Here is an 84,207-nt window from a genome sequence, read left to right as displayed (position 1 = left end):
CGGTCGGGAACCGGGCTGGGACCCGGAATCTGCAGGAAATGGCGACCAGCGGGATGGAAATCAAGCTTTACCATGATGCGTCCTTTGAATTTTGCATGCAAAATACTTTAACGCACCGTGACGGTGATCGAAAGCGATAAATGCTTGTTTTTCTTAGGTGAAAACCCGCCCCTCCAAATTTACCGGCGCCGTACGGTAAAATCGCGTCAACAGAATGGGTCGAGGTATTGAATGCAAAATGATCATCTGCAGGATTCACAGATCGCGCAGATTTCGCAAATCGCTGCCACGCTTCCAAAAGTTGAGCGGCAGCGGTTGCACGACACGGTGGTGGAACACCTGCGCAATTTCATTGTCGAGGGCTTGCTCGCGCCGGGCGTGAAGCTCAACGAACGTACGTTGTGCGAGATGCTGGGGATTTCGCGCACGCCGTTGCGTGAGGCGCTGAAAGTGCTGGCGTCTGAGGGACTGATCGACATCCTGCCGAACCGGGGCGCGTCGGTGTCGCAGATGAGCGAGGCGGAGATTCGCGATACCTTCGAACTGATGAGCGGGCTGGAAGCGTTCTCGGGCGAACTCGCGTGCGAGCGCATGACGCCTGCCGAGCTGAGCGAAATCAAGGCGCTGCATTACGCCATGCTGGCGTGCCGGGAGCAGAACGACCTGTCGGGGTACTACAGCCGCAATCACGCCATTCACGACAAGATCAACGACGCCGCGCGTAATTCGGCTTTGCGGCAGACGTATATAGCGGTGAACCGGCGGCTGCAGGCGCTACGGTTCCGGTCCAACTTCCAGACGGTGAAGTGGGACAGCGCGATTCGCGATCACGAAGCCATGATCGAGGCGCTGGAAGCGCGCGACGGCAAGCGCATGGCGTCGATCCTGCGCGGCCATTTGTTAGCCAAGCGCGATGCGGTGCTGGCCGAAAGAACCATGACGACGCTGCGCACGCGCTCAGAGGGCGGCACGCTGCCTGACGCGCCGCCGGGTTGAATTGCCGCGCACAACCTTGAACAGATGCGCTCGTTTTATCAAGCCTGGCCTGTCGGCAAGATTCCGCAGACAGCGTCTGCGAAATTGAAGCGCCCTCGAAAATCGCCAGGGCACGAGAGTGCTCACGCCTGAACCGCCGAGCCTCCCGTCGCTGTTTAAAGAAGACTATCTACTGCGCCGGGGTTCGAAACCACAAACCGTCGGGCCATTACTCAAACACCGTCAATATCTTTGCGCGTTTTCGGTCAGCAAGGGCAAGACCGCTGTCCGCTGACCGTCGACAGTCGCGCCTGCAAACGCAAAGCTCGGCGAAAGATCGCGGTTGAGATCGGCGGGGAAGTTGAGAACGGGCTTCGATACCTCGTTGAGGGTCGCAACCTGCGCGTCAGTCAACTTGAGGTCGAGCGCGGCAAGATTCGCCCGAAGCTGGTCAATCCGGCGTGCGCCCAGGATTGTCGATGTCACCCCCGGACGGCTTTGTAGCCACGCAAGCGCAACCGCCGCGGGAGTGGCGTTCGCTTCCTTGGCAACGGCTGTCAGCGTATCGATAACCTGAAAATCCTTCTCGCCCGGCAAGCCGACCAGAGATCCGCGATCCGACGCAACGGTACCCGCATTCTCACGACTGTATTTGCCCGACAGCCAGCCGTTCTTGAGAGGACTCCACGGCATCACGCCGATGCCAAGCTCTTGCGCCATTGGCGTCAGTTCACCCTCCACGGTCCGCTGCAGAAGGGAGTATTCAATCTGCATCGCGATCAACGGCGTCCAGCCGCGGAACTGCGCAATGATCTGCGCCTGCGCGACCTTCCAGGCGGGCGCATCGGAGAATCCCAGATAACGCACCTTGCCGGCGCTCACGAGATCGTCCATTGCGCGCATCGTTTCTTCAATGGGCGCCGTGCGGTCCCAGTTGTGCATCCAGTACAGGTCGATATAGTCCGTCTGCAACCGGCGCAGCGATTCCTCGCATTGCTCGACCATCGCCTTGCGTCCGGCCCCGCCCCCGTTCGGATCTCCGCGATGCAGGTTGCCGAAGAACTTCGTGGCAATGACCGTCCGATCCCGGCGGCCCTTTTGCCGCGCAAAGAAGTCGCCGATGATCTTTTCGGAATGACCGACGGTGTAGATGTTGGCGGTATCGATGAAATTGCCGCCCCGGTCGAGATACTCGGCAAGGATGGTTTCTGCCTCAGCGGGGCTCGAGCCCCAGCCCCAGTCTTCGCCGAAGGTCATGGTGCCGAGGCAAAACGGGCTGACGCGAAGACCGGAGCGGCCGAGCGTGACATAGGAATCCAGCGACATGATGTTTCTCCTCAAAATTGACGGGTTGGCCTGACGTCAATAAAACCACCGCGCGCCTTCCCGGCGATAGACCAATTCTCGCAAGCTCTTGCACAATCCTGCCAAGCTTGGGCGAATCATGCGTACGGTGCTTGCATCCCGAACGTTCGCCCCTTACCGTGGAAGGATGGAACATCTCGCCGAACTTCGCACCTTGATCAAACGCCACGCCCGCGCCGACATGATGGTCGAAGCGCTGCCGGGCGTCGCAGTCATGGCTTCCAATACAACCACCGAGCCGATCCACCATGTGTACGAACCCACGCTTGCCGTCATCGCCCAAGGCACCAAACGCACGGTGCTCAACGACAAGGTGTTCGAGTACCGCGCGGGGCAGTACGTGGTCGTGTCCGTCGATCTGCCGATCACCGGGCACGTAGTCGAGGCCAGCGAGCGCGAACCCTTTCTCGCGATGGGGCTGGTGCTGAAGCCGGCGAACATTGCCACGCTGCTGCTGGAGACCGCGGGCGGCGACAGGACCGTCGCCGAGTCCCTGGGTTTTGCTGTCAGCCAGGCATCGCCGGAATTGCTTGATCCGGTCGTGCGCCTGCTTCGACTGCTGGATCACCCGGAAGACACCTGCGTGCTCGCGCCCATGTTCGAGCGCGAAATCCTGTGGCGGCTGCTCGCAGGCGAACAAGGCGGGATGGTGCGGCAGATCGGTCTCGCCGATAGCCGCTTATCGCAAATCAGCCATGCGATCCGCTGGATCCGCAGCCACTACGCCGAGACGCTCGCGACTGAAGATCTGGCCGGGTTGGTGGGCATGAGCGTTTCGTCGTTTCACCGCCACTTCCGCGCGGTTACTTCAATGAGCCCGCTTCAATACCAGAAGCGCATACGCCTGCAGGAAGCGCGTGCGCGGCTCCTGACGGAATCGGGAGACGTCGCCGCGGTGGGATTCGAGGTGGGCTACGACAGCCCGTCGCAGTTCAGCCGCGAATACAGCCGCCTGTTCGGCGCGCCGCCGGGCCGCGACGTGGCGCGCTTACGCAGCATGCCGATGCTGGAGCAAGGCATCGCCTGAACGTACGCCTGGAGCCGGTGGTCCTGGGGGGCTGCCGGTTGCAGACCGGGTTCAAGCGCGAGAGTTCCGGTTGCCTTATTATTCGCCGGGCACTGCGGAAGCAATGCCCTTAGCAGAAAGATGCAATCTCCCATACCGCGCCCATGCACCCCGCAGCAGATCACCTGACCCACCCTCCGACAGCCAAACCAGCACGTATTGTCCTGGCTACCATCATCGGCAACGCGTTTGTTGCCTACGACTTCACGGTCTACAGTTTCTCCGCCGTCATCATCGGCAAACTTTTCTTCCCGTCGCACAACCCGCTGTCCTCGCTGCTGCTGTCGCTGGCCACCTTTGGCGCGGGCTTCGTCATGCGTCCGCTCGGAGCCATGATCATCGGGCAGATCGCCAACAGCCGGGGCCGGAAAGCCGGCATGGCGTGGTCGCTTGCGCTCATGACACTCGGCACGTGGCTGCTCGCATGCCTGCCGACGGTTGCCACCATTGGCCCGGCTGCCACGGTATTGATCGTTCTCGCGCGGCTCATGCAAGGACTCGCGGCAGGCGGCGAGATCGGGCCGGCGTCGGCCGTGCTGATGGAATCTGTGCCCCGCAACCGCCGCTGTTATCTCACCAGTTGGCGCGGCGCCAGCCAGGGCGCAGCCGCGTTTGCCGCCGCGATGGTCGGCGCGATCACAACCGCGTGGCTCTCGCATGCCGACATGCGGGAATGGGGATGGCGGATTCCGTTCATGCTCGGTGGACTGATCGGCCCCGTCGGCTGGTACTTGCGCCGGCGGATGCCTTCGGTCGTCGTCGATCTCCCCAAAAGCCCCCGGCTCGCCGCCCTGTTCGCCGAACACGCCCGCCCGCTCTTCTACGGAACCTTGATGATGGCCGCGCCGTCGATCGGCATCTACATCACGGTGTTCTACATGCCGAGCTATCTGGTGCGGACACTGCATCGCCCGCCCGTCATCAGCCTGCTGACCGCCAGCCTCTCCGGTCTCGTGATCCTGGTGGTCAACCCGCTGCTGGCCAAAATTGCCGATCGTCAGCCAAGGCGCAAACCAATCCAGTACCTGGCGCTCGTGATCTGTCTGGTGATGACGTACCCGGCCTTCCTCGGCCTGAGGATGGGCGTAGGCAATGTCACCGCGCTATTAATCATCCTGGGCTATGTGGCGGTCGCGCTCAGCAACGCCGGCGCGAGCACGGTGATGATGCTGGAGGCCTTTGCGCCGCAGCATCGCGCCGCCGCGCTGTCCATCATGTACAGCTTCGGCGTGGCGATTTTCGGCGGCTTCTCGCCGCTCATCGTCACGTGGCTGATCGCCGTGACCGGCAACCCGATGATGCCCGCGTGGTATCTGATCGCCGCCACGTGTGTCACGCTGTTTGCGCTGCAGCGCTTCCCCGAACGGACGCTCGACTGAGCGGAAAGCGTGTTATCGGGTCAACGTGCTATTTGCCGCCGGGCCCATACGACGACAGCAGATCCAGCCTGCTCGCGCGCTGCAACTCCAGCGCGCGAGCACGCGTGTCTTGCGGACTCATGCCGTAAGCGCGGCGAAACGCCCGCGTGAAATCCGACGCGCTTTTAAAACCGAGCCCGAAGGCAATATCGAGGATCTGAAGGCGCGGGAATCGGACCAGCTCGTCGGCGGCCGCGCGCAAACGACGATTGCGGATATACGCCCCTAGTCCGCCCTCATGCTCGAACCAGCGGTAAATCGTGGCGCGCTTCAATTGCAGCGCGTCCACCACGCTCGAAGGCGAAAGATCCGGCTCGTTGAGATTCGCTTCAACATACCGCCGCACCTGGCTCATCACGGCCGCCTGCACGGCTGCACGGGCGTCGCCTGTCAAACTCGCCTGCTTCCGGAACGCCGCGAGCAGCAACTGCGCGCCGGCATCCAGTTCATGCGCCGCCTGCGCCGCGCCCATTTTTGGCAGGTCGCGGCTCAGCGCGAGCGCGTGATTCACCACCAGCTGGGTCAGCGGCGCTCCGTGCTCGACCACGCGGCCATGAATGGAATCCGCGCCGGGGAACGCGGCCTCGACGACGTCTCTTGGTATAAACATCGTCAACAGGTGGCACCCGGAGCGCTCGACGCGAAACGGCTGGTCCAGGTCGAAAACGATTAATCCCTCCGTCGAATCCGCAGTGCTGCGCTTCTTCTGCATGCCCATTTCCGTGGCGATCTTCCCCTGCGCGAAGATGTGGAAAGCGTAGCTGCGCCGCTCGTCGGTGGACACTCTCGCGACCGAGCGTTCAAGCGTCATGGCGTCGGTAACGGTGTCCGTGAAGGCGAAATCGCCGACCGAATACCGGTCGATACGGCCGCGAAAGCCGCCGGCGATCTGCTCCTTCGAGGGCAGGACATCCACGATATGCCCGACGCGATCCCGCCAGGCGAGCATCTGCTGGTTCAACTCCGACGCGTACGTGCTGAAGCTGCTGCGGACGATGGGATTGTCCGCAGCAGCTTCAGCGAGTCCGTCCCGATCGGTATTCGAAGACATGTTGAGTACCTGATGGCGCCCCAAAAAAGCCATTCCATCCTGCGTGGGACGCGGTGAACAATTTATTTTGAGAACTGAGACACACGGTCAAGCCCGGTTAAACCCGTGGTATATCTTCACATCAATAGCATCGCTGTCCATTCTGTAATGTGGAGAGGGCATGGTTGGTTTACGGCATTGCGAGCTGGAATTGCAGGCTTTTTCCATCAAAGGACCGTAGTACCGGAAACGGGACCGCCACCCTCGTTCACCGCCGTTTTCACTGGCGAGGCGAGCGGCCTGGCCGGCGATGTCCGGACAAATTGATCGCAGCACCCTTCCTGAGAAGCTCAGCGAAACACGACGAGATATCAGCAAATGAGCACGTCAAAGAAAGTACCGTGGCCTAACCTGGGAGTCCCCGGCAACTTGCTGCCCGCAAGTTTAGCTGATCGCCAACTTGATCATCTTGAGCGCATGGTCCGGACCATCGTGCGTGCCAATCCGGCCAGACCGGTCCACGGCATGGATCAGGGCTACTGGGAAAGCCGGCTTCATGCCCTGGTGAATGAGAACAACCTTGTGGCCGTGCAGCAACACCGCGTGCAGCGGTTATTACAAGACCTGGCCCAGCGAGCCCGTCCGAACGCGTTCAACCGAACCGCGGCGTAAATCCAGAGAGACGGCGGATGAACAACGGGCATTGGCCTCAATGCCTTCTCTCCTGCACGCCGCGCTCTGTAGATCCTGTCGCCGCCTAGCGTGGCTCCTGCCACGGCGGATCGGCGAACACACCCAGCACCCAATCCACGACCGCGCGGGTCTTCGCCGGCTCATGTTGAACCGAAGGCCGGACCACGCCGCCCCCCCGACGCCCCACTCACGGTCCAGTCCGTCAGCACCGGCACCAGCCGGCCATCGGCCAGTTCCCGTGCCACCAGCCAGTCAGCCGCCATGATGATGCCCGTGCCCGCGAGCGCCGCCTGGAGAGCGGCCTCGGCATCGTCCGTCTCCAGCCGTCCCGTGATCCTGACCGTGCGGTTCTTGCCGTCGCGATGCGGATGCCACACCGGATGAGTCGTCAGCCGCCTGAAGCAGATGCAATCGTGACGCAGCTGGTCGTCTGGCTCCCTGGGCGCGGGCCGCCGATCCAGATACGAGGGTGCTGCGCCGCAACACATCGTCCCGGTGATAAAGGCTGCGGCGCGGGTCTGTCTTGTCGGGCTTCCTGCGGATTTTTCCACGACTCACGTTCGCATAGAGCGTCTGCGCACGGACGTTCATCGCGCTCAAGGCCTCGGCCGCCGTCATCCATGCCATGGAAGTCTCACATTGATGAATTGAAATCGATATTAATATCCGTACGGTACGAACGTCATGCAGCCGCAAGGGGGACGACATGCAGGGCTTGTTCAAACAGCACTTCGACACATTCGCGCGCTACAACGCATGGGCAAATACCCGGCTCTTCGAAGCAGCCGCTCTCCTGGGCGACGCCGACTATCGCGCGGATCGCGGCGCGTTTTTCAAGTCGGTTCATGGCACGCTCAATCACTTGCTCGTGACCGACCGCGTATGGATGTTTCGCTTTACCGGCGAGGGTGATCCACCCGAGCGGCTCGATGCAATCCTCTTCGAGCAGCTTGAGCCGCTGCGCCATGCGCGTGAAGCGGAGGACGCGCGGATCGTGCGATATATAACCGGGCTTGACGAGACTTCGATGGAAGGCGCGATCACATACCGGCGCGTCTCCACGCCGGAAGCAATCACTCAACCTCTCGCGCCTGCACTGGCGCACTGGTTCAATCACCAGACGCATCACCGGGGTCAGGTGCATGCGCTGCTGACCGGTCTCACCGGACGCGCGCCGGAGCTCGATCTGCTCTTCTACCAACGCCTCGCGGAGAGAGGGCTAGCCTAAACAACCCGATGGGGCGAGCCTGCAGGCCATATCGTCTGAAAATGCTTGCGATACACCACGGACCCTTGCTTTTCGGCGACCTTGTCGTAGAGTTGCATCGCCGTGGTGTTGGTCTCCCGCGTGTGCCAATACACGCGTTCCACGCCTGAGTTCTGCGCGTGTTGATAAACCCCGTTGATCAGCTTGCGGCCCACGCCCTTTCCTCGTGCAGCCTCCGCTGTAAACAGGTCCTGCAGAAAACAACTCGGCCCCAGTTGAATCGTGCTTCGATGAAACAGAAAATGCGTGAGCCCGATCAACTCTCCGGCGCTTTCCGCGACCAGCGCATGCATGGGCTCATAGGCATCAAAGAAACGTGACCACGTCATCCGGGTAATCTCATGCGGTAAAGCCGTTTCGCCATGGCGGCCATAGAAGGCGTTGTAGCCATCCCAGAGCGGTTTCCAAGCGGCGAAATCGGATAACTCAACGGGGCGCACGTGGATGGCTTCGGTCATATCGGGTGTCTGCTCCAGTTGACGGTTGATGGTGCATGCTTCGGCGGGCGGAAGCTGCACGCAGAATAAATTGGTGCAGGCACCATTCATAGATCCAAAAAGGTCATTAAAACTAGAGCCACGGCCGGACTTCCGCACGGACCACGAGGCCGTAGGCAGGCTGGCCGAAACCGTGCACACCATGCTCGGCTCAACGCGCAAACTGTCAAAAACTCCGTCTAAAGTCTGAACGCCATCTGCCGATAACGGGTAAACACCTATCCCACGAACAAACCATTCATATAAACATATATATGTTTTAACGATTGGTTGATCAGTCGTCAATCTCGGCACGCCTCATTTATTCAAGCAGACAAAGACGCACGGAGACTCGATGTTTTCCTGGTACCGGCAGGTTTCTAAAGGTGAGCGATACACGTTCTGGGCGTGTTTCGGCGGTTGGGCGCTGGACGCCCTCGATGTCCAGATGTTCAGTCTTGTCATCCCGGCGATCATTGCGGAATGGGGCATCAGCAAGACCCAGGCAGGTCTGGTGAGCGGCGTCACGCTGGTGGCATCCGCGCTGGGCGGCTGGATCTGCGGTGCGGCAGCGGACCGTTACGGCCGTGTGAAAACCTTGCAGGTCACCGTCGTCTTTTTCTCCGTCTTCACGTTGCTGTCAGCGTTTGCGCAGAATTATCCGCAGTTCATCGTGTTGAAAGCACTGCAGGGTTTTGGCTTCGGCGGCGAATGGGCAGCGGGCGCGGTGCTGATGGCCGAGACCATCCGCAACGAGCATCGCGGCAAGGCGATGGGCGCCGTGCAAAGTGCGTGGGCCGTCGGCTGGGCCGCGGCGGTGCTGCTCTACGCGACCGTGTTTTCGTTCATGTCGCCTGATATAGGGTGGCGAGTGATGTTCGGCATCGGCATCTTGCCCGCGCTCCTGATCATCTACATCCGCCGCAATGTGAAGGAACCCGTGGCGCCCGCGCGCACGGAGGCGGCACTGACGGACGCGAAAGCGCGCACGCCGCTTCTGTCGATCTTCGCGCCAGACGTCATACGCATGACGCTCATCGGCGGCCTGCTGGGCGTGGGCGCGCATGGCGGGTATTCAGCCCTGACCACGTGGCTGCCCACCTACCTGAAGACCGAGCGTCATCTTTCGGTGCTCAGTACCGGCGGTTATCTGGCGGTGATCATTGCGGCGTTTTTCTTCGGCTGCCTGGCCGCGTCGCAGTTGCTCGACCGGATCGGGCGCCGCCAGACCATCCTGCTGTTCTCCGTATGCTGCGTGGGGACAGTCGTCGTCTACCTGTTCGTGCCGCTCTCCAATCACGCGATGCTCGCGCTCGGCTTCCCGCTCGGTTTTTTCGCCGCCGGCATTCCAGCCAGCATGGGCGCGCTGTTCAACGAACTCTATCCACGCGGCACGCGTGGTACCGGGGTGGGGTTTTGCTATAACTTCGGCCGGGTCGTGTCGGCGGGATTCCCCGTCATGGTGGGACATCTGGCCGCGCAGTATTCACTCGGATTCGCGATCGGCGTGGACGCGGCTTTCGCGTACGCAATCGTCGCCGTCAGCGTGATGATGCTGCCCGAAACGCGCGGGCGCACGCTCAGTGAAGACGCTCCGGCATAGACCGTGATGAACGACAGTCTCGTCACCGGTATTGATTCGCACGCCCACGTCTTCACGCGGAACCTGCCGCTCGCTCCCGGCCGGCGTTATGCGCCGGCCTACGACGCCACGCTCGATCGCTACCGCGCCATGCTTGCGAGCATCGGGATGTCGCATGGCGTGCTGATCCAGCCCAGCTTCCTCGGCTTCGACAACAGCTATCTGCTCGCGTGCCTCGACACGCATCCGCAGCAGTTGCGCGGCGTCGTCATGGCCGATCCGGCCAACGCGCTCGGGTTTATCGACGATTGGCATGCGCGGGGGGTGGCGGGTATCCGCGCCAACCTGATCGGCACCCAACTGCCCGATTTCACCGATCAACACTGGACCGCACTGCTGTCGCGCATGGTCGCGCTCGACTGGCACCTCGAAATGCAGATCGACGCAGGCCGCTTGCACCATGTGATCCCCGCGTTGCTGGCAAGCGGCGTGCGGATCGTGATCGATCATTTCGGGCGTTTCGATCCCGTGCTCGGCGTCAGCGACCCCGGCTTCGCATACCTGATCTTGCTGGGCCAGACGCGGCGCGTGTGGGTCAAGGTATCGGCGGGGTATCGGGTGAGTGCGAAACCAGCGAATCCCGAAGCCACCTTCGCCACGAGCGCGAACGCATGGTCCGAATTGCTGCCCGCCTTCGGCGTCGACCGCCTGCTCTGGGGCACCGACTGGCCGCATACCCAGTTCGAACACGTGTGCAATCCACGACACGCGCTGCACGACCTGTATCGCCTTGTCGCTGACGAGTCCCATCGGCAGGCCGTGTTGATCGACACGCCCGCGGAACTGTTCCACTTTAGCTAGTCATTGGAAGCAAGAAAAAAACCCTCAAGTCTCGCGCTTTCGGTCCGTTAAACATCTATATGTTCATATCAATGAGGTCGACGGACAGTGCTTAGGAATCTTTCAATCAAGACAGGCTTGACCCTTGCGACAAGCGTGTTTGTCTTGCTCGTACTCGTTGTCGGAACGTGTGCATTTGTTTCGCTGGGCCGCGCCAACCACGCGCTTAGCGGCATGTACGAGCACGATCTGGCGGGCAGCACCGCGCTGACCCGCAGTTCCGAATTGCTGTTGCGCTGCCGCTCCGCGAAGAACCGGTATGAATCGCTGATTGCTGACAACAAGGCCGACGACGCCGCAAAACAACTGGCCACGGCCCACGAATACTGCAGTGAATCGCAAAAGCAGTGGGATGCATTCGCCGCGTTGCCGGTACCGGGCGACGCGCAGGGGCTCATTACCGACGCTGCCGCCAAGCATGCCGCGATGATGCAAAAGGGCATCATGCCGGAGTTCGACGCGCTCGAAGCGAAGGACTTTGATGCGTACAAGCGCATCCAGATGCAGTTCAGCAGTCCGCTCTACAACCAGTTCGACCAGCTTTCGCAGCCCTTGCTCGGCTATGTATCGTCGCGTGCCCAGCAGCGTTTCGAAGGGGCGCAAACCACCGCCGACATCGTGAATACGGTACTGGTCGCCTGCGCGCTGCTGGCGCTGGTGATCGGTATCACCGTCAGGGTTGCGTTGACGCGTCTGGTCGTAAAACCGATCACGGCGATGGCCGCCGACTTCGAGCGCATTGCCGGCGGTGATCTGCATACCCCGATCATTGTGGAAAGCGATAACGAAATGGGCCAGTTGCAAGGCGCGTTGCGCCGCATGCAGACCGAACTCGCGACGACCGTGCGACACATCCGGCATTCAGCGGAATCGATTACTGTTGCGGCCGGCGAGATTGCGTCGGGCAACATCGACCTGTCGGCACGCACCGAGCAGCAAGCGGCGTCCTTGCAGGAAACGGCGGCGAGCATGGAGCAGATCAGCGGCACCGTTCAACGCAACGCGGACAACGCCAGCCAGGCGACCACGCTTGCCGCGAACGCATCGACCATTGCAAGCCACGGGAGCGCGGTAGTCAACAACGTGATCTCGACCATGGCCGATATCTCGCAGAGTTCGGCGAAGATCGCGGACATCATTACGATCATCGAAGGGATTGCATTCCAGACCAACATCCTGGCGCTCAACGCGGCCGTGGAAGCTGCGCGTGCCGGTGAGGAAGGCCGCGGATTCGCGGTCGTGGCCGGCGAAGTGCGCAGCCTCGCGCAACGTTCGTCGAGCGCGGCAAAAGAGATCAAGGGTTTGATCGATACATCGGTGGAGCGGGTGAATGCAGGCTCGGGGCTGGTGGGAGAAGCAGGCACGACAATGACGCAGATCACGCAGGCCGTTCAGCGCGTGACCAGCATCATGGGCGAGATCTCGGCGGCGTCCGGCGAGCAAAGCCGCGGTATCAGCCAGGTCGCTACCGCCGTCACGCAAATGGACGGCGTCACGCAACGGAACGCTGCGCTGGTGGAAGAAGCCGCGGCGGCTGCGCAATCGCTGGAAGATCAGGCGAAGTCGCTGAAAGACGCGCTCGCGATTTTCAGCGTGAGCGCATAAGCGCGGAAGGCCTGAGCGCGCTTCTTCGCGCGTGCCTCAGCGGATCTCCGATTGATACAGGAACTGGCTCGCGGGTCCGCGCGAACGACGCCATTCGAGCGGATGGCGGTCATACCCATAGGCCAGCCGCTCGATCACCACGATTGGCGTTCCCTTCTCGATGCCAAGCAATTTCGCGTGCTTCACGCTCGCGGCTTCGACCGTCAGGGTTTCCGTCGCCGACGCTACCACCTGATTGCATTTTGCTTCGTACACCGGATAAAGCAGGTCGCCGATAGTGTCGAGCGGCAGGTCGGCGAACGCCGCGAACCGGTCGAGCGGCAGCCAGATGTCTTCGGTCAGCACAGGCGCGTCCTCGATGAGTCGCAGCCGCGCCATCTGGATCACGTTGGCGCCGGGCGCAATCTGCAGCGTGGCCGCGACGGCGGCCGGCGCCTCCACCACGCTGCGCTTTAGAATCTGGCTTTTGGGAATTCGCCTCTCGCCGGACTTGCTCTGGAAGCGGAAGAACCGGAACAGCGAACCGTCGAAGCTCGCGCGCCGGACGAACGTGCCGCGACCCTGGTAGCGTTCGAGCAGCCCTTCGGCAACCAGCAGGTCGATCGCCTTGCGCACAGTCCCTACCGCGAGATCGAAGCTCTGGGCAAGTTCCTGTTCCGTGGGAATGGCGTCGCCGGGTTGCCAGCGGCGCTCTGCTATTTTCGACGCGAGCTCGTCGCGCAGGCGTTGATATCGAGGAAGTCGGTTGTCGGCTTGCATGCGTGATCTTCTGTGTAATACATGCACAGGATTGTATGACTTCCCCTCGGGCTTTGTAGCGTCAAATTGTTTGCCCGACTATTTGCCCGGCAAAGACCGGGTGAATTCAAGCGCGGCGTCCATCAGCTTGCGGCGTAGCACGTCGTTACCATAGGCTTCCGAAGCGGCCCATACCCAGCCGTTCATGCGCCGGCCACGCGAGATCATCGGAACAATGCCGGGTATTTTCAGTGCCCAGGCATCCCGGTCCTTGCCGAGGCGCACCAGCATGCCGTCGTCGCGGGCGCCGCACAGGAGGTTGCCGTTCTTCAGCCATGCCCATCCGCCGAACATCGCCTTTTCCGTGATTCCCGGCTCGCTCCTCAGTTCGTCGGCTAATACTTCTTCCAGGCCTTTGTCGCGTGCCACGCTGTTTTCCTGTGTGGATGAAGCGGTCGTTCAGGTCTGCCCAAGCGGGCAACAGTATCGCAGTTCGGTCAACCACTTGCCGCCGAGTTGAACACCCCTGCTCGAGTTATCGCAGACAAAACCACTGCGTTTGTAAAAGGCCCGTGCGCGACGGTTGTCCAGCAGGACCCAAAGCGCGACGTCCGTATACCCGGCGGACCGCAACGCGTGGCGCGCGGCGTCGATCAATATCCTGCCAATGCCCTTGCGCCAACACCACGGGGCGATGTAAAGCGTCTCCACTTCCCCCCAGCGATGATCCTTGTCGCCGTCCCGCGAGTCGCCGAATGCGACCCAGCCGAGAATCGTTTCGGTGGCATCGGAAGGGGTAGCGGAATGAATATCGGTATGAGCGACCAGGACCCGGGGCCTTCCCGCGATGATCGACTTGCGCCATGCCTCGCTACGCTGCGCCACGGTCAGATTCGCCAGGTAGGCGTCGGGCAGCATTCCCCGATACGCCGCCTGCCATGAGTCCACGTGGATCGTGGCGATGGCTTGCGCGTCTCCGACCGTTGCCTCGCGTATTCCAACAAGCATGCAGAGTTCCTTGTCGAGGGGGTTGCCCGATAGCGAAAGCGCCGTTCAGGCTGCGACGCGTTTCTTTCTACCTGTACATCGTACTGGGAGCGGTCTCAGTGAGCGGTCTCCGTGAGCGGCTTCGCGTGCGTGGCCGAGTCATCGTCTATTTGGGAAAAACTCCGCCATTCGGCAAGTAACCGTGTCATGAAGTTGAAGCCTTCGGACGCGGCCAAAGCCTCAAGCGCTTCCAACTCGGGCGGTAGCGCGGCAATCCGCGTAATGGTCGTGTCAGGTGTCATCGTAGTCCCGTGCCTGCGGCGCGATTCCTACGGCAGTGGTGGCTGCGGTTGGGCGAACCCTGGGCGCAGCGCATCACCGGAGGCGGATTCAAGTTTATCCAAATTTCCTGTTCCGCCGGGTTTCACCGGCATAGACTCCATGGAGAGCTAACTCCATACTTGCTTAATGCGTTCGGCCGCCGGGTTTCGGGGTCGATGACGCTATGACGGGGACGGTCGCCAATAAGGACCGGGCGCTGCGCTCTCACGATAAGAGGCCATATGCGAAAACAATTGCTTCAATGGGGTTGTATTGGATTTGCGGGGTTGCTGGCGTTGCCGGGCGTGACGTTCGCGCAGCAGCAGGCGTACACGAATAGCCCGGTCAACATGCGCGCTGGGCCCGCGGGCGACTACCCGATCGTGACTCAATTGCCGGGCGGCGTACCGGTCACCGTCATGGGTTGCATCAGTGGCTATTCATGGTGCGACGTGGTGGTGCCCAACTTGCGCGGCTGGGTTTACGCGGGGCGTCTCAGCTATCCGTATCAGGGTGGCAATGTACCCATCCTGACTTACGGACCGACGATCGGCTTGCCTATCGTGACGTTTTCAATCGGTGCGTACTGGGGTAGTTATTACCGTGGCCGCCCTTGGTACAACCAGCAATCGCATTGGGCGAATCGTCCGCCGCCCGGACCCGGCCGTCCGCCCGGTCATGGCGGACGTCCCCCGCCGGGACCGCAGCCTGTTCACGGCGGCGGCGGGCGTCCTCCCGGACCACCACCGGGTCATGGCGCGGGCGGTCGACCGGGAGGACCGCCACCGGGGCAAGGGGCGGGTGGTCGTCCTCCGGGCCAATCCGGCGGCGGTGGGCGCCCTCCGGGACCACCGCCCAATCGTGGCGGCGGAGGTGGCAATGGCGGTGGCGGTGGCCACGGTGGGGGTGGCCAAGGCGGCCATGGCGGTGGGGGCAACCAAGGCGGCCATGGCGGTGGGAACAACCAGCAGCCGCACGGCTAGCTGCGGTCTCTCGCCTGCGGCGCCGCTGCAGGCGACGGCGGAAACATGACGGGTTTCGCGCCGCATGCGCTCGCATCATCCGTTTTGAAAAGTCATCTTTCCGATCAGGCGCCTGCTTCCACGGGCGCCTGAAGCATCGATAAAAAAGCTGCCCGTGCAACGCGGGATCGCAGAACACTTGAGCCAGGAACAATGCTGCAAGCCAATGCTTCAACGCAACATGCGAGCCTTAAGACTTTCGCTGCCAAGATGGCTTTTGTGCTGCTGTGGTCCGGGGGTTTTTCGGTAGCGAAGATCGCTGTCGGATACGCGCCGCCGCTGACCCTGTTGGCGTTGCGTTACGGATGTTCGATTTGCCTGCTTATCCCGCTCTTCCTCATTACCCGGCCTGCCCTGCCGAAAAGCCGTGCTGACTGGATGCATGCGTGCGTGGTGGGGTTCCTTGTGCAGGTTATCTACTTCGGCATGAGTTACCTTGCGTTCAAGGCGGGGGCTTCGGCGGGTGTGGTGGCGGTGATTGTGTCGCTGCAGCCGGTGCTGGTGGCCGCGTTGGCGCCTCGGCTCGTGGGTGCGCGCGTGGGTGCGCGGCAATGGCTCGGGTTGGGGCTTGGGTTAATCGGGGCAACGGGTGTCATTGTTGCCCGATCGAGTTTATCGGTGCATTCGATGTCGGGACTGCTGTTCTCGATTGTCGCGTTGATTGGAATGACGGCTGCGTTGCTTTATGAAAAACGGTTCGGCGTTGGGCAGCATCCGGTGACGGCGAACCTGATCCAGTACTCGGTTGGCCTGGTGTTCTGTGCGCCGCTGGCGTTGTTATTGGAAGACGTTCATGTGCAATGGACCGGGACGTTTATCGCTGCGCTGGGTTACCTCGTGATTGGCAACTCGCTGATTGCGATTACGTTGTTGCTTGCGTTGGTTCGTGCGGGGCAGGCGTCGAAGATTGCGTCGTTGTTCTTCTTTATCCCGCCGGTTGCGGCGGTGCTTTCGTGCATGTTGTTGAATGAAGTCATGCCGCCGCTGGCATGGGGTGCGATGGTGTTTGCGGTGGCAGGAGTGGCGCTTGCCACGTGGTCGACGTCAAGCGTGAAACCGAGGAAGGCTTGACGATAAAGCGAACGTGGCCGGCGGGCCCAAAGGGCTTGTTACGTTCAGATGTTCGTTCATGAAGGGTGGTTTTCCGCGGATAGCGCGGGGTGTCCCTTGGAAAGGTTCAATCACTGGTGGCGAAGCGTGTGGGTATCCGTGTTCGGAGAAGGAGGGTTTCACACATCCTTCGCTCTGGCGAGCACCGTGCTTTTGGGGTACCCATGTATAAAAACTGCACGCTGTGGACACTTACGAGCCCGCGTTTTGAAAGCGTTTTCTTTGCTTCGTTTCTTTGTCGCTAAGGACCAAGAAATGACGCGCTGCCACGCGCAGTGGCTAATAGTGATAAAGAGAAAATCCGACTCACGCAGACCGCTAAGGCCGAAAGCAGCAACCCGGCATTGACCCCGACCGCTAACGCTAGAACCTGGCAACCCGGCACTGACTCAAACCGCTAACCCCGGAACCTGGCAACCAGGCCTCAACCCCAACCACCAACCCCAGCCCGCCAAAAGCCCCAACTCCGTCCACCGGCGCGAGCGAAAAACCACCGCCCTAGGTGTTTCACCCGAGCAAACTCCCCCGCAGTAATAACCCGCTATTACCCTCTTTTCTGTCAACGTTGCATACTGAAGCGACGCTATGACACGAGTCCCGGCATGATCAAATTCCTCCACCTGATGATCCGCGTTCAGGCGCTGGATCCGTCTATCGCGTTCTATCGCGACGTGTTCGGCATGCGCGAGTCGCATCGCCTTGACTTCGATACGTTCACGCTCGTTTATCTCCGCGATCCCGAGAGCGGCGCCGAGATCGAACTCACGTTGAACAAAGGCACGACCACCCCCTACACGCATGGCACGGGCTACGGCCACGTGGCATTCGCCGTCGATGGCATCGAAGCATTCCGCGACCGTCTCCTCAACCAGGGCATGCAACCCGGCGACCTGAAATCGCTAACCCACGACGGCGCCATCGCCGCGCGTTTTTTCTTCATCACTGATCCCGATGGCTACAAGATCGAGGTGCTGTCCAGGGAGGGCCACTACATATGAACTGACGTTGGCGCTGTGCACAATATAAAAGGAGACAAATCATGCCCAAGGCAATCCCCATTGCCGTAGTCGCCGCCGAGACCTTCACTGAATCGACGGGCGATGCGATTCCCGCTGTATCGTCTGCGCGCGTGAGCCGCAGGCGCTTCCTCCAAGGTTCCGTGGTGCTGTCAGGTTTGCTGGTGGCCGGCACCCCGATCGCCCTGCTTGCGCCAAGCCGCGCCTGGGCGGTTGAACTCAGCCATATCGATCAGAACCAGGCCGACGCCATCATGGTGCTCGCGCGCACGCTCTATCCGCACAAGACACTGCCGGACGCGGTCTACGCACTCGCGGCCAAGGACGTGGATGCAAAAGCCACGGATCCGAAGACCGTCGACGTCATCAAGACCGGCGTGGCCAAGCTGAACGACGCGGCGTCCGGCAAATGGAACGACACAGCAAGCCTCTCGGACGCGCAGCGAACCGCCATTGTCGAAGCGAACCAGAACGATCCGTTCGTCCAGCTCGTGCGCGGCCAGTGCATCACCTCGCTCTACAACAACGAGTTGGCGTTTGCCCATTTCGGCTACGAAGGTGAAGCGTTCAGCAAGGGCGGCTACGTGTATCGCGGCTTCAACGACCTGACCTGGTTGCCCAATCCGCCCGCCGACGCAAGTCCGCCGGTTGCCTGATAGCCGGGATATAGGCACACATCTGATACTGCCGAGGAGGCAAGCATGGCTAAATTCGACTACAACGATGACTCCGTTGTCGTGATCGTCGGTTCGGGCGCGGGCGGCGGGACGCTGGCGAACGAGTTATGTCAGAAAGGCGTGAAAGTGGTCGTGCTGGAGGCGGGCAAGCGCCAGTCGTCAGCCACCTTCATCAACGACGAATGGAAGTCCTTCGGGCAACTCGCCTGGACCGACAAACGCACCACGTCCGGAAACTGGCGCGTCGCCAAGGACTTCCCGGAACTGCCGGCGTGGATCTGCAAGACTGTGGGCGGGACGACCACGCACTGGGCCGGCGCGTCGCTGCGGTTTCGTGAGCATGAGTTCAAGGCGCGCACGACCTACGGTTCCATCGACCAGGCGAACCTGCTCGACTGGCCGATCACGCTCACCGATCTCGAACCCTACTACGCACGCGCCGAAGACAAGATGGGCGTCACGCGCACGAACAGCATTCCCGGTCTGCCGGGCAACAACAACTTCAAGATCCTGTACGACGGCGCGACAAAGGTCGGCTACAAGAACTGCAGCACCGGCCACATGGCGATCAACAGCCGCCCGCGCGCCGGACGCGGCCGCTGCATGCAGCTCGGCTTCTGCTTCCAGGGCTGCAAGTCGGGCGCGAAATGGTCCACGCTCTATACCGAGATTCCCGCGGCCGAAGCCACGGGCAAGCTCGATTTACGGCCGGAATCGCATGTGATGCGCATCGAGACGAACGCGGCCGGCAAAGCGAGCAGCGTGGTCTACATGGATGCCGACGGCAAGCAGCAGCGTCAGCGTGCACGCGTGGTTTGCGTCGCGGGAAACTCGATAGAAACGCCGCGGCTTTTACTGCTCTCCGAATCCTCGAAACACCCGGATGGCCTTGCGAACAGCTCAGGCCAGGTGGGCCGCAATTACATGCGGCATACCACGGGCTCGGTGTTCGGCGTGTTCAAGGAACCGGTGCATTTTTATCGTGGCACGGTGATGGCCGGGATTGTCACGGACGAAGCTGAATTCAATCCGAAACGCGGTTTTGCGGGCGGCTATGAAATGGAAACCATCTCGCTCGGCTTGCCATTCGCCGCCGCGTTCTTCAATCCGGGCGCATGGGGATCGGATTTTACCTACTATATGGATAACTACACAAATACCGCCGGCATGTGGATCGTCGGCGAGGACATGCCGCGCGCGACCAATCGCGTCACGCTGAATCACGACGTGAAGGATCAGGTCGGATTGCCGGTAGCGAACGTTCACTACGACGATCATCCAAATGACACCGCCATGCGCGATCATGCGTTCAAGCAAGGCGAGGCCATCTATGTGGCAGCCGGGGCGGTAAAGACGCTGCGCACGCCGCCCTACCCGTCCACGCACAACCTCGGCACTTGCCGGATGAGCGCGAAATCCAGTGACGGTGTCTGCAACAAGCACGGCCAGACCTTCGACGTGCCGAACCTGTTCATCTCGGACGGCAGTCAGTTCACGACCAGCGCCGCGGAGAATCCGACGCTGACGATCGTGACGCTGGCGATCCGGCAATCGGATTACATTGCGGATCAGATGAAACGCCGTAGCATATAGGGGCTTGCGAAAGGAGCCTCAGGAACCGCCGCCCGGCGGTTCCTTCTTCATTGTGAGGAGCTGTCCATGTGCAGGATCTACGCTCAAACCGATCCAATTCTCTATGAATGCCGCGCGCGCTCGGTGCGTATCAGCGGCGTGACGACAACCATCCGGCTGGAAAACCTCTTCTGGCAGACGTTATCCGAACTCGCCGCGGACAACGACATGACGACCAACCAGCTCATCGCCAAGTTGCATGAGGAGGTCACGCAGCATCTGGGCGAAACGACGAATTTTGCGTCGTTCCTGCGCGTCACCTGTCTTCGATATCAAGGGCTGAGGGCGAATGCATCGATGGATTTTCGCAACCACGTGGCAGCGACGGCGACTGACAAGGTGGCGGGCTGACCCATGATAAAACCGATGACCGGACGTAGATGGGCGGCATGGTCTTGCGGCGCACTGTTAGCGGCGTGCGTGCTGCCGGCGGCGGTGGCACAGAAGGCGCCGGACGCGGCGGCCGCCTTGTCGATCGTGCAGAAGAACAATTGCCTCTCCTGTCATGCCGTGGACTCGCAGGTTGTCGGGCCGGCGTATCGCGAGATTGCGAAGAAGTACCACGGGGACGCCAGCGCGCCGGACAAGCTCTTCACCAAAGTCCGCAATGGCGGAGCCTTCGTCTGGGGTGAAGTCCCCATGCCACCTAACCCTAATATCAGCGACGCCGACCTGCATACCGTCATCGCGTGGATTCTCGCCGGCGCGCCCGACAAGTAGCCGGCTCATCAAGCCGGAATCCGAGCCCGAGCGCGCTGCCCTCCCAATGCAGCGCGCGGTAGTCCTCCCCCGTCTAGGTAAAACCCCTTATTTCCCACGATCTCCTCCCGCACTACTCTCGCGTCACCGTTAAACAGAACGTCGTTCTATCTGACAGAACTATACATGACGAGATGCCCATAGGAGGGTTCAATGGCAAGCCTGCCAATCGATGCGACGCCCGGGTCGCCCAATTCAAGCACCGGCGTGGGCGATACAACGTTCGGTGTCAATGCGCGCATCGACCGGCTGCCGGCAACGCGTTCCGTCTGGATGCTGGTGTTCCTGCTGTCCATAGGCGGCTGGTTCGAGTTCTATGACCTGTTTTTCACCGCGTATGTAGGCCCCGGCCTCGTTAAAAGCGGTCTCTATTCCACAACCACAGCCTCCTTCTTCGGTGTCTCGGGACTCGGCGCGTTCGTGGCGGCGTCGTTTGCGGGTTTGTTCATCGGCACGTTCTTCCTCGCAGGTCTCGCCGACAAATACGGCCGCCGCACCGTCTTCACTGTCTCCTTGCTGTGGTATTCGGCGGCAACGCTGATCATGGCGCTGCAAACCACCGCGCCCGCGATCAACCTGTGGCGGCTGATTGCTGGCATTGGCGTAGGCGTGGAACTCGTGACTATCGATACCTACGTCAGCGAGCTCGTCCCCAAACATCTGCGCGGTCGCGCGTTCGCGTTCGTGCACCTGGTTCAATATTCTGCGGTCCCCTCCGTCGCGTTTCTCGCGTGGTGGCTCGTGCCGCAAAGGCCGTTCGGCCTGGACGGGTGGCGCTGGGTAGTGATCATCGGCGCGTTGGGTGCGATCGTGGTCTGGGCGATCCGCCGGCGCGTGCCGGAAAGTCCCCGCTGGCTGGCGCAGCAAGGCCGTGCGGCGGAAGCGGAGAAGGTGCTGCAAGCGCTCGAGGCAAAAGTGGCCGCGCAATACGGACGCGCGTTGCCCACACCCGTTGCAACGGTCGAACCGGCGACCACGAAAGCCGCGTTCCGCGAGATCTGGCAGCCGCCGTATCGCAAGCGCGCGATCACCATGCTCGTCTTCAACTTCTTCCAGGCGATCGGGTTCTACGGCTTCGCGTCCTGGGTGCCTACGCTGCTCGTCTCCAAAGGCGTCACAATCACGCACAGCTTGCTGTACTCGTTTGTCATCGCGATCTCGAATCCGTTTGGACCGCTGATCGGGATGGCAATTGCGGACCGGATTGAACGGAAGACACTGATCGTTCTGTCGGCGTTCGGGATCGTGGTGTTCGGCAGCTTGTTCGCCACCCAGACATCGCCGGCCATGCTGATGATCCTCGGCGTGCTGATCACGCTCTGCGGCACCTTGCTCTCGGTGGGCTACCACGCGTATCAGACCGAGCTGTTCCCCACGCGCCTGCGGGCTCGCGCCGTGGGTTTCGTTTATTCCATCTCGCGTCTTTCCGCCATGTTTTCCGGCTTCATGATCGCGTTCGCGCTGCGCCACTTCGAAGTGACCGGCGTGTTCGCCTTGATCAGCGTCTCGATGGTGATGGTGATGGGCGCGATCGGCATCTTCGGGCCGCGTACCAACAACCGCAATCTCGATGAAATTTCGCAATGAACCTGGGGTGCTGACATGACGCTTCCATTAGCTGGCGTGCGGGTGCTGGATTTATCGAATGTATTGGCCGGGCCGTTCTGCGCGTATCAACTCGCGCTGCTCGGCGCGGAAGTGATCAAGGTCGAGCACCCGGAAGGCGGCGATCTGGCTAGGCGCCTGGGTGCCGATAAAGACGCGTCGGCGCGCGACATGGGGACGTCCTTCGTGGCCGTCAATGCAGGCAAGCAGTCGATCACGCTGAACCTGAAAGATGCGCGCGGCAAGGAGATCCTGCGCTCGCTCGTGAAGACGGCGGATGTGCTCGTGGAGAACTTCCGGCCCGGCGTGATGACTCGGTTGGATCTTGGCTACGAGGCTTTGAGCCAGATCAATCCCAGGCTCATCTATTGCGCGATCTCAGGCTTTGGTAAGGATGGCGAATTTTCGAAGCGCCCGGCGTACGACCAGATCATCCAGGGCATTTCCGGCGTAATGAGCGTGACGGGCGATGCGGAAAGCGCGCCGCTACGCGTAGGTTATCCGGTCTCGGACACGGTCGGCGGCCTGACTGCGGCATTCGGCATTTGCGCGGCGCTGGTCGATGCCCGCGCGAACGGTCGCGGCCGGATGCTCGATGTATCCATGCTCGAAGCCACGCTCTCGACCATGGGCTGGGTCGTGTCGAACTATCTGAACGCGGGCGTCACCCCCGCGCCGATGGGCAACGAAAACTTCACCGCAGCTCCCTCGGGCACGTTCAGGACGGGCGATGGTTTGCTCAACATCGCGGCGAACGAAACGAAGCAGTTCGTGAGTTTGTGCCGGTTGATCGGGCGGCCGGATCTCCCCGATGATCCGCGCTTTTCCGAGCGCAATACGCGCAAGGTGAATCGCGCGGCATTGAAGGCCGAGATTGAAGCGGCGTTGGCCACCGACAGCGCAATGAATTGGGATGCGAAGCTTACCGAGGCCGGTGTGCCCGCAGGACGTGTGATGTCGGTGCCGGAGATCCTCGCGCATCCGCATTTGGTATCGCGTGAGTTCGTGCACGAGTTCAACGGCGACGACGCCGCCACGCGGCAGCGTGTCACCCGCGCGGGTTTCCGTTTCTCCGATGTCGACACCGCGCCCTCCACCCCCGCGCCGACGTTGTCCGCCAACACGCGCGAACATCTTGCAACGCTCGGTTTCGACGACACACAGATCAACGAACTACGCGCCGAAGGAGTGATCTGACCATGACGCAAACATTTGACGCCGCTACGCTCGCCGCCGATTACTGGAGCACATCGATCATCGATATCCATCCGGGATCGATCAACGTCCGTGGCTTTCCGATTCAGGAGCTGATCGGCGCGGTCAGTTTCCCGCAGATGATCTGGCTGATGTTGCGTGGCGAATTGCCGGATAAGGCACAGGCGAGCTTGTTTGAAGCGGCGCTCGTGGCATCGGTGGATCATGGTCCGCATGCACCGTCCATCGCCATCTCGCGCATGGCGACGAGTTGCGGTTTGCCGTTGAACGGCGCGATGGCGTCGGCGATCAATGCGCTCGACGATGTCCACGGCGGCGCGGGCCAGCAAGCGGTCGAGCTATATGATTCCATCGTCGCACTGGAAGATGCGGGCGCCACGTTGAGCGATGCCGTCGCGCAAGGCGTGGACACGTTTATTGAAACGAAGGGCAAGTACCTGCCGGGCTTGGGACATCGTTTTCATCCTGTCGATCCGCGTGCGGTCAAGCTGCTTGCCTTAGTCGATGCCAGCGTCGAACAAGGCGCGATCAGCGGACGATACGCCGCGGTTGCGCGTGGTATTGAAGCCTTGCTGAAGCAGCGGAAAAACAAGCCGGTGCCAATGAACATCGACGGCGCAACGGCCGTGATCTATGCGGAACTCGGCTTCGCGCCGGAGTTGGCGCGCGGGGTGTTTTGCTTATCGCGTGCGGTCGGGATCTTGTCACACGCGTGGGAACAGCGCGGGCGCAACGAGCGCAATAAAGGCCCGATGCCGCGTCAGATGGACTACAAATATACCGGCAAACCTGAGCGTCATTTGCCCTGAACCATGGCCGTGTGGCGTTGCGCGTTGCGCAACGCGCGCGCATCGCCGCCGAGCGCGTCGGTTGCACGCGCAGCGCAATCGAACAACGCGCCGATGTTTCGCTCGACGAACGCCTGATCTATTCGTGAACTCGGACCGGCCAGCGTGAGCACGCCGCGCACAGTCTGGCGCACGCCGAATATGGGCATCGAAATACCGGCTGTCTCGCGGTCACGTTCGCCCATGGAGACGCAGTAAAAGTCGTCGCGAATGCGCTGGAACACTTCGCCTTCAGCCCCGCCGAACGCCAGCAACGCCAAACCGCCCGAACCGCTTTCCAACGGCAGCACATCGCCCTCGCGAACGTGATAACGCACCGCATGCGTCGAGTCCACACGATGCAAGCACACGCGCACCGCTTCGTCGCGAACATAGAACGACACGCTTTCGCCGCTGATTTCGGCAAGCTCGCGCATGAGCGGGACGACGATATCGCCGAGATTCAAGCTGCGTTGATACAGCGCGCCGAGCATGAAGGTGGCCGGGCCAAGCTGATAGCGGCCGTCGTCGAGACGCAGCAGCAAGCGGTGCTGGATCAGCGCGCCCGCCAACCGGAGCAGCGTGCTTTTGTAGAGCCCGGTACGCGCCGCGAGCTCGGCGAGCGTCAACGACCCATCGTCCGGTTTGAACGCGAACAGGATCGCGCAAGCACGGTCGATGACGGCAACGCCTTCGCTCTCTTTCGGGCCAGGTCGGATCTCGGGCGTTTGCATGGTTAAGCGACGTTGACGACGCGTCTCGTCTTGTGTTGGTATCGAAGAGGAAATTTTACGCGATGCCGAGCGCGTCTCATACGGTTCATATGGAGGCTGAAAACCCCCAGGCCTGCGGAACGTGTCTTGATGGATCTCGAAAGCGCTTTGATCGGGCAAAAAGCAAACGACAAACTCAAGGGTGAGTGGCGGCCAGATCGTTAGTTGCTTTTTTATGTCACGCGCCCTCATGCGGGGCTCTGGAATACGTGGCAGCATTTATGCGTCGAACGTAACTGGCCACTCTCCTGGAGAACGCACATGGACGATCGGAACCTGCTGGCACGCACACCTAAACTCGAGATTGCATACACCGCGTCAGGACCCGCCGACGGGCCGCCGGTCATGCTGATGCACGGCTGGCCCGACGCGGCGCGAGCCTGGACGCCCGTGGTGGAACGCCTGGCCACAGCCGGTTTTCGAGCGATTGTTCCGGACTTGCGCGGCGCCGGCAACACGCGCTTTCTATCGGCGGACGCGGTGCGCGATGGTTCCGGCGTGGCGCTCGCGCAAGACGTGATCGATCTGGCCGATGTCCTGGGAATCAATCGTTTCGATGTCGTCGGCCATGACTGGGGCGGACGCACGGCCTACACGCTGGCGGCGCTGTTTCCCGGGCGCATTGGACGCATCGCTGCACTCGCGCTGGCGTTCCAGCCGAAAGGAGCGTTCGAATTGCCGCACTTTTCGCAAGCGCGAAAGCATTGGTATCAATGGTTCATGACGCTCGATGCCGCTCCCGCAGCGGTCGCCGCCGATCCCAAAGGTTTCGCCCGTCTGCAATGGGACACGTGGTCGCCGCCCGGCTGGTTCGACGACGCAGAATTCGCCCGCACCGCCGCCGCCTTCGATAACCCCGACTGGGTGCCTATCACGCTCAACGGTTATCGGCGGCGCTGGCGTGGCGGCGAGGCGTCGGATCCGGCGTATGCCGTGCTGCGGGAAAAGCTGGCGACCATCGAACAGCTTTCCACGCCCACGCTGATGATCCAGGGCGGCGCCGATTTCTGCGACGAACCGGTTTCATCGGAAGGGCTGGAAGGGCATTTCACCGGCGGGTACAGGCGGGTGGTGCTGGACGGCGTGGGGCATTTTCCGCCTCGCGAAGCACCCGGCGCAGTGGCGGATCTGGTTATCGCGCATCTGCGCGGCGAGTGACTGCCGGATCGCTTGCGGGTGAGCGAGACGGATTTTCAACCTGAACTAAGCGTTGATGTATTCGTCCGTGGACAACATGGTTGCATAGGCGAAACCAAGCGCTGCCATGAAGGCCGCATGCACGTGAGCGGCTGGAACTTTAACGCCGCCGAATTCCATGTCGAGCGTAGCAACGGCGTCGTGTATGACCGTCGCCTTGTAGCCAAAGTCGACAGACGCCCGCGTGATTGCGTCCACGCACATGTGGCTCATTGCTCCGGCAATAACCACTTCTTCTATACCGTTGGTGTCCAGGATATTCTTGAGATCGGTGTCACGAAAGGCATTGATTTGATGCTTCAAGACAACGTGTTCTCCTTCCTTGTTGATCACTTGCGGAGCGATCGCGGCACCTTTGGAACCTGCAACGAAAAACGCCGCGTCGCTCTTCGGCGACTCGTGGCGAACGTGCACGACGAGATGCCCGGCAGCACGTGCCGATTGAAGAAGTTGCGCCGCGTTCGCGGCAGCGGCCTCGATGCCCGTCAACGTCCATTTCCCTCCTGGGAAATAATCGTTCTGCAGGTCTACGATGATGAGTGCACGCTTGGTCATGTCCATCTCCTGGTATTGATGACGGGTATTGATTAGAAACGCGATCGTTCTCCGAGACTCAAGAGTAAGCTTGCGCGGTGGATTAGCGAATTGGCAGGACTGACAAAAAACGAGGTAAAACTGACAATGGCAAAGAAAATAGCTCCCGTCGAAATAGCATTGCTGATATATCCGGGGAGCCAGCTTGCCGCCGTTCACGGGCTAACGGACCTGTTCCAGATTGCTGAGCGCTTATTTCAGCGATCAAAAAATATTGAACACCCGGTGCTCAGGGTAAGCCACATTCAGTTTGATGCCGGCAGCTCTTCCCCGCCGTGGGCGGATAGCGCACCTGATTTCGTGATTGTTCCGCCCTCGCTCGGGGGGCTGCCCATTGGCGATGCTTTCGCTCCGATCGTGCAATGGCTGAACGATTGTCATGCGAGAGGCGCTGTGCTGGCGTCCGTTTGTGTCGGGACATTCCTTCTTGCCCAGACCGGCCTGCTCGCGAGGCGCTCGGCGACAACCCATTGGTCGCAGGCACAGCTCCTCGCTGAGCGCTTTCCAGAAATCCACGTCGATGCTGACAAACTCCTGATTGACGATGGCGACATTCTTACCGCCGGCGGCTTGATGGCATGGCCCGACCTGGGGCTCAGGATAGTCGACCGTCTGCTCGGTTCTGCAGCCATGGTGGAGACTGCTCGTTTTCTTTTGGTCGATCCCCCGGGACGAGAGCAACGCTACTACAGTGCCTTCTCTCCAAAGCTCAATCACGGCGACAAAACGATTCTTGAAGTGCAGCACTGGTTACAAGAGGACAGTGCCCACCATCCCACGATCGCTTTGATGGCTCAGCGCGCCGGGTTGGAGGAGAGGACATTTCTTCGTCGCTTCCAGAAGGCGACCGGTCTTCGCCCGACTGAGTATTGCCAGCATCTTCGGGTCGGCAAAGCGCGTGAGATGCTCGAAACGAGCCAACAGTCGTTCGACCAGGTCGCCTGGAAAGTCGGTTACGAGGATGTCGGGTCATTCCGAAAAGTCTTCATCAAGCTCACCGGGCTGTCTCCAGGGGACTACAGAAGACGCTTTCGAGTGCAAAGCCAAGGCCAGGGTGCTTCGTCAACTCTGCAGGCAAAGCAGGCGTGACCTACTTCGCTCGCTTTGCCTTTGTCTTGGCCTTCGCAGCGGATGTATTCAGGGCGATCGCCGCACGGATAAGCGCTTTGAACTTGCCCGAGTCGACCTCCTCCCCCTCATGGATGTCGATCGCGCGTCTTGTGTTCCCGTTGAGGCTCGAGTTGAAAAGCTTGGCCGGGTCATCCAACGAAGCCCCCTTGGCAAAGGTCAGCTTCACGACCGACTTGTAGGACTCGCCGGTGCAAATGATCCCGTCGTGCGACCAGACCGGAGTGCCCATCCACTTCCACTCCTCCACAACGTCCGGGTCAGCCTCCTTGATGAGCTCGCGCATCCTGCTCAACGTCTCCCCGCGCCAGTCCCCGAGATCCGTGATTCTTTTGTCAATCAACCCGGATGCGGACTCGTCCTCGCTAAAACCCGGCTTTTTCATGTTCTCCTCCTGAAACTTCAAGACCCTTCCAGATTTCGGGGCAAGCCTTTCACTGCGCCCGGAAAGCTGAACGCCTTCGGCTGCGTCGCGCTCCGGGGCTCAGATATCAAACTGCTTCGCATACTCGGTGTTCAAGCGCGGCCAACCGAATTTCATTGCTTCGCCACCGACAATACGCCCGATGGGGTTCCCGGCCACGAACCGATCGAGCACATCCAGGCAGATGTGCCAGCCGGCTGCACCCATAGATATGAAACCGCGATCGATGTTGTGCCAGAGCGTGAGACGCGTGCCTTCGCCGAGCGGCTCAAGTTGCCATCGCATGTCGTTGTCGCCCCAGCGATACTCGAGCAGGGTCGGCGCGTCGGCGTGCGTGACCTGCGTCTCCGAAATTTGCGGCGTCGGCGTTCCGACTGTCGAAAGCTTGACCGGGCCGACAGCAGCGAGGCTCCGGTCGGCATCGAACGGCGCCCATTCACGCAGACTGGCCGGGTCGGTCAACGCTTTCCACACTTTCTCGGGCGGATGGCGCAACTCGCGGACCAGAATGAGTGTCCACTTGTCCCCATCCTTTCGGACTTCTGCGCCGGCGGCAGGACCCGGCAGGTATTCGTCGCGGTTGCTCATCGTTTTTTCCCCTTTCGGCGCGGTACAGGATTCGTCTGGTCAAGGTGGCGTTCGAGAGCGTCGACGTGAACCGACCAGAACTGGCGGAACGGAGCGAGCCAGGCGTCTATCTCCATCAGCGGTTCCGGTTTGATCCGGTATAGACGCCGCTGTGCGTCAACGCGCGACTCCACGAATCCGGCCTCGCGAAGGACTCGCAGATGTTTTGAAACCGAGGGCTGCGGGAGGTTCAGCTTCTCCTCTATATCACCTACGGACTGCTCGGAGGATGCAAGCAGACTCAGGATGGCGCGGCGGCTCGGCTCGGCGATGACTGCAAATGTTGATTCCATTTCACGTATATACTTGATAAAGTATATACGTGTCAAGCCACGCGCACGCAAGGGGTGCCATTGAGCGACGGACGGGGCCGCCCATCAAGGCCCATTCACACGTTCAGCTCAAGTGTCCTTTAGCGGAACCTTGCCGACCCTTATGGTGTTGGACCCTCGACGGAAAACAGCTCGCCGCGGCCGAACGCGAGCTTAGCGAACCGTTCGCCAATGCGACGGTGCGCGGGCCCATCCGGCTGGAACAATCATTATTTGCGACTAACCGAACGACTCTTTTCGCACATGGGCGTCCTGCCATTCGCAACGTGGCATTGCGTGTCACATGCTCACGCTTTCCTCGATAGCTTGCTCGATGATCGATAACCCCCTGTCGACCTCAGCCTCCGCAATGGTAAGCGGCGGAGCGAGGCGGAAGACGTCTCCAAGTCCGGGCAACTGAACAATATTCATGTGCAAGCCAAGTTCGAGGCAGCGACGTGTGATGGCAGCGGAAAGAGCCGGGGCTGCGGCCTTTGTTGATCTGTTGCCGACAATTTCGATCCCGAGCATCAACCCGCGTCCGCGCACATCGCCTATGCATTCGAAGCGGCTTTGAAGGCTCTCCAGACCGTCGCGCAAACGGGTACCCATTTCACCAGCGCGTTCAACCAGCCCATCCCTCTCTATGATCTCGATGACCTTGAGGCCGACGGCTGCCGGCATCGGATCCGACACGTGCGTCGTATAGAAAAGGAACCCGCGTTCGTGTGCCTGATTCTCGATTTCCTGAGTCGTCAGCACGGCAGCCAGCGGAAGGCCCGCGCCAAGCGTTTTGGACAAGGTCAGGATGTCGGGCACCACACCGTCGTGCTCACACGCGAACATGGTTCCGGTTCTGCCCATGCCCGTCTGGGCTTCGTCCACGATCAACAGCATTCCACGCTCGGCACACTTCGCTTTTAGCGCGCGCATATACCCTTGCGGCAGTTCAATCAGGCCGCCCGAGCTCAGGATTGGCTCAGCAATAAATGCTGCGAGGCTACCGCAAGACTGCCTGTCGATCAGGTCGAATGCATAGTCGAGTTCAGCCGCCCAATCATAGGCACCGTTGCGTTCGAATCGTGGCCGGTACGGATTGGGTGCCGGAATGGCAAAGGACCCCACGGCGGCCGGACCGTAACCCTTGCGGCCGGCGCTGTAAGTGGCCGAAGCTGCGCCACCCGTCATGCCGTGCCACGACTGAGCGAAGCTGATGATCTCGTGTCGGCCGGTGACGAGCTTTGCTATCTTGATCGCTGCTTCGTTGGCTTCTCCACCGGTGCTGAGCAGCAAAGAGCGTTCAAGTCCTTTCGGTGCGATACCGGCGAGGCGGGTTGCCAGGTCCACTACCGGGCGCGAGAGCATCCCGCTGAAAAGATGGGTGAGACTACGTGCGCTCTCGGCGATGACGTCAGCTATTTCCGGATGAGAGTGGCCGAGTATGGCGCTCATCTGTCCAGAGGTGAAGTCGAGTATCGCGCGGCCCGTGGAATCATAGACATGGCTGCCGCTGGCGCGCTCGATTATGACGGGCGAGAATGTACCGCCGTAGCGGATCAGGTGCCGCTGAGCGTTTGACCAAAAGTCCCGATCGGTTTGTGCTGACATGACTGTGTCCAGAGTGGAAGGCGGGCGTGCCGAAGATCAATGTAAGCGAACCACGCCGGCGGGTGGAAATGAAAAGTTGTGATGCGTGCCATTCGAGGAGCTGATGCCATCATGTTGCAGCTGGATTTCGATTTGCTCAGGACCTTCGTGGCAATAGCGGATGCCGGATCGCTCACGCGCGCGGCGGCCGAAGTTGGCCGCACGCAGTCCGCGATCAGCATGCAGCTCAAGCGGATCGAAGAGATCGTCGATGGCGCGGTGCTGGTGCGCACCGCACGCGGCGTGGAACTGACGGCACGCGGAGACCGGCTCTTGTCGCACGCCCGCAGGCTGGTCCGGGCGCACGACGAGGCGCTGGTCGACGTGACCGGCCGTGGGCTCACCGGTTCCATCCGGCTCGGATGTCCCGAGGACTATTGCACCGAGTTCCTTCCGGTCGTGCTACGCGCGATAGCGGCACAGCATCCGCGGGTTGCACTGGAAGTCGTATGCGCGCCTACGCCCTTGCTCGAAAAAATGCTCGATGCACGCCGTCTCGATGTGGCGTTGGTATCGCTCGCCCCGGAGGGCAACCTCGAACGGGTGATCCGCTGGGAGGACCTGGTGTGGATCGCATCGCAAGACTTCTTCGCCCCAAGCGACGGCCCCCTTCAAATAGCCTTGTCGGTTCCCGAAACGCTGGACCATCAGGCGGCGCGGCGTGCGCTCGAAGCTGCCAATGTCAACTACCGCGTAGCGTATGAGAGCGTCAGCAAGGACGGGCTGCTGGCCATCGTGAGAGCGGGCATTGCTGTCGCTGTGCTGACGAGAGGAGCGGTTCCTGCGGATTTGCGGATCATGCCCGTTGGGGAGATGCTCCCGCCGCTTCCGCATGTTGGGATCGCCGTTGTTTCGTACTCGGGTACGGTCGATTCACTTCTTGTGGAGAATGTGAAGGATCTTATGACCCGCACCTTGAGAACGATGTCGCCGCTTGCGCCCTGACGCATTCCGAACATCCGGAGAGGCGGAATCATGCCGAAATCCGGTGTGCCCGGACGCATGAAAGGAAATGAGGCACCCCGGATAACAGCGAGCGTCACCCATTGAATCGGGTTTATCTGTAGCCCCTTTCCCTTCCTGACCGCATTCGTTCCTGCGCCGCCTTGTGACCCGCTTCAGTGGTCAGAAACGGACTGACCGTTGCGATGGCGCGGTTCACGTATTCGTCTTGCTGACCCACCGGGGCGGCATTCCGAATCACTTTGGCAGCCTGTTCGATCCCCAGCCCGCGCCCGATGATCCACGCCGCGATATATTGCGAAGCCAGGCAACCACCCGCCGTTGCCACGTTCCCCAGGGCATGGAAAGCCTGGTCCGAGACGCATAGCCCTTGCCGGGTGAGCAGGGGTTCAGTCATCCGATCGGTGCAAATCGGCTCACCCGAGAACAGGCCGAGAGCCGACATGATCAGCACGCCAGAGCACTGGCCAACAAGGAGTTGGCGAGCGGGATCGACGTTCATGCGGGCCAGCATGGCGTGGTTCCCGGCAATCTCGTCAGTCTTCATCCCGCTGCCGAAGATGACCACATCCGCTTCGCTGGCAAACTCCAACGACTTCTGGGCCTCAACTACAACCCCGTTCTTCGATGTCACCCGGTCCGTCGCGCCGGTGATGTAAGCACGCCATCCTCGCCCACTCAGGCGATTGAGCAGAGCGGCGGACACGAATGAGTCAATTTCGTTAAAGGCATCGAACGTCAGGACAGCGATCTGCATGGGGCGCTCCGTTCAGGGTGGGTTGGCACGACCCTCAGTTCCCTTTTAATTCAGTGATCCTTTCTTGTATCGCCTCCGGAAAGGATTCGAGATCGGGGAGTCGTGTCGGGCTGCGCCCTCAGAGAGGTCGGAGGTTGGCTGCAAATCCGTCGCGCGGGCTCAGGATTCACGCGCGGCCTGGAGTGAAGCGGCCGGCGGGGAATGTCACCCGGTCGCCCGCTCACGACACGTCCTGACGCCGCGATCCACCGCCGACACTTTGACCGGCGTCGTGCGCCATTTGCCAGTAGCCCCACATCGACACCAGTGTGACCAGCCCGGCGCAGAGAAAGGCGATGCGGAAGTCGTCCAGCGTGAAGACGTGGCCGGACAACTCGCCATTGAACACCGCCGCGCCACGCAGGGCCACCGCGCCGAAGGCAATGCCCAAGCCGATCGTCATTTGCGCCGCCGCGCTCCAGAGCGTGCTGGCCGCGCTCATCTGCGACTGGGCAACGTCCGCGTAGGCGAGGGTAGCGAGCGTCGCGAACTGCATCGAGCGCGCCACGCCGTAGACGAACACCACGATCAGCACCCACGCGAGCGGCAACTCCGGCGTCAGCAAGCCGCACGCGATAGCGAAGACGCCGGCCGCCGCGACATCGATTATCGACACCATCCGGAAGCCGTAGCGCTGCAAGATGCGGGTGGTCAACGCCTTCATGCCCAGGTTGCCGACTGCGCTCGCCAGCAACAACAGCCCCGACTTGAACGCGGACAGGCCGAAGCCGATCTGGAACAGCAGCGGCATCAGGTACGGCACTGCGTTAATGCCGATGCGGGTGAACGAGCCGGTCCCGATTGTCACCGAGAAGGTGGGAATCTTCAGCGTCGACACGTCGATCAGCGGATGCGGATGATGCTGCGCGTGCCGGTACGCGACAAAGCCGAGCACGAGACCGGCCGCCACAAACGCACCCGCTATCCATGGATTTTCGCCGGGCTGGCTGGCGAGTTCGGCGCCGTACAGGATCGAGGTGAGGGTGACGGCGCTCAACAGCAGACCGGTGAGATCGAGCGGCCGGCGTTCGTTGCCTTTCAGGTTCGGCACCAGTGCGACGACCACAGCCATCACCGCGATACCGAACGGCACGTTCAGCAGAAAGATCCAGCGCCAGTTTGCGTAGGTCGTGATGAAGCCGCCCACTGGCGGGCCGACTACGGGTGCGACAGTTGCGGGCCACGTGATGGTTGAAATGGCCTGCATCAGGCGGCTTTTCCCCGTGCTGCGCACGACGATCAACCGGCCCACCGGCACCATCATGGCGCCGCCAATACCTTGCAGCAGACGCGCTGCGATGAACTCCGTCACGTTCTGCGACATCCCGCAAAACACGGAGGCCAGCGTGAACACGGCGATCGCGCTAAAAAACACCGTGCGCGATCCGCACCGGTCGGCGACCCAGCCGCTTACCGGAATGAAAATCGCGAGTGCGAGCATATACGCCGTCATGCCGAGACTCAGGCTGTTCGGACCCACGCCGAACGAGCGCGCCATCTGCGGCAGGCCCGTGGCGATCACCGTGGTGTCGAGGTACTCCATGAAGAAGGTCGCCGCGACGATGTAAGGCAACCAGCCGATAGAGGATCTACGTGCCTGAACGTCGGTCATCGCGTTCCCTCGGGCGAGCGGTCTGGCGAGGTTGGCGAGCAGGCCCGGGCAAACGGCTCGCGCGGGTCATGATGTTGGCGTTGATTCATGCTGTTGCTGCGTCCTCTCAAAGATGTTTCCCCATTCCGGCGATGGCTTCAAAGTTACTGAATCAGTACATCTAATTGATCACTCAAGAGGTGCGCGGGAACCTCTTTCCCGAAGTTATGCCCGCTCGAATCCGCCTGCGTTCTTACCGCCGGATCAGGACACATCCCCCGACCAGGAGCGCGGCCCCAATGAGGCGAGGAAGATCAACCGGGTGTTCGGGGAGCCCCAACCATCCAAAATGGTCGATCATCACCGACGTGAGCATCTGACCGGTAACAAGCAGGACGATAAAGGTCGCAGTGCCGAGCTTCGGGATCAGGAAAATGGCAAGCGCGATGAAGATTGCGCCAAACAGTCCCCCGCTAAATGCCCACCACGGGACGCGCCCCGCTAGGGCCACGGAAGGGATGGGATCGCGCAGGGCAAGCGCGAGCAGTGCCATGCAGGCAACGCCAACGAAGTAGCTCACAAAGCCCGACCAGGCGGCCGAGTTCAGCGCCACGCGCAGGCTTGTGTTCAGCACTTGCTGAACGGCGACGCTGGCCCCGGCCACAATGGTGAGGATCGAAAAGAAGAGCACGTCAGGCATCGGCGGTTACCCGGGTCCCATGCGGAATCGTTATTGCAATTTGACGGCACAGCGGTCCATGCTGTCAAATGGCGTAAATTACCTTTTCCATGCAAATAAGGCATGATGAACCCGGCCCATATCGACCTGTTTCGTGCCGTGATGCGTCACGGCGGAATAACGAGAGCAGCGGAAGCACTTGGCATCGGCCAGCCTCATGTCAGTCGCGCGATTGCGCAGCTCGAAGCGGATCTTGGCTTTGCGTTGTTTGTACGAGGGCATGGAAGCGCATCGCCGACAAAGGAGGGAGAAGCTTTCTCGCGCGAAGTCGAGAGGACCTATGCGGGGCTCGATCAGCTTCGGCAGGCGGGGCGCCAGATACGGGAAATAGGAACCGGATTGTTGCGTGTGGCGTGCCAGCCATCGCTAGCCTCGCGGCTCGTGCCACGCGCCGTCCGGCAGCTGGATTCCACGAGTCCCGGAGTGCGCGTCTCGCTTCACGTGCCTGGCCCCGACACGATCTGGTCATGGGCTTCAAGCGGACAGTGCGACCTTGGCCTGGTGCGGCCGCGCTCCGGCTACACAGGAGTCGAGTGCGAGCCCTTCCTCACGGTCGATGCGGTCTGCGCGCTGCCGCGGCGGCACGCGTTGGCTCGCAAACGGACGATCGCCGTGTCCGATCTTGCAGGCATCCCTTTGATCGCGGGCGCCCCTGGTGTTTTTCAGCAGGCGATCGAGGAGTCATTTGCACTCGCTGGCATTGAGCCACGTTTTGCACTCATGGCGCAGTACACGGCGGCGCGGTGCGGCTTGGTGGCTGAAGGACTGGGGCTCGCCATTGTCGATCCGCTACCGGCCCGCGAACTGACTGGGTTGCCCATCGTGCTGCGGCCGTTTCAGCCCCGTTTGCCCATTGAGACCATGCTTATCCGTCCGGGCGGCATGCCGCCTGATACCCTCACAGCGCGCTTCATCGAACTTCTGAAGGCCGAACGCGATGCTGTGATGTCAAGATCTATTGACTATCGCTGAAGCGCGCTGCCCGCGCATCCAATCTGCAGCGCGCGCCTGATCCACGGGCGCGTACCGCAACGCATCCGTGATTTTGTTCACATGCGAAAGTACAGTGCCGCCACAGCGAAGGTGAGATACGCAGCGGGTGTACAGTCGCAAACAAGGCTCGCAGTTTACTCATGCCCGGGCCATCACCTCGGAGCCGCTTGACCCATGCAAAATCCAGCCGTGTCCGTGACCGCCGTCGCATTGCCGGCAAGCTCGCATGTAACGCAGATGTACGCGCACCCGAACCTTGCCGACGCCTACACCATCCGCTTGCCGGACAACGCAACCACCGACCCCGAACTACTCTCCCGGTTCATGTTTTCCCACCAGGCCGCATGGATTGGAAAACTCTTGCGAGTACGCGACTCGCTCGTTGCCGGGTTTGGCCTCAAGACATCGAAGCGACTGGAGGAGTCCGCGCGCTTCGAGCGTGACAAGCATGTTTCCTTTTTCAGGATCTACGAGCGCACGGCCGACGAGATCGTCCTCGGCGAGGACGACAAGCATCTCGACTTCAGGTTGTCGGTGTTCCAGGGAGCCAGGGAAGAAGCCGCGGGCGGCGGCCGCTATCTGACGGTATCGACTGTCGTGCGATGCCACAATCTTCTGGGACGCACCTACATCCTGCTTATCACGCCGTTCCACGAAATGGTGGTTCGATCAAGCCTGCGCCGCGCTGCGCGCATTGGCTGGCCCACTGCCTCCTGAACCAGCTTTAGCTTGCCGCTTCACAGCACGCTGCCGCTCGTGTCACAAGATCCGCTTTCGGACGTCCGAGCGCAAAAAAAAGCCCAACTTATAGCTGGGCAAAGTCCATCGGGATCGGAGCAACCCCGCTGGAGGAGGTGCTGTTCCTTGATTCGAAATGGATGAACGCACAGGATCACTGCGCGCTCATCAATCAGTTTCGAACCTTGTTCAATGCCGCCAGGGTTTCTGTGCGGCTTGGCAACACAACTGATTAGTGGCCGAAGTAGATCGACTTTGCGTTGTCGTTCAACGCGGGGCTCACGACAGCGCGGGCACCCGATGCCGACGTACCGTCGGTCACGCCGCCGAAGCTGCTAGCAGCACCGTTTTGCGCAGCGACGCGTGCCTCTGCAGCCTGGATGTCAGCCGGGTAATTCGGGTCGTCGCGGCCGGGTTGATAGCCTGCCTTTTCAACCTGGATCAGTTGAGCTCTCACTTCAGCGCGGGTAACAGGCGCATTCGATTGAGCGAAAGACGAGACAGCCGGGATAGCGAGCACTGCGGCAACAATAAGCGATTGAACGACTTTCATGACCTACCTCCGAATCTTGATTTTCGTCGCGAACAGCCCTGTTCGCGCTTCAGTGATTCAAGTGTAGGTAAATGCGCGCTTAAGATTAATAGCAGACTGCGCAAGGGATTATTGTCGAATTAGGTGTAAACCCTAAGTCTCTGAAAGGGCGGTGATGACGCCGCCATACAAACGGCTGACAGTTATCGAACGGCGCTTTTGCCCGCAGCACCGCGTATCGGGCCGGCGCGTTGTTCAATCGCGCGGCGAACCGGGTTGCGCAGGCCGAGGAAGAACGCCACCTCCGCCACAATGAACAGCGGCCCGACCGCGAGCCCGATTACATCGTCCACGAAAGCGGGTTTGCTGCCTTCGAAGTAATGGCCGATGAACTGTATGACCCAGCCGACGAAAAACAGGCCCAGGCCCCATGCGAGCCACAGTGCGGTTGTCTGCATTGCAAGCAGCTTCCCGGTCCACACGCTCAACGCGAGCAAGATCATCATCAGGATACCGAATCGTAGGTCCAGCCGAAGGTAGAACACGGCGACCGCTGCGGCGAGCAGCATTGCTGGGGACAGGGCCAGCGTAGCCGTCACACCGACCGACGGCCGCGACAGCAAAGTGGCGACCGCGACCACGATCAAAGGAATACCGATAAGGTGCGAAGCAATGTTGCGCGAGTCGCGGTGATACACCGCGTACTGCCCGAGCTGGTCAACCAGGGATTTCATGGCACTGCCCTCCGGAGTGGCTAACGGCATTGTGCACGGCCAAGCCGTGGACGGCGCTCAAACTATTCGGCCCCCCTGGCTAGCGTACGCGATGACGGCCTAACGCGCATTCGCATTGCCCCGGATAGTTCGCCGAGCGTCGAACAAGTTAAAAGCGAGCATGCCGGCAAGCATCGCTGCGAGGAAGATCACAGCGCCGAATTTTCCCGCGCCCACCGCGACCATGACCGGTCCGGGACAGAATCCCGCTACCCCCCAGCCGACGCCGAAAATCGCGCTTCCCACGATCAATTGCACGTCGATTTTTTTCTTCGTGGGCAGATGCGTTGTTTCGTCGAGGAGTGGCTTTCCAATGCGCTTGCTGGCGAAAAATCCGATTGATGCAAGCGCAATTGCACCAATCATGACAAAGACTAACGAAGGATCCCAGTTCCCCGCGAGGTCCAGGAAACCCAGCACTTTCGAAGGGTTCGCCATGCCGGACACAATCAGGCCGCCACCGAAAAGCAGCCCGACCAGAAACGAACTCACGTTTCGCATGCTAGCCGCCCCACAGATGTCTGATAGCGAAGACCGTCACGAAGCCCGCCGCCATGAATGTCAACGTCGCTGCAACCGAGCGGATCGACCCTCGCGATATTCCGCACACGCCATGGCCACTCGTACAGCCGCTTGCCGCGCGTGCGCCAAAGCCGACCAGCAAGCCGCCAAGGATAAGAAACGGCACGCTGGCCTGGATAACGATCGGGGGTAGCGGTCTCGTCAAAACATAAAGCACCGGCGCGGCAACCAGTCCTGCAACGAAGGAAATTCTCCATCTATCGCGCCATCCGCCAGCGGTCAGAAGGCCACCAAGAACCCCGCTTATCCCGGCAATACGTCCGTTGAGGAGAATAAGAAGCGCCGCGGACAAACCGATCATCGCGCCTCCCAGCAGGGACTTGATCGGTGTGAAATTCACCCAGTCAACCATCATCGTTCGTCGTCCCTTCTTCGTTTTCAGTTGCAGGTTTCACCAACGCCGGCTCGCGTCATCTTCCATCCTGATAGCCGCATTCCCGGCCCATGACGCCTTCCACCCGTTGACTTTCCGGCCGCCCGATACTATATTCTCTATTAATATAAGCTTATATGAAAAAGTAATATAGCGATTTTTTCAAGGTTATAAAGCAATGCTTTTCCGGCAATTCTTCGACACTCAATCGAGCACATACACCTATGTGCTGGCCTCTCGGGCAGGCGGGGAGGCAGTGATCATCGACCCCGTCAAGGAACAGCTTGAGCAATATCTCAAGGTGATCGAGCAGTTGGATCTGCACCTGGTTCACGCCATTGACACCCACACCCACGCCGATCACATCACAGCGCTTGGTGACCTGCGAGACGCCACGCATTGCACAACGATTATGGGCGAATTGTCGAAGGCGCATTGCGTATCGCAGCATGTGCGTGACGACGAAATCCTGCGTATCGACGGCATCGCGCTACGCGCGCTCTATACGCCTGGACACACCGACGAGTCCTTTAGCTTCGTGCTGAACCCTTTAGCACCGCAAGCCGTTTTCAGCGGCGATGTCCTGCTCATTCGCGGCAGCGGGCGCACGGACTTTCAGGGTGGCGACGCGCATCGGTCATGGGATTCCATCGTCAACAAGCTGTTCAAGCTGCCCGACGCAACCACACTCTATCCCGCTCACGATTACAAGGGATGGACAGCGTCGAGCATTGGCGAGGAGAAGCACTTTAATCCGAGGCTGGCGGGGAAAACCGAAAGCGAATACGTGGAAATCATGAAGAGCCTGAATCTTCCGAACCCCAAGATGATGGATGTAGCCATACCGGCGAACCTGGACTGCGGTCAGCTATCCACCCCTGCCAGACAGCAGGGCTGATCCATGGTCCTTGCCTCCACTCCCATGACACAAGGTATTGCCGCCGCGCTATGCGGCGGTTTCGTGAGCTTCTCGCTGGGCCTCGTCGGCGGAGGCGGTTCAATCCTCGCCGTGCCGCTTATCCTCTACGTAGTCGGGGTTCACAATCCGCACATCGCGATCGGGACCGCGGCGTTAGCGGTTGCGGCCAGCGCCTACATCAACATGATCCCGCACGCGCGAGCCGGGCATGTCCGGTGGGGACCGGCCTTCGCGTTCGCGGCGAGCGGCGTGCTTGGCGCAACGTTGGGCTCGTCCGTCGGCAAGCTGATCGATGGTCAGAAGCTTCTGACCTATTTTGCGTTTCTAATGTGCTTTGTCGCTTTCCTCATGCTCCGGCCACGCCCATTGGCATCGGCCACTGCCGGCGCTTACCCGACGCCCTATTCGCGTTTGTGCGGAACGGGATTGGGCGCAGGAAGCTTGTCGGGATTTTTTGGAATCGGCGGGGGCTTTCTGGTGGTCCCGGGCCTGATGTTCGCCGGTCGAATGCAGATCGTCGATGCAATCGGCACGTCGTTGTTTGCAGTAGGTTCGTTCGGATTGACGACAGCGATCAACTACTCGCTGTCAGGCCAGGTCGACTGGCTGGTGGCGGCGGAATTCGTTGGCGGCGGCGTAGTTGGCGGCCTGCTGGGCACCCAGGCGGCAAGCCGCCTTGCACGCAAGCGCGGCGCGCTGAACCGCGTTTTCTCCGCGATGATCATCTCGGTCGCGGCCTACATGCTTTATCACTCATGGCAGACGCGATGACTCTCGATCAACTCGACACCTCAGTCGATGCAGGCAAGTCATGACGCAAGATCACTCCACTGCCCGAAGTCCCGTCATAGAGCAATTCGGTAAAGCGCATTGGACCGAGGGCGCGGTCCATGTTCCGGACGCGCACGCGACATACAAGATTGTCTTCTCGCTCAGCGCGCCGGGCAAAAAGCCCGAGGCTCCCAATACAGGACTCGAGCGCGTCGCGCGAGCCGTTAACTTGTACAGCCTGTCCGGCGTGACACCCGATCGACTTCGATGTGTCGTTGTTATCCACGGCGAGGCAACATCGATTGTGTTGAACGACGCGCAACACCAGACCCACGACCGACGGCCCAACGCCAATGCAAGTCTCATTGCTGCGCTGCAAGTCGCGGGCGTTGAAGTATCGGTTTGCGCGCAAGCGCTGATCGTCAATGGTTTTTCCCAGGACGGACTTCTTCCAGGCGTGACGCGCTCGCTCTCTGCGCTCACGACCATTACTGTCTTGCAACACGACGGATACAGCTTGATGCCGCTATAGACGGCAAGAAGCAAGGGGTTGAAATTGAACATAGGCCCGATTGCGTTACCCCAGCACCCGCTGATTTTCTTGTTCAGCGTTGCAGTGGCGTTGGCTGTTGCGCAATTCTCGAGTCATGGCGAGCAGAAGCTTCAACGAGTACTCGTCACCAGCGTCTGGGTCGGGTTGCTCGTTGCGCGCTTGTCGTTTGTCATTCGCTTTTTCCCCGACTTCCTGGACCACTTCCTCAAGATGTTCGATATTCGCGACCTCGGTTCTGGAGCGGCCGGACCAATGGGATCACGAGGCCTTGTCGGAAGTGATCGCCCGCCGCGTTTCAGATTTTCAAGCAATACGGCTTCGGCAAATACGAGGCGGGAAAAGAAAACTCGCCCAATAGCTGAAGCACGCTCGTCCCAAGATTTCCGATCCACGGAAACGGAACATCACGCTCGACAGGAGACTCCATGAGCGCTGCAGTCGGAAATATGTCATCACGATCCGTGCTTGCCGCGTGTGTTGCCGCGGTTGCCTTGGGGATGACAGCAAGCGCCCGGGCTGACGACATGATGGTCGGGAAAACGATCGCCACGCAGGGAACGGCGAAGGGTGTCGCCGCGTGCATCAGCTGTCACGGAGCGAAAGGCGAAGGCAACGCAGCGGCGGGCTTTCCCCGGCTTGCCGGGGTCAACGCTGCCTACCTTTCCGAACAGTTATCGAGGTTCGCCAATGGAGAACGCCAGAGCACCATCATGCAACCGTTCGCGAAGCTGTTGTCGTCGAATGGACGCAGCGCGGTCGCACTTTACTTCAGTTCCCTGCCACCGCCCGCGGGCATAAAAGCCGATGACAGCAACTCGATCAGACCGTCGGACGCCGGTGCGTGGATCGCCACCCGCGGACGATGGAGTCAGGGCCTTCCCGCGTGCGCCCAATGCCACGGCCCTGGCGGCATTGGGGTAGGCGCGACATTTCCACCGCTGGCGGGCCAGCCGGCAGCGTACATAGAAAGCCAACTGCACGGATGGAAGAAGGGCACCCGGCCGCCCGGTCCAATGGCGCTGATGCCGGTTATCGTGAGCAAGCTCTCCGATACGGATATCTCGGCGGTAGCCGCCTACTACGCGGGCAATGCCGGATCCTCTGGCAACGCGGCGCCTGCCGGGAGCAAACAATGATCGGTCAATCCAGGATCTCTCGGGGAATGCTCGCCGGGTTGTTCGTCGTGGCAGCCGGTGTAACCGGTACAACAGACGGCATCACGTACGCGGCCGAAGGATCGGCGCCAAACTCCACGCCATCGGATGTGAAGGTGTTCGCGCCTCCCGCGGAAGCATCGATGCCAACAGACGACTTTGGTAAATCGATCAAGTTAGGCGAGCAGATTTTTACTCACACGCAGGAGTTTGCGGGGAAGTACGTCGGCAACTCGTTGAACTGCGCAAGCTGCCATCTGGATGCGGGTCGCAAGCCTAACTCAAGCCCGCTCTGGGCAGCGTATCTGTTGTACCCGGCGTATAGAAGCAAGAACGGGCACGTCAATTCATTTGCCGAACGAATGCAGGGATGCTTCCGCTACAGCATGAACGGCAAGGCGCCGCCGCTTGGCGACCCCGTGCTCGTCGCACTCGAGACTTACGCCTTCTGGCTGGCAAAAGGCGCTCCGGTAGGGGAAAAGCTTCCTGGGCAGGGATACCCCAAGCTTCCGCCGCCGGCGCTGAAAGCGGACTACACGCGCGGCAGCCAGGTCTACACGCAACACTGCGCGTTGTGCCACGCAGCGGATGGCCAGGGACAGTCGAGTGGAGGCAAGGCCGTCTTTCCGGCTCTTTGGGGTGCGCACTCTTTCAACTGGGGCGCCGGCATGGGCGATATTCAAAACGCCGCAGGGTTCATCAAGGCGAACATGCCGCTGGGTTTGGGCAATACGCTCACCGACCAGCAAGCGTGGGACGTCGCAACGTTCATGGATAGTCAGGAGCGCCCGCAGGATCCCCGCTTCACCGGTTCTGTCGAAGCGACCCGGGCGAAGTACCACGGCGCACCCAATTCGATGTACGGGGAAAAGGTCAACGGCCGGGTACTGGGAGCGCCTTGAGGCGAGCGCCTTGAGGATGTCCTGAAGCGCTGCGAGCACCTTCAGCTGCTGCAACGTACGCTTCTGCGCCGCGCGAAGTCGCCAATCAGGCCCTCTCCCCTACGCGTCCACCGTCCGCGCACTCAGGATGCGCGATAGATTCGTCTCGATCCAGTCCGCCAGCGACGTCACTTGGCGCGCAACCTCTTCTCCCAGCGGTGTCAGCCGATAGTCCACATGCGGCGGCACTTCGTCATACACGGTGCGTGTCACGAAGCCATCGGCTGCAAGCCATTGCAGCGTCTGCGCGAGCATCTTTTCGCTCACGCCGTCCACCCTGCGGCGCAGATCGCTGAAACGGCAGGTCTGATCCAGCAACACCATCAAAACAAGAACACCCCACCGGCTGGTCACGTGCTTGAGCACTTCCCGCGACGGACAGTCCGCCGACAGCAATTCACCGCGACGCAACAGATCCGACAACGGCACGCCGTCGCGGGGCAAATCAACATTTGAGTCCATGGATACTTACCTCGGCGTACGTACTTACGAAAAGTTAGTTTATCCGATACGGTACGGCTTCAGTCGCATTTACCCCAGGAGTTTGATCATGATCGTCGTTACCGGAGCCACCGGCCAACTTGGCCGGCTTGTTATCAAAGCGTTGTTGAAGACTCAATCGGCAAGTGAGATTGTTGCCGCGGTACGCAGTCCGGAGAAGGCAGCGGACCTCGCCGCACTGGGCGTGCAAGTCCGGCGCGCGGACTACAACGAACCCGCCACGCTCGAGACCGCATTCAAGGGCGCTGATAAGTTGCTGCTGATTTCATCGAGTGAGATGGGCCGGCGCGGGGTTCAGCATCGCGCCGCAATCGACGCCGCGAAGCGTAATGGCGTTCAACTGATCGGCTATACCAGCGTGCTGCGCGCCGATACGTCGCCGCTCGGACTAGCCGATGAACATCGCGAGACGGAAGACGCACTGCGTGTATCGGGCGTGCCGTTCGTTTTGCTACGTAACGGCTGGTACACCGAGAACTACCTCCGCAGCCTCGCCCCTGCGCTTGAACACGGCGCGATCCGCGGCAGTGCGGGCGACGGCAGGATTTCATCGGCTGCGCGGGCGGACTACGCGGAAGCCGCGGCACGGGTAATGACAGGCAACGCCCAAGCGGGCCGCATTTATGAACTGGCGGGCGATACCGCTTACACCCTCGCCGACCTCGCTGCCGAAGTGACGCGGCAGTCGGGCAAGGAGGTCGAGTATCAAAATCTCTCCGAGGCGGACTATAAGGCCGCGCTGATCAGCGTGGGGTTACCGGAATTCCTGGCTGCGCTCCTATCGGACTCGGATACGGCTACATCGAAAGGCGCACTCTTCGACGACGGTCATCAGTTGAGCCAACTCCTCGGCCGGCCGACCACGCCATTGGCTACCGTGGTTGCCGAAGCGCTCGCTGCGTAAAACGCGGATGTTCTTTTCTTGTAGCGATGAGGCGTGCCGGTCCGTGACTGGAACCGGTACGTCTGGTTAGCTCGGCATTCCAGGCCCTATCAACGCGAATGTTTTCCTCGGTGCGGGTTCAAGGAGCATTGCCCTCTCCCGTCAAACCGGACACCCATCATCAGTCAGCATCGTCACTCGATGCTGTTTCATCTAGTGTGCGAACGTCGGCGCTTCGAATTTCATCTCCTCCCTGTTTGCATCGCTATTGGCATTGGCGAGTGTTCGGCGTGTTCGTATACTTATCAGATGTAGCGTTTTTTGTTGTCAAACCGCCTACACGCTGGTAGCCTTCCTCCAAGCTATTGAAACCAAAGCATAAATAACTCATGCCGGCTGCTTCACCAACGTCATCCGTTCGCAACCCCGAGAACCGCGCGTCCATCAAGCGGCTCACTCGTGAACATTTCGCGCTATATCGCGGATACCTGGACGGCGTTTCGGTCGAGCAATTGCACGCGACCTACGGCGACGCCACCACCGACGTGCGCGCTACCCGGCGTCTGATCGGGCTGTTGCGCGACACCCTCTCGGGCGCTGCACGCCGCACGCGTGATGTTGAAGCCACACATCTTTTACGCCTGAGACCGGGGAGCATTCCTGAAGCACAGCGGCTGGCAGCCAGCGAGATGCCTACGCTGGAGGCGTATCGAGAATCAGTCGATCCAGACGGTTTCCATAGCGAAGCCGAACTTCTGGAGCTTTATAGGGCGGAATTTCCCCAGGAAAACACCTCGAGCGTTGACCGGCGTACAACTCGAAATGCGCGCCTGCGCCGGCGTCAGGTCGACGCCCTCGCGCGCATGGAAGCCAGTCTGGTCCAGGCGCCCCGGCCGGATCACCCCGTTGCAAGCTGGCTCGAACCCTCAATTGCCCGCCGTCTTCAGAACACCGGCATCCATACGCTTGGTGACCTTCTGGGTTTCATCGAGCGGCGCGGCCACCGCTGGTATGCGAGCGTGACACGCGTCGGCCCGAAGGCGGCGCGCCGCATAGTTGAATGGCTTGCCCTGCACGCCGATTCACTGCTTCATATGCTGTCAAAACGCGCGCTCACCCCGCGCCGGCGCTTGTCCGGCAACGATCCTGCGCTCGTGCGGCCGCGCCAGAGCGGCATCGTCCCTATCGAATCACTAGATGTACCCACGGAAATAGACGGATCGACCGGTACCAACCGGCTCCAAAACCCTGCTTTACCGTGCTCGATGCACACGGATTTGCAGGCAATCGATGCGTGGCTTGCCGCGCGGCAACACAGTGCGCATACCGTCCGGGCCTATCGGCGGGAAGCCGAACGGCTGCTTTTGTGGGCCATCAATGAAAGGAAAAGGGCACTGTCGTCGCTGGATAGTGCGGACTGCGCGGAGTACATCGGGACGTTTCTTGCCGATCCCCAGCCTGCGGCCCGCTGGGTCGGACGCGCGAAAATCGAGCGAAATCACCCGGATTGGAGGCCGTTTGTTGGCGCTCTCTCCAACCGCAGCAGGGAAACCGCGCGGGCGATTCTTCACGCAATGGGCCAGTGGCTGGTCGAGCAGAACTACTGGGTGCGCAACCCGTTTTCGAATGCCCCGGCGGTGGCAATTGGCCCGCGCATCGATGTTTCAGGGCGCTCGCTCGACCACGGGCAATGGCAAAACGTGGTCCAGGCGGCCTGTCGCGTCCAGTATTCCCAAAGGGAGTTGCGCGACTATCTGGCGCTGAACCTGGCCTATTCGACCGGACTCCGGCGTGAGGAATTAGCGCGTGCAACAACCAGCTGGCTTATCCAGTCCAGACTTGGAGGCGCACCGGCTAATGGCTGGCACCTGGCTATTCCCGGAAAAGGCGGCGCGACGCGGACTATTCCAGTTCCGCAAGCCGTCATGGAGTTGGTTGAGGAGAGCCTGCGCGCCCGCGGTTTGCCCGGGGATCCTGGCGTTTGTCCCGCCGACACCCCACTCCTTACGCATTTCCGCACCGGCAATTCATTGACGCCCGACGGTATGGGGCAGGTATTTCGCCGGCTCTTTTCGTGGGCGGCACTGCTTTCAACCCCGCAAAATCCGGTCGGCGGCCGCGCTCGTTCCAATGCGAGCACCCATTGGGTCCGTCACACCCACTCGCATCACGCACTCGAAAGCGGCGCGGATTACCGCGAGATCCAGCTTCGTCTCGGCCACGCCAACCTCTCCACCACGCTTCTTTACGTGAAGGCCCGGCGTCACGGTCCGTTCGCGAACGGTAGAAGCGGCGTTTTGCCGACGCGCTAACAGCAAGAAATTCCACGCCGGAGCTTGAATCTACAGACGTAAAGCTCCGCAAAACCCCCGATTTGCCTCAAGTCTTTTCTCACCTTTTTCCTCGAAGTCCAACAACCACGTGGCTTTGCGGCTACCCCGGGTCGGCAAAGTTTACTTGCGTTTACTCCGTATACCTCTTAGTCTTCGGTTACCGTCGGTTCTACCTTTTAAGGGAGAATCCACGTTTTTGGTAGAACCAGAGCCACCGGGAAGAACGCATGGATATTAACCTTTCGACGCCACCCATCGAGGTGACGCCGGACGACCTCGTCAATTTGGCGGCTCGTTCCGCGAAAATGCTCGAGCGAATTCGCACTCAAATGCTCCAGCCGTTCCCACGGAAGGTTGCCCCGGTGTTCCCGAGCGGCAAACTCCAGGAACTGTGCGGCATCGACAAAGCTCGCTTCTCCTATCTGATCAAGAAAGGGGAACTGCCTCAAGGCACACAGGAAAAGCCTGGGGCCGCGCGGCAGTTTACGCTAGCCGAAACCATCGAATGGGTCAGGGCTGAACGCAAGCCAAGACAGCGTCCGGCGGGGAAAGACGGGAAAGTCATCGCTATCGGCAACTTCAAGGGCGGCGTGACCAAGACCACGACGTCCATGGTGCTGGCGCAAGGCTTGTCACTGCGCCACGGCCGGCGCGTCCTTCATATAGATATGGACCCGCAGGGCAGCGCGACCACGCTATACGGGATCAACCCGCACGCGGAAATCAGCGGCGACCAGACTATTCTGCCCTTGATCGAGGCTTACGTCAGCGGCGAAAGCTTCGACATGAAGCATTTGCCGATGCAGACGTATTGGGAAAACCTCGACCTGATCCCGTCATCCACGGATCTGTTCAACGCCGAATTCATGCTCCCGGCCCGCGTTCACGCGTCGCCGAGCGCAAAGTTCTGGAACGTGCTGAGCGACGGACTCAAGGATCTCAAGCACGAGTACGACTACATCATCATTGATACCGCACCCACGTTGAGTTACCTGACCATCAACGCGCTTTTCGCGGCAGATGGAGTCATTGTGCCGGTGATGCCGGACACGCTCTCGTTTGCATCGATGGTCCAGTTCTGGTCGCTTTTCTCCGACATGGTGTCCGGCATGAAGCAGTTCGGGGAGTCGGCCGACGAAGCCAAGGTGTTCGATTTCATCGACATCCTGGTGACGCGCATGCCGAACAAGGCGAACGCATCCATTGTTCGCGACTGGGTCATCACGACCTATGGCGAGCGCGTCTTGCCGGTTGAAATCCCTGAAACCGACCTTGCTCGCACGACCACCAACGATTTTTCTACGGTGTACGACTTCCCGAACTACGACGGCAATGCCGCGACGCTTCGGCGAATCCGCGTGCCCTATGACCAGGTTGTGGATTTGATCGACAGCAAGGTCTGTTACCTCTGGGACAAGGAGTAAGCATGTCTACAGCAGCGAAACAAAAGGCAAAGGCGGCGGGTATTCGACTGGATGACGATGGTCTTGATACCCCCTCTGAACCGGTCGCACCTCGCACCGCGCCTGGACAGTTGATCGGTCTTCAAGGGCGGGTGCACAGCCAGCAGGCTGAAATCGACAAGCTGAAACGGGCACTGGAACAACGCGCGCCCGGCAAGCTCCCGCTGGACAAGCTTCACGAGATCCCGGGACGGCGGCGGCGACTCACTCCTTTAGAGTACGCCGAGCTTAAAGCGAACCTGACGGCATACCCTCTCGCCCAACCTATTACGGTACGCGAACGGCCGGACGGCGAGTACGACATCGTTGCCGGCCATAACCGGGCTTCGATCTATCGCGAACTGGGCCGCACTGAGATTGACGGCATCGTACTGGACATCGATGCGTCGATGGTCGAGTACGCCGCTTTCTTCTCAAACCTCTTGTCACCGACTCTTTCGGACTTCGAGAAATTTTGGGGCTTCAAATCGCTTCAGGATTCAACCGGAATTACGAAGGAAGATTTAGCAAAGGCTGCAGGCATTAGCGACTCGCATGTGGGGCGGATCATGAAGTTCGATCTGCTACCTGACGAGTGCAAGGAATTGTTGGCCACTCGTCCCGAGAAGCTGGGAAGCAATGCAGCGGAGCAAATGGCCAAGGCAGTCGCGGAAGGTCGGGGAGACAAGGTTAAAGCAGCGATCGAGCGGCTTTTGACTGACGACACCTACACCCAGGCGCAGGCAGTGGCGGCAACAAAGCCAGACCGAGCACCTCGTGAGAAGCACGAACCCCTGGTCATCAAACGCGGCGCCAAGAAGATTTGCCAGATCTCGGCGCGCAATGGGGTGGTCGGCGTTTCGTTCTCCGGCAAAGCCGCCGACGAAGCGGAACAGTGGGCAGAAAGAATTCACGCATTCATTGAGTCGGAACTCGAAAAGCAGTGATCCCTAGTAGGGAACTGCTTTAAATCAATGACTTAGCGCGCAGCACATCGGCACCCTGAAGTTCTGAACCGAAGCTCAAAGCTTCCTCAGGACTTCCCTAGTAGGGAATCGTTAAAAATCATGGACTTAACCAAACGACCGAGAACGATCATGAACTGATTTCAATGCAGGAAAAACAAAAGCCTTCGGCGGGAACCGAAGGCTTTTGAGTAACCGGGCTTCGCTGTCGCTTGCCCACCGCTGCATTTCTCCGACGGGAATCGGATAAAGGCCCAACACCTCGAAGTGTAGCGGATAGCGATCGGCAGTCAAGCGTTTCTCTTCCATTTTGAAGAAATGGACGTGTGACATGCTTATCGCGCAACTTTCCGTTGCTGGCGAGGGGGATCTGTACCCTCCTCCACCCTCTGACCATTCCGTCGACATCGATCAAACCGCGCTGGACGAGTTTCTGGCCGGTCAATCAAATCTCCCTTGGGTTGTATTTCGGGCCGCACATCGCGCTGCGAACTTCCCTGCCCTCCCCGCTCGCGCTCGAGCCGTGTTGGCTGCGCTTGCTCGCACGGTGGACGCCAACCGCCCGTACGCCGCCATATTCGCCCGTCGTGAGCTTCTGACCGGCCGAGCCATGCAGTCAATGCGGACGTTCTATCGGAGCCTGGACGATCTCGAAGTGGCAGGACTAGTCGAACGCGTTCCGCAAAAACGCTTTGGGACCGCTGGCCTGTTCGGTCGTGCCTACCTGCACCTCACCGAAAAATCCGCCATTGTCCTCGGATACGTGTCCCATGCATCCGGAACACAGACGACCGGTTCGGAGTCTTTTGCTCCGCAAGCTTCAGCCGGTCAACCTGATGACCTCGTTTCAGCGAGCGTCGAGACACTCAGCCCGCCCGCTCCTTCATTTAACCCACCGTGTGTCACGGTGGCAGACGGAGCTATATATAAGGATCTATTCCCTAAGAATCAAAAGAGACAACCAGGAGAGCTCCCCGCGGATCTCCAGCGCCTGCTGAGCTTGGGTTTTCGTCAATTTTTGATTTTTAAACTCATGCGAGAAGCGAAGGCACAGGCAAAGCTGCTTTCCGATGTAGTCGAGGCGACCTGGGAACACCTCCGAAACGCGAAGCGCCCGATAAGCTATCTTCGCGCCCTGCTCCGTTCCCCGGTCGATTTTGGACACCAGATCCGCGCTAAACGACTCGCCGCGGAACGCCTTGCCGAAGAGAATGCACGCACTGCGAGCGTCGATGCCACCGTGCTTCAGTGCGCTGGCCAGATGTTCGTCGACAGTGCCAACACACGACTCATCACGGTCTCCAGCACAGCGGATTCGATCAGTGTCCACAACTACCGCGAAGCAAGACCACGTGTCGCGACTGGACAGTGGACAACCGCATTCGTCGCCGCGCTAAACGCGACGGAAATCGTTCGCGCAACGTCCGATCAGGTCGCGGCATTCCGATTGAAGTGCGACGGAAACCACGAGAAACAGACGAAAGCCGTATCGACTGCTGAGCACGCAACGTCGCGGACAAGAACGTCTACGATCAACGACCGCCTCAGTGAGATGAAGAGGATGCTCCGCGCTGCGTGTGCCGGCGTCTCGTTGGACACTCGCAACGTACAGACAGTTGAGACTGCCGGGCACAATTTGGCGGCTAGCCGGTGATGGTGAGCTTCGGTGCGTTTTCACAGAGGTGACGGGAAGAGGTGTTCTCTGGTGTTTCTGAACGAGAAATCCCAATCGATCTGCACGATCAAGCTGTTGCGAAGTGTGGGATGCGAGTCGGCATAAATGCGTAAGCGAGACACGCTTTCCCCTGACCCGTCGCCCGCAGATTTAGCCGACTGAGGGGATCCGGTGATAGAGGTGAAATGGGAATCCAGGAAAGACCTGCATAGTGCAACGACGTTGGGGGAATCAGCCTTCCGCGGCAAATTTCAGTCCCCATTCCTGGCATACAGATGCTTCAAATCGGGCCGTAGAAAACACCTGAAACATCGTTAGTCGCAACTAACGGTCAGACCGTTTACCCTCTGTATTTCATGATGCGCTGCGTCGTTTGGCGACTCTATGACGACCTCGTTCCCAGATCGAAATCGCCGCGCCAGCCCAAAACCAGATCACGAACCGGGCAAGCTGTCATGGCGAATATCAACAGCGAGGCTTACGCCGGTTCACAAAGCGAGTCGGAGTTTTGTACCCTGAATTTGGATCACCGGATTGCAAGTGTCGTTCAAAGAAGCATGGACGACGACCGAGTCTGGCGGCGGTAACGGCATGATCAAATGTCGATCAACTTATACGACAATCATTCAATAGGACAAATTGAGCAGAAGGACACAACACTTCCCAGAACGGCCCAAAGCCGAGCTCACGGTCATTCTTTTCGACCTGCCGCATCAAGTATCATGCAGGGTGATCTTTGTCAGACGGGAATACAATAATGACAGCCGAAATGGGTTTGGTGCGGCCGGAAACGCTGCGCCATCAGGTGGAGAATGTGCTTCGACAGGCGATCACGTCAGGACGCTTCGCGCCTGGCGCACGGCTTATCGAACGTGAGTTGTGCGAGACGCTGGGTGTCAGCCGAACCTCGGTTCGCGAAGCCTTGCGCAGGCTGGAAGCTGAGAAGCTGGTACGCAGCGTGCCGCACAAGGGACCTGTGGTCGCGATCATGTCGAAGCAGGAGGCGGCTGAGCTGTATGCAATCCGCGGTTTGCTTGAAGGCTTTGCGGCTAGTGAATTCGCCCGCCTTGCGGACGACCAGGCCATCGTGCAGTTCGGTGAAAAAGCGAAGGCACTGCGCGCGCAGGCATTGGCCAATGATCAAGCGGGCGTGCTCAAGGCCAAGACTGAACTCTACGATGTCCTGCTCGATAACTGCGGCAATGCATTGGTGAAAGAGATCCTGAACAGCCTGTATTCGCGAGTCAACCTGCTGCGCGCGACCTCGCTAATGCATCCAGACCGGTTGCCGGTCAGCCTTCGTGAAATCGACAAACTGTTCAAGGCATTGAAAGCGCGGGATGCGGAGGGAGCCGGTGCGGCCGCGCGGCTGCATGTGGCCAACGCCGAGAAGGCGGCTATGCGAATGCTGGATGAAACATCGGAAGAGCAAGCGTAGTTCGCGTGGGTTGGAACGCGAGCGAAGACCGGCGCGCTCACTTTGCCGGGTAAGCGTCCGACTCAGCAAACGACGAAAATTGACGCATAAACGAAAGAGGCCGTTTCCAACGTCAGTTGGAAACGGCCTCTTTCGTTCGATGCTGCGTCTTTGCTACCTTGATCCGTCGAGTTGTGAGAACCCTTGCCATTACGCGTCGGCAACGATCACGTTTCTCCACGTCAGTCACCCGGCCTGCTGCAACCCAACCCAGCTTGTCAATGGCCGAAATAGATTGAATGTGTCCCGTCCGCCGCAGTGATCGGTGAGCGCATGCCTGAAGCCAACGTGCCCGCCATCGAGGGGCCGTATGAAGTCGCGGCCACTCCGCGCTCGGATTCCACGCGCTGTTCAGCGGCTTGGGCCTGGTCGGGATAAGTCGTATGCTCGGCCGCAGGGTTGTAGCCCGACTGTTCCATTTGCTGCAAATCCGTCCTGACCGCCGAACGGGTCACTTGCGTGTTGTCCTGAGCAAATGCGAGCGCCGGTGCAGCGAGGGTCGAAGCGATAACTACCGCAGGAAAAAGAGCCTTGAACATGACCAAATCTCCCATGAAGTTTGCCAAGCACATATACGCAAACTGCAGGCCAGATGAGCGGCTGCTGAAATGTTGCCAATTCCCCCCATCTTCAGCAACAGTTCCGACTTTCGCAGGATCAAAAACACTACTTAATTGCGGATGAAGTAATAAAAGCCATGCTAAGGATTGCCGACAATAGTCAGCATTTACTCCTGATTGGAAAACCGAAAATTTGAGCGCTAATGAGGGCGCGAGACCTCGATGCCGCACAAGTCCTGAGCATCCCACGATATCTCCGTGCCTAAGGTACATATTTAAATAACTTGTTTTCGAAAAGCCGTATAAACGCTTACGATAGTTTCTTGAACATATCAATTCGATGTCGTGAGCAGCTCACAACCTAACGGCCATGACCTACGACGAATCCGCAGCGCCATCTCCTGAATTGCTTGTGCCGGCTATCCCCGCAGTCTTACGCGGCGATGACGCCTACGAACGTATCCGCCGCGATCTGCTTTCATGCAAGCTGATGCCCGGGTCGACCGTGACCGAAAGCCAGTTGATGTCGGAGTACGGCATCGGTAAAACCAGCTGCCGTATTGCACTCGTGCGACTCGTGCACGAAGGGTTCGTCCGTTCTCTGCCGCGACAGGGTTACCGAATTGCAGCGATCACTTTGAAAGACGTGGAAGAGGTGTTCGCGCTGCGCGTGCAACTCGAACCGCTGGCTGCGCGGCTGGCATGCGGCCGCGTTGATGTCGAGTTGCTGCGGCGCCTCGAAGCGGCGTGCCGCGTGCCGCACCCGGAGCGGGCGTTATCGGCGCAAATAGATGTGTTCCTCGATGCAAATCGCGAATTTCATCTGGCAATAGCTGCGGCAAGCGGCAACGAGCGGCTGCATCGAACGCTCGCGAGCCTGCTTGATGAAATGTCGCGTCTCGTCGCGCTCGGCTTTGGCGTGCAGGGCACCAAACCCGAAATCAAGCACGATCACAACGCGATGATCGACGCGTTCATTGCGGGCGATGAACGCCGGGCGGAGACCATCGCCCGCCGTCATATAGAAACATTCCAGAGCATGACGATGGAGAAGGTATACGCGAGTCTTTCGAGCGCCGGCGCGTCGTTGCCGCTATACACGGTGGCGGAGCTTCGCCGATGAGCGCTGTCATTTCGTTGCGCGGAATAGGAAAGGATTTCGGATCACTAAAGGTTCTCGATCACGTCTCCTTCGATGTCGCCCAGGGCGAAATAGTCGCGCTGCTCGGCACGTCGGGATGCGGCAAGAGCACGCTGCTCAACATGGTGGCCGGCCTGCTTGAGCCGGGTGAGGGCGAACTCCGGATCGACGGCAAGCGCGCCGAAGGGACGAAGGACCGTAACGCGCTCTCGTATATGTTCCAGGAAGACCGCTTGTTACCCTGGCGCACCGCGCGCTCGAATGCCGAGTTCGGCCTTGAAGCGGCGAGCCCCGCGATTCCCTCTCGCGAGCGCCATGCCCGCGCCAACGCGGTCCTTGATCTGGTCGGGCTGCAAGGTTTCGCCGATGCCCATCCGCACCAGTTATCGGGCGGCATGCGCAGCCGGGTCGCTCTCGCACGGAGCCTTGTCACCGGTCCTCGTATCCTGCTGATGGACGAACCGTTTTCGAAGCTCGATCCGCAGATGCGCACGCAGATGCATGAGGAACTGTTGCGCATTCATGCGATGCAGCGCATGACGGTGCTGTTCGTGACCCACGACGTGGAGGAAGCGATCGTGCTTGCGGATCGGGTCGTGGTGCTCGCGCCGCGCCCTGGCCGTGTGCGCGAAATTGTCGATGTCGAGTTGCCGCGCCCGCGTACTGCCACCGATCCGATCGTCGCCGAAGCGATCCGCCAACTGCGTCTCCTCATCTGACCTATGTCCACTGTCCCGCGTAGTTCGTTCGCTTCAACCGTTGTGCAACGCGTGGTGCTCGTTGTCTTGCTGCTCGCGGCATGGTGGCTCGCGTCGCTGCGCATGCCGCAGTTCGTATTGCCCGGACCGTTGCGAGTGGCGCACGCGTTTGTCGGACTCGTACAAAGCGGCACGTTCTTCGATGACCTCGGCATCACCTTGTATCGCGTCGTGGCCGGATTTCTGCTGGCGGCCGCGGTTGGTGCGCCGCTTGGTATTGCGCTCGGTTCGAATCCGCGCGTGGCGCATTTTTTCGAGCCGCTGCTGTCGATCGTGAATACGGTGTCGTCGGCGATCTGGGCGGTGTTCGCCATCATCTGGTTTGGCATCTCGAACGCAACGACCATCTTCGTTGTGTTCATGACGGCAATGCCGCTGATCCTGACGAACGTATGGCAAGGCGCGCTGACCGTCGACAGTAACCATGTCGAACTCGCGCGCAGTTTTCGCATGTCGCAGACGCAGATCATGCGCAAGATCTTCGTGCCGACCATCCTGCCGCATTTCTTCGCCGGCGCGCGGCTCGCGTTCGGTTTCGGCTGGCGCGTCTCGCTGGTGGCGGAGACGATCGGGTCGTCGAACGGCATTGGTTATCGCTTGCGGCAGGCGGCCGATCTCGTGCAGACCGACCAGGTTTTCGCGTGGACCGTCACGCTCGTTGTCCTGATGCTCCTGCTCGAAGCGGGTGTGTTGAAGCCACTCGAGCGCCATCTGTTTCGCTGGAAAAAGACCGACTGATCTAACGGGGAACAAGGAACCATGAAAGGCATTTCACTCTTCAGGCGAGCGGCGGTTGCGACCGCTGTCGCGACCACCGCGATACTCGGTGTCGCGCAAACGGCGCACGCTGAACCCATGCGCATTGGCTATTGGACGAGCGGTGTGAGCCTGGGTTTCGGCGCGGTGCTCGATGCACAAAAATTCTTGCAGCAGCGCGGCCTCGACGTCACCTTCATTCGATTCTCCGATGTCAACGCACCCAATCGCGCGTTGGCCGCCAACGCGATCGACTTCGCATTCGCCGCACCTGCCGCTGCTGTCTTCAGCACGGCGGCCGAGGGCGTGCCGTTGAAGATCGTGCTTGCGACACAACCGGCCGATGTCGAATTCGTTGCGGCTGAGGATTCGCCCATCAAGTCGCTTGCCGACCTGCGTGGCAAGAAGGTCGGCATGTCGCCGCCGGGCAGTTCGGTCGCGGCGATTGCCACCGCGGTGCTGCAGGGTAATGACGGCATCAAGGCGAACGACTTTTCCATCGTTCCCGGGAACGAAGCGCGGCTTGCGCAATTCCTCGTACAAAAGCAGGTCGATGCCGCTGCATTGCGCTCGGTGACCATCGCACAACTAAAGGAATTGAAGGTCAAGCGGCTCGGCAGTTTCGGCGATGAGTGGAAGAAGCTGACGAAGTCGGATGCAACGCCCTACATAGGCGTGAGCGCGATCCGTGCCGACTACCTCGCGCAGCATCCGCAAGACGTGGCGAAGCTGATCGCAGGCATGCGCACGGCGCTGCAATGGGGCGCGACGCATCAGAACGACGTCGCGGCAATCCTGCAGAAGAGCGCGAATCTGCCTGCTGAGGACGCGCAGGCGTACGCCGCGCGCTGGTCGGACATCAATCGCGTGACGTTTGAACCAATCGATCTGGAGACGCTCAAGCGCGAGCACCAGATCTTCGTGGATGGCGGTGTGATCAAAGGCACGCTGCCCGCTGATCTCTTCGATACCGGCCCGTATGCCGCGTCGAAAACAATCCAATAACCTGAAATCAAATGGAGCAGACACCGTGACAACAGCCATTCCATCGACCATGAAGGCGCTCGTGCTCAATGAACACGGCGACCTCGATCAACTGCATGTGGTCACCGACAAGCCTGTGCCCAAGGCAACGCCCGGACACGTGGTGATCCGCGTGCGCGCGTCGTCGTTCAACTACCATGATGTGTTCACCGTGAAGGGCATGCCGGGAATCAAGGTGCCGTTTCCGGTCGTGATCGGGCTAGACATGGCGGGCGACATCGCGGAGCTGGGCGAAGGTGTGGAAGGGTGGAAGACGGGTGACCGTGCGCTCGTGAATCCGCTGTATCCCGAGAAAGGTTTGATGGGCGAAATGCTCGACGGTGGCATGGCGCAATACTGCCTGGTCTCGGTCGACCAGTTGATTCCGTTACCCGATGCCGTGAGCTATGACGCTGCCTCCGCGTTGCCGGTGGCGTACGGCACTGCGCACCGCATGCTGGTCACGCACAAGACCGTGAAAGCAGGCGACCGCGTGCTGATTCTCGGCGCGAGCGGCGGGGTGGGTACGGCGTGCATTCTTATCGCGAAGCAACTGGGCGCCGAGGTGATCGCGTGCGCAGGCAGCGACGAGAAGTGCGAGCAACTGAAGGCGCTGGGGGCTGATCATACGGTGAACTACAAAACGACGGACTTCTCGAAGTGGGCGATCGGAGAGTACGGCAAGCCGCAGCGCCGGACCTATGAGGGCGGGGTGGACGTCGTGGTGAATTTCACCGGCGGAGACACCTGGGTGCCGTCGCTGAAATGCCTGAAGCGCGGCGGCACGTTGCTCGTATGTGGCGCGACGGCCGGGCACGCGCCCGCCGAAGACCTCCGCTACATCTGGAGCTTCGAGCTGAAGATCATCGGCTCGAACAGTTTCTACGATGAAAATCTGCGCGCGCTGCTCGATCAGATTGCGGCCGGTGACCTGACGCCGTCCATTGACAGAACGCTGCCGCTGGAACAAGCGGCCGAAGGACTGCGTCTGATTCGCGATCGCGAAGTGCTGGGCAAGGTCGTGGTCAATCCCTGAATCCATCGATGAGATAAGTTGAGGAAAACATCATGAGCGAAGCAACATTGCCGAACGCGCAGGATATCGAGGCGCGTTTGCGGCGCGGTCCGTTTCACGAATGGCTGGGGTTGAAAGTGGTATCGGTGAGTGAGGGCGAGATCGAACTGCTCGCCACGTGGCGCGAAGAATGGGTCGTGAATCCGGACAAGGGCTACACGCACGGCGGCATTCTCGCGGCGCTCGTGGACCTGGCGGCGGATTGGGCGCTGGTGTCGAAGACGGGGCGGGGCGTGCCCACCATCGACCTGCGCGTGGACTATCACCGCGCCGCGTTCCAGGGCGACCTGACCGTGAAGGGCAAGGTGATCAAGTTCGGCTCGCAGGTCTCCGTGTCCGAAGCCCAGGTCTTCGACAAGGACGGCAAGCTCGTTGCCAGCGGACGCGGCGCTTATTCAACGGCACCCGCAACGCCGACCGCAACCTCAACGCCTGCGCCGGCCAGACCCTGATGCTTAAGCTTGACCATCTCGTCATCAACACGCGTTTCGATACCGACGCCGCTCAGCAGACCTTTGAGCAGCTCGGCTTCACGGTGGCTCCCCGTGGGTATCACACGCTCGGCTCGATCAATCACGCGATCGTGTTCGATGACCACTACCTTGAACTCATCGGCTTGCCTGCCGATGGCAAGACCGTGCGCGAGGAGATTGTGTCGAGTCCGCTGGGTCCCGATGGCCTCGTGTTCCGCATCGATGATCCGGCTGAGACCTTCGACACCCTGCGTCAGGCCGGTTTCCATGCCACGCCGCCGCAGACCTTCTCACGTCCGGTCGAGCTTGATGGCGAACCCCTTGGCGACGCGCGTTTCACCACCGTGCGCCTGAAGCCGGACCAGCTTGGCGGAGGCCGCGTCTACTTCTGCCGGCACCTGACGCCCGAGCTCGTTTTCCGCAGCGAGTGGCAGAGCCATCCGAATGGCGCGGTGGGCTTGAGTGCGCTGCATCTGATCGACGTTGCGCCGGAGCCGTATGTGCAACTCGGCGAGATCGAGCCGGGCTTCGACCTGGTGTACTGGACTCGTGCGGATTTCTACACGCGTTTTGGCACGACTGCGCAGTACATTGCTGCGCGTGGGCCGCGTTATGCCGCGATCACGGTGCGCACACCGGCCTGGCGTTCGGTGGGTGAGCGCGCGGACGTGGCCGGTTTTCCCGCGTCGGTCGAGACCCAGCGCGCGCTTATCGCTCTGCCTCGCTTCGATACCTTGCTGGAATTCATACCATGACTTTTCCGACGAATCTCGGCGCGCTGATTGCACGCGGCGAGAATGGCGATCGAGGCGCCGATGCACTCGCGATCATCGGCCTTGATGATGGTTTCAACGAGCGTCAATACACCTTCGCCCAGCTCGATGCGCTCGCCGACGCGGTGGCCTATACGCTCGCCGGCCGGTACGCGCGAGGCGAGCGCATTGCGCTGCTCGCAGCGAATTCAGCGGACTATGTCGCGACCATGCTCGGCATCATGCGCGCGGGACTGGTCGCCGTGCCGGTCAACTATAAATTTCCGCGGGCGCTGATAGCGGATGTGATCGCGGATAGCGGCGCGCGTCTCGTCTTCACTGATTCCAGGCGTTTCGCCGACGCTCCCGTCACGCTGCCGCGTGTGGTGTTCGATGGTCAGCAGGAAGCTGCCGGCGCACAGGGATTTGCATCGTTTATCGCGGAATCAAAAGCACAGGGGCGGACCTTCGAGCCGGTTATTCCGCACGAAAAAGAAGCCGCGTTGTTCCTTTATACGTCGGGTTCCACCGGGCGGCCCAAGGGCGTCGTTCTTTCACACGCGAGTCATCTCTGGGTGGTCGAAACGCGCTTGAAAGCGCAGCCGCTGGACGGTGAGCGCGTGCTGATTGCCGCGCCGCTTTATCACATGAACGCGCTCGCGCTGGTGTTTCTTGCGTTGGCCGCTCGTGCCACGACCGTGTTGATGCCGGCCTTCAACGCGCGCAATTACATCCGCGCTATCGATACGTATCGCTGCACGTGGCTGACTTCCGTGCCGCCGATGATCGCCATGATGATGCAGGAGCGTGAACTGCTCGCGCACACGGATTTGTCGTCGGTGCGTTATGTGCGCATGGGCTCGGCGCCGGTCAGCGGCGCGTTGCTCGAGCGGACTCACGCGCTGCTGCCGAACGCAAAGGTCATCAACGCGTACGGCACGACCGAGGGTGGGCCGGTCGTGTTCGGACCGCATCCCGCTGGTTTGCTCACGCCTGCGCACGCGATCGGCGCGGCGCACGGCGAAGTCGAACTTCGTCTTGTCGATACGAACGGCGAACTCGCGAGCGAAGGCGAGCTGGAGCTGCGCAGCCCGGGCCTGATGAACGGATATCACAATCGCCCGGACCTGGCGACGCCGATCACGCCCGATGGTTTTTATCGCACCGGCGATGTATTCCGTCGCGACGAAAACGGCTTCTATGCGTTCATCGGACGACGCGACGACATGTTCGTTTCCGGTGGCGAGAACATCTTCCCGGGTGATGTGGAAAAGATGCTCGAGCGGCATCCGTCAATCCAGCAAGCGAGCGTGATCCCCGTCGACGATGCGATCAAGGGGGCAAAACCCGTGGCCTTTGTCGTGCTGAAACCGGGGGCGCAATTGAGCGCGGAGGAGGTGAAAGCTTTCGCGCTGGAACATGCGCCGGCCTACCAGCATCCGCGGCAAGTCTGGTTCGTCGATGCGTTTCCGCTCGCGTCGACCAACAAGATCGACCGGACGGCTTTAAAGCGCGAAGCGGCGAGGCGGCTGGCTGATGAAGAACATCCTGAAAAGACCTGACGGACGCTGACTATCAAGTTATATCATCAGTTTTGATATATTTAAAACGCGATGATATAGTTTGAAACATGAAACCCGATCAATGGCATTTTTCTCGTCCGGAACTCGCGGCAGGCTATCTCGACCTGTTCGGGCTGGGCCTTTCTTCCGCACGCACGTTATTCGCACGGCGGCGGATGGGCAAGACCGAATTCCTGCTCAAAGACCTGATTCCGGCAGCCACGGCACGCGGGTACTTGAGCGCGTACGTGAACCTGTGGGACGACGACAAGGAACCCGCCGGCGTGCTGGTGGGCGCCCTCTATGGTGCTATTGAGCCAAACTGGTGGGCCAGGCTCGCACGTCGAGCCAAAAGTCCGGTCAGGAAGCTCAAGGCCTCGGGCAAGATTCCGGCATTCGGTGAAGCGTCGGTCGAGGCGGAATTATCGGAGGAGGATAAGAAGTACGTCGGCACGTTGTTATCCGACGCGCTCAAGGCCTTCGATTCCCAGCCGAAACCACTCCTTCTGATCATAGATGAAGCGCAGGTTCTGGCTGCCGCGGCCCACTCGAATTTCGCGCATGCGCTGCGTGCGGAGCTTGACGTTCGCAAGGACCGGCTGAAAGTGATCTTTGCCGGCAGTTCGGAGTCGACCTTGAGGACCATGTTCGGGCGTTCGTCCGAGCCGTTTTTCAACTGGGCGCCCCTTGAACCGTTTCCGTTGCTCGGCCGCGATTTCCTCGAATTCATGGTGAAGAAAGTCAACACCATCGCCAAGCATCAGCTCTCAATGAAGCATGCGGTCGCGGCTTTCGATCAGCTCAACAGCACGCCGGAGTTTTTCCGGCGTTTTCTGGAGCGGCATCTTACGTACCCGTTCGACGGCCCCGAAGCCGCGCTGCAATTCACGAAAGAACACGTATTCAATAACGAGCAATTCAAGCGGCAATGGACCGGATTGCTGCCGGCCGACCGCGCGCTGCTCGGCATGATGGCCGAAGGCATGGTCTCCGACTTCCATGGCCAGGCAGCGCGAGAGCAATTGGGAACGTTGCTGGGCCTGCCCAAGGCGCCGCCGATGAACACACCTGCGCATTCATTGCGCCGGCTTCAGGCGGACAACATCGTGACTAAACTCGCGCATGGCGAATATCGCTTCGAGGATGAAGCGTTTGCGCAGTGGATTCGAGAACAGGGCGCACTGGGTGACAATGCGCCGATCTGACAGGGACGTTCTTTAAAGCCTTCGCTTCTGAAACGAACGATCAATACGCGTCGTGCCCGGAACCGGAAATGGTCCAGGCTGCGACGCGCCTCAAATCCCCTTTAGTGCTTGTTCACCGGCACAAACAGCTTGTCGTACGCCGCCAGCAGCTTGCCGTGGATCGCACTGCCTTCCATGTCGGCGCCCAGCGTGGGCAGCCCGAAGAAACGCTCTTTACCGTCGATCAGCGCTTCTGCTTGCCGCAACGTTTCCGCGCCGTAGAGCAGCGTGAGCGAATGCTTGAAGTCGTCCGGCTCGTCGAGATTCAACAGCGCTTCCACACAGCGGTAAACCAGCCAGCGCCCGTGGTTCATCTGGCGGTAATGATGAATCCAGTCGCAGCCTTCACGCGCTGCTTCCGTGTCGCCTATGGCAAGCGCCAGCAAGGTCTTCAACTCACCAATACGCAGCTCCTTCCATGTTGTTCCCACCGGCACGGCGAGGCCCAGGATCTCCCATAGCGGCCGTTCGTCGCCGAGGTTCATGGTCTGCAGGTCGTCGAGCAGCGTGCGGCATTCGTCGTCGTCGAGATCGTTCAGGCGGATCAGCGCCGGACGGATCTCGTTGCCCACGCTGTTGTTCTCCCATTGCAGATCTTCGACCGGATAAATCTCCGACATGCCCGGCACGAGAATGCGGCACGCGTAGACATCCAGCTCTTCGAAATCGGAGACATAGACGTCCTTGCCCTCAGCCGCAATGCACGCACACAGCCAGTCGTAATCTTCCTGCGTCGTCGTGCTGAAATTCCAGTCGGCGAACGCGTGGTCGGGTTCTTCGCCAAGGAAATCCCAACTGACCACGCCGCTCGAATCCACGAAGTGGATCTCGAGATTCGCGACGGCGGTGATCTCGTCCATATCGAAACCGGGTTCCGGAAAGTTCTCCAGCGAGTCGAGCGACCGGCCTTGCAACAGTTCCGTCAGCGCGCGTTCCAACGCAATTTCAAAGCGCGGATGAGCGCCAAAGCTCGGGAATACGCCCTGGTCTTTCGGATGCAACAAGGTCACGTTCATGACCGGATACTGGCCACCCAGCGAAGCGTCCTTCACGAGAATGCCGAAGCCCGCGTCGCGCAATGCCTTCACACCGGCCGCAATGCCGGGATACCGTGCGATGACTTCTTCGGGGACATCGGGCAGGCACAGGCCTTCGCTGATGATGCGGTACTTCACATGGCGCTCGAAAATCTCGGAGAGCGCTTGCGTGCGCGCTTCGAGTTTCGTGTTTCCCGCCGACATGCCGTTGCTCACATACAGGTTGCCGATAAGATTCACCGGGAACCACGTAACCGCGCCGTCGCGAAGACGCGTGTAGGGCAGGGCGCAGATACCGCGCTCCACGTTGCCCGAGTTCAGGTCAACCATCACCGAGCTGTCGATATCGCTGTCCGGGTTGTAGAACGCCTGCAACTCGGGGTTCAGCAATTCAGCGGGCCACGCGCCGTCTTCGGTGGGAGCAAACCAGCGTTCCTGCGGGTAATGAACGAACGGGCCTTCAGCGCGGGTCTGGCCGAGATAGAAGTGGGTCCAGAAATAGTGGCAGCCCAGGCGCTCGAAGAATTCGCCGAGCGCGCTCGCGCGTGCGGCGAGTTCGGACGCGCCCTTGCCGTTGGTGAACAGCAGTGGACAATCCTTGTCGCGCATGTGCACCGACCAGATGTTCTCCGCCGGGTTGAGCCACGAGCTTTCCTCGAGGAAAAAGCCGCGCGCCGCGAGCTTCTGCTGCATGGTGGCAATGGAGGATTCCAGCGATGCGTCCTTGCCGGGAATGAAGCTTTCGGTTTGCATGATGTGTGCCTTTATCTAGGTCGAGGAGGAGTCTGGTATGTGTGTGAGGCATGGCGATGACGCGCCGCGCATAACTCAGATGAGCCACATGAGCCAAATGAGTTAGGCGCGCCGTCTGAACCAGCCCGTGAGCGATAGACGGTCGCGCGTCGCGGGCAATACTTCGTGCAGCATGTCGGCGGATAAAAATACGGCAATCCGGCTGCCGACCGGCGCGATGTCCCGCGTACTCAAACCTTCCGGATGCAGCCTTAAAGCGCCGCCGTGCTCGGGCAGCCAGTCCGCATTCAGATAGACGATCACGGACACGGTCCTGCTGTCGTCGTGGCGAAAACGATCGCGGTGCTGCATGTATGAAGCGCCCGGTGCGTAGAACGCAAAGTGGCTTTCGTATTCATCGAGACCCAGGAACAGGCCCCGATTCAACGCCACGCGCAGTGTTTCCATGATCGCGAGATAACGATCGCATGCGTCCGACTGACCTGCCGCAAGCCACTGGATCCGGTCGCCGCGCACACCGGGCTGGAGCGAGCGCGCCGCGCCCTGGCTGACACGCGCCAGGGTAAGCGTGCCGGCCGCCGCGAGCGCTGCGCATTCCAGCGCCAGCGCGAGGGTCAGGTCTGGCGGCAAGAAAATGTCCTGCTCCGACCAGCCATGCTCATGAACGGCATCGACAATATGACGATGCAGGCCATCTCCGGACGCATCGGAATGCGCCGGCGGGTGCGATCGGGTCACTGCGGGTTCCTTCGAACGAAGGTGCTGGGTGGAAATTCGGGCGGCTGTCCGAAGCGAAGCTACGGATAAGCGGGAAAACGGATATCGGGGGTAGGGCTTTAATCTGAGCGGCAGATATTAACACTGGCTCCTGACTGTTCCCGTGCGTTCCCAGGTGCCGCGCCCGCTGTGGTCTGGCCCGCTTTACGATGCACCTCGTTGAGCCCGTGCAGGTGCCGGGTGGCCGAATCGGTCCGGGAGTCATGCCGTACAGCGCACAGCGGGTCGGGTAACGGGGTTTGGAGAATCAGCGGAGCCGGCAATGAATCGGTTTCCCCGTCCGATGCGCCGCTGACCAAAGCGAGGCAGCGGCTCAAATCCGAGCCACATCAAGGGCTTAGATCATCGCCAGACACGTTATCCACAAGGTTCTCAACATAAACGGTGAATAACCTGCGAGCGTGTTCCGCGTCATTGTTTCACGCGGTGAATACGACCCGCCCGACTAGACCGGAATCGGAAAATGAACACCCGCCCGCTGAGCCGCGTTCACGATATGCGCTTCGATGGCGCGCCCGGCGTGCTCGCTGTCGCGCGCCTTCAGTGCGTCGACAATCGCCAGATGCTCGTGATATGTCGACAGCACCAGTTCCCGCCGATAAAACGGCAAACGCTGGCTCTCTTTCATGATGTCGGCGCTGCCGCGCAGTATCGATTCAATGGCCGTATTGCCCGCGAGGCTCACGATGCGCATGTGGAACGCGAAGTCGAGTTGCGCGGCTTCGTCGAGTTCGGCGCAGGTCAGCGCACCGTGCAGCGAGTCGAGGTTGTCCTCCAGCCAGACAATGTCAGCGTCCCCAATGGCCGGCGCCGCCAGTCGCGCGACGAAACCCTCGAGCGCGAAGCGCATCTGGTAGGTATCGGGCAGCGACGCCTGATCGGCGAAACGCCACGCGTGCGCGCCGGCCGCCTCGGCGCTGTTCACATACACCCCCTTGCCGGGACGGATATGCAGCATCCCGAGTGCTTCGAGCGTGGACAGCGCTTCACGCAGCGAAGCGCGGCTGATCTCCAGTTCCTCCGATAACTGCCGCTGCGCCGGCAGCAGACTTCCCACCGGATAAACGCTCGTCTCGATGCGCTCACGAATAGTCGCGATGGCGGCATCGGTCACGGTATGCGGAACATTTTTCATAGGACGAATAAGAGTGGCGCGGTCTGACCGCCATTGTAGGCGCGCTCCGCCCCAAGCGTCTGCCCTGATTCGGTTTTCCGCTTGAAAGCACGCTGAAAAGCCGGGTAAACCGGTATCAAACGGATCTTGACTCCACTATATCGGCTTTCTAATATTCCTCATCAGCAACTGGTCGGACCAGTCTGAACAGTTAGCATGGTCATCATCCCGTGCCGTGCGACATCGAGGAGAAACATCGTGTTGAGATTTCTTAATTCCCTGTTTGGACGGGTCATGATCGCGCTGGTCGCGGGGATCGTGATCGGCGCGGTGTTCCCTCATTTCGCCCAGACTCTCAGGCCGCTCGGCGACGGATTCCTCAAGCTCATCAAGATGGTGATCGGGCCGATCGTGTTCTGCGTGGTCGTCTCGGGCATGGCAAGCGCCGGGAACCTGAAGAAGGTCGGACGGGTCGGGTTGAAGTCGGTGGTCTATTTCGAGGTCATGACCACGCTCGCGCTCGTGATTGGCGCCGTGCTCGCGTACGCCACCCGGCCGGGCGTGGGCATGAATATCGACCTGCATACGCTCGATGCCGGTTCGCTCGCCACCTATACGGAACACGCAAAAAGCCTGAAGGACACGGCGGGCTTCCTGCTCAAGATCATTCCCGATACCGCCACCGACGCCTTCGCGAAGGGCGACATCCTGCAGGTGCTGGTGTTCTCCGTGCTGTTCGGCGCGGCGCTCTCGCTGCTGGGCCAGAAAGCGCAGCGCGTGACGAGTCTTATCGATGAACTGTCGCACGTGTTCTTTCGCATCATGGGTTTCATCATCAAGCTCGCGCCGCTCGGCGTGCTCGGTGCGATTGCGTTCACGACCGGCACGTATGGCGTCGAGTCGCTCAAGCAACTCGGCATGCTGGTGATCGTGTTTTATGCGAGCTGCTTCCTGTTTGTGTTCGTCGTGCTCGGCGTGGTGATGCGGCTTACCGGTTTCAGCATCTTCAAGCTCGTGCGATATCTGCGCGAGGAACTGCTGATCGTGCTCGGCACCGCTTCGTCGGACGCCGTGCTGCCGCAGATCATGCGCAAGCTCGAATGGATGGGCGTGAAGGATTCCACCGTCGGCCTGGTGATCCCGACTGGTTATTCGTTCAACCTCGACGGCTTCTCGATCTATCTCACGCTCGCCGTGATCTTCATCGCGCAGGCCACCAACACGCCGCTGTCGATCCACGATTTGATCGTCGTGGTGCTGGTGTCGCTGGTGACATCGAAGGGCGCGCATGGCATTCCCGGCTCGGCCATCGTGATTCTCGCCGCCACACTTTCCGCGATTCCCGCCATTCCCGTGCTCGGCCTCGTGCTGATCCTGCCGGTGGACTGGTTCGTCGGTATTGCGCGCGCTGTCACCAACCTGATCGGCAACTGCGTCGCGACGGTGGTCGTGGCCGTGTGGGAGAAGGATATTGACCGTGTCCGCGCCACGCGCGTGCTGAACCAGGATGCCGAACTGCTTTTCGTGCCGGCCGATCACGCCGGTGCAAGTCATGGCCACGAACCCGCGCACGCTGTCTGAGCGTGCCGTGTTTGTCGCCATTCCCTGAATCGTTTTAAAGGAAACCACCTCATGGCCAGTCCCGTCCTCGACCTCAACGCGCCGGCATTTACCCGCCGCTTCATGAACCTCGCCGATCCGCGTCTCGGCGCGACAGCGCTCTTCGCCAGCGACGAATTCTTCGCGCCCAAGGAGCGGATGCTCGACCCGCAGCCGGCGGTTTTCATCCCCGGTAAATACGATGACAACGGCAAGTGGATGGACGGCTGGGAAACACGCCGCAAGCGCACCACCGGCTACGATTTCTGCATCGTCAAACTGGCGCGGCCGGGCACCATTCACGGCATCGACCTGGATACGAGCCACTTCACCGGCAACTTCCCTCCGGCAGCGTCAGTCGATGCCTGCACGAGCGACAGCGCCACCCCGCAAGACAATGCCGACTGGCGCGAGATCGTGCCGGCGACCACGCTGCAGGGCAACCAGCATCACTATCTGCCGATCTCCGATGCTCGTGCCTACACCCACCTGCGCGTGAATATTTACCCGGACGGCGGCATCGCGCGATTGCGTGTGTATGCTCAGCCGAAGGTGGACTGGACGCGCGTGGAGCGCGGTACACGCGTTGACCTTGCCGCAATTGAAAACGGCGCTTATCTGGTGGCGGCGAACAACCAGCATTTCGGACCGGCTTCGCAGATGCTGATGCCCGGGCGAGGTGTGGACATGGGCGACGGCTGGGAAACGCGGCGTCGCCGCGAGCCCGGCAACGACTGGGCGATCGTGGCGCTGGCGCACCCCGGCGTGATCCATGCCATCGAAGTCGATACCGCCCACTTCAAGGGCAATTTCCCCGATGGCTGTTCGCTGCAGGCCGCGCGTGTCGCTGGCGGCACGGACGAGTCGCTCGTCACGCAGGCGATGTTCTGGCCGGTGCTGCTGCCGCAACAAAAGCTGTCGGCGGATAACATTCATCGATTCGAAAGTGAAGTGGCGGCGCTTGGGCCCGTCACGCACGTTCGTTTCAACATGTTCCCGGACGGCGGCGTCTCGCGCTTGCGCCTGTTCGGCGCGATCGAGTAAGCAGCCATGCGTACGCTTACGCTTGAACCCCTGACGCGCGCGGCGTTCGAGCCGTTCGGCGATGTCATCGAACTCGACGGCGCGCGGCATTTTCCGATCAACGGCGGCACGACGGAGCGCTTCCACGACCTGGCATGCGTGGATGTCGGCGCGGACGCTGGCGGCCGGCCGCTCATCAACGTGTTCCGGGGGCAGCCGCGTGCTCAGCCCGTCGAGATCTCGATGATGGAGCGCCATCCGCTAGGCAGCCAGGCGTTCCTGCCGCTCGGCGTGGTGTCGTATCTGGTGGTGGTCGCGCCGGCGGGTGAATTCGATGGGTCGAAACTGCGGGCATTCTTCACGCGCGGCTGGCAGGGCGTGAACTACGCGCGGGGCGTCTGGCATCATCCGCTGATCGTGTTGGACGTGGCCGCAGACTTCATTGTGGTGGATAGGGGAGGTGAGGGAGATAATTGTGAGGAAACCTATCTATCCGGGAGTGTGCGCCTGCTTGAAGACACTCTCGTTTATCCGTCAGCCGCGTAAAGGCTGACCTTCTCGTCGGAATGGGGTCCGACAGACGACGAGGTTGCCGCACGGCCTGAACTGGCCGAGGAGCGCGAGCGCCCCATGATGCTGCTGGTGTCCGCACGCCGATAACCGCAGCGCGCTTCAATAACTAGGGCCGCGTGGCGACAACGACGCTTTCTTGCCCGGCATCCCGGCTTGGCGCACTCGATGCGGCCGGCGCCGCGCTGGCGCAGACCCGATTGCGCCCGGCGTTCTTCGCCCGGTACAACTGCGCATCCGCCGCACCCACCACGCTTTCCTCGGTCACAAGACCTGACTCGTCCACGTAATTCACGGACACAACACCGAAACTTGCGGTGGAACGCACCTCACGGCCATCCCACGCGCGCGTGGTCGTCAGTTCGAACGATTGGCGCATGCGCTCGGCAAGTACCGTCGCGCCGGCAAGGTCGGTTTGCGGAAGCAGCAACAGGAATTCCTCGCCGCCGTAGCGAATCACGCTGTCGACCTGATGCCGCGTGTGAGCAAGCAGCATGGCGGCGAAGGTCCGCAAGACTGCATCGCCTGCAGGATGCCCATAGGTATCGTTGATCTGCTTGAAGTGGTCGATGTCGCACAGGATGACTGCAAGCTTGAGCTTGTATCGGCGGGTGCGCTGAAGTTCGGCGTCGAACAGCACGTCGGTCAGGTATCGCCGGTTGAAGCAGTCGGTGAGGTAGTCGCGCACAGAGAGGTTGCGCAACATCGCGTGCTGGCAGAACTCATCGCGGGCCAGCCGGTTGTGGCGGCGAGCCGTGACATAACCGAGCACATTGGTGAAGGCCAGAAGCATCGTCGACGTCAGCAACGTCGGCGAATCCAGTGTCTTCAATGCCGCGGAAATGACGATAAACGCGACCGTCGCGGTAACGGAGATAAGCCCGGCCCAAATCAGCTTGTTCGGAATGAAGTTGTAAACCACGACCAGCAAGATGCACATGGACATGCAGTGCGCGACCATCCCGGTGGGACGAAGCCATGTGATCATCATGAACGCGGTAAAGCCGACGACTTCGACCGCGCTCGCAGCCCCGCGCAAGGAGGCGATGGAAACCCGCAGCAAGGTGACGGCACGCAAGCCGATCAAACACGTCAATGCAAGGCAGCAGCGCGCGAGGAAAAGCACGAGGGTGGTGCGGGAATAACCAAGGGCGGCTACGTCGGTAATTGTGAAGGCGACGTAAAACAGGCTGGAGAAAACAAGCGTGCGCACCAGAGAGGTATGGGTGGCGGCCCGGCGCTGGAGCTGAAACTCCTGTTCCACCGACGGGTCTTCGAACTCGGACCACAGGCGGTCGAGTCTGAAATTCGTCTCGGCGTCAAACCGTGAGATTTCACTCAGTTCTGCCATCGTTCGCCATGTCGGATGTCGCAGTTGGGGGCAACATGATAAGTCATTTTACCGATTCACCCCGGCACGTCGGCGTCCGGACGAAACGCCGTATCGGCGATTTGACGGGTTACCTACGCCCCGGCGATCTCAGCCAGCGTGTCACGCAGCCACACGTGCGCCGGATCGGCCTGACTCCGGAGCGGCCACGCAGCGAACAGCGTAAAACCGCGTGCCTCGAACGGCAGAGCGAAGATATCGAGGCGTTCCCGATAACGCTCGGCAAACCGGGCAGGCAGCGTCGAAACATAATCCGTGCGCACCAGCAACTCCGGCACCAGCGTGAAATGCTGTACTGACAACACGACCCGGCGCTCGCGTCCCAGCGCGTCCAGGTGTTCGTCCATGAAGCCATGAAAACTGCCCCCGCTCGTCGACACCAATACGTGGTCGAGCGCGCAATACGTGTCGAGATCGAGCGGCGCAGTGCCGCGTGGATGCCGCTTGCGCTGGACGACGACAAAATGCTCGTCGAAGAGTTTGCGGGCTTTCATCGACGCCGGGACCATCCGCTCCGAGCCCAGCAGCAAATCGATTTCACCGCGCTCGAGGCGGGTCGCCATCGACGGCTGGTCGGCCACGACAAACGCGATCCGCACGCCCGGCCCCGCCAGCGTCGGCAACTGCTCCATCAGCCGCTGGCCGAGCACCGCCGTGGCGTTGTCGTTCGCGGCAATCACAAAGCTGCGGCGGTCCGTATGCGGGTCGAAGGAAGGCTGATGGCGCACGACCGCTTCGAGATTTTTCAAGGCCACGTGCAGCGGTTCCATCAACTCGAGCGCCCGCGTGCTGCGCGTCATGCCCCGGCCGGTTTCGGCGGGAATCAGCAACGGATCGCCGAAGATTTGCCGCAGCCGCGCAAGTTGGGTCGACACAGCGGGCTGCGTCAGATGCAGTCGTTGCGCTGCACGCGTGACGTTCGATTCGGCAAGCAACGCGTCCAGCGAGACGAGCAGATTCAGGTCGATACCGCGAAGATCAATCATGTTGATAGGTCACATTCCAGTAATTGATTTCAAGAATACGTGCGCGACACCTAGAGTTCAACTGTCCAACCGACCTTGAGGGGAATACAGATGAAAGCCTGGATGCTCGATGAACCCGGTACGCCGCTGGCGCTGCGCGACGTTGCACAACCGCTGCCGCGTCGCAACGCGGTGGCTGTCCGGATGGAAGCCGTGCCGCTGCTCAGCTACACGCGTGCTCACGTTGAAGGCAAGTTGCCGTATGCGTATCCGCCGGGACCGTTCTCGCCGGGGACAAACGGCGTTGGCCGTGTGGAAGCGGTCGGCGAAGGGGGGATGTCTTTTCACGTTGGCCAGCGCGTTGCGGTGAACCCGTACTGGATGGCGAATGAAACGGTGCGCGAACCGGCGCAAGTGCTGATCGCGCTGACTGGCCTTGGCCCCGACAGCGCGCCGATGCTCGCCGAATTTCCACATGGCACCTTGCGCGAAGTGGCGGAATTCCCGGCATCGACGCTGATTCCGCTCAATGGACTCGACGATCTCCCGGCCGAGCGCCTCGCGATCCTGGGCAAGTTCGCGGTGCCGTTCGGCGGTTTGCGGCGCGGACGGCTGGCGGCGGGTGAAACCGTGATCGTCAACGGTGCGACCGGCTACTTCGGCTCGGCGGCCGTACTCGCCGCGGTGGCGATGGGCGCGAGCAGGGTGGTTGCGCTCGGCAGGCGTGCAGAGCCGCTGCAAACGCTGGTGGAACTCGGACAAGGCCGCGTAGTGCCGGTCGTGCTGTCGGGCGACGCCGCGCACGATGTTGCGGCCATTCGCGCGGCGGCGGGCGGCGGTGCGGACCTGGCCTTCGATATGGTCGGCAATGCAACCGATGCCAACGCCACGCTCGCTACGCTAAGAAGCCTGCGCCGTGGCGGGCGCCTCGTGCTGATGGGCAGCATGCTGGTGGACTTGCCGATCCCCTACTCCGAGATGCTGCTGAACAACTGGGAACTGATCGGCAACTTCATGTACACGCCCGCCGACTATCTCGCGCTGGTTGCGCTGGCCGCGTCGCGCCAGTTGCCGCTCGCGTCCGTCGAGCTGAAGACGTTTCCATTCGCCGAACTGGAAGCGGCTATTGACGAAGCCGGCCGCATGTCGGGCCTGCAATGCACGGTGGTATGCGGTGACTCACCGCAAGCCTGGAAGTAGCAGGACCAGGGCGGCGTCTAGTACAGGTCGGTCTTGAGGCGTCCGGGCAATGCACGATCGTAGGCGTCGCCGTCGAAGCTGGCGTCGCTTACGTTCTGCAGCATGGCGCCGGCCGAGGGCAAGCTCGAGCGGTCGACGTGCTTCTCGCCGTTCCACAAGTCCGATCTCACGACCGCCTTCGAACAGTGGAAATACACGGACTCCACATGCACGAGGATCACCGTGCGCGGCGGTTTGCCATTGACACTGAACGAGGCGAGCAACTCGCTGTCGTCGGCAATCGATGCACGGCCGTTCACCCGCATCATTTCCCCCACGCCCGGCACCAGAAACAGGAGGGCCACGCGCGGGTCATGCACGAGGTTCCTGAGTGTATCGATACGGTTATTGCCCGGGCGGTCGGGAATGGCGAGCGTATGGGCATCGAGGATCCGGACGAAGCCCATTGCATCGCCCTTGGGCGAGCAGTCGAGCCCGTCCTCTCCCGCCGACGCCAGCATCACGAACGGCGACGCAAGGATGAACGCCGCATAGTCCTCGCTGATGAACGAAATCTCCTTGCGCACCGACCGCTCGTTCGGCTTGCCGTAGATATCCTCCAGTTGTTCGACGCTCGTCAACATGCTCCGCTCCTTCGGTGATCAGGGTCCAGACCGTACATTAGCAGGCCCCGTTCAATGCGGTGTGACAGGGTCGAGTCCCGTCTGCGTGACGACCGGCGCCGCTTCCGGCGAGGCGAGATACTCGAGCAGCGCCTTCGCTTCGGCCGGATGTTGCGCGCCCACCGGAATGCCGGCTGCAAATCGCGTAATCGACTGCACGGACTCGGGGATCTTGCCGACGAAGGTTACGTCCGGCACGGGCAGCAGTTCACTCACTTGCTGGAAGCCGAGTTCGTAGTCGCCGTTGGCCACCACCGACGCCACCGGAATCTTCGGCACCATGGTCGCCTTCGGCCGGATCTGGTCCTCTATGCCAAGACGCTTGAACAACTCGTTCTGCATGTACACGCCGCTCGCGCTGTCGGAGTAGGCAACCGACTTCGCATGCAGCAATGTGTCCTTGAACGCTGCAACCGTCGTGATGTCCGGCTTCGGCGCACCGGAACGCACGACCATGCCGATGGCTGAATCGGCGAGTTCCACACGTGAGCCCGGAATCACCTTGCCCTGTTTAATGAGGTCGTCGAGCGCGTAGCCGACCATGATCACCACGTCCGCCGGTTCGCCCCGGGCCAGCCGGTTTGGAATGGCTTCGGGCGCTTTGCCCATGGACGGACCAAGGGCCGTGTCCAGGGTATTGCCGCTTGCCGCGGCGAATTTCGGCCCGAGGATTTTATAAGCCGCGGTAAATCCGCCTGAGCTCATGACGTGCAATTCGGCAGCTTGAACAACAGTAGTCGCGGTGCTCGCTGTTGCAACGCCGGCAATGAACGCGAATGTGGAAAGCTTCAGCAGGAACGATTTCATGGATAACCGTAAGGAGTGAATGAATCGATAACGTTTGCGCCGGCGAAGTTTAAACGCCGTGAGCACACGGGTCGTTAGGGAACAACCCCGCGATATAGCCGCGCAAACGTTTTTGCTTTCAATGCCTTCGGGCATCCCTGCCGGGGCGCTCTGGCCGGACTGTTAAATACTGACAAGTACGACAAACAGCGTATTGATTGGCGTTAGAGTACTTCATCGAAAGACATTTTTGGTTTGTCCTTCGGTCAATAAAATCAGTGGGGAAAAAACATGCCCGGCGCCACGCGCCAAGGGCTGAGAACCCATGAAGGCGAACCGCATTATTCAGCGCTGAGAGGCCGGTTCGTCGCGCACAAGACGTCTGTTTCCGGGGATATCAAGTGAATACCAGAATGCAATACCAGGGAAATTGTGCGTCGATAATCATCGACGCGGAAATACTCCATATTGAAGCGGTCATGTCGCGTTGTCTGGCAATGGGAGCTGATGGCGCGATTTTTCAAGCGAACTATTGGCGCAACCGTTTATTGACGTTACGGGATTCCGGTCTGAGCCATACGCAGGACGTTGCGGTGCAATCGCTCTTAAGCAATCTCGTGGCGTCCCACTAGACCGGGGGCTTTGAATGTTGAATAAATCCAGCGGCGGCCCGCTTGCGTGGAAGTCGAAAATCCGGCCTCAGCAGCCGGCCGACAGCTTGCGTTATGTGACGCTGGATCTCGCGTCAGATTCGCACGCTCGTGCGGCAATCGAGGCTTATGCCGATTCGTGCTCGGCCGAGTTGCCGTGGCTGGCGGATATTCTGCGAGCCCGGCTGGAAAGATTAAACCGTTCCGCAGACTGCGCTCAGGATCAGTTTGCCGGACTTCAGGAAGATGGTGCCGCCGCAATGCCGCTGACTCATTGCGAACACACGGCGCGGCGTTTGATGGCGTTTGCGTGCATGTGCGCGAGAGCGCGTGAGGATTACTCGGATGCGGCATGGGATCACGTCATGAAAAGCTTTGACCGGATGCTGGTTCAAATGCGTTGATTTCGTATAAAAAAGTATAATAAGAATACAAGATAATCTGCGCTGGCAATCTGTACTGGCATTCGGTGCCCAAGCAAAATAAATGACAAAGCCGTCTTGACTAATTAACGGGATATCAGGCAATGCGGATTTGTGTGCTGGACGACGACCTGAGCCAGACGGCATTCGTGGCTCAGACACTGACTGCGGCCGGGCATTTCTGCCAGGTTTTTACGGAAGGCAAGAGCCTGATCCATGAGCTCAGGCGTCAACCGTACGACCTGCTGCTGCTCGACTGGAACATGCCTGAAATGCCGGGCGACGCCGTGCTGAAGTGGGTCAGGCAAAACCTCACCACGAACCTGCCGGTGCTCTTCCTGACAAGCCGCAGTGTTGAAAGCGACGTTGTCCAGATGCTCAACGCCGGCGCCGACGACTACATCCTCAAGCCGGTGTCGCGGCCCGTGCTGCTCGCCCGTGTGGAAGCGTTGCTGCGGAGGGTCTACATGCACCAGAACGAGGTGACCCAGGAAACCTACGGCATCTATCGATTCGAACTGGCCACCCAGACCGCCCTGGTCAACGAAGTACCGGCCGCGCTGACGCAGAAGGAATTCGAGCTTGCGCTGCTGCTCTTTCGCAACCTGTCGCGGCCGCTGTCGCGCACGCATATCCGCGAATCGGTCTGGCGGCAGGACGTGGATATTCCGTCGCGCACAATCGATACGCATGTGTCGCAGATTCGCTCCAAGCTGGTGGTGCGGCCGCAAAACGGTTACCGCATAACACCCATCTACAGCTACGGCTACCGGTTGGAAAAAGTGGGGAATGATTCGCCGTGAACGGGTTCCATAAAAACAGCCGGAGTTGGGTGGTGCATCAGCGTCCGCGCTCGGGGCTGGATGCTGCAATGGCGGTGGCCGGCGTCATCGCCATTGCCTGTTCGATCCAGCCGGTCTACGCCAAACGCATGCCGCCGCAGGACATGACGCCTTATGTGGTGCGCGCGGATGATTCGCTCTACACGCTCGCGGACCGCTATATGCAGAGTCCTTCCGACTGGCGGCTGTTGCGCGACATCAATCACGTTGCGAATCCGCGGCACCTGCAGGTCAACGCTCATCTCTCCATGCCCACCTCGCGGCTCAGGCAGACACTGCCGACGGCCCAGGTAGTGGCGGTGCGCGGCAGTGTCGAGAAGCTCGGCACTGCGGGCGCGCCCGCCACGCCGGTTGGCGCGGGGACGCTGCTGAGGGAGGGCGACGAAGTCAGCACAGGCCGCGACGCGTTTGTCTCCATGACGCTGCCGGACGGCTCGCATGTCGTGCTGCCGTCGAGCAGCCGGATCCTGATCGGACGCTTGCGGACCACGCTGCTGACCGGCGCGGTCGACCGCCAGTTCGACCTGAAGCAAGGCGAGGTCACGACCGACGTCACGCCGTTCAAGAACCCGCGTGATTCGTTCCGGGTCGTCACGCCGTCGGTGGTGGCAGGCGTGCGCGGCACGCGGTTCCGGGTGAATTATCTGGCGGAGCAGGATGCGACCGCCGTCGAGGTGCTGGCGGGCAAGATCGGCGTGGATGGAGCCGGGCCTGACGGCGCGGGGAACAGCACGCTCAACAGCGCGGCCACCCCGCTGCCGGTCCAGGGCGGTGCGCAGACACTTGTGCTGGCCGGCTACGGCAACCTGACGCGCACGGGCGACGCCGCCGGCGCGTCGGTGCGGCTGCTCGCCCCGCCGGATATTGCCGATCCGGGCAAGTTGCAGCGCGCGCCCCAGGTGTCCTTCGACCTGACGCCTGTCGACGGCGCCCGGGCGTACCGCACCGAGATCGCGACCGATGCCGATTTCCTCGACCTGCTTCGCGACGAGCGCACCACCGGCCTGCACGCGGCGTTCGACAATATTCCCGACGGCAACTACTTCGTGCGCGTCCTCGCCACCGACACGCACGGCATCGACGGCTTGCCGCAAGTGTTCACGTTCAGCCGTTATACCGATACCACCAACGCGGCGGCCACGCCTGTAAAAGGGAATGGCTACGTTTTCCGCTGGCATGTCGATGGTGGGGCGTTGGGCGCGCGGTATCGGTTCATCCTGTCGGATCATGCTGACCTGAGCGCGCCGTATATCGACTTGCTCGATGTGGCGGGCGGCGAGATGACGGTGGCGAATCTGCCGCCGGGAAAGTACTACTGGACGATTGTTGTCGATACCTTCGAGAACGGCCGGCTCCTGTCGATCCCGAGCGAAATCCGGTCGTTCACTCAAACGCGGTAGGGGCGACCCATGCCATGGCGCTTCCCCTTCCACAACCGGCGCTGGCTGGGGCCCTCGATCGGCAAGCGCTTTTTCCTGGAATGGACGCTGATCGGCATGGTGGGAGTGGCCGCGGTGCTCTTTGGCGTGTTGAGCCCGCTGACCGAGCGCGCCAGTTTCCTGTTCTACGATCAATTGCTGTTGCACTCGTCGAGCCGTCCGTCGGCCGGCATTGTGATTGTCGCTATCGATGACGAGAGCATTGCGGAACTCGGGCGCTGGCCGTGGCCGCGCGAGACCCACGCCGCGCTGCTGACGCAGCTTGCGAAGGCGAAACCGGCGAGCGTCGCGTACGACGTGCTGTTCACCGAGCCGTCTCCCGGCGACACCGCTTTCGCCGAGGCCATGAAGCATGTGCCGACCTATCTGCCGCTGCTCGTCGACCGGCTGCCCGTCAACCAGAACGAGCCTGCCGTGGTCGAGCCCGTTCCGGTGTTGCGCCAGGCCGCGGCGGGCGTGGGCCATATCGACCTGGAAGTGAATCACGACGGCATCGTGCGCAGCGTCTCGCTGTTCGAAGGCAGCGGCAAGGACTGGTGGCCGAGCATCACGGTGCCGGTGTACCAGGCTTTGCGGGGGCCGGACGCAGTGCTGCCCGGGATCGGCACGGCGGCTGCGGACGCGGCGTTCGCGGCGTCGGGACCGGCCGGCGCGGGCGACCTCAAGCGCGCGCACCGGATGATGATTCCGTTCTCGCGCACGTCGCTGGATTATCCGCGGGTCTCGTTCGCGGCCGCGATGCAGGGTGCCGTCCCGCCTGAATTCTTCGCGGGCAAGATCGTGCTGGTCGGTGCAACGGCGGCCGGTCTGCGCGATCGCTTTGCCACGCCGATCTCGGGCGAAGTGGGCGAACTGCCGGGTGTCGATATCTACGCGACCATCCTCGACGCGTTGTTCGACGGCCGCGCGATCAAACCCGTCGGCGACAAGGCGGCGGCCTGGGTGAGCATCGTGCCGGTCGGCATCCTGCTCGCGGCGCTGCTGGTGGTGTCGCCGTTGCAGTCGCTCATGCTGACGATCGCGCTGGCCTTCGCCAGCCTGATTGCGAGCGCCTGCCTGATGTATCTGCGCTCGTGCTGGCTCTCGCCGGTGCCGGCGCTGGGCGGGCTGGCGTTGATCTATCTGCTGTGGAGCTGGCGGCGTCTCGAAGTCGCGATGTCGTATCTCGGACAGGAGTTGCGCCTGCTGGCTGCCGAGCCCAACCTGCTGCCCGGTCCCCAACCGAAACCGCAGGGCATGGCGGGTGACGTGCTTGAACGCCTGATCGCGCTTACACGCCAGGCCGTGCAGCGCCAGCGCAATATGCGGCAGTTCATCTGGGACAGCCTGAACAGCTTGCCCGAGCCGATCATGGTCTGCGATTGCAACGGCCGGATCCTGATGGTCAACGATCCCGCGCGGCTGCATTTTGGCCCCGTGCAATTCGCCGACCTGTCGATCATGCAGCTCTTCGGCGAGTTCCATTTCGTGCGTCTGGTCGACGAAGACAGCAGCGGTGCACTGCCGAGCGGCATGCAATGGCCGGGGATGCTCGACCCGCGCGTCGAGCGTCACGCGGCCGTGATGATGCACGGCATTGAAGTGCGCGATCGCCACGGCCGCGACCACATGTTGCGGTATGCGCCCTGCACGACCAGCACGGGCGAATCGCTCGGGTGGATTGCGAGCTGGGTCGACATCACCGCGCTGCACGCCTCCGAGCGCCAGCGCGACGACATGCTGCATCTGCTGTCGCACGACATGCGCTCGCCGCAGGCATCCATTCTCGCGCTGCTCGACACCGAGCGGCCGCACATCGACTCGAAGCCGGCAATGGATCTGATGGAGCGCATCGAACGCTACGCGCGCCGCACGCTCGCGCTGGCCGATGACTTCGTGCAACTCGCCCGCGCCGAGTCGCAGCATTACAGTCTTGAACTCCTGAACCTGCATGAACTCGCGATCGACGCCAGCGACGAAATCTGGCCGCTCGCGAACGCAAAGGACATCGAGGTGCGCTGCGAGAGCGAAGGTCAGGCCTTCTGGGTCCTGGCTGACCGGTCGCTGATGACACGCGCGCTCATCAACCTGCTCAGCAACGCGGTGAAGTACAGTCCGCCCGGCACGCGCGTCGACTGTATTGTCACGGAGATGCCGGGCGCTATCGTGTGTGTGGTGCGGGACGCGGGTTACGGTATTGCGCTCGAGCAGCAGGCGCATTTGTTCGAACGCTTCCGGCGCTTTCATCTCGATGGCCAGCCGCCAAGCGACGGAACCGGGCTGGGGATGGCGTTCGTCAAGACGGTGATCAGCCGCCACGCGGGGGAGATCGCGATTCAAAGCGCGCCGGACCAGGGAACAACAGTGACGATCACCTTGCGCTCGCAGACAATTGAACCGCGCGAAGCAAGCGGAGAAGAACCCGCCGCGCAGAAGCAATGAACGTTTTTTGGGGAACGAAGTGAACATACGATCGATGGCAACCGCCATTTTCCTTCTCGCGCTCCTGACCGGTTGTGCCAGCGAGCCGCCGGTGAGGATCAGTGCGTACAGTCCGCACGACGGGGATTTCGCGACGAACAGCGTCAAGACCTATGCGTTGCAATCGTCGAGCGTCGAGCCTCAGGGCGGTGCTTTGACCGACGCTGTAACCGATACCGCAGCCGCTCGCTGGCTTGATGAAGCACTCGCCGCGAAGGGCTTGCGGCCGGCGCCTCAGGACAGTGCGGACTACCTGGTCAAGCTGGGTTATGCAACGCGTCCACAAGCGGTGCACGTGCGCGCTGCCTGCACGGGCGCGCCCGAAAGCACATGCGACGACGTGGCGCCATCGAAGGAATGGTTTGGACGCAAGCACTACGTTCACGCGCTGACCGTCCAGTTCGTCGAGCGGACGAGCGGGGCGGTGAGTTACCAGGTAAACGTCACCCATGCGGATCGCGACCCGGCCGGCAACGCGGCGCTGCACGGCCTCATGAGTTGTGCGTTCGCGGACTTTCCCATGCACAATGCCGAGCGGCGCGAAGTCGCGCATTGTGATTAGCGGTCAGCGGAAGATCGGCATGCGGGGATCGGCGCGGGAATATTCGCGTATTCTTGCGCCTGAACGAAGCGGCGAGCATTGCAGGCGACACGCCAGGCCGCTGATGACGTTCAGTCCACACGAGCCCGAAGGACTCGACATGCCAGGGAACCCGCAGTGAAGTTTGCCGATTTTTGCCGTTGCACCGTAGTCTCGTTCACCTGCGTTTGGCTGACTAACACATTCGCCGACGAGCAGAGCGCTACCCCCGATGCCGGCGCCGCCGCCGACACGACCGCTTCCGGCCCATGGAAGGTCTCGATCGGCCCCGCGCTGATGGTGTCGCCGAAATACCCTGGTTCCCGTGCGTTCCAGGTCGTGCCGCTGCCGTCGCTCGATATCTCCTACGACGACCGGATCTTCTCGCAAGGTCTGGATGTGCTCGGCATCAATCTCCTGAAAGGCCCGGCGTATCACTTCGGCACGTCAATCAGCTTCGACTTTCAATCGCGCAATGAATCCGACGATCCGCGTCTTCACGGCCTGGGTAATGTTCACTATGGTCCGAAGCTGAAGGTGTTCGCGGATTATTCGGTGTCGCTGTTGACGGGTTCGGTCGCGGCCTATCAGGACATCGCGGGGACGGGGCAGGGTCTGCTCGTCAGCGGGGATCTGGTGGCGAACATGCCGCTTACTTCGAAGTTGCTGGTCTCGGTCGGGCCGGGTGTGACGTGGGCGAATGCCGTCTATAACCGGACGCTGTTCGGCGTGTCGGCCAGTCAAAGCGCCGCATCTGGTTTGCCGGCGTACAACACCAGTTCAGGGATTCGGGACGTTCACCTCAACACCTACGTCAGCTACGATTTCTCGAAGAAATGGGTAGGGTCGGTTTCTCTCACGGCCGGTCGGCTGGAGCACAACGCAGGGCACAGCCCGATCACCGAGCAAAGAACCGAACTGAATTTTCTCGCTGCAGTGAACTATCGGTTCAAGTGACCAGATGTGAAGAATTACTGCACACGCAATACCGCACCATCACATTTTCCAAACCTGCTCCATCGCTGCCTCCTAAAATACTGAACTCCGCACACTCCCCTGTGTGCTGGCTTGAGGAGGTATTTGGCCCGCTTTGACAAGGTGTTTTGCCACCGGCTTGACCACCTGCGGTGCGCTCCATATACTTATTTTTGTCAATTGAGACTTTACAAGCGGGTGGCTACATCGTGATCGGCGAGAGACTTAAAGAGTTGCGAACTGCGCACGGCCTGTCATTGCGAGACCTGGCGAGCCAGGCAGGCGTATCCGCGACGTTATTGAGTCAGGTCGAGCGATCTGTCACCGATCCCAGCCTGGAAACCATGCGCCGCCTGGCCGGGGTCTTTGGCGAGTCTGTCGCGTCCCTGTTTACCGCAACAGCGGCGCCGTCCGTGTGGATCAGCCGGCCCGGCAACCGGGCAAGGCTGATCGCGCCCATGGGCCAGGTGACCTATGAACGGCTGACCGCCGGCAACGGCCAGCTCGAAGTGCTGCGGGCCGTGCTCGATCCTGGCCAGACATCCGCCGAGGAGCCACGCGGTCACGCTTCAACGGAGTGTGTCTATGTGGTCGCGGGCGAACTCATCGCGGAGATTGCCGGTGTCGACTACACCGTCGTTGGCGGCGAGAGCGTTTCCTTCGACGGGCGCCTGGCCCATCGATACCGCAATGAGTCGGACAAGCAAACCGAGATCATCCTGTCGGTGACTCCACCGAATCCTTAAGCGCCGCGCTAACCGATCAAATCTGAAAGGGAGCGCCAGTCTGTCAATCGCGGGGCTGCGGGGAGCGAAACCGCGAACGGGGAATCTCTGCAATTGCAGTGATTTCGATCATCAATTCGGGGCGGTAAAGGCGCTCGACCTGAACGGTCGTGGTGACCGGATACGGGGCGGCAAAGAACTCCTTGCGAATGTCTGCCGCGCGCATGAACTCGTCAATGTCGGTTGCATAGTGAACGAGCGACAGCACGTCGGTCATTTGCCCTCCCATCGCCGCCAACACGTCGCGGATGTTTTCCAGACTCTTGCGCACCTGTGCGCGCATATTATTGTGACCGACGATTTGCCCTTGCTGATCGAGAGACACCTGGCCTTTCAGATGAACGATCTGACCATCGCCCTGGATCACAACCATCGAGAATGCGCCGAACGGCGCCCAGACATCGGCGGGATTTGCGGCATTCACCATGGCTGAATTCCTGTGAGTGGTTGCATCGAGGAATTATGCGCCGCATGCCGTGGCCGCTGTTTGCGATGTGACGCCAATCCGTGTTGTTCACGGCCACCGCGTTCAATGCAGCTTGCCGAACCGGCGAAACTGTCGCAGCGCAGTGCGGAAGTAGGCGGCTTCGCCAACGGGCGCCAATGATGCGGTTATCTCGCGCGCGAGTGTGGGCAGCGCCGTCCACGGCAGCGTTGGGTGCCGGTGATGCAACTGATGCAGATGATGATTCATCAGTACTCCATGCCAGATGCGTGGCACGCGAAAATTGCGCGCCCGTTCGGGTTCATCGAGGGGGACATCGTAATGTGGCAGGTTGTCCGCCAGTGACAGCCACACGCCGCGCAGATACAGGGTCACGGCAAGCGCCGGCCACCACGCGCCGTATAGATAAAACACGCCCGCATGCAGCACGAGCGACAGCAGCCAGTCGCGCCGGATGCGGCTGCGCCGTGCCGGATCACCAGCAAACCGGACGAACAGGCGCTGGACATCCATCCCCACAGGCCCTTCGCTGCCGATCGCACGCGCGACCACCTGGCACGCGTGCCTGACCGGCAGAAACGCGAGTGCCGGTAACACCAGTTCCGCCACGTAGAGACCACCCAGCAAGCGCGCGTAATAGAGAGCGCGGGCGCGCACACGATGCGTCGTGCCATCGTACACATCGGGGCGATCGTACGGTTCGCGCGTGAAGCGATGGTGCATCAGGTGACCGAAACGCACGGCGTCGAACGGCAGCAGGAAGGTGATGGCCAGTACACGGGCAACCGATTCATTGAACCGTCGCCGCGGCAGCAACTGTCCGTGAATCGCTTCGTGTATCAAGCCCCAGTGAGTCGGCGTGAGCACCACGAGCGGCACGGCGAGCCATAGGGCCGCCTTCCCCCAGTACCGCAGCAGGAATGGCCACGCAAAGAGCTGCAGCAGCATGGCCGTGGCGACTAGCGCGAGCAGTGCCAGATTGACGGTGCTGTTGATTGCAACCTGCCTGGGTGTTCGTTGCGTGCTCGCTGCCGCGGGTGCGTCCGGTTCCGCCGTAGCGGATGCCTTTGGGTCCATCTTCTCTCCGTCGACATGACATGTCGCCGCAGAAACTTAGCAACGCCTCGTGACAGTCTGAAGACTCGCTCGCGCGTCCGTAACAATCGGTAAGGTGTGCAGCAGGAAAAGGCCCCCAGCCTTTATTGCCAGCACCTGCATACAACGAGCGCTACCCACTCAGCGCGCTGCCCAAAGTAGTCCACGCAACGTCAGTTCACGGGCTTCCGGGACGTCGAAATCGGCGTTGACGTGACCAAGCGCGCGGATTGCCGGGATCGAATCGCCCTCGGATCGCATCACGTTGCCGACAGATCTGATCCTGCGCAGCTCGACTGCGCAGCCCGCGGAAAAACGTGTAGCGCAGCGTTAGCGTCGGAGCGTCTCTTTATCAACCCCGGCGGATGTTGCGGTGGCTGGTCACCGACACACGGCAAGAATGACTCTGCCGTCGCTACGTCCCGTTAAGCAGCCGCGTATCCCAGACATGTCGCCGTCGTTCCCGCAAGGGCGAGGAGATTATCGCTGCCTGTCGACGCATCGGGTACGACGTAGAGATCGCCGCACCTCATGTAATTCCATTTCTAATTCAATAGTGAATCAATCATCCACGGCCACGCGACGATGGAATGAACCCGTTGGTGATCCAGTT

86 protein-coding genes and 1 pseudogene are annotated in these 84,207 nt (G+C 60.8%); 55 read left to right on the top strand and 32 right to left on the bottom strand.

All coding sequences use genetic code 11. The features are described from left to right. Positions 1–231: 231 nt before the first annotated feature. Positions 232–996 (top strand): GntR family transcriptional regulator, encoded by a 765-nt coding sequence (locus tag AWB69_RS24900; protein WP_062089484.1) that lies wholly within the window; start codon positions 232–234, stop codon positions 994–996. A 222-nt stretch (positions 997–1,218) separates the two neighbouring features. On the opposite strand, the gene AWB69_RS24895 is transcribed toward AWB69_RS24900, so the two are convergent. Continuing rightward, entirely contained in the window at positions 1,219–2,301 is a 1,083-nt protein-coding gene (locus AWB69_RS24895) for an aldo/keto reductase (protein WP_062089483.1), read from the bottom strand. Positions 2,302–2,521: 220 nt separating this feature from the next. Here AWB69_RS24895 and AWB69_RS24890 point away from each other — a divergent pair, with 220 nt between their 5' ends. Together AWB69_RS24890 and AWB69_RS24885 are read left to right on the top strand one after the other, a co-directional pair. Continuing rightward, on the top strand, positions 2,522–3,367 hold the full coding sequence (locus tag AWB69_RS24890; protein ID WP_197500309.1) for an AraC family transcriptional regulator: 846 nt from the start codon (positions 2,522–2,524) through the stop codon (positions 3,365–3,367). A 143-nt stretch (positions 3,368–3,510) separates the two neighbouring features. Further along, complete coding sequence (locus AWB69_RS24885; protein ID WP_062089481.1) at positions 3,511–4,785, top strand: MFS transporter; 1,275 nt, start codon at positions 3,511–3,513, stop codon at positions 4,783–4,785. Between the two features lie 28 nt (positions 4,786–4,813). Here AWB69_RS24885 and AWB69_RS24880 read toward each other — a convergent pair whose 3' ends face one another. Continuing rightward, entirely contained in the window at positions 4,814–5,875 is a 1,062-nt protein-coding gene (locus AWB69_RS24880) for a helix-turn-helix domain-containing protein (protein ID WP_062089493.1), read from the bottom strand. A gap of 357 nt (positions 5,876–6,232) precedes the next feature. Between AWB69_RS24880 and AWB69_RS24875 the strand changes: the two genes are divergently transcribed. Beyond that, complete coding sequence (locus tag AWB69_RS24875; RefSeq protein WP_075643983.1) at positions 6,233–6,526, top strand: hypothetical protein; 294 nt, start codon at positions 6,233–6,235, stop codon at positions 6,524–6,526. Positions 6,527–6,687: 161 nt separating this feature from the next. On the opposite strand, the gene AWB69_RS24870 is transcribed toward AWB69_RS24875, so the two are convergent. Continuing rightward, a complete protein-coding gene (locus tag AWB69_RS24870; RefSeq protein ID WP_156528958.1) occupies positions 6,688–7,098 on the bottom strand; it encodes a LysR substrate-binding domain-containing protein in 411 nt (136 codons plus the stop codon). A gap of 155 nt (positions 7,099–7,253) precedes the next feature. Between AWB69_RS24870 and AWB69_RS24865 the strand changes: the two genes are divergently transcribed. Beyond that, complete coding sequence (locus AWB69_RS24865; RefSeq protein ID WP_062089478.1) at positions 7,254–7,775, top strand: DinB family protein; 522 nt, start codon at positions 7,254–7,256, stop codon at positions 7,773–7,775. Here the strand turns inward: AWB69_RS24865 and AWB69_RS24860 are convergent. Then, positions 7,772–8,272 carry a GNAT family N-acetyltransferase gene (locus AWB69_RS24860; protein ID WP_062089492.1) on the bottom strand — a complete coding sequence of 167 codons (501 nt, stop codon included), beginning with the start codon at positions 8,270–8,272 and terminating at the stop codon, positions 7,772–7,774. The two genes, AWB69_RS24865 and AWB69_RS24860, sit on opposite strands and share 4 nt — an antisense overlap. Positions 8,273–8,645: 373 nt before the next feature. Between AWB69_RS24860 and AWB69_RS24855 the strand changes: the two genes are divergently transcribed. The 3 genes from AWB69_RS24855 (at position 8,646) to AWB69_RS50385 (ending at position 12,377) form a co-directional block, all read left to right on the top strand. Continuing rightward, positions 8,646–9,893: an MFS transporter gene (locus AWB69_RS24855; RefSeq protein WP_062089477.1), complete on the top strand. Its 1,248-nt coding sequence runs from the start codon at positions 8,646–8,648 to the stop codon at positions 9,891–9,893. 6 nt (positions 9,894–9,899) lie between these two features. Then, positions 9,900–10,733: an amidohydrolase family protein gene (locus tag AWB69_RS24850; protein WP_062089476.1), complete on the top strand. Its 834-nt coding sequence runs from the start codon at positions 9,900–9,902 to the stop codon at positions 10,731–10,733. An 87-nt stretch (positions 10,734–10,820) separates the two neighbouring features. After that, positions 10,821–12,377, top strand: a complete 1,557-nt coding sequence (locus AWB69_RS50385; RefSeq protein WP_075643981.1) for a methyl-accepting chemotaxis protein — start codon at positions 10,821–10,823, stop codon at positions 12,375–12,377. 36 nt (positions 12,378–12,413) lie between these two features. On the opposite strand, the gene AWB69_RS24840 is transcribed toward AWB69_RS50385, so the two are convergent. The 4 genes from AWB69_RS24840 to AWB69_RS24825 all read right to left on the bottom strand — a co-directional run bounded on the left by AWB69_RS24840 (position 12,414) and on the right by AWB69_RS24825 (position 14,404). Then, entirely contained in the window at positions 12,414–13,136 is a 723-nt protein-coding gene (locus AWB69_RS24840) for a GntR family transcriptional regulator (RefSeq protein WP_062089474.1), read from the bottom strand. A 78-nt stretch (positions 13,137–13,214) separates the two neighbouring features. Beyond that, the gene (locus AWB69_RS24835; RefSeq protein WP_062089473.1) at positions 13,215–13,544 is read right to left on the bottom strand and encodes a TfoX/Sxy family protein; all 330 of its coding nucleotides are present in this window, start codon (positions 13,542–13,544) and stop codon (positions 13,215–13,217) included. 30 nt (positions 13,545–13,574) lie between these two features. Beyond that, entirely contained in the window at positions 13,575–14,123 is a 549-nt protein-coding gene (locus AWB69_RS24830; RefSeq protein WP_062089472.1) for a GNAT family N-acetyltransferase, read from the bottom strand. A 95-nt stretch (positions 14,124–14,218) separates the two neighbouring features. Further along, positions 14,219–14,404: a hypothetical protein gene (locus AWB69_RS24825; RefSeq protein ID WP_062089471.1), complete on the bottom strand. Its 186-nt coding sequence runs from the start codon at positions 14,402–14,404 to the stop codon at positions 14,219–14,221. Between the two features lie 261 nt (positions 14,405–14,665). Between AWB69_RS24825 and AWB69_RS45995 the strand changes: the two genes are divergently transcribed. From AWB69_RS45995 to AWB69_RS24775, 10 genes are all read left to right on the top strand, one after another. Continuing rightward, positions 14,666–15,406 (top strand): SH3 domain-containing protein, encoded by a 741-nt coding sequence (locus AWB69_RS45995; protein WP_075643980.1) that lies wholly within the window; start codon positions 14,666–14,668, stop codon positions 15,404–15,406. A 192-nt stretch (positions 15,407–15,598) separates the two neighbouring features. Further along, positions 15,599–16,516, top strand: coding sequence for a DMT family transporter (locus AWB69_RS24815; RefSeq protein WP_062089469.1), 918 nt, complete (start codon positions 15,599–15,601; stop codon positions 16,514–16,516). Positions 16,517–17,157: 641 nt separating this feature from the next. After that, positions 17,158–17,553, top strand: a complete 396-nt coding sequence (locus AWB69_RS24810; RefSeq protein WP_062089468.1) for a VOC family protein — start codon at positions 17,158–17,160, stop codon at positions 17,551–17,553. 41 nt (positions 17,554–17,594) lie between these two features. Next, complete coding sequence (locus AWB69_RS24805) at positions 17,595–18,227, top strand: twin-arginine translocation signal domain-containing protein (protein WP_062089467.1); 633 nt, start codon at positions 17,595–17,597, stop codon at positions 18,225–18,227. A gap of 45 nt (positions 18,228–18,272) precedes the next feature. Beyond that, complete coding sequence (locus AWB69_RS24800; RefSeq protein ID WP_062089466.1) at positions 18,273–19,841, top strand: GMC family oxidoreductase; 1,569 nt, start codon at positions 18,273–18,275, stop codon at positions 19,839–19,841. A gap of 66 nt (positions 19,842–19,907) precedes the next feature. After that, the gene (locus AWB69_RS24795; RefSeq protein WP_062089465.1) at positions 19,908–20,231 is read left to right on the top strand and encodes a ribbon-helix-helix domain-containing protein; all 324 of its coding nucleotides are present in this window, start codon (positions 19,908–19,910) and stop codon (positions 20,229–20,231) included. Between the two features lie 15 nt (positions 20,232–20,246). After that, positions 20,247–20,600: a c-type cytochrome gene (locus AWB69_RS24790; RefSeq protein ID WP_062089464.1), complete on the top strand. Its 354-nt coding sequence runs from the start codon at positions 20,247–20,249 to the stop codon at positions 20,598–20,600. A gap of 192 nt (positions 20,601–20,792) precedes the next feature. After that, positions 20,793–22,226, top strand: coding sequence for an MFS transporter (locus AWB69_RS24785; RefSeq protein WP_062089463.1), 1,434 nt, complete (start codon positions 20,793–20,795; stop codon positions 22,224–22,226). 15 nt (positions 22,227–22,241) lie between these two features. Beyond that, the gene (locus tag AWB69_RS24780; RefSeq protein WP_062089462.1) at positions 22,242–23,441 is read left to right on the top strand and encodes a CaiB/BaiF CoA transferase family protein; all 1,200 of its coding nucleotides are present in this window, start codon (positions 22,242–22,244) and stop codon (positions 23,439–23,441) included. Between the two features lie 2 nt (positions 23,442–23,443). Next, entirely contained in the window at positions 23,444–24,268 is an 825-nt protein-coding gene (locus AWB69_RS24775) for a citryl-CoA lyase (protein ID WP_062089461.1), read from the top strand. On the opposite strand, the gene AWB69_RS24770 is transcribed toward AWB69_RS24775, so the two are convergent. Then, the gene (locus tag AWB69_RS24770) at positions 24,256–25,020 is read right to left on the bottom strand and encodes an IclR family transcriptional regulator (RefSeq protein WP_062089460.1); all 765 of its coding nucleotides are present in this window, start codon (positions 25,018–25,020) and stop codon (positions 24,256–24,258) included. The two genes, AWB69_RS24775 and AWB69_RS24770, sit on opposite strands and share 13 nt — an antisense overlap. A 300-nt stretch (positions 25,021–25,320) precedes the next feature. Here AWB69_RS24770 and AWB69_RS24765 point away from each other — a divergent pair, with 300 nt between their 5' ends. Beyond that, complete coding sequence (locus tag AWB69_RS24765; protein ID WP_062089459.1) at positions 25,321–26,217, top strand: alpha/beta fold hydrolase; 897 nt, start codon at positions 25,321–25,323, stop codon at positions 26,215–26,217. Positions 26,218–26,262: 45 nt separating this feature from the next. Here the strand turns inward: AWB69_RS24765 and AWB69_RS24760 are convergent, their stop codons facing one another. Next, positions 26,263–26,811 (bottom strand): cysteine hydrolase family protein, encoded by a 549-nt coding sequence (locus AWB69_RS24760; protein WP_062089458.1) that lies wholly within the window; start codon positions 26,809–26,811, stop codon positions 26,263–26,265. A gap of 126 nt (positions 26,812–26,937) precedes the next feature. On the opposite strand from AWB69_RS24760, the gene AWB69_RS24755 reads away from it, so the two are divergent. Continuing rightward, positions 26,938–27,939 (top strand): GlxA family transcriptional regulator, encoded by a 1,002-nt coding sequence (locus tag AWB69_RS24755; protein ID WP_062089457.1) that lies wholly within the window; start codon positions 26,938–26,940, stop codon positions 27,937–27,939. A 1-nt stretch (position 27,940) separates the two neighbouring features. Here the strand turns inward: AWB69_RS24755 and AWB69_RS24750 are convergent, their stop codons facing one another. The 4 genes from AWB69_RS24750 to AWB69_RS24735 form a co-directional block, all read right to left on the bottom strand. Then, entirely contained in the window at positions 27,941–28,363 is a 423-nt protein-coding gene (locus tag AWB69_RS24750) for a DUF1801 domain-containing protein (protein WP_062089491.1), read from the bottom strand. A gap of 99 nt (positions 28,364–28,462) precedes the next feature. Continuing rightward, entirely contained in the window at positions 28,463–28,990 is a 528-nt protein-coding gene (locus AWB69_RS24745) for an SRPBCC family protein (RefSeq protein WP_062089456.1), read from the bottom strand. Further along, a complete protein-coding gene (locus tag AWB69_RS24740) occupies positions 28,987–29,322 on the bottom strand; it encodes an ArsR/SmtB family transcription factor (protein ID WP_062089455.1) in 336 nt (111 codons plus the stop codon). Before AWB69_RS24740 ends, AWB69_RS24745 begins: the two co-directional genes overlap by 4 nt. Positions 29,323–29,640: 318 nt before the next feature. After that, positions 29,641–30,948, bottom strand: coding sequence for an aspartate aminotransferase family protein (locus AWB69_RS24735; RefSeq protein ID WP_062089454.1), 1,308 nt, complete (start codon positions 30,946–30,948; stop codon positions 29,641–29,643). A 111-nt stretch (positions 30,949–31,059) separates the two neighbouring features. On the opposite strand from AWB69_RS24735, the gene AWB69_RS24730 reads away from it, so the two are divergent. Then, positions 31,060–31,932 (top strand): LysR family transcriptional regulator, encoded by an 873-nt coding sequence (locus AWB69_RS24730; RefSeq protein ID WP_062089490.1) that lies wholly within the window; start codon positions 31,060–31,062, stop codon positions 31,930–31,932. Positions 31,933–32,044: 112 nt separating this feature from the next. Here the strand turns inward: AWB69_RS24730 and AWB69_RS24725 are convergent, their stop codons facing one another. The 3 genes from AWB69_RS24725 to AWB69_RS24715 form a co-directional block, all read right to left on the bottom strand. Next, on the bottom strand, positions 32,045–32,707 hold the full coding sequence (locus tag AWB69_RS24725) for a type 1 glutamine amidotransferase family protein (RefSeq protein WP_062089453.1): 663 nt from the start codon (positions 32,705–32,707) through the stop codon (positions 32,045–32,047). 220 nt (positions 32,708–32,927) lie between these two features. Further along, positions 32,928–34,358, bottom strand: coding sequence for a DHA2 family efflux MFS transporter permease subunit (locus tag AWB69_RS24720; RefSeq protein WP_062089452.1), 1,431 nt, complete (start codon positions 34,356–34,358; stop codon positions 32,928–32,930). 232 nt (positions 34,359–34,590) lie between these two features. After that, positions 34,591–35,037: a DMT family transporter gene (locus AWB69_RS24715; protein ID WP_062089451.1), complete on the bottom strand. Its 447-nt coding sequence runs from the start codon at positions 35,035–35,037 to the stop codon at positions 34,591–34,593. 102 nt (positions 35,038–35,139) lie between these two features. Between AWB69_RS24715 and AWB69_RS24710 the strand changes: the two genes are divergently transcribed. Both AWB69_RS24710 and AWB69_RS24705 read left to right on the top strand, forming a co-directional pair. Next, positions 35,140–36,048 carry a LysR family transcriptional regulator gene (locus AWB69_RS24710; protein WP_062089450.1) on the top strand — a complete coding sequence of 303 codons (909 nt, stop codon included), beginning with the start codon at positions 35,140–35,142 and terminating at the stop codon, positions 36,046–36,048. Between the two features lie 195 nt (positions 36,049–36,243). Continuing rightward, the gene (locus AWB69_RS24705) at positions 36,244–36,786 is read left to right on the top strand and encodes a DUF2867 domain-containing protein (RefSeq protein ID WP_062089449.1); all 543 of its coding nucleotides are present in this window, start codon (positions 36,244–36,246) and stop codon (positions 36,784–36,786) included. Between the two features lie 253 nt (positions 36,787–37,039). Here AWB69_RS24705 and AWB69_RS24700 read toward each other — a convergent pair whose 3' ends face one another. The 4 genes from AWB69_RS24700 to AWB69_RS24685 all read right to left on the bottom strand — a co-directional run bounded on the left by AWB69_RS24700 (position 37,040) and on the right by AWB69_RS24685 (position 39,049). Continuing rightward, entirely contained in the window at positions 37,040–37,360 is a 321-nt protein-coding gene (locus tag AWB69_RS24700; protein ID WP_062089448.1) for a DUF4148 domain-containing protein, read from the bottom strand. Positions 37,361–37,542: 182 nt separating this feature from the next. After that, complete coding sequence (locus AWB69_RS24695) at positions 37,543–38,073, bottom strand: Mpo1 family 2-hydroxy fatty acid dioxygenase (RefSeq protein WP_062089447.1); 531 nt, start codon at positions 38,071–38,073, stop codon at positions 37,543–37,545. A 99-nt stretch (positions 38,074–38,172) separates the two neighbouring features. Next, on the bottom strand, positions 38,173–38,613 hold the full coding sequence (locus AWB69_RS24690) for a YeeE/YedE family protein (RefSeq protein ID WP_062089446.1): 441 nt from the start codon (positions 38,611–38,613) through the stop codon (positions 38,173–38,175). Between the two features lies 1 nt (position 38,614). Continuing rightward, positions 38,615–39,049 (bottom strand): YeeE/YedE family protein, encoded by a 435-nt coding sequence (locus tag AWB69_RS24685; protein WP_062089445.1) that lies wholly within the window; start codon positions 39,047–39,049, stop codon positions 38,615–38,617. Positions 39,050–39,245: 196 nt separating this feature from the next. Here AWB69_RS24685 and AWB69_RS24680 point away from each other — a divergent pair, with 196 nt between their 5' ends. The 5 genes from AWB69_RS24680 to AWB69_RS24660 all read left to right on the top strand — a co-directional run bounded on the left by AWB69_RS24680 (position 39,246) and on the right by AWB69_RS24660 (position 43,366). Beyond that, positions 39,246–39,965, top strand: coding sequence for an MBL fold metallo-hydrolase (locus AWB69_RS24680; protein WP_062089444.1), 720 nt, complete (start codon positions 39,246–39,248; stop codon positions 39,963–39,965). Positions 39,966–39,968: 3 nt separating this feature from the next. Continuing rightward, a complete protein-coding gene (locus AWB69_RS24675; protein ID WP_197500308.1) occupies positions 39,969–40,757 on the top strand; it encodes a sulfite exporter TauE/SafE family protein in 789 nt (262 codons plus the stop codon). Positions 40,758–40,797: 40 nt separating this feature from the next. Continuing rightward, positions 40,798–41,289, top strand: coding sequence for a DsrE family protein (locus tag AWB69_RS24670; RefSeq protein WP_062089442.1), 492 nt, complete (start codon positions 40,798–40,800; stop codon positions 41,287–41,289). Positions 41,290–41,735: 446 nt separating this feature from the next. Beyond that, positions 41,736–42,446, top strand: coding sequence for a c-type cytochrome (locus AWB69_RS24665; protein WP_082913560.1), 711 nt, complete (start codon positions 41,736–41,738; stop codon positions 42,444–42,446). Further along, positions 42,443–43,366 (top strand): c-type cytochrome, encoded by a 924-nt coding sequence (locus AWB69_RS24660; protein ID WP_062089441.1) that lies wholly within the window; start codon positions 42,443–42,445, stop codon positions 43,364–43,366. The genes AWB69_RS24665 and AWB69_RS24660 overlap by 4 nt, the downstream gene beginning before the upstream one ends. 99 nt (positions 43,367–43,465) lie before the next feature. Here AWB69_RS24660 and AWB69_RS24655 read toward each other — a convergent pair whose 3' ends face one another. Beyond that, positions 43,466–43,867, bottom strand: a complete 402-nt coding sequence (locus AWB69_RS24655; RefSeq protein ID WP_062089440.1) for a winged helix-turn-helix transcriptional regulator — start codon at positions 43,865–43,867, stop codon at positions 43,466–43,468. Positions 43,868–43,955: 88 nt separating this feature from the next. Between AWB69_RS24655 and AWB69_RS24650 the strand changes: the two genes are divergently transcribed. From AWB69_RS24650 to AWB69_RS24620, 6 genes are all read left to right on the top strand, one after another. Beyond that, complete coding sequence (locus tag AWB69_RS24650) at positions 43,956–44,810, top strand: SDR family oxidoreductase (RefSeq protein WP_062089439.1); 855 nt, start codon at positions 43,956–43,958, stop codon at positions 44,808–44,810. Between the two features lie 368 nt (positions 44,811–45,178). Next, the gene (locus tag AWB69_RS24645; protein WP_062089438.1) at positions 45,179–47,101 is read left to right on the top strand and encodes a site-specific integrase; all 1,923 of its coding nucleotides are present in this window, start codon (positions 45,179–45,181) and stop codon (positions 47,099–47,101) included. A 248-nt stretch (positions 47,102–47,349) separates the two neighbouring features. Beyond that, on the top strand, positions 47,350–48,546 hold the full coding sequence (locus tag AWB69_RS24640) for a ParA family protein (protein ID WP_062089437.1): 1,197 nt from the start codon (positions 47,350–47,352) through the stop codon (positions 48,544–48,546). 2 nt (positions 48,547–48,548) lie between these two features. Next, on the top strand, positions 48,549–49,511 hold the full coding sequence (locus AWB69_RS24635) for a ParB/RepB/Spo0J family partition protein (protein WP_062089436.1): 963 nt from the start codon (positions 48,549–48,551) through the stop codon (positions 49,509–49,511). A 349-nt stretch (positions 49,512–49,860) separates the two neighbouring features. Beyond that, entirely contained in the window at positions 49,861–51,183 is a 1,323-nt protein-coding gene (locus tag AWB69_RS24625; protein ID WP_062089435.1) for a hypothetical protein, read from the top strand. A gap of 778 nt (positions 51,184–51,961) precedes the next feature. Continuing rightward, complete coding sequence (locus AWB69_RS24620; RefSeq protein WP_062089434.1) at positions 51,962–52,642, top strand: GntR family transcriptional regulator; 681 nt, start codon at positions 51,962–51,964, stop codon at positions 52,640–52,642. 257 nt (positions 52,643–52,899) lie between these two features. Here AWB69_RS24620 and AWB69_RS24615 read toward each other — a convergent pair whose 3' ends face one another. Beyond that, positions 52,900–53,220 (bottom strand): DUF4148 domain-containing protein, encoded by a 321-nt coding sequence (locus AWB69_RS24615; protein ID WP_062089488.1) that lies wholly within the window; start codon positions 53,218–53,220, stop codon positions 52,900–52,902. A gap of 391 nt (positions 53,221–53,611) precedes the next feature. Here AWB69_RS24615 and AWB69_RS24610 point away from each other — a divergent pair, with 391 nt between their 5' ends. The 9 genes from AWB69_RS24610 to AWB69_RS24570 all read left to right on the top strand — a co-directional run bounded on the left by AWB69_RS24610 (position 53,612) and on the right by AWB69_RS24570 (position 61,986). Beyond that, entirely contained in the window at positions 53,612–54,364 is a 753-nt protein-coding gene (locus AWB69_RS24610; RefSeq protein ID WP_062089433.1) for a GntR family transcriptional regulator, read from the top strand. After that, positions 54,361–55,101 (top strand): ABC transporter ATP-binding protein, encoded by a 741-nt coding sequence (locus tag AWB69_RS24605; RefSeq protein WP_062089432.1) that lies wholly within the window; start codon positions 54,361–54,363, stop codon positions 55,099–55,101. The genes AWB69_RS24610 and AWB69_RS24605 overlap by 4 nt, the downstream gene beginning before the upstream one ends. Positions 55,102–55,104: 3 nt before the next feature. Further along, complete coding sequence (locus tag AWB69_RS24600) at positions 55,105–55,878, top strand: ABC transporter permease (RefSeq protein ID WP_062089431.1); 774 nt, start codon at positions 55,105–55,107, stop codon at positions 55,876–55,878. A 21-nt stretch (positions 55,879–55,899) separates the two neighbouring features. After that, on the top strand, positions 55,900–56,901 hold the full coding sequence (locus tag AWB69_RS24595) for an ABC transporter substrate-binding protein (RefSeq protein WP_062089430.1): 1,002 nt from the start codon (positions 55,900–55,902) through the stop codon (positions 56,899–56,901). 49 nt (positions 56,902–56,950) lie between these two features. Then, on the top strand, positions 56,951–57,955 hold the full coding sequence (locus AWB69_RS24590; RefSeq protein WP_197500311.1) for a quinone oxidoreductase family protein: 1,005 nt from the start codon (positions 56,951–56,953) through the stop codon (positions 57,953–57,955). Between the two features lie 32 nt (positions 57,956–57,987). Further along, positions 57,988–58,446, top strand: coding sequence for a PaaI family thioesterase (locus AWB69_RS24585; protein ID WP_062089429.1), 459 nt, complete (start codon positions 57,988–57,990; stop codon positions 58,444–58,446). Beyond that, positions 58,446–59,222: a VOC family protein gene (locus AWB69_RS24580; protein WP_062089428.1), complete on the top strand. Its 777-nt coding sequence runs from the start codon at positions 58,446–58,448 to the stop codon at positions 59,220–59,222. The genes AWB69_RS24585 and AWB69_RS24580 overlap by 1 nt, the downstream gene beginning before the upstream one ends. Further along, positions 59,219–60,781, top strand: coding sequence for a class I adenylate-forming enzyme family protein (locus AWB69_RS24575; protein ID WP_062089427.1), 1,563 nt, complete (start codon positions 59,219–59,221; stop codon positions 60,779–60,781). Before AWB69_RS24580 ends, AWB69_RS24575 begins: the two co-directional genes overlap by 4 nt. 68 nt (positions 60,782–60,849) lie before the next feature. Then, the gene (locus tag AWB69_RS24570) at positions 60,850–61,986 is read left to right on the top strand and encodes an ATP-binding protein (RefSeq protein ID WP_062089426.1); all 1,137 of its coding nucleotides are present in this window, start codon (positions 60,850–60,852) and stop codon (positions 61,984–61,986) included. Between the two features lie 101 nt (positions 61,987–62,087). Here the strand turns inward: AWB69_RS24570 and ycaO are convergent, their stop codons facing one another. The 3 genes from ycaO to AWB69_RS24555 all read right to left on the bottom strand — a co-directional run bounded on the left by ycaO (position 62,088) and on the right by AWB69_RS24555 (position 65,727). Next, positions 62,088–63,815, bottom strand: coding sequence for a 30S ribosomal protein S12 methylthiotransferase accessory factor YcaO (gene ycaO / locus AWB69_RS24565; RefSeq protein WP_062089425.1), 1,728 nt, complete (start codon positions 63,813–63,815; stop codon positions 62,088–62,090). A 102-nt stretch (positions 63,816–63,917) separates the two neighbouring features. Further along, complete coding sequence (locus tag AWB69_RS24560) at positions 63,918–64,553, bottom strand: 2OG-Fe(II) oxygenase (protein WP_082913559.1); 636 nt, start codon at positions 64,551–64,553, stop codon at positions 63,918–63,920. Between the two features lie 484 nt (positions 64,554–65,037). Continuing rightward, positions 65,038–65,727 carry a FadR/GntR family transcriptional regulator gene (locus AWB69_RS24555; RefSeq protein ID WP_062089424.1) on the bottom strand — a complete coding sequence of 230 codons (690 nt, stop codon included), beginning with the start codon at positions 65,725–65,727 and terminating at the stop codon, positions 65,038–65,040. A gap of 237 nt (positions 65,728–65,964) precedes the next feature. Here AWB69_RS24555 and AWB69_RS24550 point away from each other — a divergent pair, with 237 nt between their 5' ends. The 4 genes and pseudogenes from AWB69_RS24550 to AWB69_RS49555 all read left to right on the top strand — a co-directional run. Next, positions 65,965–67,287, top strand: coding sequence for a C4-dicarboxylate transporter DctA (locus AWB69_RS24550; protein WP_062089423.1), 1,323 nt, complete (start codon positions 65,965–65,967; stop codon positions 67,285–67,287). A 51-nt stretch (positions 67,288–67,338) separates the two neighbouring features. Further along, on the top strand, positions 67,339–68,349 hold the full coding sequence (gene alc / locus AWB69_RS24545; protein WP_062089422.1) for an allantoicase: 1,011 nt from the start codon (positions 67,339–67,341) through the stop codon (positions 68,347–68,349). Positions 68,350–68,355: 6 nt separating this feature from the next. Beyond that, on the top strand, positions 68,356–68,874 hold the full coding sequence (locus AWB69_RS24540; protein ID WP_062089421.1) for an ureidoglycolate lyase: 519 nt from the start codon (positions 68,356–68,358) through the stop codon (positions 68,872–68,874). Between the two features lie 15 nt (positions 68,875–68,889). Next, positions 68,890–68,988, top strand: a pseudogene (locus AWB69_RS49555) (SAM-dependent methyltransferase); the annotation flags it as partial. Positions 68,989–69,007: 19 nt separating this feature from the next. Here AWB69_RS49555 and AWB69_RS24535 read toward each other — a convergent pair. Together AWB69_RS24535 and AWB69_RS24530 are read right to left on the bottom strand one after the other, a co-directional pair. Then, the gene (locus tag AWB69_RS24535) at positions 69,008–70,249 is read right to left on the bottom strand and encodes a GGDEF domain-containing protein (RefSeq protein WP_063977891.1); all 1,242 of its coding nucleotides are present in this window, start codon (positions 70,247–70,249) and stop codon (positions 69,008–69,010) included. 113 nt (positions 70,250–70,362) lie between these two features. Then, positions 70,363–71,274 (bottom strand): LysR family transcriptional regulator, encoded by a 912-nt coding sequence (locus AWB69_RS24530; protein WP_062089420.1) that lies wholly within the window; start codon positions 71,272–71,274, stop codon positions 70,363–70,365. Between the two features lie 90 nt (positions 71,275–71,364). Here AWB69_RS24530 and AWB69_RS24525 point away from each other — a divergent pair, with 90 nt between their 5' ends. Further along, positions 71,365–72,453 carry a zinc-binding dehydrogenase gene (locus tag AWB69_RS24525; RefSeq protein ID WP_062089419.1) on the top strand — a complete coding sequence of 363 codons (1,089 nt, stop codon included), beginning with the start codon at positions 71,365–71,367 and terminating at the stop codon, positions 72,451–72,453. Positions 72,454–72,470: 17 nt separating this feature from the next. Here AWB69_RS24525 and AWB69_RS24520 read toward each other — a convergent pair whose 3' ends face one another. Both AWB69_RS24520 and AWB69_RS24515 read right to left on the bottom strand, forming a co-directional pair. Continuing rightward, positions 72,471–73,076 carry a pyridoxamine 5'-phosphate oxidase family protein gene (locus AWB69_RS24520; RefSeq protein WP_062089418.1) on the bottom strand — a complete coding sequence of 202 codons (606 nt, stop codon included), beginning with the start codon at positions 73,074–73,076 and terminating at the stop codon, positions 72,471–72,473. 51 nt (positions 73,077–73,127) lie between these two features. Beyond that, a complete protein-coding gene (locus tag AWB69_RS24515; protein ID WP_062089417.1) occupies positions 73,128–73,922 on the bottom strand; it encodes a substrate-binding domain-containing protein in 795 nt (264 codons plus the stop codon). Positions 73,923–74,547: 625 nt separating this feature from the next. Here AWB69_RS24515 and AWB69_RS24505 point away from each other — a divergent pair. From AWB69_RS24505 to AWB69_RS24475, 7 genes are all read left to right on the top strand, one after another. Further along, entirely contained in the window at positions 74,548–74,955 is a 408-nt protein-coding gene (locus AWB69_RS24505; protein ID WP_062089415.1) for a hypothetical protein, read from the top strand. Between the two features lie 122 nt (positions 74,956–75,077). Next, the gene (locus AWB69_RS24500; protein WP_062089414.1) at positions 75,078–75,776 is read left to right on the top strand and encodes a response regulator transcription factor; all 699 of its coding nucleotides are present in this window, start codon (positions 75,078–75,080) and stop codon (positions 75,774–75,776) included. A gap of 32 nt (positions 75,777–75,808) precedes the next feature. Beyond that, entirely contained in the window at positions 75,809–77,215 is a 1,407-nt protein-coding gene (locus AWB69_RS24495; RefSeq protein WP_156528957.1) for a FecR domain-containing protein, read from the top strand. A gap of 9 nt (positions 77,216–77,224) precedes the next feature. Further along, complete coding sequence (locus tag AWB69_RS24490; protein WP_062089412.1) at positions 77,225–79,675, top strand: CHASE2 domain-containing protein; 2,451 nt, start codon at positions 77,225–77,227, stop codon at positions 79,673–79,675. A gap of 19 nt (positions 79,676–79,694) precedes the next feature. Beyond that, positions 79,695–80,276: a DUF4136 domain-containing protein gene (locus AWB69_RS24485; protein WP_156528956.1), complete on the top strand. Its 582-nt coding sequence runs from the start codon at positions 79,695–79,697 to the stop codon at positions 80,274–80,276. Between the two features lie 210 nt (positions 80,277–80,486). Further along, the gene (locus AWB69_RS24480; protein ID WP_062089485.1) at positions 80,487–81,251 is read left to right on the top strand and encodes a MipA/OmpV family protein; all 765 of its coding nucleotides are present in this window, start codon (positions 80,487–80,489) and stop codon (positions 81,249–81,251) included. Between the two features lie 227 nt (positions 81,252–81,478). Next, complete coding sequence (locus AWB69_RS24475) at positions 81,479–82,015, top strand: cupin domain-containing protein (RefSeq protein WP_047848850.1); 537 nt, start codon at positions 81,479–81,481, stop codon at positions 82,013–82,015. A gap of 43 nt (positions 82,016–82,058) precedes the next feature. Here AWB69_RS24475 and AWB69_RS24470 read toward each other — a convergent pair whose 3' ends face one another. Together AWB69_RS24470 and AWB69_RS24465 are read right to left on the bottom strand one after the other, a co-directional pair. Then, a complete protein-coding gene (locus tag AWB69_RS24470) occupies positions 82,059–82,481 on the bottom strand; it encodes a RidA family protein (RefSeq protein ID WP_062089410.1) in 423 nt (140 codons plus the stop codon). 102 nt (positions 82,482–82,583) lie between these two features. After that, the gene (locus tag AWB69_RS24465; RefSeq protein WP_062089409.1) at positions 82,584–83,576 is read right to left on the bottom strand and encodes a fatty acid desaturase family protein; all 993 of its coding nucleotides are present in this window, start codon (positions 83,574–83,576) and stop codon (positions 82,584–82,586) included. Positions 83,577–84,207: the final 631 nt, after the last annotated feature.

It is taken from the genome of Caballeronia udeis, assembly GCF_001544555.2.
GTDB lineage: Bacteria > Pseudomonadota > Gammaproteobacteria > Burkholderiales > Burkholderiaceae > Caballeronia > Caballeronia udeis.
Note: the sequence above shows the minus strand (reverse complement) of the source record. Positions and strands in the feature narration are given on the sequence as shown.

Bases quoted from the DNA above. Each gene is read 5' to 3' on its own strand.
- AWB69_RS24895 (WP_062089483.1), bottom strand. From the start codon at position 2,301: ATGTCGCTGGATTCCTATGTCACGCTCGGCCGCTCCGGTCTTCGCGTC.
- AWB69_RS24465 (WP_062089409.1), bottom strand. From the start codon at position 83,576: ATGGACCCAAAGGCATCCGCTACGGCGGAACCGGACGCACCCGCGGCA.
- AWB69_RS24745 (WP_062089456.1), bottom strand. From the start codon at position 28,990: ATGAGCAACCGCGACGAATACCTGCCGGGTCCTGCCGCCGGCGCAGAA.
- AWB69_RS24470 (WP_062089410.1), bottom strand. From the start codon at position 82,481: ATGGTGAATGCCGCAAATCCCGCCGATGTCTGGGCGCCGTTCGGCGCA.
- AWB69_RS24595 (WP_062089430.1), top strand. From the start codon at position 55,900: ATGAAAGGCATTTCACTCTTCAGGCGAGCGGCGGTTGCGACCGCTGTC.
- AWB69_RS24670 (WP_062089442.1), top strand. From the start codon at position 40,798: ATGACGCAAGATCACTCCACTGCCCGAAGTCCCGTCATAGAGCAATTC.
- AWB69_RS24615 (WP_062089488.1), bottom strand. From the start codon at position 53,220: ATGTTCAAGGCTCTTTTTCCTGCGGTAGTTATCGCTTCGACCCTCGCT.
- AWB69_RS24625 (WP_062089435.1), top strand. From the start codon at position 49,861: ATGCTTATCGCGCAACTTTCCGTTGCTGGCGAGGGGGATCTGTACCCT.
- AWB69_RS24730 (WP_062089490.1), top strand. From the start codon at position 31,060: ATGTTGCAGCTGGATTTCGATTTGCTCAGGACCTTCGTGGCAATAGCG.
- AWB69_RS24850 (WP_062089476.1), top strand. From the start codon at position 9,900: ATGAACGACAGTCTCGTCACCGGTATTGATTCGCACGCCCACGTCTTC.
- AWB69_RS24525 (WP_062089419.1), top strand. From the start codon at position 71,365: ATGAAAGCCTGGATGCTCGATGAACCCGGTACGCCGCTGGCGCTGCGC.
- AWB69_RS24645 (WP_062089438.1), top strand. From the start codon at position 45,179: ATGCCGGCTGCTTCACCAACGTCATCCGTTCGCAACCCCGAGAACCGC.
- AWB69_RS24805 (WP_062089467.1), top strand. From the start codon at position 17,595: ATGCCCAAGGCAATCCCCATTGCCGTAGTCGCCGCCGAGACCTTCACT.
- AWB69_RS24765 (WP_062089459.1), top strand. From the start codon at position 25,321: ATGGACGATCGGAACCTGCTGGCACGCACACCTAAACTCGAGATTGCA.
- AWB69_RS24660 (WP_062089441.1), top strand. From the start codon at position 42,443: ATGATCGGTCAATCCAGGATCTCTCGGGGAATGCTCGCCGGGTTGTTC.
- AWB69_RS24755 (WP_062089457.1), top strand. From the start codon at position 26,938: ATGGCAAAGAAAATAGCTCCCGTCGAAATAGCATTGCTGATATATCCG.
- AWB69_RS24855 (WP_062089477.1), top strand. From the start codon at position 8,646: ATGTTTTCCTGGTACCGGCAGGTTTCTAAAGGTGAGCGATACACGTTC.
- AWB69_RS24795 (WP_062089465.1), top strand. From the start codon at position 19,908: ATGTGCAGGATCTACGCTCAAACCGATCCAATTCTCTATGAATGCCGC.
- AWB69_RS24780 (WP_062089462.1), top strand. From the start codon at position 22,242: ATGACGCTTCCATTAGCTGGCGTGCGGGTGCTGGATTTATCGAATGTA.
- AWB69_RS24790 (WP_062089464.1), top strand. From the start codon at position 20,247: ATGACCGGACGTAGATGGGCGGCATGGTCTTGCGGCGCACTGTTAGCG.
- AWB69_RS24725 (WP_062089453.1), bottom strand. From the start codon at position 32,707: ATGCAGATCGCTGTCCTGACGTTCGATGCCTTTAACGAAATTGACTCA.
- AWB69_RS24690 (WP_062089446.1), bottom strand. From the start codon at position 38,613: ATGCGAAACGTGAGTTCGTTTCTGGTCGGGCTGCTTTTCGGTGGCGGC.
- AWB69_RS24575 (WP_062089427.1), top strand. From the start codon at position 59,219: ATGACTTTTCCGACGAATCTCGGCGCGCTGATTGCACGCGGCGAGAAT.
- AWB69_RS24515 (WP_062089417.1), bottom strand. From the start codon at position 73,922: ATGAAATCGTTCCTGCTGAAGCTTTCCACATTCGCGTTCATTGCCGGC.
- AWB69_RS24570 (WP_062089426.1), top strand. From the start codon at position 60,850: ATGAAACCCGATCAATGGCATTTTTCTCGTCCGGAACTCGCGGCAGGC.
- AWB69_RS24590 (WP_197500311.1), top strand. From the start codon at position 56,951: ATGAAGGCGCTCGTGCTCAATGAACACGGCGACCTCGATCAACTGCAT.
- AWB69_RS24825 (WP_062089471.1), bottom strand. From the start codon at position 14,404: ATGACACCTGACACGACCATTACGCGGATTGCCGCGCTACCGCCCGAG.
- AWB69_RS24815 (WP_062089469.1), top strand. From the start codon at position 15,599: ATGCTGCAAGCCAATGCTTCAACGCAACATGCGAGCCTTAAGACTTTC.
- AWB69_RS24535 (WP_063977891.1), bottom strand. From the start codon at position 70,249: ATGGCAGAACTGAGTGAAATCTCACGGTTTGACGCCGAGACGAATTTC.
- AWB69_RS45995 (WP_075643980.1), top strand. From the start codon at position 14,666: ATGCGAAAACAATTGCTTCAATGGGGTTGTATTGGATTTGCGGGGTTG.
- AWB69_RS24720 (WP_062089452.1), bottom strand. From the start codon at position 34,358: ATGACCGACGTTCAGGCACGTAGATCCTCTATCGGCTGGTTGCCTTAC.
- AWB69_RS24605 (WP_062089432.1), top strand. From the start codon at position 54,361: ATGAGCGCTGTCATTTCGTTGCGCGGAATAGGAAAGGATTTCGGATCA.
- AWB69_RS24760 (WP_062089458.1), bottom strand. From the start codon at position 26,811: ATGACCAAGCGTGCACTCATCATCGTAGACCTGCAGAACGATTATTTC.
- AWB69_RS24875 (WP_075643983.1), top strand. From the start codon at position 6,233: ATGAGCACGTCAAAGAAAGTACCGTGGCCTAACCTGGGAGTCCCCGGC.
- AWB69_RS24650 (WP_062089439.1), top strand. From the start codon at position 43,956: ATGATCGTCGTTACCGGAGCCACCGGCCAACTTGGCCGGCTTGTTATC.
- AWB69_RS24840 (WP_062089474.1), bottom strand. From the start codon at position 13,136: ATGCAAGCCGACAACCGACTTCCTCGATATCAACGCCTGCGCGACGAG.
- AWB69_RS24585 (WP_062089429.1), top strand. From the start codon at position 57,988: ATGAGCGAAGCAACATTGCCGAACGCGCAGGATATCGAGGCGCGTTTG.
- AWB69_RS24600 (WP_062089431.1), top strand. From the start codon at position 55,105: ATGTCCACTGTCCCGCGTAGTTCGTTCGCTTCAACCGTTGTGCAACGC.
- AWB69_RS24640 (WP_062089437.1), top strand. From the start codon at position 47,350: ATGGATATTAACCTTTCGACGCCACCCATCGAGGTGACGCCGGACGAC.
- AWB69_RS24710 (WP_062089450.1), top strand. From the start codon at position 35,140: ATGATGAACCCGGCCCATATCGACCTGTTTCGTGCCGTGATGCGTCAC.
- AWB69_RS24685 (WP_062089445.1), bottom strand. From the start codon at position 39,049: ATGATGGTTGACTGGGTGAATTTCACACCGATCAAGTCCCTGCTGGGA.
- AWB69_RS24505 (WP_062089415.1), top strand. From the start codon at position 74,548: ATGTTGAATAAATCCAGCGGCGGCCCGCTTGCGTGGAAGTCGAAAATC.
- AWB69_RS24665 (WP_082913560.1), top strand. From the start codon at position 41,736: ATGAGCGCTGCAGTCGGAAATATGTCATCACGATCCGTGCTTGCCGCG.
- AWB69_RS24540 (WP_062089421.1), top strand. From the start codon at position 68,356: ATGCGTACGCTTACGCTTGAACCCCTGACGCGCGCGGCGTTCGAGCCG.
- AWB69_RS24800 (WP_062089466.1), top strand. From the start codon at position 18,273: ATGGCTAAATTCGACTACAACGATGACTCCGTTGTCGTGATCGTCGGT.
- AWB69_RS24610 (WP_062089433.1), top strand. From the start codon at position 53,612: ATGACCTACGACGAATCCGCAGCGCCATCTCCTGAATTGCTTGTGCCG.
- AWB69_RS24695 (WP_062089447.1), bottom strand. From the start codon at position 38,073: ATGAAATCCCTGGTTGACCAGCTCGGGCAGTACGCGGTGTATCACCGC.
- AWB69_RS24675 (WP_197500308.1), top strand. From the start codon at position 39,969: ATGGTCCTTGCCTCCACTCCCATGACACAAGGTATTGCCGCCGCGCTA.
- AWB69_RS24770 (WP_062089460.1), bottom strand. From the start codon at position 25,020: ATGCAAACGCCCGAGATCCGACCTGGCCCGAAAGAGAGCGAAGGCGTT.
- AWB69_RS24555 (WP_062089424.1), bottom strand. From the start codon at position 65,727: ATGAAAAATGTTCCGCATACCGTGACCGATGCCGCCATCGCGACTATT.
- AWB69_RS24865 (WP_062089478.1), top strand. From the start codon at position 7,254: ATGCAGGGCTTGTTCAAACAGCACTTCGACACATTCGCGCGCTACAAC.
- AWB69_RS24520 (WP_062089418.1), bottom strand. From the start codon at position 73,076: ATGTTGACGAGCGTCGAACAACTGGAGGATATCTACGGCAAGCCGAAC.
- AWB69_RS24700 (WP_062089448.1), bottom strand. From the start codon at position 37,360: ATGAAAGTCGTTCAATCGCTTATTGTTGCCGCAGTGCTCGCTATCCCG.
- AWB69_RS24830 (WP_062089472.1), bottom strand. From the start codon at position 14,123: ATGCTTGTTGGAATACGCGAGGCAACGGTCGGAGACGCGCAAGCCATC.
- AWB69_RS24635 (WP_062089436.1), top strand. From the start codon at position 48,549: ATGTCTACAGCAGCGAAACAAAAGGCAAAGGCGGCGGGTATTCGACTG.
- AWB69_RS24735 (WP_062089454.1), bottom strand. From the start codon at position 30,948: ATGTCAGCACAAACCGATCGGGACTTTTGGTCAAACGCTCAGCGGCAC.
- ycaO (WP_062089425.1), bottom strand. From the start codon at position 63,815: ATGCAAACCGAAAGCTTCATTCCCGGCAAGGACGCATCGCTGGAATCC.
- AWB69_RS24680 (WP_062089444.1), top strand. From the start codon at position 39,246: ATGCTTTTCCGGCAATTCTTCGACACTCAATCGAGCACATACACCTAT.
- AWB69_RS24885 (WP_062089481.1), top strand. From the start codon at position 3,511: ATGCACCCCGCAGCAGATCACCTGACCCACCCTCCGACAGCCAAACCA.
- AWB69_RS24880 (WP_062089493.1), bottom strand. From the start codon at position 5,875: ATGTCTTCGAATACCGATCGGGACGGACTCGCTGAAGCTGCTGCGGAC.
- AWB69_RS24900 (WP_062089484.1), top strand. From the start codon at position 232: ATGCAAAATGATCATCTGCAGGATTCACAGATCGCGCAGATTTCGCAA.
- AWB69_RS24785 (WP_062089463.1), top strand. From the start codon at position 20,793: ATGGCAAGCCTGCCAATCGATGCGACGCCCGGGTCGCCCAATTCAAGC.
- AWB69_RS24775 (WP_062089461.1), top strand. From the start codon at position 23,444: ATGACGCAAACATTTGACGCCGCTACGCTCGCCGCCGATTACTGGAGC.
- AWB69_RS24860 (WP_062089492.1), bottom strand. From the start codon at position 8,272: ATGACCGAAGCCATCCACGTGCGCCCCGTTGAGTTATCCGATTTCGCC.
- AWB69_RS24740 (WP_062089455.1), bottom strand. From the start codon at position 29,322: ATGGAATCAACATTTGCAGTCATCGCCGAGCCGAGCCGCCGCGCCATC.
- AWB69_RS24580 (WP_062089428.1), top strand. From the start codon at position 58,446: ATGCTTAAGCTTGACCATCTCGTCATCAACACGCGTTTCGATACCGAC.
- AWB69_RS24655 (WP_062089440.1), bottom strand. From the start codon at position 43,867: ATGGACTCAAATGTTGATTTGCCCCGCGACGGCGTGCCGTTGTCGGAT.
- AWB69_RS24620 (WP_062089434.1), top strand. From the start codon at position 51,962: ATGACAGCCGAAATGGGTTTGGTGCGGCCGGAAACGCTGCGCCATCAG.
- AWB69_RS24750 (WP_062089491.1), bottom strand. From the start codon at position 28,363: ATGAAAAAGCCGGGTTTTAGCGAGGACGAGTCCGCATCCGGGTTGATT.
- AWB69_RS24810 (WP_062089468.1), top strand. From the start codon at position 17,158: ATGATCAAATTCCTCCACCTGATGATCCGCGTTCAGGCGCTGGATCCG.
- AWB69_RS24715 (WP_062089451.1), bottom strand. From the start codon at position 35,037: ATGCCTGACGTGCTCTTCTTTTCGATCCTCACCATTGTGGCCGGGGCC.
- AWB69_RS24705 (WP_062089449.1), top strand. From the start codon at position 36,244: ATGCAAAATCCAGCCGTGTCCGTGACCGCCGTCGCATTGCCGGCAAGC.
- AWB69_RS24500 (WP_062089414.1), top strand. From the start codon at position 75,078: ATGCGGATTTGTGTGCTGGACGACGACCTGAGCCAGACGGCATTCGTG.
- AWB69_RS24890 (WP_197500309.1), top strand. From the start codon at position 2,522: ATGATGGTCGAAGCGCTGCCGGGCGTCGCAGTCATGGCTTCCAATACA.
- alc (WP_062089422.1), top strand. From the start codon at position 67,339: ATGGCCAGTCCCGTCCTCGACCTCAACGCGCCGGCATTTACCCGCCGC.
- AWB69_RS24490 (WP_062089412.1), top strand. From the start codon at position 77,225: ATGCCATGGCGCTTCCCCTTCCACAACCGGCGCTGGCTGGGGCCCTCG.
- AWB69_RS24530 (WP_062089420.1), bottom strand. From the start codon at position 71,274: ATGATTGATCTTCGCGGTATCGACCTGAATCTGCTCGTCTCGCTGGAC.